Annotated in this window: 113 protein-coding genes and 3 tRNA genes (1 of these 116 cut by a window edge); 67 read left to right on the forward strand and 49 right to left on the reverse strand. The window is 55.3% G+C overall.

The window, feature by feature from the left end; all coding sequences use genetic code 11:
• Window positions 1-520, reverse strand: partial view of an imidazole glycerol phosphate synthase subunit HisF gene (hisF, locus tag AB1763_02605; protein MEW5831710.1) — the 5' portion only. Its footprint begins 242 nt before the window's first position; the window shows 520 of its 762 coding nt (coding positions 1-520); it begins with the start codon at window positions 518-520; its stop codon lies beyond the left edge, outside the window.
• Between the two features lie 181 nt (window positions 521-701).
• Here hisF and rsmA point away from each other — a divergent pair, with 181 nt between their 5' ends.
• From rsmA to AB1763_02625, 4 genes are all read left to right on the forward strand, one after another.
• Complete coding sequence (gene rsmA, locus AB1763_02610) at window positions 702-1,478, forward strand: 16S rRNA (adenine(1518)-N(6)/adenine(1519)-N(6))-dimethyltransferase RsmA (protein ID MEW5831711.1); 777 nt, start codon at window positions 702-704, stop codon at window positions 1,476-1,478.
• A gap of 82 nt (window positions 1,479-1,560) precedes the next feature.
• Window positions 1,561-3,639, forward strand: a complete 2,079-nt coding sequence (locus AB1763_02615) for an RNase J family beta-CASP ribonuclease (GenBank protein ID MEW5831712.1) — start codon at window positions 1,561-1,563, stop codon at window positions 3,637-3,639.
• Between the two features lie 85 nt (window positions 3,640-3,724).
• On the forward strand, window positions 3,725-4,345 hold the full coding sequence (thyX, locus tag AB1763_02620; protein MEW5831713.1) for an FAD-dependent thymidylate synthase: 621 nt from the start codon (window positions 3,725-3,727) through the stop codon (window positions 4,343-4,345).
• A 1-nt stretch (window position 4,346) separates the two neighbouring features.
• Window positions 4,347-4,589 carry a hypothetical protein gene (locus AB1763_02625; GenBank protein MEW5831714.1) on the forward strand — a complete coding sequence of 81 codons (243 nt, stop codon included), beginning with the start codon at window positions 4,347-4,349 and terminating at the stop codon, window positions 4,587-4,589.
• A 97-nt stretch (window positions 4,590-4,686) separates the two neighbouring features.
• On the opposite strand, the gene rplT is transcribed toward AB1763_02625, so the two are convergent.
• The 7 genes from rplT to glmM form a co-directional block, all read right to left on the reverse strand.
• Window positions 4,687-5,040 (reverse strand): 50S ribosomal protein L20, encoded by a 354-nt coding sequence (gene rplT, locus AB1763_02630; protein ID MEW5831715.1) that lies wholly within the window; start codon window positions 5,038-5,040, stop codon window positions 4,687-4,689.
• A 99-nt stretch (window positions 5,041-5,139) separates the two neighbouring features.
• The gene (gene rpmI / locus AB1763_02635; protein MEW5831716.1) at window positions 5,140-5,334 is read right to left on the reverse strand and encodes a 50S ribosomal protein L35; all 195 of its coding nucleotides are present in this window, start codon (window positions 5,332-5,334) and stop codon (window positions 5,140-5,142) included.
• Between the two features lie 142 nt (window positions 5,335-5,476).
• Window positions 5,477-6,007, reverse strand: coding sequence for a translation initiation factor IF-3 (gene infC, locus AB1763_02640; protein MEW5831717.1), 531 nt, complete (start codon window positions 6,005-6,007; stop codon window positions 5,477-5,479).
• Window positions 6,004-7,812, reverse strand: a complete 1,809-nt coding sequence (gene thrS / locus AB1763_02645; GenBank protein MEW5831718.1) for a threonine--tRNA ligase — start codon at window positions 7,810-7,812, stop codon at window positions 6,004-6,006. The genes infC and thrS overlap by 4 nt, the downstream gene beginning before the upstream one ends.
• Before the next feature lie 110 nt (window positions 7,813-7,922).
• Window positions 7,923-7,998: transfer RNA gene (locus AB1763_02650), tRNA-Val, on the reverse strand.
• A gap of 43 nt (window positions 7,999-8,041) precedes the next feature.
• On the reverse strand, window positions 8,042-8,485 hold the full coding sequence (lspA, locus tag AB1763_02655) for a signal peptidase II (GenBank protein MEW5831719.1): 444 nt from the start codon (window positions 8,483-8,485) through the stop codon (window positions 8,042-8,044).
• A complete protein-coding gene (gene glmM, locus AB1763_02660) occupies window positions 8,478-9,818 on the reverse strand; it encodes a phosphoglucosamine mutase (protein MEW5831720.1) in 1,341 nt (446 codons plus the stop codon). Before glmM ends, lspA begins: the two co-directional genes overlap by 8 nt.
• A 267-nt stretch (window positions 9,819-10,085) precedes the next feature.
• Between glmM and rpsT the strand changes: the two genes are divergently transcribed.
• Entirely contained in the window at window positions 10,086-10,349 is a 264-nt protein-coding gene (gene rpsT / locus AB1763_02665; GenBank protein MEW5831721.1) for a 30S ribosomal protein S20, read from the forward strand.
• Window positions 10,350-10,406: 57 nt separating this feature from the next.
• Window positions 10,407-11,474: a peptide chain release factor 1 gene (prfA, locus tag AB1763_02670; GenBank protein MEW5831722.1), complete on the forward strand. Its 1,068-nt coding sequence runs from the start codon at window positions 10,407-10,409 to the stop codon at window positions 11,472-11,474.
• An 83-nt stretch (window positions 11,475-11,557) separates the two neighbouring features.
• On the opposite strand, the gene dapF is transcribed toward prfA, so the two are convergent.
• Genes dapF through AB1763_02685 form a run of 3 tightly spaced genes read right to left on the reverse strand, consistent with a single transcriptional unit; the run spans window position 11,558 to window position 13,496 of the window.
• The gene (dapF, locus tag AB1763_02675; GenBank protein ID MEW5831723.1) at window positions 11,558-12,307 is read right to left on the reverse strand and encodes a diaminopimelate epimerase; all 750 of its coding nucleotides are present in this window, start codon (window positions 12,305-12,307) and stop codon (window positions 11,558-11,560) included.
• Between the two features lie 29 nt (window positions 12,308-12,336).
• A complete protein-coding gene (coaE, locus tag AB1763_02680; protein MEW5831724.1) occupies window positions 12,337-12,942 on the reverse strand; it encodes a dephospho-CoA kinase in 606 nt (201 codons plus the stop codon).
• Window positions 12,942-13,496 carry a spermidine synthase gene (locus AB1763_02685; protein MEW5831725.1) on the reverse strand — a complete coding sequence of 185 codons (555 nt, stop codon included), beginning with the start codon at window positions 13,494-13,496 and terminating at the stop codon, window positions 12,942-12,944. Before AB1763_02685 ends, coaE begins: the two co-directional genes overlap by 1 nt.
• A 157-nt stretch (window positions 13,497-13,653) precedes the next feature.
• On the opposite strand from AB1763_02685, the gene AB1763_02690 reads away from it, so the two are divergent.
• Both AB1763_02690 and purM read left to right on the forward strand, forming a co-directional pair.
• Window positions 13,654-13,857, forward strand: a complete 204-nt coding sequence (locus AB1763_02690) for a phosphoribosylaminoimidazole synthetase (protein ID MEW5831726.1) — start codon at window positions 13,654-13,656, stop codon at window positions 13,855-13,857.
• A 78-nt stretch (window positions 13,858-13,935) separates the two neighbouring features.
• Entirely contained in the window at window positions 13,936-14,931 is a 996-nt protein-coding gene (gene purM / locus AB1763_02695) for a phosphoribosylformylglycinamidine cyclo-ligase (protein ID MEW5831727.1), read from the forward strand.
• 210 nt (window positions 14,932-15,141) lie between these two features.
• Here purM and ccoG read toward each other — a convergent pair whose 3' ends face one another.
• The 5 genes from ccoG to AB1763_02720 all read right to left on the reverse strand — a co-directional run bounded on the left by ccoG (window position 15,142) and on the right by AB1763_02720 (window position 19,245).
• Window positions 15,142-16,581 carry a cytochrome c oxidase accessory protein CcoG gene (gene ccoG, locus AB1763_02700; protein MEW5831728.1) on the reverse strand — a complete coding sequence of 480 codons (1,440 nt, stop codon included), beginning with the start codon at window positions 16,579-16,581 and terminating at the stop codon, window positions 15,142-15,144.
• A complete protein-coding gene (locus AB1763_02705) occupies window positions 16,581-17,240 on the reverse strand; it encodes a recombinase family protein (protein MEW5831729.1) in 660 nt (219 codons plus the stop codon). Before AB1763_02705 ends, ccoG begins: the two co-directional genes overlap by 1 nt.
• 89 nt (window positions 17,241-17,329) lie before the next feature.
• Window positions 17,330-18,115: a UDP-N-acetylmuramate dehydrogenase gene (locus AB1763_02710; protein MEW5831730.1), complete on the reverse strand. Its 786-nt coding sequence runs from the start codon at window positions 18,113-18,115 to the stop codon at window positions 17,330-17,332.
• Window positions 18,112-18,378 carry a flagellar biosynthesis protein FliQ gene (fliQ, locus tag AB1763_02715; protein MEW5831731.1) on the reverse strand — a complete coding sequence of 89 codons (267 nt, stop codon included), beginning with the start codon at window positions 18,376-18,378 and terminating at the stop codon, window positions 18,112-18,114. Before fliQ ends, AB1763_02710 begins: the two co-directional genes overlap by 4 nt.
• 3 nt (window positions 18,379-18,381) lie before the next feature.
• Entirely contained in the window at window positions 18,382-19,245 is an 864-nt protein-coding gene (locus AB1763_02720) for a menaquinone biosynthesis family protein (protein MEW5831732.1), read from the reverse strand.
• A 180-nt stretch (window positions 19,246-19,425) separates the two neighbouring features.
• Here AB1763_02720 and recA point away from each other — a divergent pair, with 180 nt between their 5' ends.
• From recA to AB1763_02740, 4 genes are read left to right on the forward strand one after another with little or no spacing between them, the layout of a single operon-like run.
• Entirely contained in the window at window positions 19,426-20,463 is a 1,038-nt protein-coding gene (recA, locus tag AB1763_02725; GenBank protein MEW5831733.1) for a recombinase RecA, read from the forward strand.
• Complete coding sequence (eno, locus tag AB1763_02730) at window positions 20,460-21,728, forward strand: phosphopyruvate hydratase (protein MEW5831734.1); 1,269 nt, start codon at window positions 20,460-20,462, stop codon at window positions 21,726-21,728. The genes recA and eno overlap by 4 nt, the downstream gene beginning before the upstream one ends.
• On the forward strand, window positions 21,728-22,036 hold the full coding sequence (locus AB1763_02735) for a hypothetical protein (GenBank protein ID MEW5831735.1): 309 nt from the start codon (window positions 21,728-21,730) through the stop codon (window positions 22,034-22,036). Before eno ends, AB1763_02735 begins: the two co-directional genes overlap by 1 nt.
• Before the next feature lie 49 nt (window positions 22,037-22,085).
• On the forward strand, window positions 22,086-22,697 hold the full coding sequence (locus AB1763_02740) for an AMIN domain-containing protein (GenBank protein MEW5831736.1): 612 nt from the start codon (window positions 22,086-22,088) through the stop codon (window positions 22,695-22,697).
• Window positions 22,698-22,745: 48 nt separating this feature from the next.
• On the opposite strand, the gene tpx is transcribed toward AB1763_02740, so the two are convergent.
• From tpx to AB1763_02775, 7 genes are all read right to left on the reverse strand, one after another.
• Window positions 22,746-23,249 carry a thiol peroxidase gene (gene tpx / locus AB1763_02745; GenBank protein ID MEW5831737.1) on the reverse strand — a complete coding sequence of 168 codons (504 nt, stop codon included), beginning with the start codon at window positions 23,247-23,249 and terminating at the stop codon, window positions 22,746-22,748.
• Window positions 23,250-23,342: 93 nt separating this feature from the next.
• Window positions 23,343-24,320 carry a tRNA (adenosine(37)-N6)-threonylcarbamoyltransferase complex transferase subunit TsaD gene (tsaD, locus tag AB1763_02750; GenBank protein MEW5831738.1) on the reverse strand — a complete coding sequence of 326 codons (978 nt, stop codon included), beginning with the start codon at window positions 24,318-24,320 and terminating at the stop codon, window positions 23,343-23,345.
• Window positions 24,317-24,844: an alpha/beta hydrolase gene (locus tag AB1763_02755; protein ID MEW5831739.1), complete on the reverse strand. Its 528-nt coding sequence runs from the start codon at window positions 24,842-24,844 to the stop codon at window positions 24,317-24,319. The genes tsaD and AB1763_02755 overlap by 4 nt, the downstream gene beginning before the upstream one ends.
• Entirely contained in the window at window positions 24,841-25,914 is a 1,074-nt protein-coding gene (gene dxr / locus AB1763_02760) for a 1-deoxy-D-xylulose-5-phosphate reductoisomerase (GenBank protein ID MEW5831740.1), read from the reverse strand. The genes AB1763_02755 and dxr overlap by 4 nt, the downstream gene beginning before the upstream one ends.
• Entirely contained in the window at window positions 25,911-26,669 is a 759-nt protein-coding gene (locus AB1763_02765; protein ID MEW5831741.1) for a phosphatidate cytidylyltransferase, read from the reverse strand. The genes dxr and AB1763_02765 overlap by 4 nt, the downstream gene beginning before the upstream one ends.
• Before the next feature lie 40 nt (window positions 26,670-26,709).
• Complete coding sequence (locus tag AB1763_02770) at window positions 26,710-27,018, reverse strand: hypothetical protein (GenBank protein ID MEW5831742.1); 309 nt, start codon at window positions 27,016-27,018, stop codon at window positions 26,710-26,712.
• Window positions 27,019-27,021: 3 nt separating this feature from the next.
• On the reverse strand, window positions 27,022-28,347 hold the full coding sequence (locus AB1763_02775) for an NFACT family protein (protein MEW5831743.1): 1,326 nt from the start codon (window positions 28,345-28,347) through the stop codon (window positions 27,022-27,024).
• A gap of 71 nt (window positions 28,348-28,418) precedes the next feature.
• Here AB1763_02775 and AB1763_02780 point away from each other — a divergent pair, with 71 nt between their 5' ends.
• The 17 genes from AB1763_02780 to AB1763_02860 all read left to right on the forward strand — a co-directional run bounded on the left by AB1763_02780 (window position 28,419) and on the right by AB1763_02860 (window position 43,915).
• Window positions 28,419-29,990, forward strand: a complete 1,572-nt coding sequence (locus AB1763_02780; GenBank protein ID MEW5831744.1) for a methyl-accepting chemotaxis protein — start codon at window positions 28,419-28,421, stop codon at window positions 29,988-29,990.
• Between the two features lie 44 nt (window positions 29,991-30,034).
• Window positions 30,035-30,307, forward strand: a complete 273-nt coding sequence (locus tag AB1763_02785) for a hypothetical protein (protein ID MEW5831745.1) — start codon at window positions 30,035-30,037, stop codon at window positions 30,305-30,307.
• Window positions 30,238-32,022, forward strand: coding sequence for a TonB-dependent receptor (locus AB1763_02790; GenBank protein MEW5831746.1), 1,785 nt, complete (start codon window positions 30,238-30,240; stop codon window positions 32,020-32,022). Before AB1763_02785 ends, AB1763_02790 begins: the two co-directional genes overlap by 70 nt.
• A gap of 14 nt (window positions 32,023-32,036) precedes the next feature.
• Window positions 32,037-32,369, forward strand: coding sequence for a DUF4430 domain-containing protein (locus AB1763_02795; protein MEW5831747.1), 333 nt, complete (start codon window positions 32,037-32,039; stop codon window positions 32,367-32,369).
• Complete coding sequence (locus AB1763_02800; protein ID MEW5831748.1) at window positions 32,360-33,184, forward strand: helical backbone metal receptor; 825 nt, start codon at window positions 32,360-32,362, stop codon at window positions 33,182-33,184. The genes AB1763_02795 and AB1763_02800 overlap by 10 nt, the downstream gene beginning before the upstream one ends.
• Complete coding sequence (locus AB1763_02805) at window positions 33,168-33,866, forward strand: ABC transporter ATP-binding protein (GenBank protein MEW5831749.1); 699 nt, start codon at window positions 33,168-33,170, stop codon at window positions 33,864-33,866. The genes AB1763_02800 and AB1763_02805 overlap by 17 nt, the downstream gene beginning before the upstream one ends.
• Window positions 33,863-34,822, forward strand: a complete 960-nt coding sequence (locus AB1763_02810) for an iron ABC transporter permease (GenBank protein ID MEW5831750.1) — start codon at window positions 33,863-33,865, stop codon at window positions 34,820-34,822. The genes AB1763_02805 and AB1763_02810 overlap by 4 nt, the downstream gene beginning before the upstream one ends.
• Complete coding sequence (locus AB1763_02815; protein ID MEW5831751.1) at window positions 34,815-36,077, forward strand: cobyrinate a,c-diamide synthase; 1,263 nt, start codon at window positions 34,815-34,817, stop codon at window positions 36,075-36,077. The genes AB1763_02810 and AB1763_02815 overlap by 8 nt, the downstream gene beginning before the upstream one ends.
• Complete coding sequence (bluB, locus tag AB1763_02820) at window positions 36,074-36,700, forward strand: 5,6-dimethylbenzimidazole synthase (protein ID MEW5831752.1); 627 nt, start codon at window positions 36,074-36,076, stop codon at window positions 36,698-36,700. Before AB1763_02815 ends, bluB begins: the two co-directional genes overlap by 4 nt.
• Window positions 36,697-37,455, forward strand: a complete 759-nt coding sequence (locus tag AB1763_02825; GenBank protein ID MEW5831753.1) for a phosphotransferase — start codon at window positions 36,697-36,699, stop codon at window positions 37,453-37,455. Before bluB ends, AB1763_02825 begins: the two co-directional genes overlap by 4 nt.
• Entirely contained in the window at window positions 37,452-38,513 is a 1,062-nt protein-coding gene (gene cobT, locus AB1763_02830) for a nicotinate mononucleotide-dependent phosphoribosyltransferase CobT (GenBank protein MEW5831754.1), read from the forward strand. Before AB1763_02825 ends, cobT begins: the two co-directional genes overlap by 4 nt.
• Window positions 38,510-39,001: a bifunctional adenosylcobinamide kinase/adenosylcobinamide-phosphate guanylyltransferase gene (locus AB1763_02835; protein MEW5831755.1), complete on the forward strand. Its 492-nt coding sequence runs from the start codon at window positions 38,510-38,512 to the stop codon at window positions 38,999-39,001. The genes cobT and AB1763_02835 overlap by 4 nt, the downstream gene beginning before the upstream one ends.
• Window positions 38,998-40,005 (forward strand): aminotransferase class I/II-fold pyridoxal phosphate-dependent enzyme, encoded by a 1,008-nt coding sequence (locus AB1763_02840; protein ID MEW5831756.1) that lies wholly within the window; start codon window positions 38,998-39,000, stop codon window positions 40,003-40,005. Before AB1763_02835 ends, AB1763_02840 begins: the two co-directional genes overlap by 4 nt.
• The gene (gene cbiB, locus AB1763_02845; GenBank protein ID MEW5831757.1) at window positions 39,990-40,853 is read left to right on the forward strand and encodes an adenosylcobinamide-phosphate synthase CbiB; all 864 of its coding nucleotides are present in this window, start codon (window positions 39,990-39,992) and stop codon (window positions 40,851-40,853) included. The genes AB1763_02840 and cbiB overlap by 16 nt, the downstream gene beginning before the upstream one ends.
• Entirely contained in the window at window positions 40,850-42,196 is a 1,347-nt protein-coding gene (locus tag AB1763_02850; GenBank protein MEW5831758.1) for a cobyric acid synthase, read from the forward strand. Before cbiB ends, AB1763_02850 begins: the two co-directional genes overlap by 4 nt.
• An 83-nt stretch (window positions 42,197-42,279) precedes the next feature.
• On the forward strand, window positions 42,280-43,014 hold the full coding sequence (locus AB1763_02855) for a hypothetical protein (protein ID MEW5831759.1): 735 nt from the start codon (window positions 42,280-42,282) through the stop codon (window positions 43,012-43,014).
• Window positions 43,015-43,120: 106 nt separating this feature from the next.
• The gene (locus AB1763_02860) at window positions 43,121-43,915 is read left to right on the forward strand and encodes a Fic family protein (GenBank protein MEW5831760.1); all 795 of its coding nucleotides are present in this window, start codon (window positions 43,121-43,123) and stop codon (window positions 43,913-43,915) included.
• Here the strand turns inward: AB1763_02860 and AB1763_02865 are convergent.
• Window positions 43,902-44,057: a hypothetical protein gene (locus AB1763_02865; protein ID MEW5831761.1), complete on the reverse strand. Its 156-nt coding sequence runs from the start codon at window positions 44,055-44,057 to the stop codon at window positions 43,902-43,904. The genes AB1763_02860 and AB1763_02865 overlap by 14 nt on opposite strands.
• A gap of 133 nt (window positions 44,058-44,190) precedes the next feature.
• Between AB1763_02865 and AB1763_02870 the strand changes: the two genes are divergently transcribed.
• From AB1763_02870 to AB1763_02885, 4 genes are read left to right on the forward strand one after another with little or no spacing between them, the layout of a single operon-like run.
• On the forward strand, window positions 44,191-44,613 hold the full coding sequence (locus AB1763_02870) for a hypothetical protein (GenBank protein MEW5831762.1): 423 nt from the start codon (window positions 44,191-44,193) through the stop codon (window positions 44,611-44,613).
• Window positions 44,606-45,346 (forward strand): adenosylcobinamide-GDP ribazoletransferase, encoded by a 741-nt coding sequence (locus tag AB1763_02875; protein ID MEW5831763.1) that lies wholly within the window; start codon window positions 44,606-44,608, stop codon window positions 45,344-45,346. The genes AB1763_02870 and AB1763_02875 overlap by 8 nt, the downstream gene beginning before the upstream one ends.
• Window positions 45,337-45,867: a histidine phosphatase family protein gene (locus tag AB1763_02880; GenBank protein MEW5831764.1), complete on the forward strand. Its 531-nt coding sequence runs from the start codon at window positions 45,337-45,339 to the stop codon at window positions 45,865-45,867. The genes AB1763_02875 and AB1763_02880 overlap by 10 nt, the downstream gene beginning before the upstream one ends.
• 22 nt (window positions 45,868-45,889) lie before the next feature.
• Entirely contained in the window at window positions 45,890-47,581 is a 1,692-nt protein-coding gene (locus AB1763_02885; GenBank protein MEW5831765.1) for a BamA/TamA family outer membrane protein, read from the forward strand.
• Here AB1763_02885 and AB1763_02890 read toward each other — a convergent pair.
• Window positions 47,578-48,768, reverse strand: coding sequence for a HAMP domain-containing sensor histidine kinase (locus tag AB1763_02890; GenBank protein MEW5831766.1), 1,191 nt, complete (start codon window positions 48,766-48,768; stop codon window positions 47,578-47,580). The two genes, AB1763_02885 and AB1763_02890, sit on opposite strands and share 4 nt — an antisense overlap.
• On the reverse strand, window positions 48,749-49,399 hold the full coding sequence (locus tag AB1763_02895) for a response regulator transcription factor (protein MEW5831767.1): 651 nt from the start codon (window positions 49,397-49,399) through the stop codon (window positions 48,749-48,751). Before AB1763_02895 ends, AB1763_02890 begins: the two co-directional genes overlap by 20 nt.
• Before the next feature lie 131 nt (window positions 49,400-49,530).
• Between AB1763_02895 and AB1763_02900 the strand changes: the two genes are divergently transcribed.
• The 8 genes from AB1763_02900 (at window position 49,531) to AB1763_02935 (ending at window position 59,650) form a co-directional block, all read left to right on the forward strand.
• Complete coding sequence (locus AB1763_02900) at window positions 49,531-50,991, forward strand: OprD family outer membrane porin (protein ID MEW5831768.1); 1,461 nt, start codon at window positions 49,531-49,533, stop codon at window positions 50,989-50,991.
• A gap of 9 nt (window positions 50,992-51,000) precedes the next feature.
• Window positions 51,001-52,365 (forward strand): FAD-dependent oxidoreductase, encoded by a 1,365-nt coding sequence (locus AB1763_02905; protein MEW5831769.1) that lies wholly within the window; start codon window positions 51,001-51,003, stop codon window positions 52,363-52,365.
• Window positions 52,366-52,443: 78 nt separating this feature from the next.
• Entirely contained in the window at window positions 52,444-55,296 is a 2,853-nt protein-coding gene (locus tag AB1763_02910; GenBank protein ID MEW5831770.1) for a translocation/assembly module TamB domain-containing protein, read from the forward strand.
• Between the two features lie 73 nt (window positions 55,297-55,369).
• Window positions 55,370-55,804, forward strand: coding sequence for a hemerythrin domain-containing protein (locus AB1763_02915; protein MEW5831771.1), 435 nt, complete (start codon window positions 55,370-55,372; stop codon window positions 55,802-55,804).
• Window positions 55,801-56,043 carry a DUF2249 domain-containing protein gene (locus tag AB1763_02920; protein ID MEW5831772.1) on the forward strand — a complete coding sequence of 81 codons (243 nt, stop codon included), beginning with the start codon at window positions 55,801-55,803 and terminating at the stop codon, window positions 56,041-56,043. The genes AB1763_02915 and AB1763_02920 overlap by 4 nt, the downstream gene beginning before the upstream one ends.
• Window positions 56,036-57,301 carry a hypothetical protein gene (locus AB1763_02925; protein MEW5831773.1) on the forward strand — a complete coding sequence of 422 codons (1,266 nt, stop codon included), beginning with the start codon at window positions 56,036-56,038 and terminating at the stop codon, window positions 57,299-57,301. The genes AB1763_02920 and AB1763_02925 overlap by 8 nt, the downstream gene beginning before the upstream one ends.
• A 74-nt stretch (window positions 57,302-57,375) precedes the next feature.
• Entirely contained in the window at window positions 57,376-58,635 is a 1,260-nt protein-coding gene (locus AB1763_02930) for an MgtC/SapB family protein (GenBank protein ID MEW5831774.1), read from the forward strand.
• A gap of 73 nt (window positions 58,636-58,708) precedes the next feature.
• Window positions 58,709-59,650, forward strand: coding sequence for a hypothetical protein (locus tag AB1763_02935; GenBank protein ID MEW5831775.1), 942 nt, complete (start codon window positions 58,709-58,711; stop codon window positions 59,648-59,650).
• 73 nt (window positions 59,651-59,723) lie between these two features.
• Here AB1763_02935 and AB1763_02940 read toward each other — a convergent pair.
• Window positions 59,724-59,811: transfer RNA gene (locus AB1763_02940), tRNA-Ser, on the reverse strand.
• A gap of 195 nt (window positions 59,812-60,006) precedes the next feature.
• Between AB1763_02940 and AB1763_02945 the strand changes: the two genes are divergently transcribed.
• Both AB1763_02945 and AB1763_02950 read left to right on the forward strand, forming a co-directional pair.
• Entirely contained in the window at window positions 60,007-61,107 is a 1,101-nt protein-coding gene (locus AB1763_02945) for a deoxyguanosinetriphosphate triphosphohydrolase (GenBank protein ID MEW5831776.1), read from the forward strand.
• Between the two features lie 30 nt (window positions 61,108-61,137).
• Window positions 61,138-62,358, forward strand: a complete 1,221-nt coding sequence (locus tag AB1763_02950; protein ID MEW5831777.1) for an NAD(P)/FAD-dependent oxidoreductase — start codon at window positions 61,138-61,140, stop codon at window positions 62,356-62,358.
• Window positions 62,359-62,409: 51 nt separating this feature from the next.
• Here AB1763_02950 and typA read toward each other — a convergent pair whose 3' ends face one another.
• Window positions 62,410-64,212 carry a translational GTPase TypA gene (typA, locus tag AB1763_02955; protein ID MEW5831778.1) on the reverse strand — a complete coding sequence of 601 codons (1,803 nt, stop codon included), beginning with the start codon at window positions 64,210-64,212 and terminating at the stop codon, window positions 62,410-62,412.
• Window positions 64,213-64,400: 188 nt separating this feature from the next.
• On the opposite strand from typA, the gene AB1763_02960 reads away from it, so the two are divergent.
• From AB1763_02960 to AB1763_02985, 6 genes are all read left to right on the forward strand, one after another.
• A complete protein-coding gene (locus tag AB1763_02960; GenBank protein ID MEW5831779.1) occupies window positions 64,401-65,810 on the forward strand; it encodes a flagellar hook-length control protein FliK in 1,410 nt (469 codons plus the stop codon).
• A gap of 15 nt (window positions 65,811-65,825) precedes the next feature.
• Window positions 65,826-66,503, forward strand: coding sequence for a flagellar hook capping FlgD N-terminal domain-containing protein (locus AB1763_02965; GenBank protein MEW5831780.1), 678 nt, complete (start codon window positions 65,826-65,828; stop codon window positions 66,501-66,503).
• 9 nt (window positions 66,504-66,512) lie between these two features.
• A complete protein-coding gene (locus AB1763_02970) occupies window positions 66,513-67,862 on the forward strand; it encodes a flagellar hook-basal body complex protein (protein ID MEW5831781.1) in 1,350 nt (449 codons plus the stop codon).
• Between the two features lie 50 nt (window positions 67,863-67,912).
• Entirely contained in the window at window positions 67,913-69,754 is a 1,842-nt protein-coding gene (locus AB1763_02975) for a flagellar hook-basal body complex protein (GenBank protein ID MEW5831782.1), read from the forward strand.
• A 279-nt stretch (window positions 69,755-70,033) separates the two neighbouring features.
• The gene (locus tag AB1763_02980) at window positions 70,034-70,543 is read left to right on the forward strand and encodes an RDD family protein (protein MEW5831783.1); all 510 of its coding nucleotides are present in this window, start codon (window positions 70,034-70,036) and stop codon (window positions 70,541-70,543) included.
• Window positions 70,543-71,637, forward strand: coding sequence for an MFS transporter (locus AB1763_02985; GenBank protein ID MEW5831784.1), 1,095 nt, complete (start codon window positions 70,543-70,545; stop codon window positions 71,635-71,637). The genes AB1763_02980 and AB1763_02985 overlap by 1 nt, the downstream gene beginning before the upstream one ends.
• Here the strand turns inward: AB1763_02985 and AB1763_02990 are convergent.
• Genes AB1763_02990 through AB1763_03005 form a run of 4 tightly spaced genes read right to left on the reverse strand, consistent with a single transcriptional unit; the run spans window position 71,634 to window position 74,426 of the window.
• Window positions 71,634-72,338 (reverse strand): DUF481 domain-containing protein, encoded by a 705-nt coding sequence (locus AB1763_02990; GenBank protein ID MEW5831785.1) that lies wholly within the window; start codon window positions 72,336-72,338, stop codon window positions 71,634-71,636. The two genes, AB1763_02985 and AB1763_02990, sit on opposite strands and share 4 nt — an antisense overlap.
• On the reverse strand, window positions 72,335-73,183 hold the full coding sequence (locus AB1763_02995; GenBank protein MEW5831786.1) for a mechanosensitive ion channel domain-containing protein: 849 nt from the start codon (window positions 73,181-73,183) through the stop codon (window positions 72,335-72,337). The genes AB1763_02990 and AB1763_02995 overlap by 4 nt, the downstream gene beginning before the upstream one ends.
• 11 nt (window positions 73,184-73,194) lie before the next feature.
• Window positions 73,195-74,142 (reverse strand): DUF309 domain-containing protein, encoded by a 948-nt coding sequence (locus AB1763_03000; GenBank protein ID MEW5831787.1) that lies wholly within the window; start codon window positions 74,140-74,142, stop codon window positions 73,195-73,197.
• Entirely contained in the window at window positions 74,118-74,426 is a 309-nt protein-coding gene (locus tag AB1763_03005) for a hypothetical protein (GenBank protein ID MEW5831788.1), read from the reverse strand. The genes AB1763_03000 and AB1763_03005 overlap by 25 nt, the downstream gene beginning before the upstream one ends.
• Window positions 74,427-74,509: 83 nt before the next feature.
• On the opposite strand from AB1763_03005, the gene AB1763_03010 reads away from it, so the two are divergent.
• Window positions 74,510-77,332, forward strand: coding sequence for a helicase-related protein (locus AB1763_03010; protein MEW5831789.1), 2,823 nt, complete (start codon window positions 74,510-74,512; stop codon window positions 77,330-77,332).
• Between the two features lie 3 nt (window positions 77,333-77,335).
• Here AB1763_03010 and AB1763_03015 read toward each other — a convergent pair whose 3' ends face one another.
• The 5 genes from AB1763_03015 to AB1763_03035 are packed head-to-tail and all read right to left on the reverse strand — an operon-like array spanning window position 77,336 to window position 80,939.
• Window positions 77,336-77,941, reverse strand: coding sequence for a DNA-binding protein (locus AB1763_03015; protein MEW5831790.1), 606 nt, complete (start codon window positions 77,939-77,941; stop codon window positions 77,336-77,338).
• Window positions 77,942-77,954: 13 nt separating this feature from the next.
• The gene (locus AB1763_03020; GenBank protein ID MEW5831791.1) at window positions 77,955-78,452 is read right to left on the reverse strand and encodes a YajQ family cyclic di-GMP-binding protein; all 498 of its coding nucleotides are present in this window, start codon (window positions 78,450-78,452) and stop codon (window positions 77,955-77,957) included.
• Between the two features lie 56 nt (window positions 78,453-78,508).
• Window positions 78,509-79,216, reverse strand: a complete 708-nt coding sequence (locus AB1763_03025; protein MEW5831792.1) for a 2Fe-2S iron-sulfur cluster-binding protein — start codon at window positions 79,214-79,216, stop codon at window positions 78,509-78,511.
• Window positions 79,216-79,341: a hypothetical protein gene (locus AB1763_03030; protein MEW5831793.1), complete on the reverse strand. Its 126-nt coding sequence runs from the start codon at window positions 79,339-79,341 to the stop codon at window positions 79,216-79,218. The genes AB1763_03025 and AB1763_03030 overlap by 1 nt, the downstream gene beginning before the upstream one ends.
• Window positions 79,338-80,939, reverse strand: coding sequence for an FAD-dependent oxidoreductase (locus AB1763_03035; protein ID MEW5831794.1), 1,602 nt, complete (start codon window positions 80,937-80,939; stop codon window positions 79,338-79,340). The genes AB1763_03030 and AB1763_03035 overlap by 4 nt, the downstream gene beginning before the upstream one ends.
• Window positions 80,940-81,034: 95 nt before the next feature.
• Here AB1763_03035 and AB1763_03040 point away from each other — a divergent pair, with 95 nt between their 5' ends.
• Window positions 81,035-81,940 carry an AEC family transporter gene (locus AB1763_03040; protein MEW5831795.1) on the forward strand — a complete coding sequence of 302 codons (906 nt, stop codon included), beginning with the start codon at window positions 81,035-81,037 and terminating at the stop codon, window positions 81,938-81,940.
• Here AB1763_03040 and AB1763_03045 read toward each other — a convergent pair.
• The 3 genes from AB1763_03045 to rpsU all read right to left on the reverse strand — a co-directional run bounded on the left by AB1763_03045 (window position 81,921) and on the right by rpsU (window position 84,335).
• Window positions 81,921-82,847: a D-2-hydroxyacid dehydrogenase gene (locus tag AB1763_03045; protein MEW5831796.1), complete on the reverse strand. Its 927-nt coding sequence runs from the start codon at window positions 82,845-82,847 to the stop codon at window positions 81,921-81,923. The two genes, AB1763_03040 and AB1763_03045, sit on opposite strands and share 20 nt — an antisense overlap.
• Window positions 82,848-82,851: 4 nt before the next feature.
• Window positions 82,852-84,015 carry a formate-dependent phosphoribosylglycinamide formyltransferase gene (purT, locus tag AB1763_03050; GenBank protein MEW5831797.1) on the reverse strand — a complete coding sequence of 388 codons (1,164 nt, stop codon included), beginning with the start codon at window positions 84,013-84,015 and terminating at the stop codon, window positions 82,852-82,854.
• 107 nt (window positions 84,016-84,122) lie between these two features.
• The gene (rpsU, locus tag AB1763_03055; protein ID MEW5831798.1) at window positions 84,123-84,335 is read right to left on the reverse strand and encodes a 30S ribosomal protein S21; all 213 of its coding nucleotides are present in this window, start codon (window positions 84,333-84,335) and stop codon (window positions 84,123-84,125) included.
• Window positions 84,336-84,462: 127 nt separating this feature from the next.
• On the opposite strand from rpsU, the gene AB1763_03060 reads away from it, so the two are divergent.
• From AB1763_03060 to AB1763_03070, 3 genes are read left to right on the forward strand one after another with little or no spacing between them, the layout of a single operon-like run.
• On the forward strand, window positions 84,463-86,127 hold the full coding sequence (locus AB1763_03060) for a methyl-accepting chemotaxis protein (GenBank protein MEW5831799.1): 1,665 nt from the start codon (window positions 84,463-84,465) through the stop codon (window positions 86,125-86,127).
• A gap of 46 nt (window positions 86,128-86,173) precedes the next feature.
• Window positions 86,174-87,817 (forward strand): DNA primase, encoded by a 1,644-nt coding sequence (gene dnaG, locus AB1763_03065; protein ID MEW5831800.1) that lies wholly within the window; start codon window positions 86,174-86,176, stop codon window positions 87,815-87,817.
• A 12-nt stretch (window positions 87,818-87,829) separates the two neighbouring features.
• Complete coding sequence (locus AB1763_03070) at window positions 87,830-88,801, forward strand: argininosuccinate synthase domain-containing protein (protein MEW5831801.1); 972 nt, start codon at window positions 87,830-87,832, stop codon at window positions 88,799-88,801.
• A 73-nt stretch (window positions 88,802-88,874) separates the two neighbouring features.
• Here the strand turns inward: AB1763_03070 and AB1763_03075 are convergent, their stop codons facing one another.
• Window positions 88,875-89,138, reverse strand: a complete 264-nt coding sequence (locus tag AB1763_03075) for a cation transporter (protein ID MEW5831802.1) — start codon at window positions 89,136-89,138, stop codon at window positions 88,875-88,877.
• Between the two features lie 120 nt (window positions 89,139-89,258).
• On the opposite strand from AB1763_03075, the gene AB1763_03080 reads away from it, so the two are divergent.
• On the forward strand, window positions 89,259-89,948 hold the full coding sequence (locus AB1763_03080; GenBank protein MEW5831803.1) for a sulfite exporter TauE/SafE family protein: 690 nt from the start codon (window positions 89,259-89,261) through the stop codon (window positions 89,946-89,948).
• Between the two features lie 48 nt (window positions 89,949-89,996).
• A complete protein-coding gene (locus tag AB1763_03085) occupies window positions 89,997-90,419 on the forward strand; it encodes a hypothetical protein (protein ID MEW5831804.1) in 423 nt (140 codons plus the stop codon).
• Here AB1763_03085 and AB1763_03090 read toward each other — a convergent pair.
• Window positions 90,416-91,027: a hypothetical protein gene (locus AB1763_03090; GenBank protein ID MEW5831805.1), complete on the reverse strand. Its 612-nt coding sequence runs from the start codon at window positions 91,025-91,027 to the stop codon at window positions 90,416-90,418. The two genes, AB1763_03085 and AB1763_03090, sit on opposite strands and share 4 nt — an antisense overlap.
• 109 nt (window positions 91,028-91,136) lie before the next feature.
• Here AB1763_03090 and AB1763_03095 point away from each other — a divergent pair.
• Window positions 91,137-91,212: transfer RNA gene (locus AB1763_03095), tRNA-Ala, on the forward strand.
• 38 nt (window positions 91,213-91,250) lie between these two features.
• Here AB1763_03095 and AB1763_03100 read toward each other — a convergent pair.
• Window positions 91,251-93,824 (reverse strand): cation-transporting P-type ATPase, encoded by a 2,574-nt coding sequence (locus tag AB1763_03100; protein ID MEW5831806.1) that lies wholly within the window; start codon window positions 93,822-93,824, stop codon window positions 91,251-91,253.
• Window positions 93,825-93,929: 105 nt separating this feature from the next.
• Between AB1763_03100 and AB1763_03105 the strand changes: the two genes are divergently transcribed.
• From AB1763_03105 to AB1763_03115, 3 genes are all read left to right on the forward strand, one after another.
• Complete coding sequence (locus AB1763_03105; GenBank protein MEW5831807.1) at window positions 93,930-95,174, forward strand: EAL domain-containing protein; 1,245 nt, start codon at window positions 93,930-93,932, stop codon at window positions 95,172-95,174.
• A 77-nt stretch (window positions 95,175-95,251) separates the two neighbouring features.
• Window positions 95,252-95,782, forward strand: a complete 531-nt coding sequence (locus tag AB1763_03110; GenBank protein MEW5831808.1) for a SurA N-terminal domain-containing protein — start codon at window positions 95,252-95,254, stop codon at window positions 95,780-95,782.
• Between the two features lie 6 nt (window positions 95,783-95,788).
• Complete coding sequence (locus AB1763_03115) at window positions 95,789-96,460, forward strand: TonB family protein (protein ID MEW5831809.1); 672 nt, start codon at window positions 95,789-95,791, stop codon at window positions 96,458-96,460.
• Window positions 96,461-96,463: 3 nt separating this feature from the next.
• Here the strand turns inward: AB1763_03115 and AB1763_03120 are convergent, their stop codons facing one another.
• The 3 genes from AB1763_03120 to pstS all read right to left on the reverse strand — a co-directional run bounded on the left by AB1763_03120 (window position 96,464) and on the right by pstS (window position 99,656).
• Window positions 96,464-96,853 (reverse strand): hypothetical protein, encoded by a 390-nt coding sequence (locus AB1763_03120; GenBank protein ID MEW5831810.1) that lies wholly within the window; start codon window positions 96,851-96,853, stop codon window positions 96,464-96,466.
• Between the two features lie 139 nt (window positions 96,854-96,992).
• Window positions 96,993-98,414 carry a hypothetical protein gene (locus tag AB1763_03125; protein MEW5831811.1) on the reverse strand — a complete coding sequence of 474 codons (1,422 nt, stop codon included), beginning with the start codon at window positions 98,412-98,414 and terminating at the stop codon, window positions 96,993-96,995.
• 246 nt (window positions 98,415-98,660) lie between these two features.
• Complete coding sequence (pstS, locus tag AB1763_03130; GenBank protein MEW5831812.1) at window positions 98,661-99,656, reverse strand: phosphate ABC transporter substrate-binding protein PstS; 996 nt, start codon at window positions 99,654-99,656, stop codon at window positions 98,661-98,663.
• A gap of 140 nt (window positions 99,657-99,796) precedes the next feature.
• Between pstS and AB1763_03135 the strand changes: the two genes are divergently transcribed.
• The 7 genes from AB1763_03135 to pstB all read left to right on the forward strand — a co-directional run bounded on the left by AB1763_03135 (window position 99,797) and on the right by pstB (window position 106,488).
• A complete protein-coding gene (locus AB1763_03135) occupies window positions 99,797-100,468 on the forward strand; it encodes a PhoU domain-containing protein (protein ID MEW5831813.1) in 672 nt (223 codons plus the stop codon).
• 19 nt (window positions 100,469-100,487) lie between these two features.
• Window positions 100,488-101,162: a response regulator transcription factor gene (locus AB1763_03140; protein ID MEW5831814.1), complete on the forward strand. Its 675-nt coding sequence runs from the start codon at window positions 100,488-100,490 to the stop codon at window positions 101,160-101,162.
• Entirely contained in the window at window positions 101,156-102,568 is a 1,413-nt protein-coding gene (locus AB1763_03145; GenBank protein ID MEW5831815.1) for a HAMP domain-containing sensor histidine kinase, read from the forward strand. The genes AB1763_03140 and AB1763_03145 overlap by 7 nt, the downstream gene beginning before the upstream one ends.
• Window positions 102,565-103,938, forward strand: a complete 1,374-nt coding sequence (locus AB1763_03150) for an HD domain-containing protein (protein ID MEW5831816.1) — start codon at window positions 102,565-102,567, stop codon at window positions 103,936-103,938. Before AB1763_03145 ends, AB1763_03150 begins: the two co-directional genes overlap by 4 nt.
• 68 nt (window positions 103,939-104,006) lie before the next feature.
• Complete coding sequence (pstC, locus tag AB1763_03155) at window positions 104,007-104,858, forward strand: phosphate ABC transporter permease subunit PstC (protein ID MEW5831817.1); 852 nt, start codon at window positions 104,007-104,009, stop codon at window positions 104,856-104,858.
• Window positions 104,855-105,700 (forward strand): phosphate ABC transporter permease PstA, encoded by an 846-nt coding sequence (gene pstA / locus AB1763_03160; protein ID MEW5831818.1) that lies wholly within the window; start codon window positions 104,855-104,857, stop codon window positions 105,698-105,700. The genes pstC and pstA overlap by 4 nt, the downstream gene beginning before the upstream one ends.
• Before the next feature lie 2 nt (window positions 105,701-105,702).
• Complete coding sequence (gene pstB / locus AB1763_03165; protein MEW5831819.1) at window positions 105,703-106,488, forward strand: phosphate ABC transporter ATP-binding protein PstB; 786 nt, start codon at window positions 105,703-105,705, stop codon at window positions 106,486-106,488.
• Between the two features lie 39 nt (window positions 106,489-106,527).
• Here pstB and queF read toward each other — a convergent pair whose 3' ends face one another.
• The 3 genes from queF to gyrB are packed head-to-tail and all read right to left on the reverse strand — an operon-like array spanning window position 106,528 to window position 110,633.
• Complete coding sequence (queF, locus tag AB1763_03170) at window positions 106,528-106,917, reverse strand: preQ(1) synthase (protein MEW5831820.1); 390 nt, start codon at window positions 106,915-106,917, stop codon at window positions 106,528-106,530.
• Between the two features lie 2 nt (window positions 106,918-106,919).
• On the reverse strand, window positions 106,920-108,314 hold the full coding sequence (locus tag AB1763_03175; protein ID MEW5831821.1) for an EAL domain-containing protein: 1,395 nt from the start codon (window positions 108,312-108,314) through the stop codon (window positions 106,920-106,922).
• A 6-nt stretch (window positions 108,315-108,320) separates the two neighbouring features.
• On the reverse strand, window positions 108,321-110,633 hold the full coding sequence (gene gyrB / locus AB1763_03180; GenBank protein MEW5831822.1) for a DNA topoisomerase (ATP-hydrolyzing) subunit B: 2,313 nt from the start codon (window positions 110,631-110,633) through the stop codon (window positions 108,321-108,323).
• Between the last annotated feature and the right edge of the window lie 235 nt (window positions 110,634-110,868).

A 110,868-nucleotide genomic window follows, 5' to 3' on the forward strand; every position in this document is an offset into this window, starting at 1 on the left:
TGAGCAAAATCTCCCCGGCACCGCGGTCGACCGCTTCACGCGCCCAATCGAGGGCATTGATCCCCGTATCGACCCGTCCGCCGTTGAGATAGACGTTATACTGATCCCCTGTTTTTTTCACGTCGATCGCGACGACGATGCACTGGCTCCCGAAACGTTTTGCCCCCTCGTCGATCAGTTCGGGGCGTTTGATCGCGGCGGAGTTGACGCTCACTTTGTCGCACCCCACGGCGAGGAGGCGGTAGATGTCGTCGAGCTTACGGATCCCTCCCCCGACCGTGAGGGGGATGAACACCTCGCGGGCCACCCGCTCGACGATGTGAACGATCGTATCGCGCTCTTCGTGCGAGGCGGTAATATCGAGAAACGTCAGCTCGTCCGCCCCCTCTTCGTTATACCGTTTGGCGACTTCGACGGGGTCCCCGGCATCTTTGAGACCGACAAAATTCACCCCTTTGACGACTCGTCCGTCTTTGACATCGAGACACGGAATGATCCGTTTAGCGAAAAAATTCTCCATCATTGGGCACACTCCGCCTTCTGTTCATAATGCTCTTATTATACCCCCACTTCTCTTAACCCCCCATTACCAAAAGTAACGATAAGAAAACAAAATAGATGTTTTCAACATAAACCGTTCACAAACGTTTGATTTTTTGGTTTAATAGGGGATTAACACTTGGTTGGCTATAATCTCTTTGATGCAGAACCGTGCCGCAATCGCCAAAAAAAAGTTTGGCCAGAATTTTTTACGTGATGAAGCCGTTTTGGCGCAAATCATCCAATCGATGCCCGATACGCCTCACCGTATTGCCGAAATCGGGCCTGGATTAGGTGATTTGACTAAATATTTAGTTGATGTCAAAAGTGTCACCGCTTTTGAGGTCGATACCGACTTGTGCAAGCACTTGGAGCACCACTTTGCCGATGCCATCGCTACCGGCGCCCTGACTCTCCGCTGCGGAGACGTTCTGGAGCACTGGAAGAGTGAGCTTTTGGACGAACCGTACGATCTGGTGGCGAATCTGCCCTACTATATCGCGACGAATATCATCCTCAAAGCCCTCGCCGATCCGGCGTGCCGCAACCTGCTTGTCATGATTCAGCGTGAAGTGGCGGAAAAGTTTTCCGCCGCACCCGGAGAGAGAGCTTTCGGGGCCCTCAGCGTCATTGCGCAGAGCGTGGGAGAGACGAGCATCGTCCTGCACGTTCCGCCCAGCGCGTTCGAGCCCGCTCCCAAAGTCGATTCAGCCGTACTGCTCATTCGAAAAACGGCGAATCGTAATGATACGGGGTTTGAAGAGATGCTGCGCGCCGCCTTCGCGCAGCCGCGAAAAACCCTGTACAAAAATCTTTCCGCACGCTGCGACGGGAAAACGCTCGCTCAAGCCTTTGAATCGCTTGAACTCGTTCCTACCGTCCGACCTCATCAGCTCAGCACCTCCGACTATCACCGGCTCTACACCCTTTTGCACTAAGCCTTTTTCGGCTTTTCTCGACTGGTAGGGCATTCGAAAAATACATCTATCGCGCTATCGAGCGCTGAGAAGGAAACACAACATGACAGACGATAAAACAGAATCACAATCACAGCCGCAAGGCGAATCCCGCAACCGCCGACGCCGGCCGTTCCGCAACCGCAACAACCGTCCGGCCGAGGGGACGGCGGAGAATCAGACAGAGGCACGCGCACCCCGCGAGAACCGTCCTCCGCGCGGCGAACGCCCTCGCAACGACAACCGTGCACCCCGCGGCGAACGCCCCCGTAACGACAACCGCCCTCCGCGCGGCGAACGCCCGGCCGAAGGTGCCGAAGGGGCCAATGAGGCCGAAACCGTCCGTTCCGGTCGTGACCGCGGACGCGGCGGACGCCGCGGTGCCCCCAGCGCGCCGATCGACGGAAACCTCCGCGATTTCGTCGCCAAAAATCAGGACGCGCACCGCAACCGTCTCAATCCGCACTACAAGCTCGACCTCAACAGCAACGAAAAAGTACGTATCACCCCTCTGGGCGGTCTGGGTGAAATCGGAGGGAACATCACCGTTATCGAAACCGAAAACGAAGCGATCATCATCGACATCGGGATGAGCTTCCCCGATGAGGAGATGCACGGCGTCGACATCCTGGTTCCCGATTTCAGCTACCTGCGTGAAATCCGCAAAAAAATCGTTGCGGTCATCATCACCCATGCTCACGAAGACCACATCGGAGGCGTCCCCTACTTTTTCAAAGAGATGCAGTTCCCGATCTACGGAACTCCGCTTCCCCTTGCGATGATCGGCAACAAATTCGACGAGCACCACATGCGCGACTTCCGCCGCTATTTCAACCCGATCGTCAAACGGGTCCCCTATAAAATCGGTAACGACTTCGAAATCGAATGGATGCACATGACCCACTCGATCATCGATTCGTCCGCCCTCGCGATCACGACCAAAGCCGGAACGATCATCCACACCGGAGACTTCAAAATCGACCATACGCCGGTCGACGGTTACACCGCCGACTTGCACCGCCTCGCTCATTACGGCGAAAAAGGGGTTCTGTGTCTCCTTTCGGATTCGACCAACTCCTACAACAAAGACTGGACGCCCAGCGAACTCTCCGTCGCTCCGGGGTTTGACCGTATTTTCGCCAAAGCCGAAGGACGCATCATCATGTCGACGTTCAGCTCGAACATCCACCGGGTCTACCAGGCGATCCTCGCCGGGATCAAATACGGACGGAAAGTGTGCGTCATCGGTCGCTCGATGGAACGGAACCTCGAAGTGTGTATGCAGTACGACTACATCAAGCTTCCCAAAAACATTTTCATCGATGCCGAAGAAGCCAATCGGATGAGCGACAAAGATGTCCTGATCGTCACTACCGGAAGCCAGGGAGAACCCAGCTCGGCACTGTTCCGGATGGCGATCGGCGAACACCGCCACATCAAAATCAAGCCGACCGACCTGATCGTCCTCTCCGCCCGTGCGATCCCGGGGAACGAAGGCTCGATTTCGGGAATGCTCAACTACCTCCAGCGTGCGGGCGCAAAAGTCGCCAACGACCGTGACATCCACGTCTCGGGCCATGCGAGTATGGAGGAGCAGAAACTGATGCTCCGCCTTACCAACCCGAAATTCTTTCTCCCGGTCCACGGAGAATACAACCACATCCAGAAACACAAAGAGACCGGGATTTCGTGCGGCGTCCCCGAGCGGAACATCCTCTTGATGAGCGACGGAGACTGCATCGAAGTCGGTCCGAAGTTTATGCGCAAAGCCAAAACGGTTAAAACGGGCAAAACCTACATCGACAACCAAAACAACCACCAGATCGAAGACGACATCGTCATCGACCGCCAGAAAATGGCCTCGGAAGGGATGGTGGTCCTCGTCGCGCAGGTCAGCGCCGCCGATTCGCATCTGCTCTCCAAACCGCTCGTTACGAGCTTCGGCCTAGTCGCCGACCGTCACGACAAAGCGTTTGCGGCTGAGATGGAAGACGTCCTCGAACACTTCCTCCTCAACATGAAGCCGGGGCTCATCGAGAATCCCAAAGCGCTCGAAAACGACCTGCGTCAGGTAGTGCGCAAGCACATCTACCGCAAGATGAAGAAATATCCACTCATCGTTCCCCACGTTTTCGTAATGTAAAGTGCGCCGTGCGCACTTTACCTGCCCGTTCTTTTTTTAATCCCTTCTTCGCTATACTCTCCGAAACCCTATGAAAGATTTACTCATGAAAGTAACCCTTCATCATCACACCCCTCTGGTCATCTGTTCCGACGCCATCCGTACCTGTTGGCAAAGTTTTGACAAAAGCGACAACGGCGGCGAAAAAGATCGGGAACTCATCGACCGCGTCGGGAACAAATTCAAGCACGCTTCGACGCTCGAACACCTCGTCTACAACTTCTACATCGAAGGGATCAGCCGCGCGCTGCTCCAGGAACTTGCCCGCCACCGTATGGCGAGTCTGAGTGTCAAAAGCACACGCTATACCCTCAAAGAGCTCAAAGACGAAGAGCCGTTTTCAATCGACCATAAAGAACGTGCTTCCAAATACCTGGTAATGACCGGTGTGGATATGGTGGATGAAATGAGTATCCGCGCCCTCGAAAACCTCCGTATCGTGCTCGTAGAGGGAATCAGTAACGATCGGGCCAAATACTGCCTTCCCGAAAGCTACAAAACCGAACTCACCTGGACGATCAACGCCCGCAGCCTTCAGAACTTTATCGCGCTGCGCAGCGACAAAGCGGCCCTTTGGGAAATCCGGGACCTGGCGCACGCCGTCTTCGACGCTTTGCCCGAAGAACACCGTTATCTGTTCGAAAATTCACTCAAAGAGGAACACTGATATGAAAACACGGATCTTTATTGCCGCGGCCGCGGCCGCTCTCCTGTCAAGCGGATGTGCCGAAAAACAGCTTGTCATCAACGGGATGATCTGCCCTGCGGGAACCAACGAGGACCGTGCACGGGCCGATTTCGCCGAATGCCGCGTCTACGACCTTGAAGCGGCTACCAAAGCTTCCCGCGCACCGCTTACGATCGAGTGTCAGAAATGCCTCGAAAGCAAAGGGTACAAAATCGAGCAATAACGTCATGCTTTCGCGCATGGCGGTGTTGTCCTACTAAACGGAAGTTTGGGAAAAAAGAAGAAGAGAGGAGTGGGGCTCTCGAAGAGCCCCGCACTTTTTAGAGCGCTGATTTGGCCTGAGCAGTGAGGGCGGTGAATGCCGCCGCGTCGTTCATAGCCATATCGGCAAGGATTTTGCGATCAAGTTCGATGTTGGCACGTTTAAGACCGTTCATGAAAGTCGAATAGTTCATACCGTTAAGGCGGCAAGCCGCGTTGATACGGATGATCCACAGTTTACGGAAATCCCGTTTTTTCTGTTTACGGTCGCGGAATGCGTATACGAGTGAGCGTTCGAGCTGCTCTTTCGCTTTACGGAAATGTTTGCGTCTTCCGCTGTAGAAACCGCGTGCAAGTTTCAGTACTTTTTTATGACGTCTGCGTCTTACGACACCTGTTTTAACTCTTGGCATTGTTTTCCTTTCTTTACCCGGTACATCTCAATTTTAATGACGGGGTGCCGCTCTTGTGCGGACTTGCCCAGACTAATCTGGAGGGTATTCTCGCGGCGTTTAGCCTACGATCATTTTTTTGATCGCTTTTTCGTCTACTTTAGCAACCACTTTAGGAGTGTTTTGCTTGCGACGGGTAGCTGCATCTTGCTTTGTCAAAATGTGGCTGCGGAACGCTGTACCACGTTTGATAGTGCCGTTTTTCTTTACTTTGAAGCGTTTGACCGCCCCTTTAACCGACTTCATTTTTGGCATCGACTTGATCCTTTCGCAAAAATTCTCTAAAAGAGGGGCGAATTATAGCATAAAATTGTTGAAGATGTGCCCCGTTCTTATGGAGGCGGGAGAGCGGAAGAATTCCGCAGAAGGTCGCCTTCCCCCTCGGGGGGAAGAGAGATTATTTTTTGTCTTCTTTTTTCGGAAGGACGAGCATGTTGCAGTAACGCCCTTCCATCGCGGGAGCTTTGTCCATCGTCCCGACATCCTCGACCATCGGCCACACTTTTTTGAGAACGGCTTCAGCCGCTTCGGGGTGCGCCATTTCGCGTCCGCGGAGGAAGACACGGAATTTGACGTGTTTCCCCTCGGTTAGGAATTCGCGCGCATGTTTGACTTTGTAGCTGATGTCGTTGTCGGCGATTTTTACCGAGAGCTTGATCTCTTTGACTTCAACTTTGGTCTGTTTTTTGCGCGCTTCTTTTTTCTTTTTCTCTTCTTGGTAATGAAACTTGCCGTAGTCCATGATTTTAGCGACGGGGGGTTTCGCATCCGGAGAGATGAGGACGAGATCGAGTCCCATATCGTTTGCTTTGTCCATCGCTTCTTTAATGGAAACGATACCTAATGCTTCGCCGCCGTCGATAACGCAGCGTACCTCAGGAACCCTGATATCTTCGTTCATCAGGACTCGGTCTTGTTTTTTACTCAAAAATGTACCTCATTTATTTTGTTTTTGACGAGAGAGAGGAACTCTTCCTCGCTCAGGTTGTATTGTTCACGTTTACGGCGGTCACGTACCGCAACGTTTCTGGAGTTCACCTCTTCATCGCCCAGTACGATGATCATCGGAACCCGCCCTTTTTCCGCCGTACGGATCCGTTTATTGAGGCTTTCGTTCTTATCGAAAATCTCGTAATCGGCTCCGAGGTCCATCAGTTTTTCGCCCAGTTCCCGCGCGTAGGCGACATGCGGTTCGGCGATCGGAACGATCGCTACCTGCGTCGGAGCGATAAACATCGGGAATTCCCCAGCGTAATGCTCCGTCAATATACCAATAAATCGCTCAAATGAACCTAAAATCGCGCGGTGGATCATTACCGGCTGGATTTTGACGTTCTCTTCGCCGTTGTATTCGAGTTCGAAACGTGCCGGGAGGTTGAAGTCGAGCTGAACGGTTCCGCACTGCCATTCACGGCCGATCGCATCGAGAATCTTAATATCGATCTTCGGTCCGTAGAACGCTCCGCCCCCTTCGTCGATGTCGTATTTGAGGCCGTGTTTGTCGAGAGCGGTTTTAAGCGCGTTCGTCGAAATCTCCCACACCGCGTCGTCGCCGACCGCTTTTTCGGGTTTGGTGGAGATCATCATTTTGTACTCGAATCCGAACGACTTCATGATCCCGTCGATGAAATCGACGATCTCGATGATCTGTTCCTCGATCTGTTCGGCGGTACAGAAAATGTGGGCGTCGTCCTGGGTAAACTCGCGGACGCGGAACAACCCGTGCAGGGCCCCGGTCATTTCGTGGCGGTGGACCACCCCGTATTCGAAATATTTCAGCGGAAGATCGCGGTAAGAGTGCAGGTCGTGTTCGTACACTTTGATGTGGCCGACGCAGTTCATCGGTTTCACCCCGAACTCAAGCTCGTCGATGTGCGTGAAATACATGTTCTCACCGTAGTTCTGGTAGTGGCCGCTCACTTTCCACAGATCGCTGCGGAGCATCTCCGGGCCGCGTACCGGTTCGTATCCCCGTTTGCGGTGGGCTTTAAAGAGGAGCTGTTCCAGACGCGAACGCATCCGTGCCCCTGCCGGAAGCCAGATCGGGAAACCCGAACCGACCTCTTCGCGGAAGGTGAAGAGTTTCATCTCCGCACCGATTTTGCGGTGATCCCGCTTTTCGGCTTCGGCCATCATCTCCAGATAGTTCTTCAGCGATTCCTTGTCGGCAAACGCGATTCCGTAAATACGGGTAAGCATCTCGTTTTGGCTGTCGCCTCCGAGATAGGCGCCCGAAATCTTGGTCAGCTTGAAATTGCGCAGCAGCCCGACGCTCGGCAGATGCGGCCCGCGGCAGAGGTCTTCGAATTCCCCCTGCTTGTAGATCGACACCGTCTCGCTGGGGATACGGTCCATGACCGCCTGTTTGAGGTGGTCGTCGGCGAACTTGGTGCGCGCTTCGTCTTTCGTAATCTCGTAACGGGTGATCGCCTCTTTTTTCTTGACGATCTCCTGCATCGTTTTTTCGATCGTTTTGAGATCCTCTTCCCCGATGTGGGCGTTGACCTTGAAGTCGTAATAAAATCCCTCTTTGACGACGGGACCGACGAAAAATTTTGCTTCGGGATAAATCTTTTTGATCGCTTCGGCCATCAGGTGGGCGCAGGAGTGGCGGATCACTTCCAGCGCTTCGGGAGAGTTGTCGTAAGCAATCTCTTCACCACTGATCCCCAGGGCCTGAGCGGTTTGCAAATCGACAATCTGATCGTTATGTTTGATCGCAATAATATCCATAAGGGTAACCCTTGTGTGAGAAAATATCGCGGATTATACGGAAATGTTGATTGGATTGAGTTTAAACGGTTAAAAAAAGAGTGGAGTATTGGGAAAAAATAAAGGAAGAATGGTGGCCACAACAGGACTTGAACCTGTGACCACTACCATGTCAAGGTAGTGCTCTACCAACTGAGCTATGCGACCATTGAGAGGACGAAATTATAGCCGCCCGGAAGTTAAAAGCGACTTAATTTTTACAATAACGTGGCCAAAAATTCAAAATCAGCAGCCAGACCACCGCAAAATCGATCATAACGTCGGCGAAATTAAACACCGCAAAATCGAATCCGCAATGCCAATAGACGTAATCGACGACCCCGCCGTGTATAAACCGGTCGTAGACGTTCGACGTTCCGGCGCCGACCATGATCCCGACCGGTACGACATAACAGTTCTTTTTGAGCCAGAGGGTATACCCTACAACCCCGGCGAGGAGGGCGATCTGTATCCATTTAAGAGCTTCTTCGAGAAAAGCGAACATCGAAAACGCCACTCCGCGATTGTAAACCAAAATAAGGTCGATGCATTCGGTATAGTGGCGGAACCCTTCGACGAAGAGTGCCTTGATGTTTTGATCGACGATGAAAACGGCGATCGCGGCAAGCAGTAAAAACCCGAACGCTTTAAGCATTCAGGGCCTTCTCAAAAAATGCCACAAGGCGATCCATCGCTTTTTCCATCACTTTCGCGTCTTTCCCCTCCAGCAGGATACGGAGTTTGTTCTCGGTCCCCGAGTAGCGGATCAGGTGGCGCATGTGTTGCGCTTCGACGTTTTTGAGCTCTTCTTCGAGCCCTTCGATCTGCTCGAGGGGCTTTTTCGTTTTGACTTTGATATTGACGAGCTTTTGAGGGTAGAGTTCGAACGGCCGCAGCACGCGGCTCGCTTTTTGGCCCGAAGTCAGAAGGAGCGCCAGAACCTGCAGCGCGCTCACCAGCCCGTCCCCGGTTTTAGCGTAATCGTGCATGACGATATGGCCGCTTTGCTCACCGCCGAAATTGATGCCGTTTTCGCGCATCTGTTCCAGTACGTATTTGTCTCCGACGTTGGAACGGAACAGTTTCAGCCCTTCGGCGTTCATCGCATCTTCAAGCGCCTGGTTGCTCATCACCGTCGCGACGATCCCGCCCCCTTTCAGGTTTCCGCCACGGTGCAAAAAGAGCCCCAGCGCGCCGAGGATCTGGTCACCGTCGACCTCCTCGCCGTTTTCGTCGACGACGATAAGGCGGTCCGCATCGCCGTCCAGCGCCAGCCCGATATCGGCGCGGTACTGTTTCACCGCTTCGCGGACGTCTTTCGTGTGAAGCGCTCCGCACCCTTCGTTGATGTTGAATCCGTTGGGTTTGTCGTGCAGAACGATCACTTCGGCCCCGAGTTCTTCAAGAACCGTCGGCCCCACCTTGTATCCTGCTCCGTTGGCGGTGTCGAGGACGATACGAAGCCCCTGCAGCGTCAAATCGCGGCTGAACGAATTTTTCAGCTGCACAATGTAACGGCCGATCACGTCGTCGATCCGTTTGGCCGAACCGATCTTTTTCCCCGTTACATGTCCCTCTTCGAGGCGGGCTTTGTCGTGCGCGATCGCCTCGATCTGCGCCTCGATCTCTTCGGAGAGCTTGTTGCCGTGGGCGTCGAAAAATTTGATCCCATTGTCTTCGTAGGGGTTATGGCTGGCCGAAATCATAATCCCCGCGTCGCAGCGCATGTTCTCCGTCAGAAACGCGATCGCGGGGGTCGGCATTGGTCCGATCTGGACAACATCGTAACCGACTGCCGTAAGGCCGCTGACGATCGCGTTTTCGATCATGTAACCGCTTCGACGGGTATCTTTACCGACCAGAATTTTTTTCGTCCGGGCGTGATCACGGAAGTAGATTCCGGCCGCCATTGCTACGCGCATCGCAAGTTCCGCCGTCAAAAATGACCCTGCTTCTCCCCGCACCCCATCGGTTCCAAAAAGTTTCATTATTTTTTTCTTCCTTTTATTTGATGTTATACACTAAAACGAATTCATCCGTTTCAGTGGCAAGGACTAAAGTCCTTCGCAATCCCCTAAAGCTACAAAAACTGCCGTTTTTGAGAATATTTTAGAAGCATCTATATTTTTTAATATTTTATTAACACTAAACATTAATAAAACTTTTTTATGTCAAAACCTATAAATTTTAACTTAAATTTAATTATCTTTAAGGTAGCATTCTACCCTAAAAAAAATTCGACAAGGATAAATGCCATGGCAAACCACAAGTCAGCATTGAAACGTATCCGCCAGACGGAAAAGCGTACAGAACGCAACCGGTTTTACCGCACACGTATCAAAAACATCGTCAAAGCAGTTCGCACTGCCGTAGAAGCGGGCAATAAAGAAGAGGCAAAAGCCGCTCTCATTATCGCTAACGCCAATCTTCACAAATATGTTAGCAAAGGTGTCTTGAAAAAAGAGACTGCCGCTCGCAAAGTCAGCCGCCTCCACCTCGCCGTCAACAAACTGGCGTAATCCGGTTTGTTTCTTTGCCTCTTTCGAGGCAACCCATCTTTCTTCTGGACTAACATCATGCTAGCCGACAAACTGACCCCCTTTATCAACCGCTACAATGAGATTACCGAACTCCTGAGTTCTCCCGATATCGGTAACGACGTCAAACGGATGACCGACCTCTCGAAAGAACAGTCCTCGCTGCAGGCGATTTTTTCCAAAGCGACCGAGTACAAAAAGCTTTTGGCCGATATCGAAGAGAACAAAGCGCTCGTATTCGACGCCGAACTGGGAGAACTGGCCAAAGAGGAGCTCAAATCCCTCGAACCGCAGGTCGAACCGCTCGAAGAAGAGATCAAAAAGCTCCTCATCCCCGCCGATCCCAACGACAAGCGTAACATCTACATCGAACTGCGCGCCGGGACGGGAGGAGACGAGGCGGCCCTGTTTGTCGGCGATTTGTTCAACGCCTACGTCCGCTACGCGGATGTGAAAGGGTGGAAGATCGAACTGATGAGTTCCAGCCCTTCCGATGCGGGGGGGTACAAAGAGATCATCGCCCTCATTAAAGGCGAGCAGGTCTACTCGCGCCTCAAATACGAAGCGGGAACCCACCGGGTGCAGCGGGTCCCCGCCACCGAGTCCCAGGGACGGGTTCACACCTCGGCGATCACGGTCGCCGTGATGCCCGAAGTCGATGACGTCGAAATCACGATCAACGAAAACGACCTCAAAATCGACGTCATGCGCTCCTCCGGCTGCGGCGGGCAGAGCGTCAACACCACCGACTCGGCGGTACGGATCACCCACCTCCCGACCGGAATCGTCGTTACCAACCAGGATGAGAAATCGCAGCACAAAAACAAAGACAAGGCGATGAAAATCCTCAAAGCGCGCCTCTACGAGATGCAGATGGAAGAGGCAAAAGAAAAAGAGATGGCCGAACGCAAAGAGCAGGTCGGAACGGGAGACCGTTCAGGGCGTATCCGCACCTACAACTATCCTCAAAACCGCATCTCCGACCACCGGATCAACCTCACTCTCTACCGTCTTGACGAGATCATGCAGGGGGGATTGATGGACGACATCATCGAGCCGCTGATCGCCGATGCGCAGGCAACATTAATGGAAGCGTCGGGACTTTAAGAAAAATCGCAAGCGATTTTTGGGCTTCCTGCCGAAGGAGACCCAGTGTCAACGTAGCTATCGGGACGCGTTCCGATAGCGTATCAAAATTTCCAATAGGTCTCAAACACCCCTTTGACTTCCCCTTTGAACGTAATCACTCCCTCTTCAAGCCCCAGATAGAGCGTCTCCCCGCTTTTGGGGAACACCTGCGTTTGGTCCGAAACGATCCCTTCGCGGTTGGCACGGTAAAACGACGCGGCCATTCCCGTCCCGCATGCGAGGGTTTCATCTTCAACTCCGCGCTCATAAGTGCGCACCCGCAGCGTTCCATCAGGGTTGCGGGCGGCGATGTTGACGTTGGCGTTGTATTTGTGGCGCAGACCCCGCGCGAGCTCAATATTGAAATCCTCGATATCGGCGTCAAACGTGATTAAGTGGGGGACTCCCGTATCGATGAGCCACCATTGCATCCCCGCTTCGTCGATCTCCCGATCGACGATACTCGGAGGGGTCAGATCGCTTTGCACCATATTCCCCTCCACCTGCGCTTTGATCACTCCGGCACCGGTCAAAAAAGCCATGGATGAGGGAGCCAATCCGAAACGGTGGGCGTAATGGGCACAGGCACGGCTGCCGTTGCCGCACATCGAGGCGGTCGAACCGTCGGCATTGTAAAACTCCCATTCGAAATCGAGGCTTTCGTGCGGAACCAAAACGATCAGTCCGTCCGCGCCGATCCCGTTCTGACGGTCGCAGAGGGTTCGGGCAAGCGCGGAACGGTCGGCTTTTTCGAACGCGTGGAAAATGACGAAATCGTTGCCGCTGGCACAATATTTGGCGATCTGGAGCATACGGGAATCCTTCGGATAAATGTGTGCCATTATACCTTAGGGACGGGATAGAGCGCTTTAATCGTTTCGACGAATTTTTCGCATTCACTCTGGAGATGTTTGAGATTGGAGGAATTGTCGATCACCCAGGTCGCGCGCGCTTTTTTCTCGTCGATGTCCATCTGGCTCTCAATCCGGCGGAGCGACTCCTCTTCCGAAAAACCGTTGCGTTTGATGAAGCGCTCAAGCTGAAGGGCTTTGGGGGTATAAACGACGACCGAGTCTTTGATCGGGTACGACCGGGTCTCGAAAAAGAGCGGAATGTCGATCAGATAGGGGTAGCCGAGGGCATCTTGTTTTTCGCTCTCTTCCTCGATGGCGGCACGGATTTTGGGATGGAGGAAATTTTCGAGCTCTTTTTTGGCATCGGGATCGGCAAAAACGACTTTCCCCAGCGCGGGGCGGTCGACTTTTCCCCCTTTCACAAACGCCGGGCCGAAACGCTCCTCAACCCACCGGGCGTTCTGATCGAGTATCCGGTGGGAAATGGTATCGGCATCGATGATCCGAAGACCGCTCAGGGAGAGGAGGGACGCAACGGTGCTTTTGCCCGTCGCAATCCCTCCGGTCAATGCGATGGCGTAGCGGTACGGCATCAGTTGCGGATAATCCCCAGATAATTCTTGCGGATGTACTGCGGCATCGCGAATGCGGCCGTATGGATATCGCAATTGTAGTAGCTTTGCCCTTCGAGCAGATCGCTGCGCTGTAAAATCAGGTCTGCGGTAGGGTGGTATTCTTTGGAACACAGCAGAAGCGTTGTTCCGTCCCCGACGGTATAGGGCATAATGATTTTGAAATAGTTGCCGAGGATCTGCATCAGTTTCGTATTGGCTTCGAGCTCATCCATATCCGGGTGGCGGAGCACGCACAGGCCGTCGTCTTTGAGAACGCGGTTGAGATGAGCCAGTGCCGCCGCGTCGTCGCACAGCGCGTCCAAGATAACGACATCCGCACTTCCCTCAGCGGCATTTCGAAAGGTATCGAGCAGCTGCGCATTGGAGGCATACACCGCTTCAACGTCACGATACCGCGCCAGTTCGCTTCCCAGAAGGTCGGCTTTATCGCTCGAAACCAGCACCGACTTGGGATTTTTATGGGTACACATCGGAACGTGGACCATCATTTCGGGGTAAATAAACGTTTTCATCAATACGGGTCTCTCGTCTTTTTGCAGAATTTTCGAGCGATTGTAACATGCGGAGATTAAAAGGCATTGAATATTCGTTGTAGCCTCGGACATTAAAGGTTGTACCGTTCCGTTTCGATATAATTTCGGCACAATCCACTATCCAACGGAGTTCAACATGTGTGCAGAAAAAATTCAGCGTTTCCTGATGGCCATCGTCCTGACCGTGGCCATGGTCCTCTTCATGAACGGCCAGCTTCAATGGGCGGTTATCATCCAGACCTTCGTCATTTTGATGGTCCTGGTATGGGCATTGACCGATTTTTGCCCGTCAATCTGGATGTTCCGGAAAATCTTCGGGTCGTGCGATAAAAAAGATTAACGGCTAATACGCCCCTCTCAATTTTCCCTAACGACTCTTGCGTTATAATCCCCTCACTATTTCAGGTGAGGGATTTTTATGAGCCAAATCAGCTACAAAGATGCCGGTGTCGATATCGATGCGGGCAACAGCTTCGTCGAAAACATCAAACCGCTGGTCAAATCGACCGCCGTTCCCGGAGTTTTGGGAGGGATCGGATCGTTTGCGGGTGCTTTCGAACTGCCTGCGGGATATAAAGAGCCGGTTATGCTCGCCGCAACGGACGGGGTCGGGACGAAGCTCAAACTCGCGATCGACTCGGGAATCCACGACACGGTCGGAATCGATCTGGTCGCCATGTGCGTCAACGACCTCATCTGCAACTTCGGAACTCCTTCTTTTTTCCTTGATTATTACGCAACCGGGAAACTCGACGTGGCTGCCGCAACGGCCGTCGTCGGAGGAATCGCGGAAGGATGCCGCCAGGCCGAATGCGCCCTTATCGGCGGAGAAACGGCCGAGATGCCGGGAATGTACCATTCCGACGATTACGATCTGGCCGGGTTTGCCGTCGGTATCGGGGAAAAAAGTGAGCTTGACCGTACCGACAGAGTGGCCGCGGGAGACGTTCTCATCGCCCTGCCCAGCTCCGGTCTGCACTCGAACGGCTTTTCCCTCGCCCGTAAAGTCCTGTTTGAAAAAATGGGGATGAAATTCGACGATTCGTTCGAAGGCAAACCGCTGATCGAGACCCTCCTCACCCCGACGCGCATTTACGTCAAAACCTTCAAAGCCAACAAAGACAAAATCCAGGCCCTCGCCCACATCACGGGGGGCGGGATCGTCGAAAACCTCCCCCGCGTCCTCCCCGAGGGGCTGCGTGCCGTGATCGACGAATCCTCGATCCGGGTCCTTCCGATTTTCGAGCTGATCTCTCAGCACGTCGAACGTGCCGAAATGTTCCGTGCCTTCAACATGGGGGTCGGAATGATCCTCGTCGTCCGTCCCGAGAACGTTGCCTCTATCCTCGCGAGCACCGACGGCTACGTCATCGGGAAGCTCGAAGAGGGGAAACGCGAAGCGGTTCTCGTCTAACTACCCTGCCCGCCCCTTTGCGGCGGTTCACCTTTTCTCCTCTGCGTTGAACGTAAACACCTTGCCTGTTTTTCCATCGATATGCGATTGCCGTACTTCGAGCGACAGCTTATTGGGACTACCGCTATCGAAACACTTTCAAAACCGACAGTTGAACTTTAACAAGGGAAGAAACGGAAGAGGGGGCGCCGAGCGCCCCTTTGCGAAAAGTTATTTGAGGAGATCGGCGCGGGGGAACGTAAACGTCGACTGGCGGTCGACGATCACTTTGTCCTTCGCATCGACGGCGTATGCGCGGATCGTAATCGGAATGACCGTATCTTTGCGGTCGTCGTTGACGAGCATCTCTTCGGTATAGAGGACCACTACTTTTTTCTTGACAATCCCCGGTTTGACTTTAAACGGTTTGGCAGGCTGATCGATTTTGATCTTCCCTTCCATGCCCGCCGGAGCAATGACGTCGAAGTAATATTCGTGATCTTCGTTCAGCGTATTTTGGAGCAGGAACGTATAGGCGTTATCCACCCGCGTTTTCCCCTCCTCGGTCTGGTTGATCGAATAGAGGCGGTTTTCTTTGTTGATGTTGAGGAGCATGTACTCTTTTTTGCTTCCCATCATCGCCAGCACGATGCTGACGATCACCAATACCGCGATGTAACCGAGAATTTTAGGACGGAAATAGTCGGTCTTTCCTTTCCGGAACAATGTCTCTTTTTCGCTTGACCATTCGACCAGCGTCGGCTTGCCCAGTTTCCCCATTACTTCGGTACAGGCGTCGACGCATTCAAGACAGTTGATGCACTCCAGCTGGAGCCCTTTACGGATGTCGATGTGGGTCGGACAGACGGTCACACAGCTTTCGCACGTCGTACATTCGGCACTCGGGTTGACGCTGAGCAGGTCGTTTTGCTTGGTAAACACTTTTTCTTTGTTCTCGTTGTAGATGTCGCCGCCACGGTTGGGATTGTAGATCGCCATAACGGTGTCTTCATCGTAAAGAACCGACTGGATACGGGAATACGGACAGACGTACACGCAGAAATTTTCCTTGAGGAAAATAACGTCATACACCAAAAAGCCGACTATGACCAGGATCGATCCGATCAGCACGGGGTGTTCGGCCGGGTTCTGGATGTAGGCGAAGAAATCTTCGGGCGGTACGAAATACCACATCAAATCGGCCGCGGCGATGAACGCGAGGCCCGTCCACAGCAAAAGCGCCACGACCCGCTTGAGCTTGTTTTCCGCTTTCGAATAATCGGGTTCTTGTTGCTTGTTTTTGATCCGCTTGCGCAGGCCGAGCAGTTTCGTCTCGATCAGGTCGCGGTACACGACGCGGAAAATCGTCTGGGGACACATCCATCCGCAGAAAACCCGTCCTCCCAAGACCGTTATACCGAAAACGCCGATGAAAAGAATCATCAGCAAAAACGGCATCAGGTAAAGTTCCTGCATGTCGAACTGCACGAACATCAGGTGGAGTTTGAGCTTGTCGAAGCTAAGCAAAAACAGATGGTTGCCGTCGACCTGGATCCACGGAATGACCAGCGACAAAACGGTCACCAGACCGTAGAACCAGTAGCGCTTGATTCGCCAGGGCGTCCACCCGGCCAAATATTCCTTCCCTTGCGGGGTTGTTGTTTCGCTCATTAAACCTCCTTTGAGCTTGTTTCTATTACCGGGCAACGTATCGTCCCGATCACCGTCGCTTCGGCTTCTTCGTCGTTTCCGTCGCCGAATACGCCACTGACGACCTCTTTGAGTTCACGCGATTCGATATAGTCTTTGAGCGAACTGCGGCTCACTCCCAAAATCCGCGCGATTTCGCTCACGCTGCGGCGCTCTTTGAGCAAATCGATGATTTTTTCAAGGTGAGTATCGAATTTGGATGAAGACTTCGATCCTTTCGGACGTCCGATCCCTTTTTTCGCATCGTCTTGCAAAATCTGACGAAGCTGGTCAATCAGTCCCAACACCACCATTGTATCACTATTGCGGTCGATTACGATTCTGGGTTTGACCAGCTTGATCGTATTGCCGTTTTTGAGAAGACAGCTGAGCATCTGCACCAAATCCTCGATGTGGCTGCTCAGTGCCCACACGTCGTATACGATCAGCGTATCGTCATGGAGCGAGCGGAAAAACTGGACCACTTCGGTACGTTCGATCAGCCTTTTGCTTTGAGAGGTGTGGTCCACCATCTCTTCCTCGATGATTAATCCTTTCTGATCAGCATAACCGTTTATCAGTTTCAGCTGTTCGTATACACCGTCAAAATCTTTGTCGGAGCGTATGTAACTGACGATCATTTAACGTATAAACTCCTTTGATTTATGAGTTTCATCGTCATTCTAGCCAATGTTGACGATAATAGTCAATAGAAAAAAGGGTTTTTTCGTCAATTTTTCGCGTCCAATATCACGACTTCACACTGCAGGGCAATCCCAAACTGCTCAGCGACCCGTTTCTGGGCTTCACCGATCAGCCACAGGGCGTCGTCGAACGTTCCGCCTCCGTAGTTGACCAGGAAATTGGCGTGAACTTCGCTGAACGCCATTGCGCCGCGCCGGACACCCTTGAGGCCGACGGCTTCAATCAGCCGGCCGGCGTAATCGCCGGGAGGATTCTTAAAACAGCTCCCCGCACTCGGATCGGAGGGCTGGTTCGAACGCATCTGCGCGAACATCGCGTAGCGCTCGTCCGAATACCCCGCAACGGCATCAAAAACCGCCTCGAAAACAACCTCGTCTATCGACGTTTTGCGGTAACCGTATTCGATCTCCTCTTTTTTCTTCCATCCGCTCGGAGTCCGCAGCGCGATCAGGTGATTGAAGATTTCGTACTCTTTGAGCCCCGCGTTCATTTTGATCATTCCTCCGACCGTACCGGGAAGTTTGGAAAGATACTCGAAATGGGCGATGTCGTTTTTTTTGCAGAACGATACGACCCTCCCCCCCGGCGTCGCCGCACCGATATGGAGGCCGTCTTCCTCCAGCCGGATGAAATCGTACGTTTTGGCAAGGAGCATCAAAGGGGGCGGGGTCGGCGAAATGAGCAGGTTGTTGGCACTGCCGACGATGACGCGCCCCGGCGGAACGATGTCGTCTTCGATCAGGGCGACGTCGACGACAGGACCGATCCGGATCGAGCTGAAGCGGGAGAAATCGATCGTTTTAAAATTCATTGCATGAACGTCGGAATCATATTGAATATCCGTATCGTGAAATCTTCCATCGTATTCATCATCCACGGCATGGTAAGGATCACGATCACGACGATCCCGATGATCTTGGGGATGAAGCTCAGGGTCATCTCATTGATCTGGGTCGTCGCCTGAAAAATACTGACGGCAAGTCCCAGGAACATCCCCACCAGCAGTGCGGGCAACGCGAGAACCAAAGCGATTTTGAACGTCTCGATCCCCAATCCGATCAGCTCTTCCTGCATCATTTACGAGTACCTCAATTCGGTATATTCAAGCGGGATCATGAAATCTTTCGGATCGATGGCCGCATCGTAAAAACCGTGGCGATACCCCAGGTCGAACAGTTTTTTGATGGCGGCATACTGAATCTCGCTAAGGGTGATCGACTCGTCGTTGGCGTAGAGTTCGAGGTATTTCTCGAGCGTCGGGGCGTCGATCCGCACCAGGGAGCGCTCGAGAAGCATTTTCGAGAGGGTTTCTTTATGGTCTCGGGCCACCTTGACCGCTTTGGTCAGAAGGTTTTCGTATTCGATCGCGCTGCTAAGCGGGAGTGAACGGCGTATCGCCATCCCTCCCAGCGGAAGGGGAAGGTCGGAGCCGGCCAGCTCGCACCATACATCCCACAGTTCCCGTTCCACTTCGAGACTTTCGTCGTAGCCGAGGATGCTTTCGTGGATGAGAACCCCCGCATCGACCTCCCCCGACAAAACCGCCTGCTCGATTTCCAGAAAGTTCATGTAAACGATTTTTGCGTCGGGATAGGCGATGCGAAACAGCAGTGCGTTCGTCGTGAATTTCCCGCTGAGCGCCACCTTGAACCGTTTTTTGAGGACCGTCTCTTTTTTGCGGATCAGCTTGGGACCGTACCCCTGACCGAAACTGACCGCCGTGCGCAGCAGCGCGTAGTCGTTACGGATATGCGGGTAGAGGCCGAAACTGATCGCACTCACGTCGTAAGTGCCCGCAAGGGCCTCTGTGTTGAGGGTCTCGATGTCCAGGGCGATGTTTTCGAAAACGGTACCTTTTTTTCCGACCCATCCGAATTTGATGGCGTAGTACATAAAAATGTCATCGGCGTCGGGAGAGTGGGCAATAACCGTTTTTTTCACCTGGTTTCCTTGTTTGGCTGGACGAATCAATTAAATTTTAACGAAATAACGATAAAATAATACCATTCCATTAGTGTGAATTTTAATATTTCAATTTGTCATATTTTTTAAATATATTTCAATTTGTCATATTATTGCCTTATCTAACAACCTAATACCGTATCAGGAGAGCAACGCATGATGGATCCACAAAAACTCAAATCGCTTGAACTGGCGATGAAACAGATCGACAAAACGTTCGGGAAAGGGACGTTGATGCGTTTGGGCGACAAAGAGATCGAACCGATCAACGCCATCAGCACCGGTTCGATCGGGCTGGACCTCGCCCTCGGTATCGGCGGGGTCCCCGAAGGGCGCGTCGTCGAAATCTACGGACCGGAGAGTTCAGGTAAGACGACCTTGAGCCTGCAGATCACGGCAGAATGCCAGAAAGCGGGGGGCGTGTGCGCCTTCATCGACGCGGAACACGCACTTGACGTCAATTACGCGAAAAATCTGGGGGTCGATATCGAGAATCTCCTCGTCTCCCAGCCCGACTACGGCGAGCAGGCGCTCGACATCGTCGAAACCATCGCCCGCAGCGGTGCGGTCGATCTGATCGTCGTCGACTCGGTTGCGGCCCTCACCCCCAAAGTCGAGATCGAAGGGGAGATGGACGACCAGCAGGTGGGCGTTCAGGCCCGTCTGATGTCCAAAGCGCTGCGGAAACTCACGGGCGTTTTGCATAAGATGAACTGTACGATCATCTTTATCAACCAGATTCGGATGAAAATCGGAACGATGGGGTACGGTTCACCCGAAACGACAACCGGCGGAAATGCGCTAAAATTCTACGCATCGGTCCGGATCGACGTGCGGAAAATCGCCACGCTCAAACAAGGCGAGAGCCAGATCGGAAACCGCGTCAAAGCCAAAGTCGTAAAAAACAAGGTCGCCCCGCCGTTCCGGCAGGCGGAATTTGATATCATGTTCGGCGAAGGGATCTCCAAAGAAGGAGAACTCGTCGACTATGGCGTAAAGCTCGATATCATCGACAAAAGCGGCGCATGGTTCAGCTTCGAGGACGTCAAACTCGGCCAGGGACGCGAAAACGTCAAGCAGAAGTTCAAAGAAGAACCGGAGCTGGCCAAAAAAGTCGAAGACAAAATTAAAGCCGCCATGGGCGTCAACAACATCATGGCGATGGATGAATCTGAAATAGGAGAAGTAGACGAATGATTTTTATTGATGAAGTAAGTGCAATCGAGGTAATGGATTCCCGGGGGAATCCGACAGTCAAAGCAACGGTTCAGCTCAGCGACGGGACACGTGAAAGCGCGATCGTACCCAGCGGTGCCAGTACCGGAAAGCGCGAAGCGCTCGAACTCCGCGACAACGACAGCCGCTACATGGGCAAAGGGGTTCTCAAGGCGGTCGAAAACGTCAACACACAGATCGCAGATGCGATCATGGGCCTTTCTCCCTACAATCAGGCGGTCGTCGATGCGACCATGAAAGAGCTTGACGGAACCGACAACTATTCCAACCTCGGCGCCAACGCCGTCCTCGGTGTTTCGATGGCCGTCGCCCGCGCAGCGGCCAAAAGCCTGGGGATTCCCCTTTACCGCTACCTCGGCGGCGCGAACGCGATGGTCATGCCCGTTCCGATGCTCAACATCATCAACGGCGGAAGCCACGCCGACAACAGCGTCGATTTCCAGGAGTACATGATCATGCCCGTCGGCTTCGCCGATTTTTCCGAAGGGCTCCGCGCGTCCGCGGAAGTCTATCATAACCTCAAAAAGATCCTCAAAGACCGCGGCGCCAATACCGCACTCGGTGACGAAGGGGGATTCGCACCCGATCTGAAAAATAACGAAGAGCCGATCGAAGTGATCATGGAAGCGATCGCCAAGGCGGGTTACAAAGCGGGTGAGCAAATCGCCATCGCCCTGGACGTCGCGAGTTCCGAGCTGGTCTGCGAAGGGGGATACCGCCTCGAGTCCGAAGGGCGCACCCTCACCAGCGAAGAGCTGGTCGGGTATTACGAAGCGCTCTGCGCCAAATACCCCATCGTTTCGATCGAAGACGGTCTGAGCGAAGACGACTGGGCCGGATGGAAAATCCTCACCGAACGTCTGGGCGGCAAAGTACAGCTCGTCGGAGACGATCTGTTCGTCACCAATGCAAACATCCTCGCCGAGGGGATCGCCAAAGGGATCGGTAACGCCATCCTGATCAAACCTAACCAGATCGGAAGCGTCTCCGAGACGATGCTGACGGTACGTCTGGCGCAGCGTAACGGTTACAAATGCGTCATGTCCCACCGCTCCGGTGAAAGCGAAGACGCGTTCATCGCCGATTTCGCCGTCGCGCTCAACTGCGGAGAGATCAAAACCGGTTCAACCGCGCGCGGCGAGCGTACGGCGAAATACAACCGCCTGCTTGAAATCGAAAACGAAGTCGTCTACGGCGAATACCTGGGAAATACCCTTTTTAACTGATGCACCAGGACGACCGGCTGCTCGGAAATGAGGAAAACGAGAGTCTGACCGAACGCTATTTCGGGCTTTCGACTCTGAAGTTTTTCATTGCCGTCGCCGCCGTACTCGTTGCGGGCATCTACATGGGGCTGATTTTTTTCGGCAACAATTCGCTCAGCGTACTGCTCGACCTCGAAGAGCACCAAGACTACCTGATCGAAGACATCGAACGTCTCAAAGCGGAGAATGCGGCCCTGCAAAAGCAGTACTTCGAGTACAAAGAACTCGATGCCGACGCCGATACCGAAGAGGTTTCTGAAGTTCATTAGCCCTTCTTCGCCGTACCGACTCCGCATGATTCACACATGAAAGGGAAGCATGAAATCATCACTTCTGGCCTGCATCCTCCTCCTCTCTCCGCTCATTGCCCGGGAAAACCCCTTTTTCGCCGTCACGTCGCCCGCACAGAAAGTGACGTCCAATCTCCCCGAAAACACCCCGATGCTGGGAGCCGTAAGCTACAGCCTCCCCGACGAAGCCCGTATCCTCCAAGAGATCTCGTTGACCTATCAAAATGCCGACGGAAGCATTGAGATCCGTAAAATCGACCTGAACAGGGCTATCGATTGGCACAAACCGATCGTGATCTCTCAGGGGGGGAAATCGGCACAGATCCCTTCCAATGCCAAAACCTCTTCCTCGGGCCAACTTGAATTTGTCCGGTTTTCAAGTACGCAAAAAACTCTCAGACTCGCCTCTTCCGTCCCTCTCATGCGTCATTTTGCCCTCAGTAATCCAAACCGGATCGTTCTGGATTTTTCGTACTCGAAACTGTTTGAGAAAACCCAAAAGGCGATGAACGCTGCTCCTTATCTGGGTGCGGAAATGACCTATCACGGCAAATTTGCCCGTATGAGCATCACGCTGGACGGCCGCTACGACTACACACTGCGCCAATCGGGTAAAAACATCATTATTGATTGTCAATAAAAGAAAAAAAGTGTCGGAAGAAATTCCCCGCGTGTGCGGGGAGGAGAGTTATTTTACGGCAGCCAGTGCAGCTTCGTAATCGGGTTCCGCAGTGATTTCAGGAACGATCTCTTTGTAGGTTACGATACCTTCTTCGTTAACGGCGAAGATAGCGCGGCATGTAACACCCGCCAGAACGCCGTCCGCGATCAATACACCGTACGCGTTCGCGAAATCTTTGTTGCGGAAGTCAGAAGCAACGGTAACGTTCTCGATCCCCTCAGTTGTACAGAAACGGCCGCCGGCGAACGGAAGGTCCATCGATACGATTGTCAAATCAACGTTTGCCAATGAAGCCGCTTCTTTGTTGAAGTTGCGTGTTTCAGTCGCACATACTGCAGTGTCGAGTGAAGGAACCGCAACGATCAGCTGTTTTTTGCCTGTTGCGCCGCCCACTACTTTGTCTGCAAGACCGTTCGAGTTTACAACTGTGACCTGTGGTGCTTTATCACCGACTTTTACTTCGTTACCCGCAAGGTTAACGACGTTACCTTTAAGCATTGTTGTTGCCATTTATAGCTCCTGTTTTTGTTTGGTACGAAAATTGTACTTAATTCGGATAATTTCACTCTGAATTATCCAATAGGTGTTTCGGCTTAAGAAATATTACAGATTTGTCCGGGGAGAAACGCTCAGGGAACGGTAATCCGCCCATTCGCCGCGCAGGTAGTGTTCGACCGCAATCCGCCCTACCATGGCGGCGTTGTCGGAGCAAAAACTCAGCTCCGCCGCCAGCATCTCGACATCGTAAGGGGCCAGAATTTTTTCGAGTTCGCCCCGCAGGTAACGGTTCGCGCTCGCGCCGCCGACAACAGCGAATCGTATGGGTGGGGTCATTTTAAAGTATTTTTTGAGTTTTTGGATCAGATGGGCGGTCGCGGTTTTTTGGAAAGCCGCCGCGATGTGGGGGTACTCTTCGGACTCTGCCCCCTCAACGGCCAGGCGCACCTGGTTTTTGAGCCCCGAATAGCTAAAGGCGATCTGCGGGGACTGCCACAGCGGAACGGTAAAAGCATAGCGCTCCGGGTCTCCCCGCGATGCAAGCCGCTCGATAACCGGCCCTCCCGGGTATCCCAGCCCCATCATTTTGGCCACCTTGTCAAAGCTCTCCCCGTAACTGTCATCCAGCGTCGTCGCGACCGTTTTCATCGCATGGAGCGATTCGACCTCGATGAGCTGCGTGTGCCCGCCGGAGACCAATAAAACGGTCAAAGGGAAAACGCTCTCTTTTTCGATAAACAGCGAGTAGATATGCCCTTTGAGATGGTTGACCGGGATCACGGGAATTTTCAGCGCCAGGCTCAGCGCTTTGGCCATGCTCACCCCTTCGATGAGGGTGACGGCGAGTCCGGGGGCATTAGTGACGGCAACGGCTTTGAGATGTGTGAGCCAGGGCGAGCACTCTTCCAAAATCGCCGGGAGCGCCTGGGCATGCAGGCGACTGGCAAGTTCGGGAACGACGCCGCCGTATCGGGAGTGCTCCAGCTCCTGCGATATTTTCTTGTGATAGATCAGTTTTTTGGTGGCGATCTCGGTAATCGCGATCGAACTGTCGTCGCACGAGCTTTCGATGCTGAGGATCATGAAAGCACCCACTCTTTGACCCACGGCCACGGGCCGAATCCGGCGGCCGTGTTGATGTGCCCGGCATCGTGAAGTACGTGCAGGGGGACACCGAGCGATTCGGCAAGCGACTGGGATTCGTCCAGGCTCATGTAGGGATCGTTGTCCGACACGACCATGAGCGCCTCCTCCGCATGCAAAGCGGCGGGGAGCGGTGCGGGGAAAAACGTCGCGACTTCGGGGTATTCTCCCAGATCGCGCGGAGGGGCGCACAGCAAAAGTTTTTTGACCCGCCCTTTCAGAAACGGGGCGATGTGAAACCAGAGGACATTTCCCAGCGAATGAAGGACGACGACGTCGGGACGAAGATCGTCGAAGGCTTCCAGCGCTTCACGCACCCAGGTCTCTTTGTCGGGGCAGAGATTGTCGCTCATCTGCGGAAAGGCGACGATACAGTTCTCTACCGCCAGCTCCCGGGCGAGCCATGCCTGCCAGTGCGGCAGGTCGCTGCCGTGCCATCCGTGGAGGATCAGAACCTTTTTCACGCCTGGCCCCGAACGTATTCGCGCACCCGAAGATCGATCTCAAAAATCTCTTCAACCGACGAAGGGACGGAATCAAACGCATCGTATGCGCGCAGGATAAGGCGTGAAAGGGCCGAAAAGCCGATCTCGCCGGCAACGAAACGTTCGATTGCCGCTTCGTTGGCGGCATTGACGATCACGCCGCGCGCGGGGTTGGCCAAGAGGTCGTTTTTGATCTCCCAGATCGGATACCGCGCCGGATCGATCGTGCGAAATTCCAAAGATCCGATCCGGGCGAGATCGATCCGCTCGACGATGGGCGTTTCCACCCGCCCCATCAGCGCGTAGGCGATCGGAAGGCGCATATCCGCATGGGCGAAATGGGCAGTTGTGGAACCGTCGGCGTAGTCGATCAGGGCGTGAATCAGCGAGCGGGTTTCGATCAGGGCGTCGTATTCCCCTTCCCCGAAAAGCCATCGCGCTTCGAGAAGTTCGAAAAGCTTGTTCATCATCGAAGCGCTGTCGATCGTGATTTTCTGCCCCATCGACCAGTTGGGGTGTTTGAGGGCATCTTCGAGCGTCGCTTCACCGAGCTTTTCCAAAGGCCAGTCCCGGAACGCTCCGCCGCTGGCCGTCACCACCATGCGCGAGACGGGGCGGTCGGAGCGGTTGAGATACCAGAGGCCGAAATGTTCGCTGTCGATCGGAACGATCGAGGAGGTGTCGACGAACGTCCCCCCGACGACCAGCGATTCCTTGTTGGCCAACGCCACCTTTTTGCCGCATTCGAGTGCTTTGAGCGTCGGTCGGAAACCGGCAAAGCCGACGAGTGCGTTGACGACGTGCCCCGAGGAGGATTCTTCGATTGCCCGAAGTATCGCCTCATCACCGGCACGGACGTCGTGATGCTCAACCCTGGAACGGTCTTCGTCACGCAGGACGACGACCCGTTTGGGAGAGTGCTTTCGGATCTGGGAATTGAGAAGGTCGATGTTGCGTCCGGCCACCAGCGTATCGACGCTGAGGCCGAATTGTTCGGCAACGCGCAGGGCATTGACCCCGATGGAGCCCGTAGAGCCCAGAAGGATCAAACAAGCCCCCGCAGGAGGACGAGCATGATGATCGAAGCGAACAGGTAGCCATCAATCCGGTCAAGCACCCCTCCATGTCCGGGAAGGATGGAACCGCTGTCCTTGACCCCCGAGCGGCGTTTGAGGTAACTTTCGAACAGATCGCCGAAAACCGCACCGATCGCCGCCATCATCGAAATGATCACCGCCTGGGTGATGTCGACGATCGTGACGCCGATAAAAAAACCGGCCACTGTCGCCACGGCGATCCCGCCGTAAACCCCTTCGCGCGTTTTACTTGGGCTGGAGATACTAAAGGGGGTTTTGCCGACGCTGCGCCCCACGAAATACGCCCCGATATCGGCCGACGCAACGACCACAAGCAGCCACAGCAGTGCGGTGATCCCGTACTCCTGGTACATGCTGAGCATAAACAGCATCCCCGCGGTGGGATAAACGAACGGAAAGAAATTTTTCCACGGAATATTCTGGGTATAGGCGACCGCGGCGGCAAAAATGAGCCCCGCGATAACAAACAGATCCTCTCCGTAGGGGTAAAGGGCGGCGGCCAGCCACAAAATGGCGGCGTACGCGTACAGGGAGTTGTTGTTGATCCCGAAAAGACGCATCGCTTCATGGAACGCCAGCAGATAAACGATCCCCATCACCATCCAGATCAACCAGAAGTTGTTGATTAGGCCGACGGTAAGAACAACGGCTACGAGAACGACGGCCGTTCCGACGCGATCTTTGATAGAATTTTTTGCGGTTTGCATTGTTGATTGACCAATGGTTAAGTTAGCGAATTATAGCGCATCACACTTTAATATCGAGCAGATGCAGCGGCTTTTCAGGTTCGGGCTTCTCTTCTTCGGAACCCTCTTCGGATTCAGAGCGCCGCTGTTCCTCGTCGGCCTGCTCCCGGGTGTGCTCGCGGTCGGGATCGACTCCGTGGTTTTCTTCGGGAGGACGGACCTCTTCCACCTCTTTGCGGGCTTCCTGTGAAGCGGCCGCCGCGGCCAGCGTCTGGAGTTCGAAACGGTTGAGTACCGCTGTTTTTTCGCTCGCGACGGCAGCCATCTGCTGATTGACGTAAATTGCGTTACCGATCGGACCGACTGCCATTTTCTATCCTTTCTCGATGCTCAGCGTCTTGTAGTTGGTATACAGGACATTCGCCCCCTCGACGATTTTTACTTCTCTTCGAGGGGTATAATCGACCAGATAGCGCCCTTTCTCAAATACCGAAAAATCAACGCACAATCTGGCGGCCGCTTCGAGAAGCCGTTCGGGGAGCTGCTGCTTGTCGGTCGTGATCACGACGTGGGCGGAAGGGCGGTCTTTGAGATGCATCCAGATATCGCGGGCTTTGGCGTTTCGGAGCAGCTCAATGTTCCCTTTTTCGCTTTTCCCCAGCGACACTTTTACCCCTTCGATCCAGAATTCGGCAACCGAATCGGAATTTTTAAGCTTCGAGAGGGGAGTCTTGGCAGGGAAAAGGAGCTGGATCTCCTCGGGGGATTTCGCATCCTCCACCGCCTGGATGAAGAGCCTCTGATGACGGATCTTTTCCTCGAGATTGCGTTTTTCGAGGTGGAGCCCCACCGCTTTTTGCTTCGCTTTTTTCGAACGTCGGAAAAACGCCTCCGCACATCCGGCCGCACTGCCGCATCCCGCAGGGATTTCGAGCACTCGGGGCGTTCCGTCGAAATCTTTTACCCCGACCGAAGCGGCATAGGGGTTCACCGCATCCAGGTTTGCGAGGATGAGATGCCCCGCATGCTGCGCTTCGAGCGATTCTTCCATCAATACCGATTCGTCTTCGAGCGCGCCCAGATGTTTCTCAAGCTGTACGAGCCGTTTGTGGAGAAGCGATCTTTTTTCGCGTTTGAGCTTTTCGAGTTTTTCGGCCCCCTGCCTCCGAAACTCTTCGACCAGGAATTGCCGCACGTCGGCGAGCGGATACTCTTTGGGAACATACGGAAGCTTCGGAGGGTTGAGCAGTTTCTGGCCGACCCGCACGCTGCGGCTTGAGACGTTCGCATCGATGTGCCTCAGTGCCTCGAGGACCGTTTCGTCCGATGAGAGGATGATCGCGTTGGTATGTTTTCCGGTGAATTCCAGCTGCAGTATCGTCGTTTCGCTTTTGTACGCCCCGCTCATGCTCACGGCGATGCGGATGATCTTGTCGTCGTTGTGGAGGGTGATCGAGGTGATCGAAGCGCGGTTGAAGCGTTTGGCGAGCAAAACGTCGAAAGGGGCCTGATACATTTTGGTCCGATTGGCGCTCTCGCCGATCGTGATCGCCGAATTGCCCCGCGCCATTTCGAAATTCCAGCTGTTGTCCGCATCAAAAACGATCCGTATCCCCGTATCGCTGTAACGGTACGCCGCAACGATGCGCTCAAAACGCCGCAGGTAGAACGCAATCTGCTTTAAATAAGAATATCTCATACTATTTTACCTTCGCTTTAGAAAAACAAAATTACAATGGTGAATATTTCAACACGGACGGACAGCACCCCATGCATTTTTTCAACACGATCAAAGGCAAATTCATCGTCAATCTGGTCGCCGCGATAAGCGCGATCTTGGTGAGTGTCATTGTAGCATACTTCATCGCCACGAGTTCGATCAAGACGATCATGACGAGCGACCTCAACACCGTGGCCGACTCGCTCGAACAGACGGTTCTCTATATCTCCGAAATCGATCCCGAAGCGTACAAAAACGATACCTTCAAAAAAGACATCTTCAAAATCAAAATCGGCCAGAGCGGATACGTCTACCTCGTCGACAGCAAAGGGACGATGCGCGTTCACCCCAAAAAAGAGGGGGAAAATCTCGCGGGGCACGATTACATCGACGAGATCCGTTCCCACAAAGAGGGGGGGATCTACGAGTACCATTCGGCCACGACCGGTCAGGACAAGATCGCTGCCTACCGCTACATCCCCGCATGGGACATGTGGGTCGTCCCCGGAATCAACAAAGCCGATTATTTCGACGAGCTCAAAGCCGGGTTCTTTAAATGGTTCATGATTCTCGGCACCGTCCTCACCGGGATCCTGATCGCGATCAACTATTTCTCCGGACGCAGCATTCTGGGCCCGATCGAAGCGCTCGACAACGTTTCTTCCGACCTCGCCCACGGAAACGGCGATCTGACCAAACGGCTGCCGATCATGAACAAAAATGACGAGATTGGTATCGCCAGCAACTACCTCAACCAGTTCATTGCCAAAATCCAGAGCACGATCAACGATACGAAGCGGATCACCACTTCGGCCGTCGGTTCGACCTCGACCCTTCACAATTCGGCAAGCAATCTTTCCATCCAATCGGAAAAAACCAATACGATCGCCCAGAACACCAACGCCACAGCGGCCGAAATCGGCGAAACGCTCGAACAAAGCGTCAACATCGCCAAAAGTACCCTCGACAACAGCCGCTCGACTGAAGAGGAACTCAACAGCGTCCGCGAAATCGCCAACGCCATTACCCGTGAAATCCACAGTACGACCCAGATGAGCAACGAACTGGCCGAACGTTTCACCCAGCTTTCCAGCGACGCGGCCAGCGTCAGCGGGGTTTTGGGAATCATCTCCGACATCGCCGACCAAACCAACCTCCTCGCCCTCAACGCCGCGATCGAAGCCGCGCGGGCTGGGGAACACGGACGGGGCTTCGCGGTCGTCGCCGACGAAGTGCGCAAACTGGCCGAACGTACCCAGAAGAGCCTGACCGAAATCAACTCGACGATTTCGGTCGTCATCCAGTCGATTTCCGATTCATCCGACATGATGAGCACCAACAGCGAAAACATCGAGCGGCTCGCCGAGCGCAGCGAGGAGATCGACGCCAAAATCGATTCGGCCGCGCAGGTGCTCCGCACGAACGTCGACGCCAGCCGTCAAAGCGTCGAAGCGGCCGAGGCGATGGCCCGCAAGATCAACGAGATCATCGCCAAAGTCTCCGAGATGTCGGGCCTTTCGCAAAGCAACCAAGAAGAGATCACCAAAATCTCCGCCATCGCGGGGGAGCTCTACGACGCGGCCACCAGCCTCAACGCGCAGCTCGGGCAGTTTAAATCCTAAAACCATTTCCGCTATAATTCCCCGAAAAAAAGGGGAGGTTTGCGATGCGTTCACCGCGCGGTTTCGGGAAAAACTATTTTTCGCTCGTCGCGATCCAGGCGTACGCGTCGCATGTACGCCTCCTCCAGAACATCACCCGGATCGAGTGGATCTGCCCGACCCATCCGATCCATACCTATTCGACCGTCTCTCCTCCCGAGGGTGTCCTTACCTCATCCGCCACAACGATTATGCAACAAGGACACCCATGCACCGACACACTCTTTCACTCGTTGCCGCCGCAACGTTCGTCGCTTCCACCGAAGCCCGGGAACTGACGCTCGACCCGATCGTCGTCAGCGCCTCCAAGACCGAGCAGACTCTCCGCAGCGTGAGCGCCAATACCGACGTTATCTCCGCCGATGAGATCGCCGAACGCCGCTACGCGACCCTCGCCGAAGCGCTCAACTCCCTCGCGGGGGTCGGGGTCGTCAGCAACGGCGGTCTGGGAAAATCGACCGCCCTCTACCTCAGGGGATTCGATTCGAAACGGACCCTGGTCCTGATCGACGGGATCCGCTACAACGACAACACCTCGATGGACGGTGCGTCGTTCGAGCATCTGATGCTCGGCGACATCGAACGCATCGAGGTGATCAAGGGTGCCCAAAGCGGCATCTGGGGAAGCGACGCGAGCGCGGGGGTCGTCAACATCATCACCCGCAAAACCGCTCCGGGCACCGAAGCGAAAGCCCTCTACGAACAAGGGAGTTTCGGCACCAAAAAATACGGCGGGTCGTTCGGGTACGGAAACGATACACTCGACCTCCGCCTCGACGCCCGAAAAATCGTTTCGGACGGGTTTACGTCGTACGCGCGGCGCTATACCGATATCGAGCGCTACGAAGACGACGGCTATGAAAACCGTACCCTCGGGCTGAACGTCGGATACCGTTTCGACGGCGCCAACGCGATCCGTTTCGCCCATACCGACATCGACGTCTATACCGAATACGACTCCACGAACGGCGACTCCGCCGCAAACTACCGCAAAAACGAAAGACTCAGCCGTCTGAGTTATGAAAACCGCTTTGGGGATGCGCTCACCACCCTCTACGCCAACCGTTCGACGTTCGAACGGGACTATTCGACCGGAACGACCTATAACGGACGGGTCGGCGAATACGGCGCGCACTCCCGCATCGGCTACCGCGAAAACGATTTCATCGTCATCGGCGGGGACTACAAAACCTTCGAACATCTCAACCGCCTCAACCGGGAATACGACAACCGGGCCGTTTTCATCACCAACACCAACATCCTCGCCACCGGCACCGTCGTCACCGAATCGCTGCGGCGGGACGTGTTTGACGTGTTCAGCGACAAAACGACCGGAAAAATCGGTTTCAAGCACCCCTGGGGCGAAGAGGGGTACGTCAGCGCGAACTACGGGACCGCTTACAACGTCCCCACCCTCTACCAGCTCTACGACCCGACATACGGGAATACCGCCCTCAAACCCGAAGAGACCCGAAGCTGTGACCTCACCGTCGGTTACAGCGGGATCAGCCTCACCTATTTCGAAAGCCGCATCAAGGAGATGATCGAATACGATTTCACCTCATCGGCGTACGGTAATGTCGAGGGAACCTCCAGAATCAGGGGGATCGAGGCGGCCTTCAGGCAAGAATTGGGGAACGGGGCCCTGGTATCGCTGGGGTATACCCGACTCGATGCCCAAAACCAGCGCGGGGAGAGCCTGCGCCGCCGTGCGAAAGAGAATCTCAAATTCGGGCTCGACTACTACGGCATCCCCAAAGCACATGTCGGGCTGAGCGGAGAGTACGTCGGAAGCCGCTACGACAGCGACAACGACCGGGGTGCGCAGACGGGAAAATACACCGTTGCCTCCCTCGTAGCCGACTATGCGTGCACGAAACATCTCAAAATCTACGCAAAAGTCGATAATATTACCGACAAGTATTACCAGAGCGTCAACAATTACGCCTCTAGCCCCCGGGCCTGGTATGCCGGAATAGAGGTGTCGTTTTGATCCGGTCGGCTGCTATGCTGCTAAGCGTCTTCGCCGCTCTCTCCGCACAGGAGATTGACGTGACGCTCATCTACGGTGACGGGCGCCCCGAGCGCACCGTCCGAACGGAATATACGCCGGGAGCGACGACGGCGCTGGAGCTTCTGAAAAAAGTAAGCCTCGTGGAGACGGAACAGAAAGGGAAATATACCTTTGTCCGTTCGATCGACGGGAAAAAATCGGTGGTCGGAAAGTTCGGCTGGTTTTATCTCATTGACGGGCAATCGGTCCACACCATGGCGCAGAATTACACGCTGGAGGATGCAAAAACGATGACGTGGCTCTATAAGGTCGAAGCGTGTTATTGAAATTTCTGTGTATCGCCTCTTTGGTCCTTCCGGCATGGTCGTTCGATCGGATCGTCGCCCTGAGCCCCTCGGTCAACGAAATCCTCTTCGCCCTGGGCGAAGGGGAAAAGATCGTCGGGAACACCGCCTACTGCCGCTATCCGCCGCAGTCAGAAAAGATCCCGAAAGTGGGGGGATTTTTCACCCCCTCGCTCGAAAAGATCGTATCGCTCAAACCCGATCTGGTGATTTTGCAGGAGAACAACGCCCCTCTGGCGGAAAAACTCGAACGGCTGGGGATCAAGACGATGGTGGTCAAAATCGATACCCTCGCCTCGATCCGCCAAACCCTCCTCGGCATGGGGAGGTTGCTGGACAAAAAAGAGAAAGCGTCCGCCCTTGTGGCAAAAATCGACCGTTCTCTCCGAAGCCTCAGGGGGATCGCGCAAAAGAAAAAGATCCTGATCCCCATCGGCTACAACACCGATCTTTCCAAAGAGGTCTTCGTGGCGGGGCAAAACCTCTATTTCGACGACATCATCGAAGCCAGCGGGAACGTCAATGCGTTCCAAAGCACCCAGAAGGGGCAGCCCGCCATCACCCTCGAAAAAATACTCTCTCTCAACCCCGACGTCGTGATCATCCTCGCGCCGCTGATGAAAGAGAAAAAATTCACCGAGGAGCAGCTCAAGGCCCCGTGGCTGAAACTTCCGATCAACGCGGCCCGAACGAAATCGGTCTTCGTCGAATCGGGCGAATACGCGGGGATACCGAGCGACCGGATCGTTTATTTCATCGACGATTTCAAAGGGTTTTTACGTGAAGCTGTCCGTTGACAATCTCTCGACCCCGTTTCTGAAGGGGATTTCGTTTGCGGTGCATGACGAAAACGCCGTGATCCTGGGCTCCAACGGGGCGGGAAAAACCACGCTCGCCAAAGCGCTCGTGGGGCTCTACGAAACCTCCTCGGTACGGGTAGAGGGGGAAAAACTCGCCTCACTCGGCTCCGGGCGCCGTGCGCAACTGCTCAATTTCGTCCCCTCCGGGCTCGACGTTTTCGACGAATACATCGACGCCGAAGCGTTTTTGAACCTCTCCCTCCTCAACGGTTCGACCCCCGACGACCTCGAAACGGTGATGGCACGGCTCGATATTACGGGGATCCGAAACACCCCCTGCCGATGCCTCAGCAGCGGCGAAAGCCAGCTTTTGCTATTTGCGGGGGGACTGTTGCACAACGCCCGGCTGACAATTTTCGACGAGCCGACGGCAAATCTCGACAGCGACAAAAAAATCAAGCTCTTTCGGATGCTCAAAGAACACCCCGGCCGGAAAATCATCATTACCCACGACCTGAACCTCGCTTACCGTCTGGGGTACCGGATCCTCTATCTGCGGGAGGGGGAACTCGTTTTCGACGGGTCGGCAACCGATTTTTTCGAAGAGGGCCGCTTCCGCTCCCTTTTCGGAGACTCGATCTGCCGGGTCGGGGGACATTTTGCGGTGAACTACGCATGAAACGGCTCATATTCGCACTGTCGCTGATGATCCTCGCCGCCGCCCCGTTTGTGGGCGAAACGGCGATGAAACTTGCCAACCTCTTCACCCCGGAGGCGACCGAATACCTCCTGTTCTGGGACCTGCGCCTGCCGCGGGTAGGTGTCGCGTTTTTCACGGGGGCGGTCCTCGCCCTGGGGGGAATGGTGTTCCAGGCCGTGTTTCGCAACGCCCTCACAACCCCCTTTACTCTGGGCGTCTCGAGCGGCGCGACCCTGGCGACGGCCGTAGGAATCGTATTTTTACCCGCATCGCTGGCGGCCCTCTCGTACTTTTTCAGTTTCGTCGGGGCGTTTTCGACAGTCGTACTGCTGTTTTTGTTCGCGCGGTCCCTCAAAGCGACCCAGACCCATTCGCTCCTGCTCATCGGGATCGCCCTCTCCTTTTTCTATTCCGCCGCGCTGATGGTGATTTTCTACCTCAGTGATCTCGAACAAAGCTATTCGATCATCCGTTTTACGATGGGAAGCCTGAGCGTGGTGGGGATGGAGAGCCTCTATCCCGTCGCGGCGGCGGCGCTGGCCCTGCTGTGGGTCGTCGTACGCTACCGTCCCGAGCTCAAACTGCTTCTCACCTCGTACGAAAATGCGTTTCTCAAAGGGATCGAGATCAAAAAAATCAACCTGATCCTCCTCCTCTCCGTCTCGATGAGCGTCGGGGTCTGCGTAAGCGTCGTGGGGCCGATCGGGTTTATCGGGCTGGTGATCCCCCACATCGTCCGGCTGCTCTACCGCCGCAGCAGCGACGCGCTGATCCTCCCCGTATTCTATTACGGGGGCGTCTTCTTGGTGCTCTGCGACCTCGTCGCGCGCAATCTCGGAGCGGCCAGCGAAGTCCCCATCGGGGTCGTGACGTCGTTTATCGGGGGACCGTTTTTCATCTACATCATCCTGAAAAAAAGGGGGAGGCATGGTTAACCTCTGCATCAGCGCCGTCGCGTCCAACCAGGGGAAAACGCTCCTCACCTCGGCGCTTCTGTACCGTTTCAAAGACTCCGTCCGGCCGTTTAAAATCGGCCCCGATTTCATCGACCCGCAGTTCCACCGCGCCATCTGCGGCACCGAAAGCATCAACCTCGACGCGTTCATGATGAGCCCGGAGCAGCTGCAATGGCTGTACGGACGCTATGCCGACCGTGAGGCCGCGATCATGGAAGGGGTGATGGGGTTCTACGACGGAATGGACTACGGCAGCAGCGCTTACGATATTTCCAAACTGCTCAACGTCCCCACGATCATCATCCTTGACGCACAGGGGAGCTACATCACCCCCAGCGCCGTTCTCGGAGGGCTCAAAGGGTACCGACAAGACAACACCATCCGGGGGGTCATCCTCAACCGTCTGGGTTCGCAGAGCCATTACGAACTGATCAAAAACCGGATCGAAAGCGATTTCGGGGACGTGGCGGTGCTGGGTTGGATCCCAGACGGCCTTGAGGCGCTGCGTGATACCCATCTGGGACTTGATTTAAATGAGATGGATAAACTCGAAGCGATCTCCAAAGCGGTGTTGGAACATATCGAGATTGAATCGCTCATAGCCCTGGGGAGACGTGAAGCCAAAGAGAACACCTCGTATCCGTTTAGAGTGCTCCCCAAAAGCGATAAAAAGATCGCGGTTGTGAGCGATGAGAATTTCTCCTTTTTGTACCATGATAATCTCCGATTTTTGCAAGAGGTATTCGCCGATGTCGTTATCGTCCGCCCCTCACGCGACGAAGTCATTCCTGAAGAGTGCGACAGCATCTACATCTGCGGCGGATATGTCGAGACACCCAAAGCGTACGCCTCCATCCAAAAGGCCCAAAAGTTTAAAGCTTCATTGATCCGTCATGCCCGAACGAAAAAGATCTATGCCGAGTGCGCGGGGCTTCTCTATCTCGGAAAGGGCGTCGATGAAAAAGCAATGAGCGGGATTTTGGAGGTCTCCTTTACCCTCGAAAAACGGTTCCAGCGGATGGGATACTACACCAACGAAGCCGGGGTGAGGGGGCATGCGTTCCACTACACCCGTCCTCTCGAAGAGGGCGATGCCTTCGATATCCTCAAAGGGGCGAAAACGGGGACCGGGCAGCCGGGAAGCTGGCAAAACGGCGAGGGAAACGTGCTGGGCACCTACCTTCACACCCTCTTTCGCAGCCATCCCGACCTCGTTCGACGGAGGCTGATGTGAAAGCTTTCGACGTCCACGCCCGAACGATCCTCCAATCGATCCTCTCCTCCCGCCGCGACGTGAGGGGACACCATTTTCTCCCCGATCCGATCGAGGAAAAAGCGCTGCGGGAGATTCTCGAAGCGGCGATCTCGGCTCCCTCGGTGGGCTTTTCCCAGCCGTGGAAGTTTCTCCTGATCCAAGACCCTGCCAAACGCGAAGCGATCTATGAAGAGTTTAGGAGAGAAAACGCCAAAGCGGCCCAAGAGTTCGGTGACCGTCCCCTCTATCCGAACCTCAAGCTCGAAGGGATCAAAGAAGCGCCTCTCAATATCGCCGTCCTTTACACAAAACCCTCCAAAGCCGTGCTGGGGCAAACCACCCAGAAAAAGACAGGGGAGTACAGCGTCGTGTGCGCGATCCAGAATCTCTGGCTGATGGCGCGCGCCCACAATATCGGGGTGGGGTGGGTAAGCATTCTTCGCCCCAAGCGGGTCAAAAAGATTTTGGGGATCGGCCGCGAATACAAACTGATCGGCTATCTGACGGTGGGGTACGTGAACGAATTTCTCGACGAACCCGAACTGCTGAAACTGGGGTGGGAAGAGAAAAAAACGCTGGACGAGGTGGTCGAATGGGTGTGAAAACCGTTATTGCGCTCAGCGATTTGCCCGCCTCGCTGGGGGTGAAAACGATCACGCCCAGCAGTGAGGGAGTCATGGACAGCGTCTATTTTCTGGATGGGGATCGGGTCTTGAAAATTTTCGAGACGGCAAGCGAAGAGGCAGTGTACGAGGAACTCAAACTTCTGAAACAGTGTGAAACGCTCCCTGTATCCCAACCCATAGGAGAGGTCATGAACATCGGCGGCAAACCCGCCCTCCTCTACCGCCGGTGTCCCGGCCAAAGCCTTGAAACGGCACACACCGATCCTATACGGCAGATCGGGGCGTTTTTACGGAATTTCCATGCCCGAACGGCAACGCGGCACAGTTCCAACGAAAGGCTCTTCGAGCGGTCGCGGCTGGCGCGGATGATCGGAGAGTCCGATATGCCGATTTTTGAAACGCTGTTCAACAAAATCGACCCGCCCCTGCGCAACGACGGGATTATTCACGGCGATCTCTTTTTGGACAACGCCCTCTTCGAGGGGGACAGCCTCTCGTGCGTCGTCGATTTCACGCAGGCGTGCAACGGCGATTTTGTGTTCGACCTCGCCGTCGCGGCTCTCTCCTGGTGCGACAGTGAGGAGAAAACGGCGGCTTTGCTGGAGAGCTACGGCGCAACGCTCACTCCCGAGGAATTTCGCCCCTACCGCGAATACGCAACCCTTTTTTATTGCGTCAACCGTTATCGAAACGGCGGAAATTATCACGAACTATTGGAGAAACTGGTATGATCAAAACCATCACGGGAAACAAGGATTTCATCGAAAGCCTGCGGGGAAAACGGGCCGATTTTTTGCTCTGCATGAGCAACACCAAAACGGCCGAAATCCCCGGGATTACCCAGGCGGGGATTCCGGGGTCGTTCCATCTCACCCCGACGCTCGATGCGGAGTTCATAGCGATCGGAGAAGTGCGGAGCCTGGGGAGCATCGCCGAAACCCCCAAAGGGGTCCCCACCCCCGCCCTCATCACCCGCGCCGTCCATCTCCTCCATCCCTTCCGCCAGATCGAACTGCTGAACCTGGGGCTGGAAGTTTCCCCGAAACTGGAGCATTTCAGACTCCATACGTTCAGCATTTCCCCCAGCGATTCGATCGAGGGGGGGGCAAATATCCCCGCCGCGGAGGTGTTTGAAAAAGCCATCGCCTTCGCCCAGGATCTCACCCTCCAAAGCGACTACATCATTCTGGGCGAGTCGGTCCCCGCAGGGACGACGACGGCCCTCGCTACGGCGCTGGCACTGGGGTACGACGCGCGGGATAAATTCAGCAGCAGTTTCAAAAACGATCCCGGCGACATCAAACGCGCCGTACTCGAACGGGCCCTCTCCCGCATCGGCAAAAGCGATGATCTCTTCGGCATCCTCTCTGCGGTGGGGGACAACATGCTCATCTTTAACGCCGGGTTGATCCTCGGTCTCCAAAACCGCGACATCCCGATTGTGTTGGCAGGGGGGACACAGATGGCGTGCGTACTGCTCATCGTCAACCGTATTCTGCAGATGATGGAAGAGAAGCTCGACAGCTCCCGAATCGCCCTCTGTACGACCAAATGGGTCGCCGAAGATACGTCAAGCGATATCAAAGCCCTCCTGGAGATGAACGATTTTCCTCTCAACGCCTATTACGCCGATTTCGATTTCTCCCTCACCGATCATCCCGCGCTGAGACTCTACGACCAAGGGGAAGCCAAAGAGGGGGTCGGCGCAGGGGGTGCGCTGGTCTACGCGTTGCTTAACGGCATCACCAAAGAGCAGATCACCCGCAAAGTGGAGAGCTTTTTGCAATGAAGATACTTTACTTCGGCGGACAGAAATCGGGTAAAAGCAGCCTGGCGGAGGCCAAGGCCCTCGCTCTCGCGACCGACAAGCCCTATTACCTCGCCACCTACGACCACAGTTTCGGCGATGACGAGATGGGAATGCGGATCGACAGACACCGCACCGCACGCGGCGAAAACTTCATCACCCTCGAAGAGACGCACCATCTGGCCGATGTGATCCAGCCTCACCAAACCTACCTGATCGACTGCGTCTCGATGTGGATACTCAACCGGCTCGACGAGAGCGAAGAGACTCTGCTCGCGGAGATCGAAGCGCTGGGGCGCGTAGACGCTAACATCGTGTTTGTCCTGAACGACGTCGGATCGGGAGTCATCCCGAATGATCCCATCAGCCGCCGTTATGTCGATCTCAGCGGCATCATCGGTCAGGCACTGGCTAGGTTTTGCGACGAAGTCTACGAAGTGAAACTGGGACTGGAGAAGCGGCTCAAATGACGGCCTACGGACACGGTGGGGATGTAGAGGCGTTTGCAAAACACTGCGGATGTGCGGTGAGCGAGGTGGTCGATCTCTCCTCCAACATTAACTTCATCACCCCTATGGTCGATTTCAGCGAAGTTGTCCTCAATGCGTACCCCACCTACGACAGACTAACGGAGACGTTAGCCTCTCATTACGGAGTCACGTCGGAGGAGTTAGAGCTTTTTAACGGCGGCTCTTCGGCGATTTTTACATTGCTCCGATTTCTCGACAACCCCACCTGCACGATCTACTCCCCCGCCTATCTGGAGTACAAAAAAGCGGCGTTGCTTCACGGCAAGAAGGTGCACCTCATCGACCGCTTCGAGGCGATGGATGCGGAGGTTGAGGCCAACTCCCTCGTCGTCTTCGTCAACCCTTCCACTCCCGACGGACGCTACTACGAGATCGAAACACTGATGGAGCAATGGAGTGCCAAAAACTGCACAATCCTCATCGACGAATCGTTTCTGGAGTTTTGCGGCGGAGCGTCGGCGACCCGTTATCTCCAAACCTGCGACAAACTCTACGTTTTAAAATCACAGACCAAATTTTACGGATGCGCGGGGGTGAGAGTCGGGATCGTCCTCTCTTCGCGGGAGAATATCGCCGCCCTCAAAGCCAAAGAGCCGCTATGGAAAATCTCGGCGGTCGACAGCCATTTTCTCATCACGGCGCTTAAAGATGAAGCGTTTCGTGCGCAATCGCGAGAGCTGAACGCGGAGGCGAAAACGTATTTGAAAACCCTCCTAGATACGTCGCCCCTGTTTGAGAAGGTGTTTGAGAGCGATGCGAACTTTTTCCTCGTCCGGCTCGCTCACATGAATGCGAAAGAATTTCAGGAGAGACTGATTCCGTATAAAATCATGGTGCGGGATTGTTCCAATTTCGATTTTCTGGATGCGGGTTATGTGCGAATCGCCGTGAAAAGCATTGCGGAGTTGAAACGGTTTGAGGAGGCACTATGTTCGCTGACATAGCCCTCATCGCCTACGTCACCGACCGTCTCTTCGGCGAGTTCACATTTATCCGCCACCCCGTCGTCCTGATGGGCGATTTCATCACCGCGTTTCAAAAGCGGTTTTATCGAGATAGCATTATGCGCGGATTTTGGCTCGTGTTTTGGCTGTTAGCCGCCGTGTTAGCTCTCGTTTATCCGATTTCGCTGATCGGCAATCCGTGGATATTGGGGATCATCGCCTCGAGCGGGATCGCGGGAAAGATGCTCTATGAGAGCGTGAACAACGTGCTGAGCGACCCGCAATCGATCCGTTACCTCGTCAGCCGCGACACCGAAAATCTCAGCGAGAGCGAGATCAACAAAGCCGCGATCGAGACCTACGCCGAAAATCTGAGCGACGGGGTGATCGCCCCGCTGTTTTATCTGTTAGTTTTCGGTTTGGTCGGGCTTTTTCTTTACAAAGCCATCAACACCCTCGATTCGATGGTGGGGTATCGGAACGATAAATACGAGAAATTCGGCAAAGTGAGCGCACGGTTGGACGATATCGCCAACTATATCCCCTCCCGCATCACGGGGGTGATCATCCTGATCCTCTTCGGCAAACTCGGAAAGCTCACCCAAACATGGCGTTACGGCGCGCTGCACGAGAGCCCCAATGCGGGATACCCTATTTCGGCGATGGCGCTCTCGCTAGGTCTCTCCCTCGGAGGGCCGACCCCCTATTTCGGAACGATCAAAAACAAGCCCTACTTCGGCGAGGGGAAGCGGGAGATTACGACTCTGGATGTTCAGCGTGCATTAACCCTTCAGTGGAAACTCGATACCCTTGTGATTATCGTATTAGCAGCGGGAGTGATGGCATGAGATCGATCTCTATTTTCGGCACCTCGTCCGATGCGGGGAAATCGACCCTCACGTTTGTGATCGGACGGCTTTTGCAAGAGAGAGGGATCAACGTCGGGGTGTTCAAAGCCCAAAACGTCTCCAACAACTCCCGCGTGTGCGACGACGGGAGCGAAATCGCGATCGCCCAGTATTTTCAAGCGGAAGTGCTAGCTCTTCCGACGAGCTACCACCTCAATCCGATCCTCCTCAAATCGGGACACGGCAACAGCGCGTCGCTGATCGTCAAAGGCAAAGCCATAACCGACAAGGACGTCCGCGACTACTACCGCGATCTCGACACCCTCAAACCCGCCGTGGACGAGTGTTTCGAATACCTGAGCGAGCGGTACGAGTGCGTCATCTGCGAAGGGGCGGGAAGTCCTGTCGAGCTGAACCTGATGGACAAAGACCTCTCCAATATTTACATCGCCGAAAAATACGACACCAAAATCATCCTCGTCGCCGACATCGAAAAAGGGGGCGTGTTCGCCTCGATCTGGGGGGTCTACAACCTCCTTCCCGAAGCGTTGCGCGCCAACGTCATCGGGGTGATCGTCAACAAGTTCCGCGGTGATCGGAGCCTGTTTGATGAGGGGGTGAAAATTATCGAAGAGCGGTTCGGTATCCCCGTCCTCGGCGTCCTCCCCTACCTCCCCCTCAATCTCGGATTTGAAGACAGCCAAAGCTTAAAAAACTTCGTCCAGAACAAACCAAACCCTGCGAAAAAAATCGGGATCATCAACTACCCCACGATGAGCAACTACAACGATTTCGAACCGCTCATCGCCGACGAGACGATCGCCGTCGAGTTCATCACCTCCAATGTGGCGCTGGAGAATTTCGACCTCATCATCCTCCCCGGAAGCAAACGGGTGATCGAGGATTTGCGGTGGCTCAAAAAAACGGGGCTGTTTGATGCGCTCAAAGAGCGGAAAAAAGAGATACTGGGGATTTGCGGCGGGTATCAGATGATGTTTGAAGCGATCCTCGACGAGGGGTGCGTCGAGACGGCGGAACCGAGTCGCGAAGACGCTCTGGGATTTATCGACGACGTGATCGTGTTTCAGCGGGACAAAGTGCTCAAAAAAGGGAAATACGACATCTTCGGCACAACACTCTACGGGTTCGAAATCCATCACGGGGTGAGTGAAAAATATCCGCTATACTACGAAAAAGCTCACATCAAAGGGACGTTCGTTCACGGACTGTTCGAGGACGCGGCGTTTGAGAACTATAAAAAAACGACCCTCGATTCGTTTATCGATACGATGAGAGGCGAGATTGATATGGAACGCGTGATCGAGAGTATCAACGCGCTATAATAAACAATCGGTTTTAAATAATATTTTATAACAATTACAAGAACCTATTTGACAGGTAAGAAGTCAGGAATGAAGGTAAAACAGTGATAAATGTTAAGCTCATAATAATTGGACACTCAGATAGAGTAGTTGATTTTGATGTAATACGTAAACACAAATCAAAGTTTTTTCAATTTACGGATATTGAACGAATAAGCAGTTTACCTGATCCTCAAAAAAATGATGGCTACTTAGATATTGTATATTCTAAGCGTGAAATAGTACAAATATTAGAGAAAGTCCAATTTGATGGCTTATGTGTTGCTGTGATGAATTATAGATACAATGATGATTTTTATATGCATAGAATTGATTCGAATAAAGTATGTATCTCAGTAACTGGTATTGAAGAGATTTTATTTCAAAAAGATATTTCTATTGAAAATTTTATCATCAAAAATATCTATGAAGTTTTTGTTTTTTACAAAATACTGAATAATTTAACAGATAACAGCGAAGTTTATAACTTTATTCATAATGATACACGAGGTTGTCTTTTTGATATGAATGGAGATAAAAATGACATCATTTATAATACTGAAAACCCTATTATCTGTGATGAATGTAAGGGAAAAATCAATAAAAAATCCATTCCAAAAAATTTTCTTAACGATATAGAAAAAGAACTCAAAGATATAAATAAGCCAACTATAAAACGAATAGAACTATTTATCAAAAAATATCCGCTATATTCGGTGTTAATAACATTTGTTTTTTCAACATTGATCAATTTATTTTCAAATTGGTTATGGGAATATTTGAAGGAATGTAAAAATTAATGACAACCCATACCCTGGCCAGCGTCACAATGCGCGGTGATTCTTGCTTATATCTTATGATGACCTTGGGACTTACAAGTCAGAATAGTATGGAAATAGAATTTAGATGATTAAATCGAAGTATCTTCTTTATGCGTTTAAAACGACTCATAATGCACCAATCCACTATTGGTATGAAACGGATAAACGATACTTTAGATCAACGAAACCGCCTAAAAATATTCTCGATAAAACGAATGCGGAATGTGACGGGTTAAGCCCTGAAGAAATCATTCAAAACCCTTGGAATCATTGGGAAAACAACGACATTCAAAAAATCATGACCTCTAGCGGTGTATGTATCAACTATCTCAAATCCACCGATAGCGATTGGATTCAAAAACATGAGGATTTAAAACTCCTCGAACTTTACAGCGATTTGGTTGTCAATTTCGATATTTCGAGATCATTCGGTTTTAATACCGTCAAAAAATGGCATACGAGGGCTTTTGAATCAATCTACCCATTTGCTGGCGAACTGAGAACCGTTGAAATGAGCAAAGGGGATAACCTCGAAGCGTGGACATGGAGGTTGGAATTTTTGCAAGGGATTCCAGCCCTCAATACGTTAATTAAAGAGGTTTCTAAAAAGCAGTATAAAGATATTGAGTCGATTACGGCGGATTTATCCCGATTGTTGAGCGAATTTTTATTTATTCACCCGTTTAGGGAAGGAAACGGGCGAATCAGCCGACTTTTAGGCGATATTATTTTGGCAAAAAACGGTTTCCCTATGATCGGACTCAATCTCAAAAGCGGGGATGATTATATTCAAAAAGTACATGAGGGGTATCACTGCAACTATGAACCGTTGCAGCAATTATTGATCGATAAAATCGAAGAAGAGATTAGGAATGGATAAGGCGATAATGTTCTTTCAACTCTTTTTTGGTGGTTTTAGAACCTTCCGCTTTGGCAGAGGTATAAACCGAATTGACGATCATAGTTTCCCGCTTTTTAGCGGTAGAGAAAAATTTATTCGTATTTGCGATTGTTTTTTTCATAAAAATCCCTTTTTGCAACCTACAAAATGTGTTTTTTCCACTTGTCTGGTTACGTTGGTTCAACAAGTGGAAATAGTACCATGTTTTTGTTATATCGGCGTTAATGAGATCAAATTAATCAAGGCTACTCTATATGTCGTATAAAAAATGGTTCGACGCCCACGCCCAAAAACACAAAGCGATTATGGCGAAATTGACCCGTCTGAGCGACGACGAAGTGATCGAATACTTCCGATTCGATAACATGGTTCAACACGAGCCGGAATTCTGCCCGCTGTATGCGGAGAACAAAAAGTGCCACGACATGGAAGAGCTTAACTGCTACCTCTGCGCCTGCCCGAATTTCCGCTTTAACGAAGGCGGGTTCGCAAAAGAAGGGGAACGAACCCTGTTCAGCACTTGTTCCATCGAGAGCCCCGACGGGGATCGGTATGTGAGTGAGACGGCGATCCATCAAAACTGCGCAGGATGCATCGTCCCCCACCGCGAAAGCTACATCCGCAAACTCTTCGACCGCGACTGGTTCACCATCATGCGGGAGGTGCCGAGTGAATAATGTCTATCTGGGGATTAAATTCGCCCTGAGTTATTTCACCCTCCTTCCCGTCCGTTTTCGCCAGAGCGATGACCTCTCCCATCCCGCCGTCCTTCGGACGATGCTCTTGGCCCTCCCCGCCATCGGGCTGCTCCTCGCGGGGCTTTCCGTCGCCCTTTTCCTTACCCTCGAACCGCTGGGGTGGATCGGAGCGGTGATCGCCGCGGGTGCCTACATGATCCTTTATGGATTTCTGCATATCGAGGCGATCATCGACGTCGCCGATGCGATCCACGCCGCCCACAGCGGCAAAGACCCTTACACGGTGATCAAAGAGCCGACGGTTGGGGCAATGGGGGTTTTGTACGGCGCGATGGCGGTCCTCTTCAAAACCGCGCTGCTCGCCTCGCTGCTGATGCACCAGCAGTTTGCCGCCTTTGCCGCCGTCGCGGTGATCAGCCGTCTGGGGCTGCTGGGCATTCTGGCACTCTTTGCGTTTCGCTCGACGTTCGTGTCGCAGCTGCGTGCCTCGTTCGGAAAAACCGCGCTGCTGGGGGCGGTGGCGGTCTATTCGCTGATCGGGTTTTGGCTCCTCTCGTGGCCGTACGCACTCGCTTTGGGATCAGGAATCGCGCTGGCGCTGCTGATCGCGCTGGCGCTGCGCCGAGCGCTGGGATTTCTCAACGGTGACACGCTGGGGGCGTCGCTGGAGGCGGTTGAAATCCTCCTGATACTCGGGTTCCTATGGCCCTGATCCTGCTGCGCCACGCTCCCCCGCCACCGCGCTGGCAAGGGAGCTATCTGGGCCACTCCGACGTCGACATCGACACAAGCCTCTTCGACGAAACGAAAATCGCGCCGCTGGTGCGCGAACGGTTCGACCGCGTCTACTCCTCCGACCTCATCCGATGCACCCAGACCCTGGACGCGATGGGGCTGCAAGGCTATCTCACCGATCGGCGGCTGCGCGAAGTGCGGTTCAAACCCTCCTTCGAGGGAAAAACCTTTGCGCAGATCGAGCGGATGGAGGGGTACGACCCCGCCGCCCTCGCCTCCGAAGAGGATTGGCACCGCTTCGTCTGCGACGAATCCCCCGAAGCCTTCCGCCGCCGCGTCGGATCGTTTTTGGCAGAGCTTGACCCGAAACTGAACATTTTGGTCTGCACCCACGCCGGGACGATCAAAACCATCCTCTCCCTGCTCCGTTCGTCGGAGCACGATGGAATTCCGGCCTATCTGGACTATGTGCGCATCCCCCTTTTTGGGTACAATTAACCCTAAAAAAGGGGGAACTTCCGTGCGCATCGTCTGGCTGCTCGCCGCATCGGCACTCCTCCTTTTTTCGGCCCCCCTGCGGATCGTTTTCAGCGGAAACCATTCGTTCGAAGAATCGCGCCTGTATGAAGTGCTGGGGCTGCGCAAACCCTACGCGGTCGAAGTCTGGGAGGCTCCCCCCACCCTCGACGAAGTCGCCGTCGCCCAAAGCGTTTCGGCGCTGGGGAGCTTTTACCGGTCCAAAGGGTTCTACCACGCCCGCGTCACCTCGGAGGTGAAAGAGGGGAGCGTCACCTTCACCATCGCCGAAAACACTCCCGTCATCGTCAAAAGCGTCCAGGTCAACAGCCCCATCGACGTCGAAACGCTGGTGACGATCCGTCCCGAAGATCGGTTCGATCAGGAAAAATTTTCCGAAACGAAATCGGCGATCAAAAAACGCTACGGAGAGCGGGGATACTGCAACGCGAGCTTCAATGCCAAAGCGTGGGTCGACATCGAAACCGACGAAGCGCACCTCCTCTTCGAGGCCTTCCCGGGCGAAGCGTGCACCTTCGGCAAAATCACCGCCTCGTCCACCCCCAACATCGACGGTAAGCTCACCGCCTCGATGCTCCGGTTCGAAGAGGGAGACCCCTACAGCGTCGAAGCGATCAAAAAAAGTTACGAGGCCCTCTACGCGCAGGAGGCGATCGCGCGGGTGGTGATCAACGACAACGAGCGCAACGGCAGCGTCGTCCCGATCTCCCTCGCCGTCGAAGAGGTCGAACGTCCGATCCGCTTCACCGCCGGTCTGGGTTACAGCAGCGACCAGGGACCAAGCGCGCAGATGGGGGTCAAACACCGCAATTTTTTCGGCGATCTCAAAACCCTCTCGCTCGACGCCCGCTACACCGACCTGATGCAAGAAGTGGCCGGAACCCTCACCGTCCCGCTCCGCAACCGCGGCGTACTCGGGGCCGAGGTGGGATATAAAGACGAGACGTTCGACGGGTACAAAACCGAAAGTACCTACGAAAAAGTGACCGCCAAATACCAAGACACCCCGGCCTCGGTCATGGCGGGGGTCCTGTTTGACCGGGTGCAGACCTACGATTCGACCGACCCCGTCAACTTTCCCGACAGCATCCTCTACATCGCTTCGCCGCTGGGAGAGATCAATCTCGATACCCGCGACAACATCCTCGAACCGACCAAAGGGTTCTGGCTGAACGCCAAAGGGATGGGATCGCTGCGTTCTCCCGTCTTTTCGGACGCCACCTATTTCAAAAGCCTCCTCTCGGGAGCCTACATCCTCAGCGCCGGGGAGCATGTCGTAGGGGCAAAAGCCAAATGGGGGACGCTGCGCGTTTACGACGGCGACGTTCCCGCATCGTATCGCTTCTACGCGGGGGGGATGAACTCCAACCGCGCCTACACCTACCGTGAACTGGGTCCCAAAAACAGTGCCGGTGACCCACTGGGGTTCCCTTCGCTGCTGGAAGGGAGCCTGGAGTACCGCTTCCCCATCTACGGCGAATTCCGGGGGGTCTTGTTCAGCGATCTCACGTTTATCGGGGACGATTATATCCCCGATTACGACGTCGCCTATTGGGGGATAGGATGGGGGCTTCGCTACGTCACCCCCATCGGCCCGATCGCGTTTGACGTCGGATTCGATCCGGACGATCCGAGCCAGTATGCGATCCATTTCCGGATCGGGGAATTGTTCTAGGCCGCCGAAAAAACGACCCGGTAGCTCGTCTCGTCCTGTTCGTCGCGCAGCATCCACCCGTAATAATCGCAAAGCGTCCTGGCGATCGAAAGGCCTACGCCGCTTGAGTGGATCAGGGTAGAGGCCTGATCGCACGGAGGATTCGAGATTTCGATGATCCCTCCGCGGCAGCGGATAAAAACATCGCTCCCTTCGCAGGCGTGGTTGAGCGCATTTTCGATGAGGATCCGGCACACCCGTTCAAAAGGGATCCGCGGTAGTTCGGCCACCGCCGCATCGGGAATATCGAGGTTGAAACACAATCCCCGGTGTTCCCACAATCCGCGCAACTCTTCGACCCACTCCCCGATCGCTTTTTTGAGCCGGATCTTCTCCGTCTTGCCGACATGCTCGGTCGTATGCAAAATAGTGGTGATCTTCGCGGCGATCGTATCGATCTCTTCGCGCGCTTCGGCGATCGCGTCGCTTTTCCATTCCCCTTTCTGATCGGCCAGATCGATACGCAGGCGCAGTTGCGCCAACGGCGTTTTCAACTCGTGCGTCAGGGCCTTCATCGATTCGTGCTGGGCTTTTTGCAGACCGCTGATCCGCTGCTGCAGCGTTGCTATCGCGTCGCGCAGGGCGATGATCTCCCGTCCGCCGCTCACCTCGTCGGGTTTGCTCTCGGGATCGTCGCAGGTGAGACAGTGGTTGACGAGGGCATTGAACGGAGCGAAAAGATGGCGGATGAGCAGATAGATCACCCCGCTCGTAAATACAAAACCGAACAGAAAAAAGATCCATCGGCTGCCGATCATCCGAAAAAGCTCGTCGTCAATTTTGGCCGTTGACGAACTGATGACGAAATGGCGCCCGTCTTTCAGCGTGATCGCATGAAACAGCCTCTCGTCGCTTTTGGACGGGATGCTGGCGACCACCTCGATGCGCATCCGGTCGATGAGCCCCCCCTTCATCACGCTTCTTAGCTGTTCGTCGTGCCATATCAGCCGGCGCGTCCGCTCGTCCCACCGCGACACGTCATACTCGTGCACGATCATGTTCCCCAGAAAGGTCAGGCTGCGCGAAAGGCATTTGTGCATGTGCTGATAATAGATGCTGGCCAGACCGTATCCGAAGATCGCTACCGCCAGCACCGTCATCCCCAGCGATACCGCCAGGATTCGCCCTTTAAACGTTTTTAAGAGCATAGCCGCGTCCTTTGACCGTTTCGATCACGTCGACCGGCAGTTTTTTGCGTATGTGGCTGATCACCACATCTATGGTGTTGGACGTCATCGACGCGGGATCGGAATAAACGGCGTTGGCGATATCGTCCCGGCTGAAAACCTTGTCGGGCCTTGACGCCAGGAAGAAAAGGACGTCGTTCTCTTTTTTCGACAGCGTGATCGGTTTCCCATCGGCCGTAATCGTCTGATGGACCAGGTCCAGACAGATCCCGCCCGCCGTGATCGTTTCGGGGGCAAACCGCCGGATCAGACCGTCCAGGCGCATCCGCAGTTCCCGGAGATCGTACGGTTTTTCAAGATAATCGTCCGCCCCCGCGCTGAGTCCGGCGATCCTCTCCTCGACCCCCCCGTAGGCGCTGGCGATCATGACGGCGCAGGAGGGGTGACGCTTCTTGAGTTTGGGGATGATCTCCATCCCGTTGTCCTCCCCGCACAGGTTACGGTCCAGCAACACCGCGCCGTATGAACAGCTTTCGATCCATTCCAGGGCCTCGTCGATCGTCTGGGCCGTGTCGATACGGTAAACCGACTCCAGGGCATCTTTGAGCATGCCCCTCATTTTCATATCATCTTCTATTATAAGTACTCGCATGGGAAGTATTGTAATTTATTATTCGTCCATTTTCGGTAAAACGTCAAAAAAAAATCACATTTTCATGATTTTTTCATCTGGCACCAGTACGATTGGAGCGTTTAAAACTTATCGAAGGAGTATCACACGAGATGAAACGAAATGCGATCCTGTCCCTTTCCGCGATCCTCGCCACCCAGCTAATGGGGGCGGAAGATCTCAACGAAATGATGAAAGAGGGGAAATTCGGCGGTTACGTCCGGATTCACCACATTGAACCCGCTTTTTCCGATACCGTAGCCGCCACCGGCAGCGCCATCGGAGGCAAGCTCAAATACCAGACGGGAGCGCTGCACGGCCTTCGCTTCGGCGCGGCGATGTACACGACCCACGACACCGGACTGACCAAATGGGACTACAAAACCCGTGACGGCTATAATCAGGTAGCCCAGGGGCTTTTGGGCGACGCGATGGACAGCTATTCGACGCTCGGCGAAGCCTACGCAAGCTACCGTCTCTCCAACACCGACATCACCTACGGCCGTCAGGAGTTTAAAACCCCGATGACCGACAACGCCGTCACGATCATCCCTCAACTCTTCGAGGGAACGGTCGCGACGATCAAGGAAATCCCCGATTTCACGGTTACCGCGGCCCATATCACCAAAATGCAGTTCGGTACGCGTGCCGCCACCGATGCGGGGCTGATCGGCGACGCCGCCTATCAAATCACCTCGGGTGCGGGATACGGGCTTGTCAGCCCCTCGGTCAACGGTACGACGGGCGTGATTACCCCGGGTTCGGGTAAAGGGTCCTTCCTGGATATGTCGGATGCGACCCTCGGAGCCAACAAACTCGATACGTCCGGGGTCACCGCGTTGGGAATCGAGTACGCCAAAGGAGGTCTCAAAGCCCGCGTCTGGGATTACTATGCGCACGAGATGTACAACACGATTTACGCCGATGCCGAATACAAAATCAATGCCGGTCCGGCCAAAGTAACCCTCGGGGCCCAAATCCTCAAACAAGACGACGTCGGGAACTTCGCCACTTCCGCCGGGGGGAACGAACTCAAAAAACTTCGCAGCGTCAACACGCTGACGGCTTCCTCCATTTACAAAACGAAAATCAGTTCGGACGGTCAGATCGACGCCACGTTGTGGGGGGTTCAGGCCAAAGCCGACGTCGGAGACTTCAGTTTCTCCGCCGCCTACAACCGAAACGAGGACGGTCACGTGATGAACGCTTGGCAGGGCGATCCCGCCTATACCAGCATGATTTTCGCCCGTAACGAATACCGTGCCGACACCGACGCGTACAAACTCGGTGCCGAATACAGCTTTGCGTCCCTCGGGGTACCGGGGCTCAAATTCATCGTCAACCATGCCCGTTACGACACCGACGTGCAGACATGGACCGGAACCACGGGCAGTACCGCCGGAACCATCAGCACCGTCCGGAACGAAACGACCGAAGTACAGGATTATATCCTCCACTACGCCGTCCCTTCGGTCAAAGGGTTGTGGTTCCGTCTGTTCCACGAACAGCGTGACAACGGTACCCGCAACTACGAACAGGCGCACACCCGTCTGATCGCCAACCTGAGTTTTTAAGGAGCGGCCATGAAACTCTCTCGACGCGATATGCTCAAAGCTTCCGGAATCGGCGCCGCGGCGCTGGCTCTTGGAGGCATCTCCGCGACATCGGCTTCGGCGGCCGAAAATCCTGCCGCCGCGACCGAGCTCCTGCCCAAACCCGGCGGCAAACGGGTCGTCATCGTCGGCGGCGGCTGGGGCGGCCTCACCGCAGCCCGCTACATCAAAAAAGAATCCCCCGAGGCCGAAGTGGTGGTCCTCGAAAAACGGGATCTTTTCATGTCGTGCCCGATAAGCAACGAATGGCTCAGCGGCGAAGTGGGAATGGATTTCCTGACCCGCGATTACTACACCGCCGCACAGGCGTTCGGATACAAAATGTTCCAGACCACCGTCACCGATATCGACCGTGAAACCCGCACCGTGTCGACGACGACCGGCAAGATCGGCTACGATTATCTCCTTCTCTCGCCCGGAATCGCGTACGATTACACCAAATGGTTCGGCAAAGACACCCTTGCCGCCGAGCGGTGCCGCCAGGAGTGCCCGCCGGCGCTCATGCCCGGGAGCGAGCACGTCGCCCTTAAAAAGATGCTGGAGGAGTTCGAAGGGGGCAATTTCGTCATTTCCGTCCCCGACGGCCCCTACCGCTGCCCTCCGGCACCGTACGAGCGTGCCGCGATGGTGGCCCACTACCTGAAGAAAAACGGCATCCAGGGCAAAGTGATCCTCCTTGATCCCAAAGCCAAGCCTGCTCCGAAAGGACCCGGTTTTCTCGCGGCATACAAGGAACTTTACCCCGACATCGTCGAATATCGTTCCAATTCGCTGGTCAAAACCGTCGATCTGGATAAAAAAGAGGTCATCGTCACGGTCACCCTTGCAGACGACCGCACCGAAGAGGTACGCATCCCCTACGCTGCGGCAAATCTGATGCCGACCAACAAAGCGTCCGAAATTGTCGCGATGGCCGGTGTTTCAACGGGTAAAGCGGGATGGGGGATGATGGAATCGCCCACGTTCCAGAGCAAAGCGGACCCGAGGGTCTTCGTCATCGGGGATGCCGTCGGCGGCTATCCCTACCCCAAAAGCGGTGCGATCGCCAACGGCCAGGGACATATCGTCGCGTCCCATATCGCTTCACTGATTGCGGGGCGTCCGACGCTCAAAGAAGTGACTCTCCCTCAAAACATCTGTTATTCGATGGTCAATGACAAAGAAGCGATCTCGATCGGCGTCACCTTCTCGATGATGGATGACAAAGACATCAACGGCAACGATATCAAAGTGATCAAGCCGAAAATGACCGAAAACAACACCCGTTCCCCCGAGCTGGGAAAAACCACGCACGAATGGTACAAAGGGATGATGCGCGACATTTTCGGAAGCTGACCGATTTCCCCCGCGGAGACGTTTCTCCTCCGTAGCCGCGGGATCAGGTTTAATGGTAAGTTTGGGCATAATATGCGGATGCAAACACCGTTGAACGAAGATCATCACCGGCCCCGGTCCAGACGGCTGAAAACCTTATTCAGACGGCTGTACCTAATTCTTCATTTTCTCCTTCTCCTTAGTGTTTTTGTCATTGCGGGGGCGCTCTACGTCGCCTTCCGCCCCGACGGTCTCGAGATCGTACGCACCTACCTTCTCGAACCGCTGGGGATCCACTACACCCGTGCCGAGGGCTCCCTGATGGAAGGGTTTACCCTCCACGGCGTCCGCGCGGAGCGGATGGAAGCCAAAACCCTCACCCTGCGCTACAGCCTCGTCAAAATGCTCGAAGGGGACCACACCGTCGAATCGGTACGGATCGACGGGCTGCGGCTCCACCTCGACGATTTCGCCGACGGAAGCGACACCCCCTGGCCGTTCCCGACGTTTCGCCTCAAACACGTCGCGATTCATAACCTTCAGCTCATCGGCACCTACCCCATCGAACTCGACATCGACGGGGTCCAGGGGAGCTACGATGGCGAAATGCTCAACTTTAAAACCTTCCGCGCCGCGTTCCGCTCCCGCTACGCCGACGGGGCCCTACACGGGACCCTTCGGGACAACGCGATTTCGGGGGAGGCGCTCCTGTATCCCAACGCCGCCGCCCTGGCCCCCTACAGCGGCCGTTTTACCGATCTCCCCCGCACCATAGGGCTGCAAATCGTCGAACTCTCCGACACGCGCGCGCACCTCAAAGGAAAGATCGACCGCCTTGCCCTCAAGCCCGATCCGACCCTCAGCGCCGAGAGATTCGCGTTCGATTTTCGCTGCCGCTACGACGACGAACGCTTCGACGTCGACGCCTCCTACCTGCTGCGCCGGGGGGAGGAGACGATGCAAACCCGCCAGCACCTGCGCTATGCGTTCGACGGAATGACGACGAGCGAATTTTCCGGACGCATCGCCTCGAGCCGCCATCTCCCCTCGAACACGCTGCACGGATCACTCCGGGACGATGCCAGGGGGTTCGACGCTTCGGTCACGCTCGACGGGAGCACCCTGCACCTCTTCAGTGCCGATTACGACCGTTTTGCCTGGGAACTCGAAAGCCGCCACCAGGACCTCGCCTTTCTCCCCGCCCTCCCCGAATTCGCCCGCACGTCGCCGCTGGGGATGCAGGCCCGCGGAAACTATACCCTCAGCACCGACACCCTTTCGGGGAGCCTGTCCGCCGAGCACAGCCACCTTCGCTTCGAGGGGGAGTTCTCGACCCGCGAGGGGGTCCACGCCCTTGAAGGTTCCCTCATCCTCCCCCCCGATGCGCCGATGTGGCGGGAGTGGAGCCGCAAACCGCCGTCACGGCTGAACCTCTCCCTCACCCACGAGCACAACGTCTCGCATCTCCATTTTCAGGGGGAATCGGTCGCATTTTCCGCATCGCTCGGCGACGGCCGGCTCAAAGGATCGGGCAACTACTCCGGGGCCTATTTCGACGTCGAGGGGTCACTGGCTCCTGGCAAAAGCGTGCTGGATATCAAAACCCTCATCCCCTCGGCATTTGCAACCGTTTCGTCGTTCCGCCCCATCGAACTCCACAAGGGGGAATACTACGATGCCGAGATCCGCGCCCGGGCACGCGTCACGATCACCGATACGGTCGAAATCGACGCGAACGTCCAGGTACCGTGGTATGCGGCCGTCCTCGATACCCAGCACTCTTTCGGGGGGACCAACGGCTCGATCGACCTGCATTACCGCGAGGGGAACCTCACGATCCCCGCCTACCGTTTCGAAATCGCCGACCACCCGATCACCTCGAAACGGACCTCGCATCTGCGCCTTACCCCCTCGGGCGATCTCCTCGTCGATGATTTCTGGATCTACGACACCCTCTTGCTGCAGGGGGCGGTTTCGGACGAAAAAGGGACGTCACTGCGCCTCTTCTCCGACCGGTTCGCCTACGAAGGCCCCGAGGGGAACGCCCATGCCGCGGCCGACATCACCTTTCTCCGCGACCGCGCGGGGGAACAGCAGCTTTACGGAAATGTAACAATTCTGGACGGAACGATCTCCTACCTGCCGCTGCAGCAGTTCAAAGTTCTCGACGACGACATCATCATCGTCCAGGACGTCCGTCCCCCTTCGCACACGCGGCTTTCGATGAACGTCCGCATCACTTCCCAAGAACCGCTCAAACTCCAGACCAAGGAACTCAACCTGCGATTGATCCCCGACATCACCCTCTGGCGCGATCCGCTGGGACCGATGCAGATACTGGGGATGATGACGATCCCCTCGGGAACCGCCACGAGCGCGGGGAAACGGTTCGATATCCACCACTCCGAAATCTATTTCGGAGGCGACGTCCCCCTCAACCCCTACCTCAACCTCACCATCGGTCATGAAGTCGATTACAAAAAAATCGTCATCTACGTCACCCATACCCTCGATTCGCCGATTTTCCTCTTCACCTCCGATCCGGTGATGAGCCAAAACGACATCATGAGCTACATCCTCTTCGGTTCCCCCGCCAACACCGTCGCGGGGAGCGATTCGGGGACCTCATCGGTCCGTGCGGACGCGACCAACTTCATGCTCGGGGCGGGACTCAAAGGGCTCATCAACAGTACGACCAAACTCCAGATCGATACGATGAACATCCTCACTACCCAGGAAGGGGGAATGGGCTTCGAGGTGGGTGCGCGGATCAACAAAAACCTCCGCGTCCTCTACAAAAACGACACCCTCTCCAGCATCCTCGTACAGTACCAGCTCAACCGCTGGCTGCGGCTCGATGCCGACGTCCACGAACTGGGGCAGGGGATCAACGCCGTGTACATCAAAGATTTCCGCGATTTTCTCCCCCACAACAAGCCCCTCAAAAAATAATTCTTGACTTCGGTCAAGTTTATTCGCCGACGTCCGATCTATACTGTCGTCATTTGATCCTCAGGAGAGACTTATGAGCATTCTTTCTTTCATGCGCGACGACCACCGTGCATGCGACCACCACTACGCCGAGGCCGAATCGGCCCTGCTGGCCAAAGACCCCGAAAAAGCGCGCACCGCGTTCGCCGCGTTCGAGCACTCCACCCTGCACCATTTCGACATGGAGGAAAAAGAGCTTTTCCTCGCTTTCGAAAAACGGACGGGGATGATGGGCGGCCCGACGCAGATGATGCGCTACGAGCATCAGCAGCTGCGCAGCCTCCTCGAATCGATGCGCCTCGCCCTCGCCGAAAACCGTATCGACGATTTTTTCGGCATCGGCGAATCGATGATGATCATGCTCCAGCAGCACAACATGAAAGAAGAGCAGATGCTCTACCCGATGATCGACCGCTCGCTCGGCACCGATGCCGAGGAGATGATCGTCAAGCTCAAAGAGATGGCATGATCCTCCTCGACACCCGCGAGTACGACCACCCGATCCCGCTGGAGATGGCCGTCGGCGCGTTCCGCCGCCTCGCCGGGGACGAGGTGATCCACATGATCCACCGCCGCGAGCCGATCCCGCTGTTTGAGATCATCACGCGCAACGGGGGGCGCTATCTCTCCTATTTGGATGCGGAAAACGTGTGGCACATCTACATCACCCGCAGTCCCACCCTGGATTTGGAGGTATACCGTGTATAACGGCCTTTCGCTCGACCAGGCGCCGCCGATCTCGGTGGTGCTCCGCTTTTTCCTTACCGTTCCTTTTTTCGGAATCGCCCTGTGCGCACTCGTATTTTTCGCACCGCGCGAAGTCCTCACCCCGCTGCACCCTTATTCGCTCTCCGCGATCCACCTGATGTTTTTGGGGGTAATGAGCATGAGCATGATCGGCGCGCTGTTCCAGATGCAGAGTGTCCTGGGGGGGAAACCGATCCCCGCACCGGCGGGCAACGCCCTGATCATCCACACGTTTTTGACGATCGGAACCCTCTCGCTCGCAACGGGGTTTCTGCTGTCACAACCGGTCCTCTTCACCCTTGCGTCGGTCCTGCTGGGAGCCGCGATCGTTTATACGGCCAACCTGGTCCTGCCGCTGCTGTTCGGGGGGGTCACCCACGATACGCTGCGGGGGATGCGCCTCTCCCTGATTGCCCTGACGTTCACGGCTCTGCTGGGGATCGTGATGGCGTCGTCGTACGCCTCCGGGTCGTTCGGGTTTTACCACGAAGCGATCCGCACGTCCCACTACTCGCTGGGGCTGATCGGATGGGCCGCCGCCCTCGTTATCGCGGTGGCGTTTCAGGTCATCGAGATGTTTTTCGTCACCGCCCCCTACAGCCGATGGTGCAAACGCAACGCCTTTAGGGTACTCTCGGCCGCCCTGGTTTTCAAAATCGCCTTTGCGTTTGCGGGATGGCCCTACGGCTGGGTGGCCGACCTCGTCATCGCCGCCTGGCTGGTCGGCTTTGCCGTAACGACCCTCAAACGGCTGTCGGAGCGCAAACGGCGTGTTAGCGACGTGAGCGTCCGGTTTTGGAATGCGGGGATGGCCCTGCTGCTCCTCGCATCGCTCGCCCATGCGGTGTCCCTGTTCATCCCCGCGCCGTCCCTGGAAACCTTTGCGCTGCTCTCGTATGCCCTCTTCGTCCTCGCGGTCATTCTGGGGATGATGAACAAAATCGTCCCCTTCCTGGTATGGTTCCACCTCAATTCGGCCGGATTCATGGACGCACCGATCATGTCCAACGTCATCCCCGCCTCCCGTTCCAAACTCCTCTTCACCCTGTTCTCCCTCACGGCCCTCGCGCTGCTGTCCGGCAGCGTGTCGGGCGAGGCATTGGCCGCCGCGGGGCTGTTCGGCTCGGCGATGTTCGGCGTGCTGCTCTACAACCTGCTCAAAGCACTTTCCCTCTACCGCCACACTCTCGCCCACGGACAACGGTTTACGTTCGAATAGCGGTCCCCCGGCCTTTCGCTTTTATCGCCCCATCTGCGCTATAATCGTTAGAGAAAGAACGGCGGAGGGGTACCATGGAAATCGATTCGTTATTCATCCAAAACAGCGGCCTTTCGCTGGTGCTCGGGTTTCTCGTCGGGCTTCAGCGCGAAATGCATACGATCTATTCGAACAAAACCCAGGATTTCGGCGGGGCAAGAACCTTTTCGATGATTTCGCTCTTTGGATACCTCTCGGCCTGGGCGAGCGCCTATTTCCCCTATTTTTTCCTCGTCGCCGCCGGGCTGATGGGGTTGCTGCTCGTCGCCGCCTACGTCGTCAACAACATCTCCGCCTCGGAAAAAGGTTCCACCACGGAGTTCGCCGCCCTCGTCACCTTCCTCGTGGGTGCGATGCTCTATTTCACCCTTCCCATCTTCCCCGTCTTCATCGCCATCCTCGTCCTTTTTGTCCTGAACCTCAAAGACAAGATCCGCGAATACGAACAAACCCTCACCAAACAAGACCTCGGCGCAGCCATCATGTTTATGGTGATGACCTTCGTCATCCTGCCGATCCTCCCCGACGAGCCGATCGGCCCGATGGGGTTGATCAACCCCTACCTCATCTGGATCATGGTCGTTCTGGTGGCGGGAATCTCCTTTTTCGGCTACATCGCGATCCGCTTTTTCGGAACGACCCACGGAATCGGCGTCGCGGGGCTCTTCGGCGGCCTCGTCTCCTCGACGGCCGTGGCGATGAGCATGGCCCGCAGGGTCAATGAAAACGGCTTCCTGAGCAAAAACCTCGCCATCGGCATCGCGCTGGCCTCGTCGATGATGCTGATCCGCGCTGGAATCGAGATGTGGGTAATCAACCCCGCGCTCACCCTCCCCTTCCTCCTTCCCATCGCCCTGGGGTCGGTCGCGGGGTACGGTTACATCGCCTTTTTGTATTTTACCTCCCGCCACGAAAACATCCCCCAGGACATCAAGTTCAAAAACCCCTTCAGCCTCAAAGAGGCGCTGATGATGGGGCTCATCTTCGGGATCACGCTGGCGCTCATCAAGCTGGCCGACCAGTACGTCGGGAACATGGGGGTTTACGCGGTCGCCGCCGTTTCGGGGATCGCCGACGTCGACGCGATCATCCTCTCCCTCTCATCGCTGGCCAAATCGACCCTCCACCCCTCGACCGCCCACATCGCGATCCTCATCGCGATCCTCGCCAATTCGCTGGCCAAAGCGCTTCTCGTACTGTTCCTTGGCAATGTAGCCCTCTTCCGGTTGGCCATCACCTATTTTCTGATCTCGATCGGCACCTTTACCGCCGCCGCGCTCCTAACGCTCTTCTAACGCTTCCCCCGTTTGGGGGTTATCTTTTTTCCCGTTTTGCCGATATAGTGTTATACCAAACGGGAGTCCAGCCATGCAGATCGCAGCCCAAAGCCTCAGCCTCAGCGCGTCGTCCCTGCACTATCGCAGCGAACAGGAAACATTGTCCCTCAGTTCCCCTTCCGCAGCCGTTTCCAAAGGGGTCGAAGCAGTGTGCGAATCCTCCGGCGACGATCCGCTCGAAGGGGTCGATCCCAAATACCGGATGATGGCACTCATGCTCGAAGCGCTAACGGGGCAGAAGATCACGTTAGCCGCTTTCCGCCCTAACGCGACGGCGGGTTCGGCGGTCGGCTCGGCCGGAACGGGCAGCGTTCCGAGTAATTCCCCGATTCTCGAATACCAGTACCAGATGCAAGAACTCAACCGCATGAGCTTTTCGGCAGAGGGGAAAGCCGTTCTCGAAGACGGCACCGTCCGGGAGTTCTCCCTTTCCATCGAATGGACCCAAAGTTTTTCCGAATCGGTACGCCTGCGGATCCAGGACGGCAAGATTCTGACCGATCCCCTCGTCATTTCGTTCGACGGTTCACAGCCGCTCTCTTCCAACGCGTTTGCCTTCAACCTGACGGGCAAAGAGGGTCAAAGCCTCCCTTACCTCTCCGGACGCGCGGGCTACCTCGCCCTCGATAACGACCGCGACGGGAAAATCACACAGGGAAGCGAACTCTTCGGCCCCCGCACGGGGGAAGGGTTCATGGAGCTCGCCGCCCACGACGACGACGGCAACGGATGGATCGATTCGGGTGACGCGGTGTTCAAACAGCTGCGCATATGGATGGTAAACGAGGAGGGCGAAAATCTCCTCTCGCTCCAAGAAGCGGGAATCGGTGCGATCAGCCTCAAAACGGCATCGATCGATTACGCGTTCAAAAGCGACGCCGATACAACCGTGGCGCAGTACAAAAAAGCTTCCGTCGCATTAGGCGAAACAGCAGGTACCTACGGCGTTTTCGAAGTGGATGTGGCGGTTTAATACCCAAGAAAAAGATACCGTTGTAAAAGATTTTGGTTCCGGAAGTGGTGAAAAGAGGGAAGTTAAAAGATTATGGCAGACAGGAAGAGATTCGAACTCTCGGTAGGTTGCCCTACACACGCGTTCCAGGCGTGCGCCTTCGACCACTCGGCCACCTGTCTATTGGAAGATTGAAATTATATCCGATTTAGCTTAAAAAGGGTGTAGAAAGAAAAGACAAAGCCTAGGGGAGGCGCCGTTACCGACGTTCCCGCTATAACTTTTCGAAGGAGAATCGAACCGTCATTGTAAAAAAGAAGTGTTAATTTTGTGTAAAAAATCTTATAATTAGCACACTTTCCCCAAAAAGGCTCATCGTGCGACCCGACGAACGTTTCTTCTCCATGAGCGACGACTTCCGCTCTCCCTACGCCCGCGACCGCGACCGGATCATCCATTCGGGCAGTTTCCGCCGCCTCGAATACAAGACGCAGGTGTTTCTGAACTCGCAGGGGGATTTTTTCCGCACCCGCCTGACCCACAGCATCGAAGTGAGCCAGATCGCCCGCTCCATCGCCTCGCATCTGGGGCTGGCCGAATCGCTGGCCGAAGCGATCGCCCTCTCCCACGATCTGGGACACACCCCCTTCGGGCATATCGGAGGCGATACCCTCGATGAGTGCCTGAAGGAAAGGGGATTTGCCAACGGGTTCGAGCACAACTTCCAGAGCTTCCGCGTCGTTACCAAACTCGAACAGCGTTATAAGGCGTTTTTGGGTTTGAACCTCACCTATGCGACGCTGGAGGGGATCCTCAAGCACTCCTACCCCTATAACAAACCGTTTTTCCCCGACGCGATCCGCGACGCGTTCGCCCCCGATACCCATCCCAGTATCGAGGCGATGATCGTCGACCGTGCCGACGAAATCGCCTACATCAGCCATGACATCGATGACGGGATCGCCAGCGGACTCATCGGTTTCGATACCCTCCGCTCCAGCGAACTGATCCAAACGATCCTCGACAAAGTCCATGCCGAAGGGGTCCACGAGGACGAAGATGAAATGTTCCGCTACCGTTTCAGTTCCCATCTCATCAACCACCTCGTCTACTCGCTCCTCGAACACTCGCGCGGCAAAATCGACAACTCAAGGGTCCTCTCCTCTGTCATACCCGCCTCCGAACCGATCCCGATCGGGTTCGAACCCGCCCTCGAGACGCAGATCAAAAAACTCAAAAAGCTCCTTTATCAGGAGCTCTATCAGCACAAAAACATCATGCGCAAGATGTTTGCGGGCAAACAGGCGATCAAAGGGGTGTTCGAAGCGCTGATGGAAGAGCCCAAAATGCTCCCCCCCTATTATCTCAAACAGCTCGACGTGCGAAACAAACACCGCGTGGTCGCCGATTACATCGCCGGGATGTCGGACCGCTACGCGATGGAGCTCTTTAACGAACTCTACGGGCGTGAAGGGTAAGCGCTGCCCCAGAGTGGTACAATACGCTCCATGAATACCATAGCAATTATCGGCGGAGGCGCCAGCGGACTGATGGCGGCGCTCTTTGCCGCACGCTCCGGCGCCGCCGTTACAATTTACGAGCACAACGCCTCCGTCGGGAAAAAGATCCTCGCATCCGGCAACGGCCGCTGCAACATCATCAATACCTCCGCCGGCGCTGCCGATTACGCGGGACAGGACCCCTCGTTCGTCACCTACGCGCTCAAACAGCTCTCGTTCGGCTATTTCGAAAAACTCTGCCTTTCGCTGGGGCTCCTCCTCGATGTCAAGGAAGACGGACGGTGCTACCCCCTCTCCAACGAGGCCAAATCGGTTCTCATCGCCCTCAAAAGCGCCGTAACCGAAGCGGGTGTGAGCATCCTTACCGATTCAAAAGTGACCGCAATTACGAAAAGCGGTCCCCATTTTAGGGTCCGAACCGAAAAATCCGAAGCGACCTATGACAAAGTTCTCATTGCGACCGGCTCCGAAGCGGCTCCCCAGCTGGGAGCCACGGCCGACGGGCAGCACTTTGCCGAAGCGCTGGGACACGAGATTATCCCCGCCTACCCCAGCCTCGTCCAGTTCCATCTCGCCTCCAAACACCCACCCAAGATGGCGGGGGTCAAAACCGTCGCCGAGGTCACCCTCATCGTCGAGGGGAAAAACGACGTCCGCGTCACGGGAGACATCCTCTTCACCCCCTACGGCATATCGGGGCTGGCAATCCTCGACGTCAGCCAGAGGGGTTCCTGCGCCCTCAGCCGCAAACAGCGCGTGAGTATTTCGCTCAACCTTCTCCCCCGTTTTGAGCGTCGTGAACTCACCGACGTGATCGAGAAACTGTTTGCCGCAGTCCCAGCCCAAAGCGTCCAGAACGCCCTGTGCGGCTTGCTCCCCGCCAAGCTCGTCACCTATCTCCTCGATGATGCGGGAATACCTCTATCCGCTCACGTATCGTCACTTCACCCCAAAGAGATCAAAAAACTCGCCCATCTCATAGGCGAGTGGAAATTCGAGGTGACCGATACCCACGGCTTCAAACACGCCGAAGTGAGCGGAGGCGGGGTCTCCACCGCGCAGGTCAACCCCAAAACGATGGAATCGAAAGTCGTCGAGGGACTCTATTTTGCGGGAGAAGTACTCGATGTCGTGGGGCGTCGGGGGGGGTTCAATTTCCACTTCGCATGGGCGAGCGGGATGATTGCGGGAAAAGAGATGGCGAAATAGGGGAAAAAGGAAAGACTCCCCGACAATCGGGGAGGCCGGAAGCGAAGAAGGTTACTGTCTCGCGTGACGTTTGCGCTCGTTGATGTCGAGGTAACGTTTGCGGATACGGATGTTCTGCGGTGTAACTTCGAGGAGTTCGTCGTCTTCGATCCACTCCAGTGCGCGCTCGAGGTTCATCTCGCGCGGCGGAACGAGCTTGATCGCTTCGTCCGCACCGGATGAGCGGACGTTGGACTGCGCTTTCCCTTTGATCGGGTTGACGTCGAGGTCGTTGCTGCGGCTGTGCTCGCCGATGATCATCCCTTTGTACACTTTCGCCTGCGGAGCGACGAACAGAACACCGCGGTCCTGGAGATTGAAGAGCGAGTACGCGAGGGCGACGCCGTCTTCCATCGAAATGAGGGCTCCATACGGACGGCTCTCGACCGATCCGCTGTAAGGGCGGAATTCGAGGAACGAGTGGTTCATGACCCCTTCCCCTTTCGTGTCGGTGAGGAACTGGCCGCGGAAACCGATCAGACCGCGTGCGGGGATTTCGAACTCGATACGGGTAAACCCTTCGCCCATTGGAACCATCGCTTTCATCTCAGCCTTGCGGCGTCCCAAACGCTCGATGACGGTACCGCTGAACTCTTCGGGAACGTCGATGACGAGGTGCTCGAACGGTTCGCATTTGACCCCTTCGATCTCTTTGACGATGACCTCGGGACGTCCGATACCGAACTCATAGTTCTCGCGGCGCATGTTTTCGGCAAGGATCGTGATCTGGAGTTCGCCCCGTCCGGAGACTTTGAACTTCCCTTCCCCGATCGTCTCGTAACGCATCGCGACGTTTGTCTGCATCTCGGCATCCAGACGCTCTTTGATTTTGTTGGAGGTAACGTGTTTTCCTTCGGTTCCCGCCAGCGGAGAATCGTTGACCGAGAAAACGACGGTCAGGGTCGGCTCTTCGATGTGCATCGGGTCGAGCGGCATCGGATTGTTGGGATCACAGACCGTGTCCCCGACGTCGACCGTTTCAAGGCCCGCGATCGCAACGATGTCGCCCGCTTCGGCCTGCTGGATCTCCATCCGGTTGAGTCCGAGGAATCCGATCAGTTTGGAGATTTTCCCCTTCACCAGTTCTCCGTCGGCTTTGGCCAGCAGAACGTTGTCCCCTTTGGCAATCTTACCGTTGAAGATACGGGCGATCCCGATTTTACCGACGTAGTTGTCGTAGTCGAGGGTGAAAACCTGCAACTGCGTCGGATTTTCCGCATCACCGGTCGGCTCGGGGACTTTTTCGAGGATCGTGTTGAACATACAGGTGAAATCACCGTCAGGCTCGGACATGTCGAGCTTCGCGATACCGTCACGCGCCGCGGCGTAGATGATCGGGAAATCGAGCTGGTCTTCGGTCGCGTCCATCGCGACGAACAGGTCGAATACTTCATCGACGACGCGCTCAGGATCGGCGGAAGGTTTATCGATTTTATTGATGACGACGATCGGTTTGATCCCGAGGCCGAGCATCTTTTTAACGACGAATTTCGTCTGGGGCATAACCCCTTCGTAGGCGTCAACGAGAAGCAGCGCACCGTCGACCATTTTCAAAACCCGCTCAACCTCGCCGCCGAAGTCGGCGTGGCCCGGAGTATCGATGATGTTGATCTTGTGGTCGCCGTAGCGGATCGCGGTGTTTTTCGAGAGGATGGTGATCCCGCGCTCTTTTTCGAGGGCGTTGGAGTCCATCGCCCGTTCATTGACTTGTTCGTGGCTTCCGAACGTTCCGGACTGTTTGAGCAGACCGTCGACTAGGGTCGTTTTACCGTGGTCAACGTGGGCGATGACGGCGATGTTACGAATTTTTTGCATGGGTGTCCTTTGGTTAGGCGCAAAGATTTTTGCGAATTATATCTTTTTTTATTTTAAGGATATGTTAAGGGATTTGGACTTCTATCCGGACCACCCTTTCTCTTTTTATGGAATGGCTTTTGCTTGGTTGGCGTATCACATAGAATCGTGCGCGCAGGGCGCCCCCCTCCGCGCCAAAGGATCGGTTTATGATCGTACACAGCAAAGAGACGAAAGCCAACGCCTCATTGATCGACCTCCTCGGGGGCGGCGGCAAAGGGGAAGATACCCGCAATTCGGTCTTTTCAAAACTCCTCTCGTCGCTGGGGATGCCCTCCAAAACGGGAGAGAAGGGGAACGCTTCGGAATTCAAAGCGCTCATCGACCCCAAAAACGGCATCGTCCGCGCTGCCGAAACCCCCAAAGCCAATACCGTTAATAACGCGGGGCTCGGCGAACTCCGGAATCTGCTCAAAGGCGGGGGTGAGGAGACGGACGAACACCTCATCTCGGCCGAACTGACGCGTACCCTCTCGGGCGATCAGCTGCGCAACCTCATCGCCCAAGCCAAAGAGTACCTCAAAAAAGAGATTACGACCAAAAGCCCCGAGTATCAAAAAACGCCCGACAATCTCCCCAAAAGCCTCGCCGGCCTGATCCAGATGGCCCAGAAGATGGGGCTGGAACCTGAAAAACTCACCTTTGCCTCCATCCAGGGCGAGCCCGAGAGCCTCCCGACACCCGAATTGCTCTCCAAGCCGCTCCTGGAAACCAAAGCGGTGGCGCAGCTCGCAACGCCGAACACACCCGAGGAGGCATCCCCCCTCGAAACGCTGACCCAGCTGATCAGCGAACTGAAAAACAAAGAAAAAAAAGAGGCCAAATCAGCCGTAAAAGGGGATGAGGGATCGCGCAGCGACGAGGTCAAACCCGCCGAACAGCCGCTCAAAACACTCCTTCAGGGGATCGAAAAACGCGAAACGGCACAAAATCCCCTCGCCGCCGAAACGCCCAAAAACGACGCACCCAAAAACGACACGACGACGGCCGCAACGACGAAAACCGACTCCCTGATCGCCCTGCTGCAGGGCGAATCGCAGGGGACCAACGACGTCCCCGCGCACAAAAGCGGCACCTCCGCCGTCGAGCTCGATGCGCCCAAAACGGTAGCGGCCCCCAAAGCCGATTCGCTGGAGGTAAAAGCCAAAGAGGCCCAGCAGAGCATGCGTCATTTCGCCGCCGATCTCAAAGAGGCGGTGGAAAACTACAAGCCCCCCTTCACCCGTATCTCCATGAAGCTCAATCCCGAAAGACTCGGGGAAGTGGAAGTGACGCTGGTACAGCGGGGCAATAACGTCCACGTCAACATTCAGTCCAACAACGCGGGCAGCGTTGCCTTCCTGGCCCACAATGCCAGTGAGCTAAAAGCCCAGCTCGCCCATCAGGGGATCACCAACGCCACCATGAATTTCATGGGCGGCGATCCGCACAACCCGCAGCAGCAGCAACAGCATCACAACTCCCGTGAAGCTTACCGGACCTACGAGTCGTTCGAGGAACTCGAACTGAACGAAGAGCAGCTCAGCGCTCTGGAAATCATCATCCCGCATTACGCGTAAAGCAAGGAGAACACAATGGCTATCGACGCATTCGGAAACTACACCAACGGAGTCGCTTACGCGGACAACTCGGCCAAAGCGGCACCCGTAGACAAAAGCAAACTGGGAAAAGACGATTTTCTTAAGCTCCTGCTCCTCGAACTGCAGTACCAGGATCCCACCTCCCCGATGGATACCGAGCAGATCCTGCAGCAAACGTCGCAGCTCGCAACGCTCGAAGCGAGCCAGAACACCAACGATTCACTCGAGAAACTGGCTGCCGCACTGACCACGTCGATGCAGTACACCGGCCTTTCGGCGATCGGCAAACTCGCCGATACCGGCAGTAACGCCGTCGTCCTCGAAGAAGGGGAAGACGCGACGTTCGAGCTTTACTTCCCGGTCGATATCATGGGCGGCAAATTCAATATCCTCGACAGCGCGGGGAACATCGTCAAAAGCGTACCCATCGACGAAACGTCCAAAGGGATCGCGCAGTACACGTGGGACGGAACCGACAACAACGGCGTCGTCAAGGATGCGGGAATCTATTACGTCGAAGCGCCCTATACCGCCGCCGACGGAACAACCGGAACCAGCCGGGTGGGCATCTATCCGATCCAGTCGATCCGCTACGAAGAGGGAACCACTTACGCCAAGCTCGGTTCCAACTACGTCGATTTCAGCAAAATCGTCGAAGTCACCGACATCTAAGGCCGCAGCATGACGCAGGGATACTACACCGGCCTCTCGGGGATCATGAGCCACCAATACGGCCTCGATATCGTCTCGGACAACATCGCCAACGTCAACACGGTGGGATTTCGCGGGGTCACTTCCGAATTTGCCGAGCTCTTCTCGAACGTCGTCTCCAGCGCGGGGAGCACTCCGACATCCAACGACATCGGAACAGGGTCGCGCCTCCAGGCGACCGGGATGATTACCCAAAGCGGATCGCTCCTCCCCACCGACCGTTTCAGCGACCTCGCCATCGGCGGAAACGGCTGGTTCGGCGTCGTGGCGAACAACAACACCTATTACACCCGTGCGGGGAATTTCACTTTCGACACGGCGCTGAAAAACCCCAACGATCCCAATTCCTCCGTCGCCCGTCTCACCACGACACAAGGCTACTACGTGACGGGAACGATGCTGACCAACTACGACTACGTCGAGGGATTCGACTACGGCGATAACGATACGGGGGCCTATCTCATCCGCGAGCCCGCCGACGACGTCGCCTACAACGCGGTCGGGGCGCAGGGGATACTCGAACTTCCCGCCAAGCTCGCCTATCCCGTCGAGCCCTCCACCCTGGCGGAGTTCAGAGGAAACATCGGGCGGGAAAACGCGATCCGCTCCATCAGTTCGGACGTCATCAGCCCCAACAACGAAATCAACCGGCTGAAACTCACGTTCGAGCAGCACGTCGAAACCGACGCGAGCGGCAACATCATCGTCCCCTGGGACGGCCTCACCTGGGATGTCGTCGCCACCGTCACCTCCAACGACGGCGACACCGTCTACGACACCCAAAGCGGACAGGCGGTTTTCGACGCCTCGGGAGGGCTTGCAAGCTTTACGATCCCCTCGGTCGACAACGACGGCGCGACGGTCGCGATCGACGTGGGAACCGGTTTCGAAGGGATCGTCTCCATCGAAGGGAACGAATTTTGGGGACGCGGCTCGGCCGACGGCGTATCGGGCGGCGTTCTCACCAAATACGGCGTCAACATCAACGGTATCGTCAGCGCCGAATTTTCCAACGGCCGCCAGAGCGCCCTGGGGCGGGTAGCGGTCTACCATTTCCAAAACGACCAGGGGCTCGAACGGGCGGGGGATACCCTCTTTACCCAAAGTTCCAACAGCGGAGAGCCGTTTTTCTGGACCGATGCCGAAGGAAACGCAATACCCGGAGCGACGATTTACAGCAACATGCTCGAAAATTCCAACGTCCGGCTGGACGTCGGGCTGACCGACATGATCATCATGCAGCGCGCCTATCAGGCCAACGCCAAAACGATCACCACCGTCGATGAGATGATCCAAAAAGCGCTCTCGATGCGCAAATAAACTGGCACGTTTTTTGCTTTTTAATTTTACTTTGTCATAAAGGACATACCATGCTGAAGTCACTTTTCTCAGGCGTCACCGGGTTGCAGTCGCATCAGATTGCCATGGACGTGGAATCGAACAACATCGCCAACGTCAATACGATCGGGTACAAATACTCCCGCGCCAACTTTTCGGATCTGCTGGCTCAGACCAACCAGATCGCTACGGCTCCGCAGGGAGATCTTGGGGGTAAAAACGCCGTACAGGTTGGATTGGGGACGACGGTCAGCTCGATCACCCGCATCCACTCCCAAGGTTCCATCCAGAACACCGACAAAAATACCGACGTCGCGATTCAGGGGGACGGGTTCTTCATCGTCTCGGCCGACGGCGGGAACACCTACAAATACACCCGTTCGGGGGACTTCAAATTCGACGCGTCGGGCAATTTCGTCGACAACAACGGCTTCATCGTCCAGGGATGGCTCCGCGACGAAGACACCGGGCTGGTCGATTCGACCGCACCGATCACCAACATCCGTATCCCCTCGGGTCTGACGACGCCGGCTTTCGCCAGCAGTGAAATCGTCGTCAAAGCCAACCTCAGCTCCAGCGCCATCGTCGACCAGTACAACCCGACGTACCAGATCGACTCGACGGGTGTCATCACGACCGCGGACGGGCGTACCGTCCCTGCGGCCGACGCCGAAGACATGGGGATCATGTTCAACGGCAACGGCGAAGCGTTCCAGCTCACCTCCGCCAGCGCCACTACGTTCGCCGGCGGCGGACAGGGGGTCACGATCTCGTTTGACGGCGGCGTGACGGTCCGCGACTTCCGCTACACCGACGGCTCTCCCGCCGCAGGGCTGGTTGCCGGAGGCGCTCTTCCGCTTAATGCCAACGATACCTACTACTTCAATACGGTCGCCGATCTGCGCGCCGCATTGCAGACGTTTGCCCAGGTGACATCGGCCGGTTCGACCGTCGAAGTCAACGATCAGGGGAAATTCGTTCTGCGCAACACGGCGGGTTCGGCGCTGGCCATCGAGGTCGATCCGATCGTCGACGCCAACACGATCGAAAACCAGCGTTTCACCGAAACGTTCGCCACGATGGCCGGAGCGCTCCCGGTCGGTACGTCGGTCAAACAGTCCCAGCCGATCAATACCGCCACCCATGCGACCAGTATCGACGTCTACGACTCACTGGGGGGGAAACACACCGTCACGATCAACTTCCGCAAAGATTCGATCAACACGACGACCGGATTTACCGACTGGCGCTATAACGTCACCGTTCCGGTTCCCGGATCGCTGAGCGGGGCGACGGCGCCGAACCTGAACATCCTCGAAGGCGGGGTCATCACGTTCGACAGTAACGGGGCCCTCTCCACCTACAACATCCCCAGCATCGACTTCTCGCCGAACAACGGGGCCGCGGCGAACCAGCAGGTCACCCTCAACTTCGGAACCCTGGGCGCATACGACGGGATCACCAGTTTCGACAACGATTCGGGTACCAGCGGTATCAGCCAGGACGGTTACCCCGGAGGCGACCTGGTCGGGATCCGTATCGACCAGAGCGGTACCCTTGTCGGGAGCTTCACCAACGGACGTTCATTCGGTCTGGCACAGATCGGTATGGCCAAATTCTCAAACAACGAAGGTCTCGTAAGCGACGGCGGAAACGTCTACCTCCAGTCGGCCAACTCGGGCGACCCGATCATCGGTACGGCGGCGACGGCGGGACGCGGTTTCATGCAGTCTTCGGCTCTCGAAGCCTCCAACGTGGACCTCTCCAAAGCGTTGACGCAGCTCATCATCATCCAGCGCGGTTACCAGGCGAACGGTAAAACGATCACCACTTCCGATACCCTTCTTGAAACCCTCATCGGGCTCAAACGTTAATAACGCCTCCTGAGTCTCCCGTTTTCATACGGGAACGGGGGAAGACCTGCATTAACACACTTATAACACGGTTTTGTTCATTGTTTTCGGGAAAAGAGGGAAAAGGCCCGCGGCCACCGAAGGCCGGGGATGCTTTGAAACTTAAGGAGTGAGTGATGAATGAAAAAAACTCCCCTTTGACTTGCTGCCGTCAATCGGGATCAGTGACATTATGAATCAACTTAGTAAACGAATAGTAATAACACCTGTTTTTAATCTCGTGTGCGTTACAATTTCCCCATGCAACGGCAAACAGTGAGAAAGAAAAAACGGCTCCCGCCACGATCCGAAGCGCCGAAAACGGCGTTTGCCCCCTTCCGGTCGCGCGCGCTCGGGTTCATGACCGACATTTTCATGATCGGGCTGCCGATCTCGCTGCTCGTGAGCGCTTTTTTCGGGTACGACCAGATGCATACGGCAGGCGGCCTGGATGTGATCGTCGCAGACCCCAAAGCCCGCACCAATCCCCCCGACCCGATCGCATCGGCCATGCAGATGGGTCTGTTTCTGATCGCCTACGTCTGGTTCTGGCACCGCAGCGGCCAGACACCGGGCAAAAAGCTCGCCCGCATCCGCGTGGTGGACGCACGGACGCTCCAAAACGCCCCGTACTGGAAACTGATCCTCCGCTTCGTCGGCTATTTTGTATCGGCACTTACCCTGTTTGGCTTTTTCGTGGGGTTCCTGCGCAAAGACGGGCGTGCGCTGCACGATCTGCTCAGCGGTACCGCGGTCATCCGCGAATCGTAATGGCACCGCTCGTCGCCGCCTTCTATTTCGTCTACTTCGCCCTGGTCGGGGTGCACATCATTTTTGTCCCCAAAATCCTCTCCCTGATCGGCTACGACCCGATCGAAATCGGCACCGTATTCGCCGCCGCGCCACTGGTACGGTTTGCCCTGCCGTTTCTTTTTCTGCGGGGTTTCCGCCTCGACCAGCGCACCTTTTTCATCGCCCTTGCCCTGATGGGGGGATCGGCGGCGGGGTTTTACCCCGCACTGGAGTCTTTCTGGCCCCTTTTGACGGTGAACATCCTCTTTGGGATCGGCCTGGCCCTCATCCTCCCCTACATCGAGGTGATCGCCCTCGAATCGATCGGGAAAGAGCGCTACGGCCGCATCCGCCTTTTCGGCTCCATCGGGTTCATCGCCGTCTCCGTGCTCCTCGTCGAATACCTCAGCGGCCCCTACGTCGGGATCGCTTTTCTGATAGCCGCCGCCTGGGTCACCGTTGTTCTCGGGGCGCTGATCGGGCTGCGCCAGCGTCACGCCCCCTCCTCCGAATGCGCTGATGAGCGATGCCGTTTCGGGATCGGCGATCACCTCATGCTCTGGCTCGGTTTTTTCCTCATGCAGGTAAGCTTCGGCCCGTTTTACAATTTTTTCACGATTTACGCGACCGATCACGGCGTCAGCCTCCAGACGACGGTTTGGCTCTGGAGCTTCGGCGTGATCGCCGAAATCGTCATGTTCTACTTCCAAGGACCCCTGTTGCGCGGAAATCTGCACCGGCTGCTCGTCATCACCGCATCGGTTACGGCGCTGCGCTGGCTCATCGTCGCCCTTTTTCCCGACAGCGTCGCCATGCTCTACGCGTCGCAGGTGCTTCATGCATTCAGCTTCGCCCTTTTCCACTCCTCGGCGATTGCGCTGCTCTTTCACCTTTACAGCGCACGGCGTCTGGCACAGCAGTTCTTTTTCGGAATCTCCTACGGTCTGGGGGGGTTTGTCGGAGCGCTGGGGGCGGGAGCGCTGTACCAGTATACGCCGCCGCTGCTCTTCGTCGGCGGAGCGGTCGCGGCGCTGGGTGCGGCCGCGGCATTCAAGCGCTATCGCCCTCTTTAATAATCGATAATCAGCGACGCGAGAAAAGTGCGGTCGGTATTTTTTGACGGCGGAGGCGGGGTATTGACGTAGTCGATTTTGTAGCTGATCCCCATCGAGAGGGAGGAGTTGATCTTCGTCTCGACCGCGCTTTTGCTGTAAAAGAAGCTGTAGCGGGTATCTTCGAGATTGATCCGGTAGGTCGCTTCCTGGATGAATTTGAGATTTTCCTGCACCTGCCAGCGGTAAATCGCCCCCAGCTTGCTCGAAAAATAGTCGTCCTCGGGAAGGTTTTCGGGTTTGTCCCGGCCGTAGAGGACGTTCGCCTGAAGATCCAGGGTATGCGCCGGCTCCTCCAGTGGTCGAACCCCCATCCCGGGCCCGGTATAGAGCTGGTAGTCGAATCCGCTGAAACGGTCCTGCTTGTATCCGGCGAGATAGTTGAGCGAGACTCTGGGGCAGAGCCGGTAGTCGTAGTTGAGCTCGCTCGACCATTTGTCCTTCGACGTCTGGCCGCTGTCGCTCGAACGGTAGGCATCGACGTGGGCGCGGAAAACATGGACCCCGACCGATGTTTTCGCATTCCCCTCAAACGCCAGCGATGTGGTGTCGGTGTTCCCCTTGGTGTTGATATAGGAAAACTCGCTGTGGGTCACGATTTGGCCGTCGCTTCCCAAGAGCGCGGACGCGCCCAACGCCATCCAAACGATTTTTCGAATCATTTCTCCCCTTCCTGCACGACATGGGTCACCATCTGCGGAAACGGCACGGTGATCCGGTTGCGGTCAAACGCCTCCTTGACCGCTTCGGTCACCTCGAACATCGTATTCCAGTAGTCGTCCACATGGACCCACGGACGGGCGACGATTTGAACCGAATTCTGGGCCAGGGCACCTACCGCGACCAGCGGTTCAGGCTCTTGAAGCACCTTGGGATGAGCTTCGAGGATTTCAAGGATAACCGTTTTAGCGAGTTTGAGGTCGTCTTTGTAGTCGATATCGAACACCATGTCGATCCGCCGCGTCTCGTTGCCCGTGTAGTTGATGATATTCCCCGAAATCAGCGCTCCGTTTGGGATGATGATGGAACGGTTGTCGGTCGTCGTCAGCGTCGTCGAAAAGAGGTTGATCGTCTTGACCGTCCCCATTACTCCCGCCGTCTCGATAAAATCCCCCACCTTGAACGGCCGGAAAAAGATGATCAGCACCGCCGCACCGACATTGGAGAGGGTGTCTTTGAGCGCGAGGCCGATCGCAAGACCCGCCGCACCGAATACGGCGACGAACGAGGTGGTATTGATCCCCAGGTTGCTGGCCGCCGCCACGATAACGGCGATCATCAGTGCAACGCTCAGGGCATTCCCCGCAAAACTGATCAGCGTCTCGTCGACGCGGGAACGCTCCATCGCGCGGCGCATCAGCATCACGATTTTTCGGACAATCCATTTCCCGATGAAAAAGATCGCCAGCGCCCCGAGGAGTTTAAGGCCGTACTCGGTCGCGTAACTCAGGGCCAGGTCGGTGTAATACCCCACTTTGTCCTCGACGTGCTCGATTTTTTTCAGCATGCTATCCTCGCTTAACGGTATTCGACGATCTGTCCCGGATCAAGCCGTTTGTGCTCGCCCTGCGGGTTCACCCTATAGCCGAACGCGCAGATGAGCGCCACGCTGCGTCCTTCATCAAGGTCGAGTATCGCTTCGATCTCTTCGCGGTCGAATCCCTCGATCGGACAGCTGTCGATCCCCAGGGTCGCCGCATAGGTCATCATGTTGGCGCAGGCGATATAGCACTGCTTGGCGGTCCAGTTACGCAGCAGCGCTTCGTCGCATTCGATCGGCTCCAGGTAGTTTTTGTAGACGTTCATGTAGGTATTCACCGCCTCTTCGTCGAGTCCGCGGCGGTTGAACATTTTACGGACATAAGGAGTCCCGCTGCGCACCGAATCATCATCGGTCGTGAAAATAACCAGTTCACTCGCCTCGACGATCTGGCTTTGGTTCCAGCACGAGGGCTTGAGCGCCTTGCGCAACGAAGGGTTGCGCACCACGATCAGCCGCCACGGCTCCATCCCGAAAGACGAAGGAGAGAGGCGGGCCACTTCGAGGATCGAATCAAACTGCTCGGAGGGGATCTTTTTTTGGGTATCGAAACGCTTGCAGGCGTGACGGAATTCCATCGCTTTTAAAAATTCGGACATCATGAAGCTCCGGTGTTGGTCTATGGTTTGCGTAATTCTAACGTAGAGTTCTTTACGGGGGGTAACAAGGCGCTCAAGACACCCCCGGTATTTGAGGTACGTCCCCCACGCTTTGCGCGAGGGGAGGGGGCGCCCCCGCTTGATCAGCTCGAAACTGACCGCGGCGTTGATACACCCTTTCCAGAAACGTATCTCGTCATCGTCTTCGAAGCGGCGGGGATACCACAATATCTCGAGCTCCTCGTGGGCTTCATAATACCGCCCCTGGGCAAGGGCAAGGGCAAACGCCCCGAACGCCTGCGTTATACCCTCAGATGTTTGCGCCAATACCCTCGTCCTCCCCGCAGACTGATGCAGACGTGATCGGGAAATTTGGTGCGAAATTCCGCCAGCCGCTCTTTGGACGATTTCCCCGTATCGCAGTAAAAGACGAAAACGCTCCCCGGCTCCTCGTTTTTCAGCAGGGGCGGGGCATAGAGAGTCGTTTCGATGCCGTCGATGGGGTTGAGGATCGTATCGATCAACAGCACTCTGATCCCCTGCGCTTCGAGCTCTTTTTTGTTGCGCAGAAACTCTTCCTGCGTCCATTCGTCGACGTTCAGATCCACCATTTCCCCGTCCGTATTGTGATTGTGCGAAAGTGTATCGAAGCAATCGGCGCTTTAGCCTTATAAATTTAGGCTACACTTTCATCATGGCAAAGAAAAAGAAAAAAATGATCAAACTCAACCAGGCGATCCGCCGTTTTTTCGGTGATGAAGGATTTGACGAGGGGATCGAACGGGTCCCTTCCGAAACGCTGATCGCGCTGGCCCATACGCTTGGGGTCTTCGACGGTACCACCGACAAAGCGGGGCTCATCAAAACGTTCCGGCGGATCTGGTCGGAAGGGGAGAGCGACAACCGCGCCCTCATCGTCGAGTTTTTCCATCACGAAGGGAAAATCTACCCGAACCCCAAACCCAAGGAAAAACCTCACGAACGCGAAGAGAAGATCGACGAGTTCCTCGACGCCTTCGACATCTCCGCCGACGAGCGGCGGGAACTGCACGCCGCGTTTATCGACGTCCGGACCCGCAAAATCACCCCCGAGAAAATCGCCGCCAAACTCGAGCACCTCCGCTACGTCGGCAAACGCGAAACGCTCGAAAAAGCGCTCGACGGGAAACTCGGTTACGACGACCGGCTGGAGTTTTACGCCCCGATCGTCTACACCCTGGGAAATGAGCGTTTTACCAAAATACAGGTTCTCAAAACCCCTCCGCTCAACGAACGGCGCCTACATGAGGAAGATATCGACACCCTCACCGCGGAGATCGCCCTTCTCAAACAAACCCTTACATCACAAAAACAGGAACAAACCGACCGTTTTACGGCGACCCTCGATCCCCATCGCTACCTAAGCCCCGGCGAGATCGTTTCGGCACTCAAAAGCGCGCCGCCCACCGCCTCGGAAAGCGATGTTCCCCTCCCTTTGAGCGTCCTCAAACGCCTTCTGGGCGAAACCGCGAACCTCAGCGAACACGGCGACGATCTGCTGATCGAAACGACCCACACGATCAAACTCCCCCACACGTCCCAAACGATCGAGTACACCGCTCATCACACCCTCGATCTCTCCCGCATCACCCAAGCGGTCTGGAAACAAGAGGATATCGGCATCGAAACAATGATCGCCGAAACGCTCGAAGAGGAAAAACGGCTCTTCTTCGCCGAACTGGAGCTGCTCGTCTCGGAGTGCCGCGAGCGCTCGCGTCTGCTGGCCCTGGAGGAAGAGCGGCTCCATGCCCTCGTGATCGAAACGCTCCTCCCGTTTTTGAGCGGAACCCTTCACATCAGTGCCAAGACCTCCCGCCGCGTCCTTTTCGCGTTCGACCAAAAAATTGCCGGCGAGCTGTTGCGCCGACAGCGCCAGGAACTTCTCGCCCGGACCGTACGCGACTTTAAAAACCTTTTTCCCCTCGCCCGTTCGCTACGCCGTAAGCTGATCCTTCACATCGGCCCCACCAACAGCGGCAAGACCTACGGCGCATTCGAACATCTGCGCAAAGCGGGGACGGGATATTATCTCGCCCCGTTGCGGCTCCTAGCCCTGGAAGGGTACGAAACGCTTAAAGAACACGGCGTCGCAGCCTCCCTCATCACCGGGGAAGAGCAGCTGATCGACGAAGACGCCACCCACATCAGTTCAACGATCGAAATGCTCGGATTCGAGACCGAAGCCGACGTCTGTGTCATCGACGAAGTCCAGATGATCGGAGACCGCGACCGGGGATGGGCCTGGGCAAACGCCATCATCGGCGCACCCGCCAAAACGGTGATCATGACGGGGTCTCCGAACGCGCGTGAAGCGGTCGTGGCACTCGCCGAATACCTGAATGAGCCGCTCGAAATCGTCGAATTCGAACGCAAGAACCCCCTCGAGCTCCTCCGCACCCCCACCCCGATCGACGCGATCGAAGAGGGTACGGCCCTCATCGCCTTCACCCGTGCCAACGCGCTGCGGCTCAAACAGCAGCTTTCCAAAACGTACCGCACCAGCGTCATCTACGGCAACCTGAGCCCCGAAGTGCGCCGGGAAGAAGCCCGCCGGTTCCGCGAAGGGGAGACGCAGATCCTCGTCGCGACCGACGCCATCAGCATGGGGCTCAACCTCCCGATCAAAACGCTGCTGTTTTCCAAAGCCGACAAATTCGACGGCCAGAACCAGCGCTTCCTCACCCCCGGCGAAGTGCAGCAGATCGCCGGGCGGGCGGGGCGCTACGGCATCACCGAAAAAGGGTACGTCGGGGCGCTCAGCGCCGACGTCCTCAAAAAAATCGCCCCCCTTTTCAACGCCCAGCCCGAGCCGATCCGCATCCCGTTTAACGTCATGGCCAATTTCGACCACGTCATGCTCGTCTCGAACATCCTCGAAGAGCGCTCCCTCTCCGCCATCATCGCATTTTTCGTCGACAACATGAAGTTCGAAGGCCCCTTCCGTGCCGCCAACCTCGAGTCGATGCAGGAAGCCTCGGCCATCGTTGACCGTTTCGATCTGGACATGCGGACCAAATACACCCTCGCAACCGCCCCGCTCTCGACCTCCTCCCCGCTGGTGATGGCCTCTTTCGAACGCTACGTCCGCGCACTGGAGCAGAAAAAACCGATCGCCTACATCCCTCCGCGCCATCTGGGAAGCCATGCGCTGACAATGGAAGAGCTGCAGGAAGCCGAAGACCGGATCAAAGAGATCAGCCTTTACCTCTGGCTTTCCTATCGGCTCGGGGAGTATTTCATCGACGCCGAAAAAGCCCGCGCATTCCGGGGTGAACTCAACCGCTTTATCGAGAATTCGCTCCAGCAAAGCCATTTCGTCCCACGCTGCAAAATGTGCTCCAAACCGCTGCCGCCGCAGAGCGAATTCAGTATCTGCCAAAGCTGTTTCAACAAACTAAACCGTTCCAAACAAGGGGTGAGAGAAGGCGCAAGAGCGCCGCTTCGGGAGGGGACGGCGAAAAAACGGCCGTACCGTTAAAGCTTAGAGGAGGTCGGAGTAATCGTAGCGCGAAGGGTTCAAAAACACTTTCCCTTCCCGCAGCGTGAGCCTCTCATCCGCCTCGACCGCCGTTTCGAAGCGGTTTTTGATCTTCTTTTTTTCTTTCTCTTTGACCCGCTTGAGCTTCAAAAACGCCTTGAGGGAGATCCATTCCTCATCCGCGACCTCGACCACATCGGCATTGATCGCCTCTTCAACGACCGCGTCGGCATTGGCGTGGGAGAGAAATTTGGTCGCCACGACGTGCAGTACGCTGCGCAGCTGAGCATCGCGCTCTTTATAGATCTGTTCGATTTTGACCCGTTCGTCGATCAGCATCTGCTCGCGCTGGTCGCGCAGTCGCGTCGTCTCTTTTTCGAGAACGTCCACCTTGTCGCGCAGCCGTTCGTTCTCCTGTTCGATGTAGCGGGTATAGCGGTCGGCTTCGATCGCCGTTTCCGAATGCGCCGCTTTGGCCGAAGCGACGGCGACGAACTTGACGCCGTTTTCGACGATGCACGTAAGGCTTCCGCGCCGGATACGGTTATGGATCGCCTCTTTGGAGACCCCGAAATGTTCCGCCGCTTCGGCAATCGTCATTTTTTTCATCGTGATCCTTTACTTAGCGGAAGTTGTCGAACACGAGCGGCGCTTCCCACTCCATCGCCTTGATCGCCGCCATGATTTTCTGGAGTTCGTCGATCTGTTTGGATTTGACGCGGATGTGATCCCCTTCGATCTGGGCGGTCGCTTTGGTTTTCATATTTTTGATTTCGGCGACGATCTTTTTGGCCTCTTTGGCTTCGATCGCGTCGACGATCTTGTAGGTCGCTTTGCGGTTCCCCCCGCTGGCGTCTTCGGTTTTGAGTTCCTCGAGCACCTTGGAAGAAAGACCCCGCTTGACCAGACGGCCGATGACGATGTCTTTGAGAGCGTCGAGTTTGTTGTCGCTGGAGGCGAGGAGGATCAGCTGTTTCTCTTTTTCACGGTAGTTGATTTCGTACGTGATCCCTTTGAAATCGTACCGCCCCGCCGCCTCTTTCTCGGCTTGGGCGATAGCGTCTTTAAATGCCTGAAGATCGATTTTGGCGGAAATATCAAGAGAGTGTTCGGATGCCATACATAATGTCCTGCAGATGTTTTTTATAACATCAGTATAACATAATCCTAACTCCCCTAAAACATCGGTCCGCCGAAATCGAGTCCGCCGCCGAAAGCGGCAGCGGCATGAGGGTCTTGATACCCCATCATGGAGGCTTTGGTGCGCAGCATCATGATGTCCTGTTTGGGAGCGATCCCCTGCGGGCATACGGGGACGCATTCACCGCAGAGGGTACAATCCCAGATCCCGTTGGTCTGGACGGCGGCCATTTTGGCCGAAACTTCGCGCTCGCGGGGATCGTTGACGTAACGCCATACCCGTGTGAGGGCAAACGGGCCGATGAAATCGGGGTTTGCCGCGTACACGGGACAGGCACTGTAACAAGACGCGCACAGGATGCAGTCGCTCTGCACCGCGATCCGTTCCATCTCCTCCGCGCTGACGTTCGATTCGTCCAGCTTTTCACCCGACGCACGGGCGGCGCGGTTGCATTGCTCCACCATCGATCCCTCGACGACGAGATCGCGAACCACACGGGCGTTCCGGATCGGTTCGACGCTCTCCCCGCCTGAGGGTTTGTATTCGCACATCAGCACTTCGCGGCCGTCGACGCGAACGGCGCAGCTTCCGCACACCCCGCTGCGGCATCCGTGGGAATAGGTAAGGGTGGGGTCAATTTTCGTTTTGATGTGGTTGAGGAGTGCAAGGAGTGTCACCCCTTCTAACTCAACGTTATAGGTTTGATAGCCGCCGTTAGCGCTACGCAATACTTTAATTTCCATCAGTCGCACCACTCCCGCTCGTTCTCGTCGTCATCATAGGGGTCTTCGCAGCACCCGTTCCAGTCGGTACCCTCTTCCTCGTCCCACCGTTCCCCTTCGTCCGAACAGCGGATCAAAGGTTTCATTTCATAAAATCGGCACATAAGACTCCGTCCTCCTTCCATGCGATCGTATGGGCACCGAACATCGAATCGTTGCGGACAGGGGCATCGCTACGGTAATGGGCTCCCCGGCTCTCTACCCGGCTGATCGCGCTGACCACGATGATTTCGGAGAGTTCAAGCTTGTTGCCGAACTCGATAAACTCGACGAGATTCGTGTTGCAGGTTTTGGATTTGTCACGCGGCCCCATGAACGGAAGTTCCTTTTGCATCTGCCGGATCGCTCCGAGCACCGCCTTGAGCCCCATATCCTCACGCACCAGTCCGACGTTGTTGTAGAAAATGTTGGCCAGCATCTCCTGCTTCTGGTAAAAATCGATCTGGTTGGTGAAATACATCACGCCGCGGACAAAATTGAGATCCTTGGCGTACTGCGGATTTTCGGCGGCGGGGGCGGGGCGTTTCGTCCCGAATTCCGCCGCGTTTTTGCCGCATTCACGCCCGAAAACGACCAGTTCGAGGAGTGAATTGCCTCCCAGCCGGTTCGCCCCGTGCGTTCTGTGGTTGGCGCATTCCCCGACGGCGAAAAGCCCCTCCACCGAGCTCATGCAGCGTTCGTCGACGTCGATCCCCCCCATACTGTAGTGGGCCGCAGGCTTGATCGGGATCAACTCGTTCACAGGATCGATCCCTTCGTAGATTTTCGCCAGTTTGCGTTCCTGGGGAAGTTCGCGGTCGATAAACGCCTCTCCCAGATGACGGATGTCAAGGTATACCGCACCGCTTTCGGCGACCTCGTCGTGGATGGCGCGGGCGACGACGTCACGGGGTGCGAGTTCGTCGGTAAAGCGGTCCCCCTGCGCGTCCACGAGATAGCCTCCCGCCCCGCGCGCGCTTTCGCTGATGAGGATCGAAGAGTTTTTCAGCGCGGTGGGATGGAACTGGATGAACTCCATGTCCGCCAGCCTCGCCCCCGCACGTACCGCCGCGGCCAGCCCGTCTCCCGTCGCCTGGACGGCGTTGGTCGAATGCTTGCCGTAGATCGCGCCGTAGCCGCCCGTCGCAAGGATGACCGCATCGGCCCGGATCTCTTCGACGTCGCCGCTGTCAATATCCAGGAACGTCGCCCCCAGCGCACGGTTCGTTTCGGGATCAACGATCAGGTTGAGCAAAAACCGGCCGTTTTGAAATTCCACGCCCGCTTCCACACACCGGTCAAACAGCGTGTGCAACAGTTTCAACCCTGTGTAGTCCTGCGCGTAGCATGCGCGCGGCGCGCTCGCCCCGCCGAGTCGACGCCGCGCGATCTCGCCCTCTTCGTCACGGCTGAAAGGGAGTCCCAGGGCATTGCACCAGCGCACCGCATCGGGAGCTTTTTCACATAGGAGCGCAATCCGCCCTTCGTCCCCCAGCCCCGCCGAGGAGCGGAGCGTATCGTCGATGTGGGCCGCGACGCTGTCCCCGTCCGCGAGCACCGCGTTCATCCCCCCCTGTGCCATCGAGGTCTGGGAGCGGGTCGGCAGGGTTTTGGACGCAACCACCACCTCCGATCCCGCTTCGCGGGCGGACAAAGCGCTTACAAGCCCCGCACCGCCGCTACCGATAATCAATATTTTGGCCATTCCACCCCTTTTTCCGATAATCTCGACGATTGTACCCCATCGCGCGTTAGGGACGACTCAAAAAGATCGACTAGTTTTTTAGGGTAAAATAACCTATGCAAACAGTGTTCTCGATCCTCGGTATCTATCTTTTCATCGGCGTCGGTTTCGGTGCGAAATGGGCATTCAAGGAAAAAATCGACGACCGGACCATTACGCTTATCAGCGTCTATTTTCTCCAAATCTTCCTGACGTTCTGGGGGTTGCTCAAACGCCCCATCGATACCGGACTCCTCTTCGCCCCGACGCTTTATCTGGGCATCACCCTGCTGTCGCTGCTGCTGATGATTCCACTCGCCCGGATGCTCTTTAGCGATACCAAAGAGCGCTCGATCGCCACCGTCGCCGCCCTCATCGGCAACACGGGAAATCTCGGCGTCCCGCTGGGGATCGCCCTGTTCGGGGAAGAGAGTGTCCCCTACACGACGCTCATCAACCTCGTCAACGTTTTCGTCGTCTACACAATCGGCGTCTTTTACTATTCGCGCGGCGAATTCAGCGTCAGGGATTCGCTCCTCAACATTCTCAAACTCCCGGTGCTGTGGGCGGCCTCTTTGGCCATCGTTCTCAACCTCGTCGGATACGTTCCGAGCCCCGCCGTCGACAAAACCCTCATGATGGGAGCCTATGCCTCAATGACGATGCAGCTCGTGCTGTTCGGGATTTACCTCTACGGAATCAAACTCGCCGAGATCAACCTGCGCCTGAGCGCATGGGTAGGAAGCACCAAATTTCTGCTGATACCGCTCCTGACGTTTGGCGTCTTACAGTACGTCGATATGGAACCGATGGTCAAGGGGGTTTTGTTTCTGGAACTGCTCGTCCCGCTTGCCGTGGCGAACGTCAACCTCGCATCGCTGTACAACTGTGCTCCCCGCACCGTCACGGCACAGGTGTTTCTGACGTCCGCCGCGTTTTTGGGGATCGCGCTGGCATTGCCCGCTATTTTAAAAACGTTCTGATGTTCTCGGCCGTCGCGGCGATGAGACGTTCGCGTGCTTCGCGCGAGGTCCAGGCGATATGGGGGGTAATATAGAGCCGCTCGGGATGTTTGACGCTTAGAAGCGGATGGGGCGTTTTCATCGGCTCCTGAGCCAAAACGTCCAGCCCGACGAAAATAGGCTTGACGTCGATAATGACCGACAGGGCCTCTTCGTCGACGATTCCGCCCCGTCCGAGATTCAGCAGCACCGCCCCGTCTTTCATCTGGAGCAGTTCGGAGTGGGAGATGAGGTTCTGCGTCTGAGGGTTCAAAGGGGCGTGAATCGAAATGACGTCGCACCCCTCGATCAGGCGCGAAAGGGTCGTTTGCTCGTATTCGGGGTTGTCGTTCTTCCCGGAAGTGGAGTAATAACAGACGTTAGTGCCGAACGCTCTTGCGATAGCGGCAACGCTCCGCCCGATCTCACCCAGCCCGATGATCCCCCATTTTTTTCCGCGCAGTTCGCTGAAAGAGGGACCGATATGGGCAAACACCGCTTCACGCTGCCAGTCGCCGCGCTTGACGTATTCGTCGTAATATCGGCTCTGTCCCATCAGGTAAAAAAGCATCGAAAAGGTGTGCTGCACCACCGCATCGGTCGAATACCCCGCGACATTTTTGACGGCGATCCCCCGGCGTGCGGCAGCCTCGTGGTCGATATTGTTCGTCCCCGTCGCCGCGACGCAGATGAGCTTGAGTGCGGGTGCGGCTTCCATCACGGCATCGTTGATCACCACCTTGTTGGTCACGATCACTTCGGCGTCGCGGACCCGCTCGGCGGTCTCTTCGGGAGTCGTCGTCGCGTAGACGGTGACGTCGCCGAGCGTGTTAAAAACTTCTAACGGCGTATCACGGTACGTTAGTGCATCGAGTACTGCAATCTTCATCCGCTTACGCGTCCTTGATTTTCTTGATCAGTTTTTTAGCTTTTTTGAGCGCTTTGGAGGCTTTGTCCAAAACGAGCAATACTGCCATGCGGCGCCCGGCGTGCGCTTCGGGTTTGCCGAAGACACGGACAAACGTTTTTTCGTCGAAGAGTTCGTCGGCGACGTCGATGACCGGCTTATCCGATTCAGCTTCGGATTTGAACGCCGCGCTCGCCCCCTCGCCGTAGAAGGTAAATCCGAGAGGAAGCCCCAGTACCGCGCGCACGTGCAGCGCGAATTCGCTCTGGCTCTGGGTGATGAGGGTGACCATTCCCGTATCGTGCGGGCGGGGGCTTACTTCGCTGAAATAGACCTCATCGCCTTTCACGAACAGTTCCACGCCGAAAAGCCCTTTGCCCCCCAGTCCGTCGGTAATCGCCTTGGCGATCTTCTGGGAGCGTTTGAGCGCTTTTTTCGACATCTCCATCGGCTGCCAGCTGAAAACGTAATCGCCCCCTTTCTGGATATGGCCGATTGGCTCGCAGAACACCGTCTCGTTGCCGTTGCGGGCCGTGAGGAGGGTGATCTCGTAATCGAAACGGATAAACTCCTCGACGATCAGTTCGCTCGCGTCGCCGCGCGCTTCCTTGGCGATTTCCCACGACGCGATGAGGTCGTCACGCGTTTTCGCAATGCTCTGTCCGTGCCCCGAAGAGCTCATGACCGGCTTGATGACGCAGGGAAAGCCGACGTCTTCGGCCGCTTCGCACAGCGCTTCGTACGTACTCACGAAATGATAACGGCTTGTTTTGAGTCCCAAATCCTCGGCGGCGAATTTACGGATGTTTTTGCGGTTCATCGTTTTGTTGACCGCTTCGGCATTGGGGATGACGCAGAACCCCTCCTTTTCCGCTTCGAACAACGCTTCGATGCTGATCGCCTCGATCTCGGGGAGAATGTAATCGGGTTTTTCCTTGCGGATCAGTTTGAGCACCGCTTCCTTGTCTTGCATGTTGATCACGTGCGAATGGTTGGCGACGAGATGGGCCGGAGCGTTCTTGTAGCGGTCGACCGCAATCACTTCGATCCCTAGGCGCTGCGCTTCGATCGCGACCTCTTTGCCGAGTTCGCCGGAGCCTAACAACATGATTTTTTTGGAATTGCTTTTGAGAGGTGCGCTAAAGAGCATGGTAGAGCCTTGTGCAAAAAATTATTGCCTAAGTGTAACACAGGGTTTTTAAAGGGGGGGTTATAAAAGGTCGAAGAGGTGTAACCCAAGCGCCGAAGCGCTTGAAATTACAGGCGAGATTCGTAACGTCTCATCATGTAGAGACGTTTCAGCATCTTTTTGCGAGCGCTGATTTTGAACTGCTTGCGCTTTTCCGTCTCGGTAACGTGGTTACGGCGAGCGCGGGCTTCAGTAACAATCAGATTACGATCTGTTTGTTTTTTGAAACGGCGGTAAGCTGCATCAAAGTTATCATCTTGGCGAAGAATGATACCAGGCATGCAATCACCCACTTTCTATTTAAAATTTTTGAACCCGAATTCTACCATAATTTTCAAAAAATAAGGAGTTTTTCAGTCAACCCTGAGCTATGATAGATTCAGATGTAAACTTTGATACGGAGCACGAATGACGCAGCGTACCCAGTTGATGGCACTTATTTTTGCCGGAATGATGATCCCCCCGGCGGTTTGGATCGCTCTTTTGGCTTTTGCGGAGCTTTTCAGTGCCGCAGAACTGCTCGACATCCTCTTTTCTCTTCCGATGATTCTCTACATGGCAGTTGCCACAACGGCGATGATCTTGGGGTTTCGGCACTCCCTGGGATCGATCGAAACCCTGATGGGAAATCCCTCCGCGCATGCCGAAGCAGCGACACTCATCGCCAAACTTCCCTATCGCTTTTTAATCGGGCAGCTCCTCTACACAGGGATTGGCCCCGCAATCGTGCTGTGGGGCAAGCCTTTTATCGCTCCGGAGCGTTTCATCCTCGCCGAACTCGCCGTGCTTCCCCTGCTGCTCCTTTTTATTATCCCGGTTTTCATTCTTTTCGTCATTCGGCTTGAAGAGTGGGTTGCTGCGGTTCCGCTCGACGAACGCCGAGCGTTTTTATCTTTCGGCCAAAAGATGGTTCTGGCGGTGTTTACGACCATCGTCGGGAACATCGCGCTGCTGGTTTTACTCAATGCGATTCTCCTCTTCTCGTCGCCCAATCTGTCCCTGAACACCCTGTTGACCAAAAACATCGTGGTGGCATTGATCGGGACGGCCGTATCGGCGGTCAACGTCGCACTCCTCGTCTCGCAGGTGAGCCGACCCGTCAAAACCCTCACCGACGGGCTGAAAACTGATCTTTTCAATCTGACGAAGCGGTTCAGGGGCAGCACGCGCGACGAAACTGGGACCATGATGTTCAATCTCAACCATTTCATCGCGGAAATCGAACGCTCGATCGCCCATTCCAAGGAGATCGCCTCCGCCAATCTCGGCGCAGCGCGCGAACTCAATTCGATCAACACCGACCTAACCCGACGGGTCTACGACAGCCGTGTGATCACCGGCACCTCATCGGAAAAAGCGCGTTCGGTGCAGCGCATCGTGGATGAAGGGGTCGAAAACTTCGCCCACGCCTCCGAGTCGATGACACAGGCACTCGCCAAACTTCTCCACGGGCGGCAGGAACTTTCCGTATTGCTCGACACCATCTCGCACAGCACCGAGCTCGAAGCTGCCCTCCGTTCCAAACTCGACCAGCTCAACGGCGAAGCGTCGCAGGTCCAAAAAATCCTCTCCGTCATCGGCGACATCGCCGACCAAACCAATCTGCTCGCGCTGAATGCCGCAATCGAAGCGGCACGCGCCGGGGAACACGGCCGTGGATTCGCCGTCGTCGCCGACGAAGTGCGCCAGCTGGCCGAAAAAACGCAACACAGCCTGGTCGAGATCAACACTACCATCAACGTTATCGTCCAAAGTATCTCGGACGCTACCAAACAGATGCACCGCAACACGCAAGCGATGCACAACCTCACCGCCATCTCCGAGCGGGTCGACCGGGACATCGACGAGAGCGTCGGGGCAATGGAAAAAACCAATACCCTCACCGCCCAAAGCGTCGAAAATTCCCGTACCATCGCCGAACACATCGAATCGATGCTCGCGCAGATGGAATCGCTGGCATCCCTTTCGACGGCCAACGACGCGTCAATGAAAGAACTCTGCGAGATCGTCGGCTCGATCGCGTCCTCCGCTGATGCCCTCTTCACGCAGCTGGGGCAGTTCAAAACCGCCTGAGCGGGCGAGCGGTAAAACAAAAGGAGGGTTTGGATAAAATAGCCCCATGATTGCCCAAGATTCCATCGACGCCCTCAAAGCGCGGCTCGACATCGTCGACGTCGTCGGTTCCTATGTCGAACTCAAACGTGCGGGTTCAAGCTTCAAAGCCCCCTGCCCGTTTCACGAGGAAAAGTCCCCCAGCTTCGTCGTCAACCCCGCACGGGGAAGCTATCACTGCTTCGGCTGCGGGGTGCACGGCGACGCGATCAAATTCGTCATGGAATACGACAAACTCAGCTACCCCGAAGCGATCGAGAAACTCGCCGCTTCGATCAATTTCACCCTCCATTACGAAGGGGGCGGCTCTCAGAAAAAACGTTCCAACCTCCTCGAAACCCTCAACGAATGGTATCAGAAGCTCCTCGAACAAAACCGCATCGCCCAGGAATATCTGCACGAACGGGGGATCTACAGCTCCAGCATCGAGCGCTTCGGGATCGGTTACGCCCCGGCCTCTTTCGAGACGATCCGTTTCATGGAACAGCGCAAACTCAACACGGCCGATGGGATCGAACTCGGTGCGCTGGGAAGAGGGGAAGACGGACGGCTGTTCGCCCGCTTCATCGAACGGATCACGTTCCCTATCTACGCTCCAAGCGGAGCGCTGGTAGGGTTTGGGGGAAGAACCATCACCGGCCATCAGGCCAAATACGTCAATTCCCCCCAGACGAACCTGTTCAACAAATCCCGCCTTCTCTACGCCTACCATCTCGCGCGGGACACCGTCTTCCGCCGCCGTGAGATCATCGTGACCGAGGGATACCTGGATGTCGTGATGCTTCATCAGGCGGGTTTTACGCAGGCGGTCGCGACGCTGGGAACGGCGCTGACCGCGGAGCACCTCCCGCTGCTGCGCAAGGGGGAACCCAAAGTGCTGCTCGCCTACGACGGCGACAAAGCGGGGCGCGCCGCGGCCCTCAAAGCCTCCAAGCTCCTGAGTGCGGGCGGGTTTGACGGCGGGGTCGTACTGTTCGAGGGGGGGCTGGATCCCGCCGACATGGTCAAAAACGGCGAGATCGAGGCGCTCGGAGGACTGTTGCGCCGTCCGATCCCTTTTATCGAATTCGTCGTCACCGAAATGATCAACGCCTACGATCTGCGCGATCCCAAAGCCAAAGAGGGGGCGCTGCACGAATCGGTCGCTTTTCTCAAAACGCTCTCCCCCCTGTTGCAGGAAGAGTACCGCCCTTTCGTCGCATCCCGCCTCGGGGTCTCCCCCTCGCTGATCCGGATCGGTCAGGGGAAAAACGCGGCGCAGAAGCCGATCAATTTTTCGCACCACGACGTGTGGGAACTCAGCCTTATCAAAACGGTGCTGGAACGTCCCCACATTATCGACGCACTGCTCGATTTCGTCGATCCGCGGCTGCTGCAGTACCATGCGGACGAGTTCGAAGCGGCACTGCGCGGAACCGCCGAAGATCCCCGGCTGAGCGCCCTCCTGATGGATGAGCGGATACGGGTGTTCGAAGGGGACGAAGGGCTCAAGCAGGAGCTTATAACGTTCTTAATAACCCATTACAACCGGGAACTCAAAAAAGTCACCACCCAAAATACGGTATCATTCGACCAAAAATCGTACTTGATACGCCAGTACCGGGACAAAATCGAGCGCCTCAAACGGGGCGAACTCGTTCCGTTAGGATAAAGGGACACCATCATGAAAGCAATCGCCCTCTTCAGCGGCGGCCTCGATTCGACGCTCGCAATGAAGCTGATCATCGATCAGGGGATCGAAGTGATCGCCTGCAACATCAATACCGGCTTCGGATCGACCAAAGACCGTCTTGCACACATGCAGAACATGTGCGCGCAGGTCGGGGCCGAATTTCGGAGCGTTGACATCCGCGACGAGTACCTGCGCGAAGTTCTGTTCACCCCAAGGCACGGCTACGGCAAGCATTTCAACCCGTGCATCGACTGCCATGCCAAAATGTTCGAAGTCGCCAAACGTCTGATGGGGGAGTGGGGTGCGAGCTTCCTGATCAGCGGCGAAGTACTCGGACAACGACCGATGAGCCAGAATAAGGAAGCGCTGGCCATCGTCCTCAACCAAAGCAACTGCGAAGGGCTGTTGTTGCGTCCGATGTCGGCCAAAGCGCTGGAACCCACGATTCCGGAATTGGAAGGATGGGTCGATCGCGAAAAGCTCGAGGGGATCGTCGGGCGCAACCGCGACCGGCAGATGGAGCTGGCCGAAACGTTCGGACTCAAAGATTACGAATCTCCCGGCGGCGGATGTCTCCTGACCGATGAGCATTTTGCCCGCAAAATCCGCGATTTCATTGCCCATGACACATTCAGCGTCGACGACATCCCGACGCTGAAATACGGACGCCAGCTGCGGCTTCCCGAGGGGGCGAAATTCATCATCGGGCGTCATGCCGAAGACAATGCCGTACTCGAGGAGATCGAAAACCCCAAATACCTCCACGTCACGACCGATCTGATCGGCCCGCACGCCCTCCTTTCGAAAAACGCGAGCGACCGCGACCGCGACCTGGCGGCAAAACTGATGCTGGCCTACTGCAAAGCGGGATTCGAAGGGGAACAGACGCTCCGTTTCGGGGATGAAGAAGTGAGGGCTCTTAACACCCTGACGCGCAACGATGCGCAGAAGTATATGATTTGAGGATTTGCAAGTTTTGATACGCGCACGCTTCACCCAAGGGCAGTGCCCTCGGCGGGAAGCGTGCGCGCTTTGATTATTTAACGACTTTACAGCCGTAACCCGCCTGCTTGATCGCGTCGCACATCGCTTCAGGCTTCGTCCCCTCGGCCGCTTTGACCTCCGCGCGCCCCTCTTTGAGATAAACGCTGCTCTCTTTCACCCCTTTGACCTCGGAGAGGGATTCTTTGACGTTTTTGACGCACGCGGGACACGTCATGCCGCTCACATTCAGCTTGACCGTCTGATCGGCGCCGGCAACCGCCACGAGCGCGGCAAGGGAGAGAAGAACTTTTTTCATCGTTTATCCTTTTAGTGTTTTCGTGCTATTGTTTCATAGAACTGTTAAATTTTCGTTAAGTGTTAACACTGTTGTAACGAAAATCATTTAGTATACTGATATTTTTTAAAAGGGTGTCTTATGAACGGTATCGAGTGGTGGCTCATCGTCTCAATCGCTTTTGCCGGAAGTTTCGGCCATTGCATCGGGATGTGCGGCGGCTTTATCGTCGCCTACAGCTCAACCAAGATCGATGCGTCGATGTCGCGTACCGCCCAACTGCTCCGTCACGGTGCCTATAACGTCGGTCGGGTCAGTTCCTACGTCATACTCGGGATGGTTTTCGGCGCGATCGGCTCTTTGCTTACCTTTACGATGGAGATGCACGGGGCGCTATTCATGTTCGCGGGGGCGGTCATGGTCATTACCGCGCTGGGGATGTTCGGCGTCTCGTCGCTGATCCACGCCCTTGAGCGGGGATTCTCCTCCAATGCCCTTTTCAAGACCCTCTTTTCCCGCCTCATCAAAAGCAAAAGTATCGGCAGTTTTTTCGCCCTGGGGGTGATGAACGGCTTTTTCCCCTGCGGATTCGTTTTCTTTTTTGCGGCCAAAGCGGCCGCATCCGCCTCGGTCCTGGACGGCGGGCTCATCATGGCGGCGTTCGGCCTCGCCACCGTTCCCACCCTGCTTGCGCTCGGGCAGTCGGTCAGTTTCTTCAAAGAGATCGCGTTTCGTCAGACCATGAACCGTATCGCCGCGTCGGCCATCCTCATCTACGGTCTTTACAGCATCTATTACGGGCTGGCCTATTTTTTCGATTTGCCGCTGTAACCCCAAACTTACGTTATACTGTTTCGAGATTTTGTGCAAGGAGTCAGTATGGCGGGAGTGATGTTTGCGTTTTATGATTTTACGGCGCTGGTGGAGCTCAATATCGGGCTTGCCGACAGGCTCAACGAAAACCGCTCGGAAAGTTTTGCGGTGATGTTGTTCGATTTTTCAGACGTTCTCCCCGAATCGGTCGAGCCGACGCTGGGGACGCTGCTTCGGACCTCCGATTCGCTCGTCCATTACGACCACCACTACTTCGTGGTCATGCCCTACACTGACCGTTACGGGACCGGCATCGTCAAGAAGATGGTGAACGAGCGGTTCGCGACCACGGTTCCCTCGGCGGCGGTATGCTATCCGGCCGACGGAGAGACCCCTCTTGAATTGCTCGAAAAGCTTCATGCGGCAGCGAAAAACGAACTGGGAATCGATCTGGACTGTCTTTACAGCGCCCTCAACAAAGAGCCTTAACGGCTCTGCATCGCCACAGGCTTGAAGGTGTGGTAGGGAGAAGTTTTGTAATATTCGATCGCTTCGTGGATGTCGCTTTTGCGGGCAAGGTTGCGATCGTACACTACGACGGTCGGACGCACGGCCGGGGCGGAAACCGTTTTGGGCGCTTCCTGGACGGCTACCGGGTGGGGTGCCGCTGCCGGAGCGGCTACGACCGTTTCTTTCGGTTTTTCGACCGCTGCGGGAGCCGTCGGATGGGCCGCTACCGCTACGTTCTCTTTGGCGGGCGCTGAAGCGTCTTTTTCGGTTTTTGCCGCGGTCGCGTTTTCGCACGATTTGGGTACGTTCCGCTCGATCGGACGAACAAACGCATCTTTGGCGATCGATTTGGCTTTCACCAGATCGGCGCGCGCTTTTTTGACGCTGTCGTAGCGCCCGACCGTAACCACGTTACAGCTCCCCTCTTTTTTCTTTGTGCTTTGCAAAGCACTTTTTTGTACTTTCTTTTCAAAAGCGGGAGTGATGGAAGCTTCTTTTTTGGCGCTGATCGTCTGGATCGTATACTCCTGTGCGTTCAACGCTACGCCTGTGACACCGAGGATGATTGTAAGGGCTAACTTTTTCATACCGCTTATATCGGCACAACGCATTCAAAACTTTACACGTTCGACCCTTTTTGGGTCCCCTATTGACATTTTAGGATGCACACCCTATAATTTCCGTTCCAAAACTTATGGGCCCTTAGCTCAGCTGGGAGAGCGCGTCGCTGGCAGCGACGAGGTCAGCGGTTCGATCCCGCTAGGGTCCACCATCTTCTTTTGCTAAATCATCATCCGATATTTTATTATTTCACCCACGATAACGTACAACCGCTTTGCGCACCTCTTCGGCCGCTACGACCAGCGGAACAATCATCGCCACCGCGATCCAGTAGGCCGGTTCAAACGGTGCCGTTGCAAACACTCCCGAAATGCCGGGCATCCAGACGATAGCCCCCAGAATAACCAATTCCGAAGCAACCCCTCCCCAGTAATACGGGTTGCTTCTCCACCCTACGCTGAGCAGGGAGTCGCGTTCGCTGCGGCAGGAGAGGCCGTTGCCGATCTGGGCGAAGACGATTGCGGCAAACGTCAGCGTCGTCGCCTGCAAATAGAGCGGGTCATTCCACGCAAGATGCTCTCCCCACTCCCAGCCGTGGGCATAAAGATAGCCGAAGAAAAACCCCATGGAGACAGCCGATCCCAACACTCCCAGAAAACCGAATGCCCGGAGGTAAACCCCCGGGGTCAGAATCGGTTCTTTGCGGCTACGGGGCCCTTTGCGCATCAGCGTTTTGTGCGGCGGCTCGGCGCCCAATGCCAACCCCGGCATAATATCGGTTCCAAGGTCGATCGCCAGCACCAGCGCAACGGGGAGCGCCAACGGAACTCCCATCCAGAAATAGAGGATGTAGGGGACCGCTTCGGGAAGGTTGCTGGCGAGCATGTAGGTAATGAAGCGGCGGATATTTTCGTAAACCGCCCGCCCCTCTTCGATCCCTTTGACGATCGTCGCAAAATGATCGTCCACCAGTACGGCATCGGCACTTTGCTTGGCGACGTCGGTCCCCGATCCCATCGCGATGCCGACATCGGCTTTTTTGAGTGCGGGGGCGTCGTTGACGCCGTCTCCCGTCACCGCAACCGTCTCCCCCATCTCTTTGAGCAGGGTGACGATGCGGAGTTTCTGTTCGGGGGAGACGCGCGCGAACACCCGGTTTTTTTTCAACAACCGTTTGAGCCCCTCCGGGGGGATTGATTCGATCTGTTCGGCGCTCAGCACGTCCTGTGCCGAATCGACAATTCCCGCCTGAACCCCGATGGAACCCGCCGTGATCGGATGGTCTCCCGTGATCATCAACAACCGGATTCCGGCCCTGCGGCATTTGGCGACCGCTTCGGTAATGTCCTCCCGAAGCGGATCTATCAGGGGGATGAAAGCAATAAACGAAAGTCCCCTTTCAGCTTCTTCCCGAGAAAGAGGGCGTATCGGGGAGTATTTTCGGGCAAGGGCGATCACCCGGTACCCCAAAGAGGCAAGCCCGTCATGCTCGGCGCTCAACCTCTCCTTTAACACACCATCAAGCGCGGTTCCCCGGATGTCGGTATCGCACAGCGCGATGATGATTTCGGGAGCCCCTTTGACAAAAACGTCAAATCCACTCGCGGTTTGATGGAGCGTCCCCATCCGTTTGAGATGATAGTCGAAAGGGTATTCGACCAGCAGCGGTTTGGCTGAGCGGCGCTCCCCGATATCGCCGTAACCCTCCGCATAGCGCAGCAGCGCCAGATCGACGGGGTCTCCACGATCCCCGTCGGCGCGGTTGCACAGCACGATCACTTCAAGCATCTCTTCCGAGGGGGGTTCTGCAGAAGCGACCACTTCCATCGTATTACGGGTGATCGTTCCGGTTTTATCGGTCGCGATCACGGTCACCGCCCCGAGATTTTCAATCACCGAAAGGGTGTTGACCAAAAACCCTTTGGAGGCCATTCTCTGCGCCGCGAAAGCCAGGGCAAGAGTGACAGTCGGGAGGAGCCCCTCGGGAATCATCGCGACGAGAACCCCCAGCGCGAACAAAAACGATTTCCACAGTTCAAACCCTTCCATCCCGGCAATGACGATAAAACTTCCCGCTATGGCAAAAGAGACCGCGGCAATCACTTTGGAAATATGGGAAATCTCTTTTTGAAGATGCCCGATCCCCGAATCGACCTCCTGGGTCATCATGGCGATTTTCCCGTAGCGGGTCTCTTTTCCGACCGCGTAGACGACCCCCATAGCCTCACCTTTGATGACGAATGTCCCCGAATAGAGGGTATGGCGGGGGTGACCTGTTTCGACCGCGTCGGCGGAAACCGGAACGCTTTCTCCGGTAAGGGTACTTTCGTTCACCCAGACATCAAAAGCGCTGAGAATGTAAAGATCCGCGGGGACTTTATCCCCTTCGCCGACCAGAACGACATCCCCGATCACGAGCTGCTCTGAGGGAATGGTCCGGCGCTTCCCCTCGCGTCGAACGTTCACCCGCTGCGGCAGAATGTTCCGCAACGCTTCGAGGCTACGTTCGGTACGGTATTCCTGGTAAAATCCTCCCAATCCGTTCAAAACGATGACGGCCAGAATGGCCCAACCGATCGCCTCGATCCCCGATGAGGGGTCCAAAGCGGCCGAAAGAAAGCTTATCCCTGCCGCCGTCCACAGAAGAAGGGCAAAAAAATGGGTGAACTGGTCGAGCAGTTTACGCACTGCCGAACGGGGTTTGATACGCGGCAAAAGGTTGGGGCCGTACTCGGCGAGGCGTATTGCCGCCTCTGCTTCCGACAGCCCCTCTTCCCCAGTCTCCAATACCGACAGGATCTCTGAACGCCGAAGGGTTTTCATCCCTTTATCGTAGCATAATCCACACCGCTTCGAAGTGTGCGGCGATTGAATTTTTTATTAATTGCCGTTATAATGGGATAAAGAGCGTTGACAAAGAAGGTAAACATGGAACTTTCGGTATATTTGGCGCATCAGCCCATTTTCGATCGGCACGGGCAGATTTTTGCCTACGAACTCCTTTATCGCGATACGCACGACAACGCGGCACACGTTTCGAACAATCTCCATGCCACGGCGCGCGTTTTGGTCAATACCCTCAATTACGTCGGGCTTCAAACCCTCACCAACGGCCGGATCGCCTTCATCAAGGTCGACGACGCGGTCATCACGGACAAGATCGTCCTGGCCGTCCCGCCCCATTCTTTCGTCCTCGAAATCCTTGAATCGTCCCGCATCAATGACGCGCTGGTCGAACGGATCGCGGAGCTTCACGCAAAGGGATACCGTTTCGCCCTCAACCATTACACGCCCGGAACCGACTGTACCGATTTCATGGCGCGCGTCACGTCGCTGCTTCCCTACATCGACTACGTCAAAATCGATATCGCCGCGCTCAACGAACCCGAACAGACTCTCGCAAAACTCAAAACGCATCGCCTCACGTTCATTGCCGAAAAGATCGAAGACGAAGCGGCGCTGAAAAAAGCCGAAAATTACGGCTTCGATTATTTTCAGGGGTATTATTTCTGCGCGCCGAACCTGCTCAAAAAAGAGAACTTCGATCCCGACGCGTCGTTGTTGCTCGATCTGATCTACCTGCTCAAAACCAACGCCCCCCTCGAAGAGATTCTCTCGAAGTTCAATACCTCTCCCTATCTTACGATCAATCTCCTCAAACTGATCAAACAAAACGAAGAGATACCTCAGGACGCCGTCTCCTCAGTCGAGCAGGCGCTTTTGCTGCTGGGGCGCAAACGGCTCTCGTGCTGGCTGGAGCTGATGTTTTACGCCGACGGGGAAAACACGACACCCGAAGAGAACGCCAACGCCAAAGAGGTCACTTCTCAAGCGCTCCAGCGCGCGTACCTGATGGAAGAGCTCGCCTACACCCTCAAAAAATCGGTCCGCTTCGCCGATATCGCCTACATGACCGGGATCCTTTCCAATGCCCGGCTGATGTTCGAGGGGGATTACGCACAACTCCTGACGCAGATGAAAGTCGACAAAACGATCAGCGAAGCGCTGCTGCAGGGAAAAGGCGAGCTCGGACGGCTGCTGGAGCTGGCGATCGCGGTGGAAAAAAACGACCTCCCGCGCATCGGGAACCTGATCTTGCAGCTTGATCTTTCCGACCGCGAGCTCAACGCCTGTCTTCTCAACAGCTACCATCGCAGCTGCATGCGCCCCTGAGCGAAATTTTCATCCGTTAATCTTTTTGGAGGGAACTCCCCATTATAATAACGGATCATTATCCAAAAAGGGTTTCCATGCCGTTCAAACCTTCGATCGTTCTCGCAACCGTTATCTGTTCAGCCTCCATCGCTCTGGCGGCTCCGGCCACGCTCGCTACCGTCAACGGGCAGCCCATCACCTCATCGGATGCCAATGCGTTCGTCGCCAAAGCGATGCCGGGGATGAATTTTGAAAAACTCGACCCGAAAATGAAACGCCAGGTCGTCGATCAGCTCATCAACCAGGCCCTCATCAAAAACCAGGTGAAAAAAAGCGGGATTCAAAATACTCCGGCGTTCAAAACCCAATACGCCGCCCTCAAGGACGATCTCGCCGTCGATATGTGGATGAAACAGCAAATGCGCAAAATTTCGGTCACCGACAAAGAGGCCAAAACCTTTTACGACGCGAATGCCGACAAAATGAAGCAAGACGGTAAAAAAGTCCCTTACGACAAAGTCAAAAACGACATCATGAACTTTATCAAAATCGAAAAGTTCAAAGCGCAAATGAACAAAACGACTGAAACCCTCCGGGCATCCTCGAAAGTCGAAGTCAAACTCTAATCCGCCGTGCATCGTTACCGTTCGTTCGGCGCTTCCCTGGCAATCCACCTGCTGATTGCCGCCGCGGGATGGAGCGCGTACCAGGCTTTTAAAACACCGCCGCCGGTCGAAACACGGCTTTCCCTTTCGCTTGCTTCCTACACGCCGTTACGAACGGAAGCGATAGCGCAAAATCCGACCGTCACGCCTCCTCCGCCAAAACCGCAGGAGACGCCGACAATCCCCAAGCAGCCCACAACGCAACCCTCGATCGCCGCAAAAGTGATGAGCACCGCGGTTCCCGCGCCCGCCAAACCGCTCCAATCCGCAGCGAGCGTCATCCCCTCTCCCGCACCGATCGTCGCCCCCGCCGTGCGCCAGGAGGTCAAAGCCGCGCCGCCTCCCTCTCCGACGGAAGAAAAGTACGAAGAAGAAAATATCGCAAAAATCCGCGCCATTCTCGCCGAACGGCTCAAGTACCCCAAAAACGCGCTCCGGCTCAAACAGCAAGGGGAGGTCAAAGTGACGTTTACCCTCACTCCCTCACGGGAAGTCGGAGCACTTTCGGTGACGCAAAGTTCGGGTTTCGAGATGCTTGATGAAGCCGCCTGCGACCTGATCGAAACTTCCGCTTCGGAATTTCCAAAACCCCAAAAAAGCGTTCGGATTACCGTCCCGATAGGATACAAGATCCGTTAAGACTTATCCCCGTGCGGCCAGCCCGAGGCGAAGGGCGTGTTCAATCTGATGGTCGTATTTGGGATTGACCCGTCGGAGGGTCTTCTCGAATCTGAGGACGATTTTCGAGTCGGCACGCGGATGGACGCACAGCGACTCCATCAGCCGCTCGTAAGCCGGAAGGGTGTGGGAATTGATCGTCGCAAAACGCTCCAGCATGATTCCTACCGCACGGTGAAGCTCGGCGCGGCTGGCCGAGCGGTCGAGGATAACGGCGCTGAGCGTTTCGAATGTCTCGATCGTCTGGGGGGAACGGTCGGATTTGGGGGATCGTCCCAGCCAAACGTACAAAAATACCAGCGCAATCAATAAAAACAATAATCCCAGAAGCGTCAGAACCAGCGGTGTTTGCATAAGCGTCGTCCGTATGTGTGTTTGGGAGATTGTAGCATAAATAGAGGATTTGTCGCCCTCCGCAAAGGGGAAACGGTAAGAAACAAGGAAACCGTTTCCCTTTGCAGGGGAGGAGAGAAGGATAGCGGGCCTTAACCGATTACCATTTCACTTCGGTCGTGAACATGTAAACGTCTTTGGATTCATCCGCCGTAACTGCATTGGTATAGGTTTTTCTGTCCTCATCGATGAATTTCGCCGATCCGATGAAGCTCACGTTTTTGTTATATTTGTATGCCAATGCGGCAATGATCTTGTTACCTTCAACCGCTGTATAGGTCGGCTGGTTAGTACTTTCATGCTCGATTTTGTAATCATCGTAACGTCCGATGACCGTCCAATCCTGGAATGGACGGAATTCGGCATTGACCGACCATACATCATAGTTGCGCTCTGTGAATTTGATCGCACCCGTGAATTTCGTAGGATCTTGAATGTCATCTTTTGCGATTGCATATTGTGCCGCAATCAGGAATTCCGGCTGATTGTAGACCGCGTGGATACCGTAAAAGCTGCGGTCGTATTCAACCTTCAAAGGATCACTTGTACTCGTAGACGTTTGATCCAGTGTGGACGAATCGTCTTTATGGTTTTTCGAGATCAAACCGTAGGTCGAAATGTGTGCATACGTATCTTTCGTACGATCCTGTTTGCCCACTTTTTCCCCACTGCCGATCAAATGACCCGTCAAACGCCATTCAACTGAAAGTTTTTCATCATTTTCCTGATTCGCACCGCCTTTATCAGCATGGTAACCTTCGCCGTTGAAGATACCGATCTCAGAACTGAACATATCGGTTTTTGTTTTGAAGTTTACCCCGAGGTCCGCTGAGTTGACCAGGTCGACACCCGCTTCAGTTGGAGTCCCTTTTTCTTCCAAAACGACTTTGTTAAACGAACGGTAGTACCAGCCGTTGTGCTCTTCGTAGTCGATCCATGGGCGGTGGGCGATACCAAACTCTACACCCGTGTACGGAAGGACATTATCCAAATAAAGATAAGCGTATTTAACAAACACGTCGGCATAACCACCACCCTGTGATGTTTTCAAATCGTCTGTTGTAGTGCCTCCCGGACTGCTCGCCAACTCTTTAGTTGCATCCATTGTGACGCGCCAGTAGTCTTTATCGTTGAAATACCCTTTGACCTGCACGTAGTTACGGCGAAGCTCAAACCCGCCGGAATTCGCCGGATACGTAGCGGTTGCACCCGTTACGTTATCCGGACGTGCATTCGTATAACCAAAGTAATGCGTCCCGCTGAATTCGAGACTTTTCGCTTTCGATTTCACGTTTACGTATTTACTTTGTTTGTCCTGGTACTCAGAGAGTTTCGACTCCTGGTCGCGCAATTGCATATCAACGTCTTTGGCGCTGATAAAATCGCCCATCTCTACACGCCCTTCGCCCGGAGTCGTAAACACTTGCCCGGTTTTTGGATCGCTGTAAAGAGTCAAAGCATCCGCTGATGCAACGCCACTGATCATCGCCGCAGCAAGGGCAGATAATGCAACTTTTTTCATAAAGAATCACTCCTGTGTTTTGTGTCGTGTCATTGTAGAAAAATTAGATTACGCGGATGTTACATTGCCAAACGGTTACAAACGGGGAAACGGCGGGCAAACACGGGCCGAACGCATACGCAGGGACGACCCGAAAAACTTAAGTGAAGGAGAATGAAACGGATGTGCCGGCTGCCGGCACCCCTAAAAACGCCGCAGCGCGCTTAAGGGTCCCGACCCCGCGGGCAGGGGAAGGAAAAGAGGGGGTTATTTGTTTTCCGCCCAGTACTGGCGAACGAGGTTCGTCGTCTCGACCGGAAGAGGAATATAGCCCAGTTTCTGGGCCGCTTTGTCGCCGTTGCGGAACGAATGGTCGAAAAATTTGATCACTTCCGCATTCGATTCGGCTTTCTCTTTAGGCATCAGGATGAACGTCGCCGCAACGATTGGGTAAGCGTTGTCCTGCATGACCAGCGAGCTGTAGAAATGGTCTTTTTTGCTCCATTTGGCCTGTTTGACCGCGTTCTGGAAATTCGGCAGCGTCGCGCTGACCCATTTGCCTTCGGCCGTTTGAAGCGTTGCCGCCGCGAGGTTGTTTTTCTCTTTGTAGGCGTTTTCAATGTAACCGATCGAATACGGCGTCTGCTTGATGAGGTTTGTCACCCCTTCGTTCCCTTTGCCGCCGACACCGGTTTTCCAGCCGATCGCCTTGCCGACGCCGAACTGGCTTTTCCACATTTTGGACGCTTCGCTCAGGTAGTCGGTGAAAACGTGGGTCGTTCCCGACCCGTCAGAGCGGTGAACCACGATGATCTTCTGATTCGGGAGTTTGATCCCGGCGTTATCGGCCGCGATGGCTGGATCGTTCCACATCGTGATTTTACCCGCGAAAATATCGGCGACGACGCTGTTTTTCAGTTTCAGTTTTTCGTCCGCCACACCCGGAAGGTTGTGCGCCACGACGATCGATCCGATCACGGCCGGGAACTGGAGCAGTTTTGCGCCTGCAAGCTCTTTGGGTGTCATCGGCGCATCCGTTCCGCCGAAATCAACGATACGCTCGGAGACTTGTTTGATCCCCCCGCCCGATCCGATTGCCTGATAATTGACGCGTGTTTTGGTCGCTTTTTGGTAGCTGTACGCCCAATCGTAATAACACGGAGCCGGGAACGTAGCCCCTGCGCCGCTGATTTTATCCGCAGCGATCATTGACGTCGCAGCGATAGCCGCAATGACTAAACCTTTGGTAGCTTTCGTTAGCATCTTGATATCCTTGGTGTTTTGATGCCGCCATTGTATTGGCCCGACATCACGAAAAGATTACAAACACCGGTTCGTTTTGTAATCGCTCTGTTATAAACAAAAGTTACAATCGCGCACCAATTCCTGTCCAAAGGCCAGCCATGTTACCACGCTACGAAAACAAACTCAGCGAAATCCGCTCGATGATCTCGGCCCTGCTGCTGCAGATCATCCGCACGAGCGAAGAGACGCTTCACGCTTTCGAAAACGGCGACACCGCCCTCTACGAAAGCGCGCGCAACCATCTCAAAAATCTCCAGAGCGACGCCAACCGCATCGACAACGAAATCATCAAAACTTTCGCCCTCTTCGGCCCCGAAGCCGACGAGCTGCGATTGCTCGTGGCGTATCTGAAAATGACCAACGAACTCGACCGTATCGGGGACGGGATGCGCAAATACGCCCGTCGCCTCCAGGAACACTGTGCGGGAGAATGCGACCTTAGCGTCCTCACCGGCGCGATGATCCAGTTGCACAAAACGACCCTCAATGCGCTACAATACATTTACGAGTGTCTCGAAGCCAAAGAACTCTGCGATGCGGAAGAGCTCTACCGCAAGGTAATGGTTGAAGAGTCCAAAAACGACGATCTTTTCTCCATTATGGAAAAAGAGCTTCTGACCCTCATCATCACTTCGGGTGAACTGTCGGTCGAATACGTCAAGGTGCTCGGAACCCTCCGCAAGCTTGAGCGTTCGGGTGACCGTGCCGTCAACATCGCCGCACTGCTTCTCTACGCACAAAAAGGCGGAGAGCTGCACATCTACAACTAAACCCATGAGGAGCCGATACGTGGACGCGCTCATACTGATCGTCGAGGATGAACAGGACATTCTGGAGCTGATGGAATACCATCTGGCCAAAGAGGGTTTCGAGACGATCGGGTTTCTGAATACCAAAAGGGTGCTCGAAGCGCTGGAAGAAGAGAACATCGATCTGATCCTGATGGATCGCAACCTCCCCGGAGCGGAAGGGAGCGAATTCGTCGAGATGCTCCGCAAAAAAGGGATCCAAACGCCCGTTATATTCGTGAGCGCAAAGCACAAAGACGAAGAGATCGAACAGGGATTCGAACGCGGCGGCGACGACTACATCACCAAGCCCTTCAGCATGAAAGAGCTGGTGTTGCGGGTCAAAGCGATCCTGCGCCGCACCAAAAAGCTCTCGATGGAAGGTTCCCTCGTCTATCGGGACATGTCCCTCAACCTTGCCGCCCGCACCCTCACGATTGACGGCACGGCCGTGGAGCTGACCAAACTCGAATTCGACCTCCTCCACGCGCTGATCGCCAACCAGCATGTCGTCCTTGACCGCGATTACCTGCTCGAACACGTCTGGGGAGGCGACGAAGTGTACCAGGAGCGGACGGTCAACGTTGCGATCAACCGCCTCAAAGAGAAAATCGATCCGGACAAAACCAAAGACTACATCAAAACCGTACGGGGAGTCGGATACACGCTGTGCTAAGAATCCACCAGCTCTTTTTCCTGAACGTCCTGGGATTGTTCGTTGCGGCGCTCGCCGTCGCCTCCATCATCAGTTTTTTTACCCTTAAGAGCATGATTATCGAAGACGGCGAACACCAGCTTGTACGCAGTATCGCGATTCTTGAAAACGTCGTCGCGACAACTTCCGATTTCGACCGGCTTGCGGCACAAACAGCCGAAAAAACGGGTTACCGGGTTACCGTCATCGCCGAAGACGGCACGGTCATCGCCGAAAGCGACACCGACAAACGGGGAATGGAAAACCATCTTGGACGGATCGAGGTGATGCATTCGATGAGCGAACCCTACGGAATGACGATCCGCTATTCCGAAACCCTCAAAACCGACTTCATCTACATCGCCAAAAAAATAACGACCCCCGAACGAACCCTCTATTTCCGCCTTGCGATGAGCCTCAAAAGTGTGATGGAGCATTTCTACGCGCTGTGGATCAAATTTTTCGCCGCATTTGTCATTCTCACCATCATCTCGCTGGCCATCGCCTATAACATCTCGAAAAAAGCGCGTTACGATATCGTCCAGATCACCCGCTATCTCGACGAAATCTCGGCCAAAAACTACAAGGCGGTCCTCAAGCCCGAATATTTCCGCGAGTTCCTCCAGATTTCGCTGTTACTTAAAAATCTCGTCAAAAAACTGCATAACCGCGACAAACAAAAGCGCAAACACACCGCCAAACTGCGCCTCATCAACAAACAGCAAAACGATATCCTCTCGGCCATCAGCCACGAGTTCAAAAACCCGATCGCCGCCATCATGGGATACACCGAAACCCTCCAGGACGATCCGCAGCTCGATCCGAAAATCCGTGCGAAGTTCCTCGAAAAAATCCTCGCCAACACCCAGCGCGTGACCCTGATGCTCGACCGTCTCGCCCTCTCGGTCAAACTCGAGAACAACGATCTCTCGATCAAACCCTCGTCGTTCGATATGGGCGAGGTATGCGCCGAGACGGTATCGCTGCTGCAAGCCAAATATCCTTACCGCCGCATCGTCTATAACGGGACTTCCAAGACGGTGTTTGCCGACAAAACGATGATGGAACTCGTCATCACCAACCTCGTCGACAACGCCCTGAAATACTCCGAAGAGGAGGTGATCCTCACCCTCACCGAAACGACGCTGGGCATCACCGACAAGGGGATCGGAATTTCACCGGCCGAACTGGACAAAATCACCTCCAAGTTCTACCGGGTCCAGAAAAACCGCTGGGACAACTCTATGGGACTGGGGCTCTCGATCGTCAGTTACATCCTCAAACTCCACGACACCGCACTGAAGATCGAAAGCACCCTCGGGATCGGTTCGACGTTCAGCTTTGCCATCGGCCATCTGGTCGAAAAAACGACGAAGCCGAAAAAATGATCCCCCTGCCCAAGCCGCTGAACGAAGTGATTGCAACGCTTTGGGACGCGGGTGTCCGCCCGATTCTCGTAGGGGGATTCGTTCGCGACGCCCTTACCGGAAACGTCAACCCCGACATCGATATCGAGCTCTACAACGTCGCAACGCTCGAACAGATCGAGACCCTGCTGCGGCCGTTCGGGAAACTCAACCTCGTCGGCAAAAGCTTCGGAGTGTTCAAACTTTCGCTCGGAGGGTACAAAATCGATTTTTCCCCTCCCCGTACCGAATCCAAACGGGGATTCGGCCACAAGGGATTCGACGTCACCTGGCACAGCGACATCGATTTCGAAAGCGCCGCGCGGCGGCGTGATTTTACGATCAACGCCATCGGATACGATCCCATCGGGGGGCGATTCCTCGATCCTTTCGGCGGAATCGGCGACCTTTCTTCCGGGCGGCTGCGGTGCGTCGACCCCGAAACGTTCGTCGACGATCCGCTCAGAGTCCTGCGGGCGGTGCAGTTCGCGGCCCGTTTTGATCTCACCTGCGATACGGCCCTGCTCGAGCTGTGCCGCACCATGATCGCGCAAGGTGCGCTCGAGGAACTTCCCAAAGAACGGATTTTCGAAGAGTTCAAAAAACTGCTCCTCCTCAGTCCCCGTCCCTCGCTGGGGCTGAAACTGCTCAAAGAGATCGGCGCGTTGGCGTTTTTTACACCGATGGAGCAGTTCGACTCCACGCCGCAGGATTACCTTTCCCACCCCGAAGGGGACGTATGGACCCACGTGCTGATGTCGGTAGACGTCATGGCTGCAATGCGCAGCGGGAAGGAGCAGGAGAACCTGATCTTGATGTTCGCCGTCTTGCTGCACGATATCGGCAAACCGCTTACCACGATCGTCCAAAACGGCAAACTCAACGCGCCGCGCCACGCCGAAGAGGGGGTGGAGATCGCACGGGAATGGCTGGAGAAAATCACGGGGGACAAAACCCTGATCGAAGGGGTCCTCCCGCTCGTACGCTACCACGGCTGGCCCCGAAAACTCTGCCGCTCGAACGCTTCGGATTCGGACATACTCCGCCTCAGCACCGAAGTGTGCATCGACCGCCTTATCCGGGTCGCCGAAGCCGATTTTTTCGGCCGCGCGTTTGTCGGGGACACCCCCGAATCCTTTGAAGCGGGGATATGGCTGCGCGAAAAGGCTGCGCGGCTGGGCGTCTTGTACGCGCCCCCCAAGCCGCTGCTCATGGGACGCGACCTCATCGATGCGGGGATGGCCCCCTCCGAAGCATTCAAACTCCTTCTCGACAAGGCCTACGAAGCCCAGCTCGACCGCCGAATCACCACCCGTGATGAAGCGCTCGAATGGCTCGCGAAACAATCGTAACAGAGCTGTAACCATCGTGTAATACAATTGCCTCCATTTTTCAGGGGAACCCCCTTTCAAGGCAAGGCATGCTCGATAAAATCTTTCACAACATGACCCGTTTCAGCGCCCTGCTGATCCTTTTCATCGTCGCATGGATTTTCGTCGTCCTTTTCGACCACTCGACCGAAGCGATGCAGGCCTTCGGATTCGATTTCATCGTCAAAGACGAATGGGCTCCGAATGTCGACAAATTCGGTGCCTATGCGGCGATTTTCGGTTCGGTCGTCTCGACTTTCCTGGCCATGCTCATCGCGATTCCGGTCGCGATCGGCGTCGCGATCTTCTTGAGCGAAATCGCCCACGACAGGATCAAGGGTTTTTTCGGGGTCAGCGTCGAACTCCTCGCCGCGATCCCCTCGGTCATCTACGGGATGTGGGGACTTTTTTACTTCGTCCCCATCCTCCGCGATCTCTTCGGAGGGATGGGGATCGGTCTGCTCGCGGCCGCCATCGTCCTCTCGATCATGATTCTCCCCTTCATGGCCGCCGTCACCCGCGACGCGATGAACACCACCCCAGACATCCTCAAAGAATCGGCCTACGCATTGGGCGGAACCCAGTGGGACGTCATCAAAGACATCATCATCCCCTACGCCAAAGCGGGGATCATCGGTTCGCTGATTCTGGCACTGGGACGCGCGATCGGGGAGACGATGGCGGTGACCTTCGTCATGGGGAACGTTCACCACACCCCCGCTTCGATCCTCGATCCGACGACGTCGATTCCCGTCACGCTCGCCAACGAGTTTACCGAAGCCGACAGTTCGATCTATTTCTCGAGCCTTTTCGGACTGGCGCTGACGCTGCTCGTCATGAGCTTCGTCGTCATCGCCGTCGCGAAATTCTACTTTTTGCGTAAAGTGAGGAAAGGTCAATGACCGCTACCCAAAAACGGATCGTGATCAACCGTATCGCCCTGGCCCTCTCGACGCTCAGCGCCGTGGTTGCGCTGGGCTTTTTGTTCTGGATCCTCTACGTCCTTTTCAGCAACGGGATCAATGCGCTCAACTGGAATATCTTCACGATGGAGGGGGCGCCTCCGGGATACGAGGAGAGCGGCCTCAAGCACGCCCTGGTCGGGCAGCTGATCCTCGTGGGCCTTGCGACCCTTATCGGGGTGCCGCTGGGGATCATGGCGGGAACCTACCTCAGCGAATACGGCAAAAATTCGAAACTGGCGCACACCATCCGCGACATCAGCGACATTATGATGTCGGCCCCCTCGATCGTCATCGGGGCGTTCGTTTACGCGGTCGTCGTCATGCCGATGGGGCACTTTAGCGCCTGGGCGGGGGCCATCGCACTGGGAATCATCATGATCCCCATCATCCTCCGCACCACCGACGACATGCTTCAGCTCGTCCCGGGTACGCTGCGTGAAGCGGCGTTTGCCCTCGGTGCGCCCAAATACAAAGTGATCATGGACGTCGTCTACCGCGGCGCCAAAGCGGGGATTCTGACCGGCGTACTTCTGGGAATCGCCCGCGTCGGAGGAGAGACGGCACCGCTGCTGTTCACGTCGTTCAACGACAACTTTTTCACCACCGATCTGAACGAAGCGATGCCGTCGCTGACGGTCACGATCTTCAACTATGCGATCAGCCCCTATGAGGACTGGCAGCAGCTGGGATGGGCGGCGGCGTTCATCCTGTCGATGTTTATCCTGGGGCTTAACATCCTCGGACGACTGATCTTATTCTACGGAAAGAAAAGGAAATAATTATGGCTTCCATCATCGATATCCAGGACGAATGCGCGCTGCACGTGCGCGACTTCGAGTTCACCTACAAAGGCGCTGCGGCTCCCAGCCTCAAAAAGATCACGATGCCGATCGCCAAACATGCCGTCACGGCTCTCATCGGTCCTTCGGGATGCGGAAAAACGACCCTGCTGCGCTCGTTCAACCGGATGCACGACCTCTACCCCGGCAACACCTATGCGGGGGAAATCGAATTCGAAGGGCGCAACATCCTCGCCCCAAAAGAGGACCTGATCCATCTGCGGACCAAAATCGGGATGATTTTCCAAAAACCGACCGCGTTTCCGATGTCCATTTTCGACAACGTCGCCTACGGGATGCGCCTGCAGGGGATCAAGAACAAAACCGAGCTGGAAGGACGGGTCGAAAAAGCGCTTCAGGATGCGGCACTGTGGAAAGAGGTCAAAGACCGCCTCAAACACGACGCCAACGGCCTCTCCGGCGGCCAGCAGCAGCGTCTGTGCATCGCGCGGGCGATTGCGGTAGAACCCGAAGTGCTCCTTTTCGACGAACCCACCTCGGCGCTTGACCCCATCTCGACACAGGGGATCGAAAAGCTGGTCATCGAACTCAAAGAGCGGGTCAGCATCATCATCGTCACCCACAACATGCAGCAGGCGGCGCGGGTAAGCGATTACACGGGATTCATGTACCTGGGGGAACTGGTGGAGCTGGGGCATACCGAAGAACTCTTCGTTACCCCGAAAGAAAAACTGACGCAGGAATACATCACCGGGAAATTCGGGTGATCGGGGATTCTTCCCTTTCCCCCTTTTTCCTCTCTTTTTTTACTTCCCTTTGACGATTTTTTCGCTGTCGATCTCGACCACCGTATGGACGTTTCCGCGCGGATAGAAGTCGGCAACCACTTTCAAGCGCTTGGGAGCGATTTTCTGCTCGAAGACGCTGTAGATCTCGTTTGCGCTGTTTTCGTGCGAAATATGGCGGTTTCTGAACGAATTAATGTAGAGTTTGATGGCTTTGAGTTCCGCCACCCATTTGTCCGGCGTGTATTCGACGTAAATCGTCGCAAAATCGGGGTATCCGCTGCGGGGGCACAGACAGGTGAACTCGGGTAGCGTCACTTTGATTACGTAGTCGCGTTCGTGCTGATTGGGCCAAATTTCAAAATCTTTTTCCACGTCGAAATTTTCGACGATCTGTTCTCCGTATTTCATGGTCATCCTTGAATGTCTTTCGTTGTTAAAATTTTACCGAGATAATTTCCCTGACGGTAGTTGATTTTGAGCGACCGCGCAATCCGGTCGCTCTCTTCGTCCTCGATCATGGAGATCCAGGTTTTTACGCCGCACAGATGGGCGCCGAGGTTGAGCCCCTGCAAAAGGTTCTGGTGTTTTTCCTCCCGGATATGCCGACTGTAGAGGGGATCGAAACGGGCTACGTCGACGTCGAGCTCTTTGAGATAGAGCATCGTCGTGTGGTATCCCCCCAGCCGATCCAGCCCGATTTTGTAACCCGCTTTGCGGTAATGGGCGATCTGCTGGGAAAAACGTTCCATCTGGTGAAAGTACTCTTTTTCCTCGAACATCAGCACGATGGCGTTTCGGGCGGCGGGGCGGCGTTCCAAAAGGGTAAGCGCGTGTTCAAAAAAATGGGGATTGCGCAATGTCGCGGGAGATACGCTGATGACGAAACGTTTGTCCGGACCGGTACATACGCTTCCGATCTCCTCGAGTATCTCGCTCTCAAACCGGCGCATCAGGTTCAGGCGGTTGAGGATCGGAACGTAGCGGCTTTGATGGATCAGTTTTCCTTTGGAATCGACCAGCTTGACGGCGGTATCGTACATTTCGCCCTCCTCCGAGAGGATCGGCCAAAACCCGATGCTGAACCGTTTTTCTTCGAGCGCTCCGGCTACCTCTTTTTCGAGTTCGTTGATCGGATAATCCTCTTCTTTTTCAATCTTCGTCCGTTCGTTGTGAAGCTCGTACAAACGGCTGACCAGCAGTTCGGCATCGCGCGTCAGCCGCGTATCGGCCATCACCGCTTCAAGACGTATTTCGATGTCGTTGCGGACAAAATTCTGGTATTTGCTCAAAAAAAGTTCCAAAAGCGGGATATGGTCCTCTTTTTCCCCCGGAAAGAGGAGGAGAAACACCCCCCCGCGGTATCGGCATACCGGAAGTTTCTCAAGTCCTTTTTCGGCAAAAAAACGGTTCACCTTCCCTACCACGTCGACCAGCGCGGCATCCCCGTTTTTGATCCCGTAGCGTTCATTGATGTACCACAGGTTTTCGACGCTGATCATCATCAGCGTCGAGACACCCTTTTGGACGTTTCTGTCAAAAAATTTGAAAAAATAATCGGCCGTAAAAGTATGGGTCAGCGGGTCGGTAATGTTTTCCCGGCTGCTTTGGTAAATGAGGTACAAAATAAAATAGACGATGAAAACGAGCATCGTGATGGACATCAGCACGAACGATTCGAACATCGTCTCGGTCCATTTGCTCAGAAGGGTAAAAAGGGTCAGCGCGACGAGCAAAAAGACGGGAAGTCCGATCCGCAACGCGAGCACGAAGCGGTGGGAACGTTCTTTTTGTTCGGTGTAGGTCATAAAGGATCAGATATCCAGGTGTTTGACGTCTTTGGCGTGGGTTTCGATGTAGTTCCGGCGCGGTTCGACATCATCCCCCATAAAGAGGTTGAACGCTTCGCTCGCCGATTCGGCATCCTCGATGGTAATCCGCAACAATACCCGGTTTTCGGGCGTCATGGTCGTTTCCCAAAGCTGTTCGGGATTCATCTCCCCCAGACCTTTGTAACGCTGGATATAGGACCCTTTTTTCGCGTAATCGGTGATCTGGTTGAGCATTTCGAGCAGATCCCCCTCCAGCGGAAGGTTCCAGTCCTGAATTTTGCGGTATACGTAAGTCGCTTCGGCGAAATAAGGCGACGCGAACAGTTCGTCGTTGATGATCAGCTCTTCCAAACCGCCGTTCGTCTGGACAAACAGATGCATCTGCTCGTCGCTGACGCTTTTGCTGAGGATGTTATTCCCCTGCGCGCTCAGGAACGCTTCGACCTTCCCGTACATTTCATTCATTCCCAACCCGATAATATCGGGATTTTCGATGAAATAACGGATCAGATCGACCAGTGCGTAGCGGCGCTCAAGCGCATCGAGAGTACTGCGGTAATGATCGACCATTTTGAAAAAGCTGATCAGATCGTTGGTGCCGATGTTTTCGACTTCCAGTGCGGGAATCCCGTTCTCGATCAAAAACGCGTTCATCACGCGGTCGTCCTTGAAGTAGATCTCTTTTTTCCCTTTCTGGTAACGGTACAGCGGCGGCTGGGCCAGATAGAGGTAGCCGTTTTCGACGATTTTGGGCAGATAACGGAAAAAGAACGTCAGCAGCAGAGTCTGGATGTGGCTTCCGTCGACGTCGGCGTCGGTCATGATGATGATCTTGTGGTAGCGGAGTTTTTCCTCGTTAAACTCTTCGCCGATCCCGCAGCCGAGCGCGGTGATCATGTTGGTGATCTCTTCGGATTTGAGGATTTTGTCGAGGCGCGCTTTTTCGACGTTGAGGATTTTACCCTTGAGCGGCAAAATGGCCTGGAATACACGGTCGCGGCCCTGTTTGGCCGAACCGCCCGCCGAGTCACCCTCGACGAGATAGAGTTCGCTGATGCTCGGGTCTTTGCTTTGGCAGTCGGCCAGTTTGCCCGGCAGCGTCCCGACCGTCATCGCGTCTTTGCGTCGGGTGAGTTCGCGCGCTTTTTTCGCCGCTTCGCGTCCGCGTGCCGCCATCAGTGCTTTCTGGACGATCGCTTTGGCCTGGATGGGGTTCTCTTCGAAATATTTGGTCAGTTTTTCGTAAGTGACTTTCTGCACGAGGGGACGGACGTAGGTGTTCCCCAGTTTCCCTTTGGTCTGTCCTTCGAACTGTGGTTCGGGGACGCGGACGGAGACGACGCAGATAAGCCCTTCAGCGACGTCTTCGCCGCTGAGATTGACGTCTTTTTCTTTGGCGTTGCCGTTTTGTTTGTTGTAGTTGGAGATGACGCGCGTCAGTCCCGCACGGAAACCGGCTTCGTGGGTACCGCCGTTGGGGGTGTTGATGTTGTTGACGAACGTAAACGTCTTCTCGTCGTAGCTGTCGTTGTACATCAGGGCGATGTCCATCTCGATGTCTTCGATCCGCTCGCTGAATGCAAACGGAGTCGCGACGACCTCTTTTTTGTTCACGTCGGAAACGAACTGGCTGATCCCTCCTTCGTAGTGGTAGGTGTTCTCCGCCCCGTTGCGCTCGTCTTTGAAGACAATCGTGATGCGCGGATTCAGATAGGCCAGTTCACGGAAACGCTTGGCGAGGTAATCGTAATCGAAGATGACCGTTTCGGTAAAAATCGACGGATCGGGAGCAAATTCGATCGTCGTTCCCCGTTTACGGGTGGTTCCGGTGACGGCCAGCGGCTCCTGGGGGATACCGCATTTGAAATTCTGTTCATGGATCTGGCCGTCGCGGTGGATCGTCATTTTCAGGTCGGAGGAAAGGGCGTTAACGACGGAAACCCCGACCCCGTGCAGACCGCCCGAGACTTTATAGGTGTCTTTGTCGAATTTTCCCCCCGCGTGGAGGACGGTCAAAACGACTGTGGCGGCCGAAATTCCCTCGGTCGGGTGCATGTCGGTCGGAATACCCCGGCCGTTATCGCTGACGATTGCCGTGCCGTTTTTGGTAAGGGTGACCGAAATCGTGTCACAGTGGCCCGCCATCGCTTCGTCGATCGAGTTGTCGACAACTTCGTAAATGAGGTGATGGAGTCCCCGGTGGCCCGTATCACCGATGTACATACCGGGTCGTTTTCGAACTGCTTCAAGCCCCTTGAGGACTTTAATGTTGCCGGCACCGTAGTTGTGTTCCATGTTTGCTCCCGCTGTTGCGTGTTAAATGCTCTATTTTATCGCAGGTAAACTAAAAAGAAAGTTTTATAACGATTTTCCCCGTTTCCGGGGAGAAAAAAGGGAAGAAGATTTTGGGTCTCCTAAATAAGTGGTAGATATTGATTAAGTTTAATATGCACTATCTTTATTATATGGTTGATATTTTTATATAAAAAGAGTATAATTTAATAATTCACAATAAGGACATAACATGAGT

This window comes from Campylobacterota bacterium (assembly GCA_040752835.1).
Classification (GTDB): Bacteria; Campylobacterota; Campylobacteria; order Campylobacterales; family Sulfurimonadaceae; genus Sulfuricurvum.

Coding starts and splice junctions, on each gene's coding strand:
- rsmA (MEW5831711.1), top strand. CDS start 702: ATGCAGAACCGTGCCGCAATCGCCAAAAAAAAGTTTGGCCAGAATTTT.
- AB1763_02615 (MEW5831712.1), top strand. CDS start 1,561: ATGACAGACGATAAAACAGAATCACAATCACAGCCGCAAGGCGAATCC.
- thyX (MEW5831713.1), top strand. CDS start 3,725: ATGAAAGTAACCCTTCATCATCACACCCCTCTGGTCATCTGTTCCGAC.
- AB1763_02625 (MEW5831714.1), top strand. CDS start 4,347: ATGAAAACACGGATCTTTATTGCCGCGGCCGCGGCCGCTCTCCTGTCA.
- rplT (MEW5831715.1), bottom strand. CDS start 5,040: ATGCCAAGAGTTAAAACAGGTGTCGTAAGACGCAGACGTCATAAAAAA.
- rpmI (MEW5831716.1), bottom strand. CDS start 5,334: ATGCCAAAAATGAAGTCGGTTAAAGGGGCGGTCAAACGCTTCAAAGTA.
- thrS (MEW5831718.1), bottom strand. CDS start 7,812: ATGGATATTATTGCGATCAAACATAACGATCAGATTGTCGATTTGCAA.
- lspA (MEW5831719.1), bottom strand. CDS start 8,485: ATGCTTAAAGCGTTCGGGTTTTTACTGCTTGCCGCGATCGCCGTTTTC.
- glmM (MEW5831720.1), bottom strand. CDS start 9,818: ATGAAACTTTTTGGAACCGATGGGGTGCGGGGAGAAGCAGGGTCATTT.
- rpsT (MEW5831721.1), top strand. CDS start 10,086: ATGGCAAACCACAAGTCAGCATTGAAACGTATCCGCCAGACGGAAAAG.
- prfA (MEW5831722.1), top strand. CDS start 10,407: ATGCTAGCCGACAAACTGACCCCCTTTATCAACCGCTACAATGAGATT.
- dapF (MEW5831723.1), bottom strand. CDS start 12,307: ATGCTCCAGATCGCCAAATATTGTGCCAGCGGCAACGATTTCGTCATT.
- coaE (MEW5831724.1), bottom strand. CDS start 12,942: ATGCCGTACCGCTACGCCATCGCATTGACCGGAGGGATTGCGACGGGC.
- AB1763_02685 (MEW5831725.1), bottom strand. CDS start 13,496: ATGAAAACGTTTATTTACCCCGAAATGATGGTCCACGTTCCGATGTGT.
- AB1763_02690 (MEW5831726.1), top strand. CDS start 13,654: ATGTGTGCAGAAAAAATTCAGCGTTTCCTGATGGCCATCGTCCTGACC.
- purM (MEW5831727.1), top strand. CDS start 13,936: ATGAGCCAAATCAGCTACAAAGATGCCGGTGTCGATATCGATGCGGGC.
- ccoG (MEW5831728.1), bottom strand. CDS start 16,581: ATGAGCGAAACAACAACCCCGCAAGGGAAGGAATATTTGGCCGGGTGG.
- AB1763_02705 (MEW5831729.1), bottom strand. CDS start 17,240: ATGATCGTCAGTTACATACGCTCCGACAAAGATTTTGACGGTGTATAC.
- AB1763_02710 (MEW5831730.1), bottom strand. CDS start 18,115: ATGAATTTTAAAACGATCGATTTCTCCCGCTTCAGCTCGATCCGGATC.
- fliQ (MEW5831731.1), bottom strand. CDS start 18,378: ATGCAGGAAGAGCTGATCGGATTGGGGATCGAGACGTTCAAAATCGCT.
- recA (MEW5831733.1), top strand. CDS start 19,426: ATGGATCCACAAAAACTCAAATCGCTTGAACTGGCGATGAAACAGATC.
- eno (MEW5831734.1), top strand. CDS start 20,460: ATGATTTTTATTGATGAAGTAAGTGCAATCGAGGTAATGGATTCCCGG.
- AB1763_02735 (MEW5831735.1), top strand. CDS start 21,728: ATGCACCAGGACGACCGGCTGCTCGGAAATGAGGAAAACGAGAGTCTG.
- AB1763_02740 (MEW5831736.1), top strand. CDS start 22,086: ATGAAATCATCACTTCTGGCCTGCATCCTCCTCCTCTCTCCGCTCATT.
- tpx (MEW5831737.1), bottom strand. CDS start 23,249: ATGGCAACAACAATGCTTAAAGGTAACGTCGTTAACCTTGCGGGTAAC.
- tsaD (MEW5831738.1), bottom strand. CDS start 24,320: ATGATCCTCAGCATCGAAAGCTCGTGCGACGACAGTTCGATCGCGATT.
- AB1763_02765 (MEW5831741.1), bottom strand. CDS start 26,669: ATGCAAACCGCAAAAAATTCTATCAAAGATCGCGTCGGAACGGCCGTC.
- AB1763_02770 (MEW5831742.1), bottom strand. CDS start 27,018: ATGGCAGTCGGTCCGATCGGTAACGCAATTTACGTCAATCAGCAGATG.
- AB1763_02775 (MEW5831743.1), bottom strand. CDS start 28,347: ATGAGATATTCTTATTTAAAGCAGATTGCGTTCTACCTGCGGCGTTTT.
- AB1763_02780 (MEW5831744.1), top strand. CDS start 28,419: ATGCATTTTTTCAACACGATCAAAGGCAAATTCATCGTCAATCTGGTC.
- AB1763_02785 (MEW5831745.1), top strand. CDS start 30,035: ATGCGTTCACCGCGCGGTTTCGGGAAAAACTATTTTTCGCTCGTCGCG.
- AB1763_02790 (MEW5831746.1), top strand. CDS start 30,238: ATGCACCGACACACTCTTTCACTCGTTGCCGCCGCAACGTTCGTCGCT.
- AB1763_02795 (MEW5831747.1), top strand. CDS start 32,037: ATGCTGCTAAGCGTCTTCGCCGCTCTCTCCGCACAGGAGATTGACGTG.
- AB1763_02810 (MEW5831750.1), top strand. CDS start 33,863: ATGAAACGGCTCATATTCGCACTGTCGCTGATGATCCTCGCCGCCGCC.
- AB1763_02815 (MEW5831751.1), top strand. CDS start 34,815: ATGGTTAACCTCTGCATCAGCGCCGTCGCGTCCAACCAGGGGAAAACG.
- cobT (MEW5831754.1), top strand. CDS start 37,452: ATGATCAAAACCATCACGGGAAACAAGGATTTCATCGAAAGCCTGCGG.
- AB1763_02835 (MEW5831755.1), top strand. CDS start 38,510: ATGAAGATACTTTACTTCGGCGGACAGAAATCGGGTAAAAGCAGCCTG.
- AB1763_02840 (MEW5831756.1), top strand. CDS start 38,998: ATGACGGCCTACGGACACGGTGGGGATGTAGAGGCGTTTGCAAAACAC.
- cbiB (MEW5831757.1), top strand. CDS start 39,990: ATGTTCGCTGACATAGCCCTCATCGCCTACGTCACCGACCGTCTCTTC.
- AB1763_02850 (MEW5831758.1), top strand. CDS start 40,850: ATGAGATCGATCTCTATTTTCGGCACCTCGTCCGATGCGGGGAAATCG.
- AB1763_02860 (MEW5831760.1), top strand. CDS start 43,121: ATGATTAAATCGAAGTATCTTCTTTATGCGTTTAAAACGACTCATAAT.
- AB1763_02865 (MEW5831761.1), bottom strand. CDS start 44,057: ATGAAAAAAACAATCGCAAATACGAATAAATTTTTCTCTACCGCTAAA.
- AB1763_02870 (MEW5831762.1), top strand. CDS start 44,191: ATGTCGTATAAAAAATGGTTCGACGCCCACGCCCAAAAACACAAAGCG.
- AB1763_02880 (MEW5831764.1), top strand. CDS start 45,337: ATGGCCCTGATCCTGCTGCGCCACGCTCCCCCGCCACCGCGCTGGCAA.
- AB1763_02890 (MEW5831766.1), bottom strand. CDS start 48,768: ATGCTCTTAAAAACGTTTAAAGGGCGAATCCTGGCGGTATCGCTGGGG.
- AB1763_02895 (MEW5831767.1), bottom strand. CDS start 49,399: ATGCGAGTACTTATAATAGAAGATGATATGAAAATGAGGGGCATGCTC.
- AB1763_02900 (MEW5831768.1), top strand. CDS start 49,531: ATGAAACGAAATGCGATCCTGTCCCTTTCCGCGATCCTCGCCACCCAG.
- AB1763_02905 (MEW5831769.1), top strand. CDS start 51,001: ATGAAACTCTCTCGACGCGATATGCTCAAAGCTTCCGGAATCGGCGCC.
- AB1763_02910 (MEW5831770.1), top strand. CDS start 52,444: ATGCAAACACCGTTGAACGAAGATCATCACCGGCCCCGGTCCAGACGG.
- AB1763_02915 (MEW5831771.1), top strand. CDS start 55,370: ATGAGCATTCTTTCTTTCATGCGCGACGACCACCGTGCATGCGACCAC.
- AB1763_02920 (MEW5831772.1), top strand. CDS start 55,801: ATGATCCTCCTCGACACCCGCGAGTACGACCACCCGATCCCGCTGGAG.
- AB1763_02930 (MEW5831774.1), top strand. CDS start 57,376: ATGGAAATCGATTCGTTATTCATCCAAAACAGCGGCCTTTCGCTGGTG.
- AB1763_02935 (MEW5831775.1), top strand. CDS start 58,709: ATGCAGATCGCAGCCCAAAGCCTCAGCCTCAGCGCGTCGTCCCTGCAC.
- AB1763_02950 (MEW5831777.1), top strand. CDS start 61,138: ATGAATACCATAGCAATTATCGGCGGAGGCGCCAGCGGACTGATGGCG.
- typA (MEW5831778.1), bottom strand. CDS start 64,212: ATGCAAAAAATTCGTAACATCGCCGTCATCGCCCACGTTGACCACGGT.
- AB1763_02960 (MEW5831779.1), top strand. CDS start 64,401: ATGATCGTACACAGCAAAGAGACGAAAGCCAACGCCTCATTGATCGAC.
- AB1763_02965 (MEW5831780.1), top strand. CDS start 65,826: ATGGCTATCGACGCATTCGGAAACTACACCAACGGAGTCGCTTACGCG.
- AB1763_02970 (MEW5831781.1), top strand. CDS start 66,513: ATGACGCAGGGATACTACACCGGCCTCTCGGGGATCATGAGCCACCAA.
- AB1763_02975 (MEW5831782.1), top strand. CDS start 67,913: ATGCTGAAGTCACTTTTCTCAGGCGTCACCGGGTTGCAGTCGCATCAG.
- AB1763_02980 (MEW5831783.1), top strand. CDS start 70,034: ATGCAACGGCAAACAGTGAGAAAGAAAAAACGGCTCCCGCCACGATCC.
- AB1763_02985 (MEW5831784.1), top strand. CDS start 70,543: ATGGCACCGCTCGTCGCCGCCTTCTATTTCGTCTACTTCGCCCTGGTC.
- AB1763_02990 (MEW5831785.1), bottom strand. CDS start 72,338: ATGATTCGAAAAATCGTTTGGATGGCGTTGGGCGCGTCCGCGCTCTTG.
- AB1763_02995 (MEW5831786.1), bottom strand. CDS start 73,183: ATGCTGAAAAAAATCGAGCACGTCGAGGACAAAGTGGGGTATTACACC.
- AB1763_03005 (MEW5831788.1), bottom strand. CDS start 74,426: ATGGTGGATCTGAACGTCGACGAATGGACGCAGGAAGAGTTTCTGCGC.
- AB1763_03010 (MEW5831789.1), top strand. CDS start 74,510: ATGGCAAAGAAAAAGAAAAAAATGATCAAACTCAACCAGGCGATCCGC.
- AB1763_03015 (MEW5831790.1), bottom strand. CDS start 77,941: ATGAAAAAAATGACGATTGCCGAAGCGGCGGAACATTTCGGGGTCTCC.
- AB1763_03020 (MEW5831791.1), bottom strand. CDS start 78,452: ATGGCATCCGAACACTCTCTTGATATTTCCGCCAAAATCGATCTTCAG.
- AB1763_03025 (MEW5831792.1), bottom strand. CDS start 79,216: ATGGAAATTAAAGTATTGCGTAGCGCTAACGGCGGCTATCAAACCTAT.
- AB1763_03030 (MEW5831793.1), bottom strand. CDS start 79,341: ATGAAACCTTTGATCCGCTGTTCGGACGAAGGGGAACGGTGGGACGAG.
- AB1763_03035 (MEW5831794.1), bottom strand. CDS start 80,939: ATGGCCAAAATATTGATTATCGGTAGCGGCGGTGCGGGGCTTGTAAGC.
- AB1763_03040 (MEW5831795.1), top strand. CDS start 81,035: ATGCAAACAGTGTTCTCGATCCTCGGTATCTATCTTTTCATCGGCGTC.
- AB1763_03045 (MEW5831796.1), bottom strand. CDS start 82,847: ATGAAGATTGCAGTACTCGATGCACTAACGTACCGTGATACGCCGTTA.
- purT (MEW5831797.1), bottom strand. CDS start 84,015: ATGCTCTTTAGCGCACCTCTCAAAAGCAATTCCAAAAAAATCATGTTG.
- rpsU (MEW5831798.1), bottom strand. CDS start 84,335: ATGCCTGGTATCATTCTTCGCCAAGATGATAACTTTGATGCAGCTTAC.
- AB1763_03060 (MEW5831799.1), top strand. CDS start 84,463: ATGACGCAGCGTACCCAGTTGATGGCACTTATTTTTGCCGGAATGATG.
- dnaG (MEW5831800.1), top strand. CDS start 86,174: ATGATTGCCCAAGATTCCATCGACGCCCTCAAAGCGCGGCTCGACATC.
- AB1763_03070 (MEW5831801.1), top strand. CDS start 87,830: ATGAAAGCAATCGCCCTCTTCAGCGGCGGCCTCGATTCGACGCTCGCA.
- AB1763_03075 (MEW5831802.1), bottom strand. CDS start 89,138: ATGAAAAAAGTTCTTCTCTCCCTTGCCGCGCTCGTGGCGGTTGCCGGC.
- AB1763_03080 (MEW5831803.1), top strand. CDS start 89,259: ATGAACGGTATCGAGTGGTGGCTCATCGTCTCAATCGCTTTTGCCGGA.
- AB1763_03085 (MEW5831804.1), top strand. CDS start 89,997: ATGGCGGGAGTGATGTTTGCGTTTTATGATTTTACGGCGCTGGTGGAG.
- AB1763_03090 (MEW5831805.1), bottom strand. CDS start 91,027: ATGAAAAAGTTAGCCCTTACAATCATCCTCGGTGTCACAGGCGTAGCG.
- AB1763_03100 (MEW5831806.1), bottom strand. CDS start 93,824: ATGAAAACCCTTCGGCGTTCAGAGATCCTGTCGGTATTGGAGACTGGG.
- AB1763_03105 (MEW5831807.1), top strand. CDS start 93,930: ATGGAACTTTCGGTATATTTGGCGCATCAGCCCATTTTCGATCGGCAC.
- AB1763_03110 (MEW5831808.1), top strand. CDS start 95,252: ATGCCGTTCAAACCTTCGATCGTTCTCGCAACCGTTATCTGTTCAGCC.
- AB1763_03120 (MEW5831810.1), bottom strand. CDS start 96,853: ATGCAAACACCGCTGGTTCTGACGCTTCTGGGATTATTGTTTTTATTG.
- AB1763_03125 (MEW5831811.1), bottom strand. CDS start 98,414: ATGAAAAAAGTTGCATTATCTGCCCTTGCTGCGGCGATGATCAGTGGC.
- pstS (MEW5831812.1), bottom strand. CDS start 99,656: ATGCTAACGAAAGCTACCAAAGGTTTAGTCATTGCGGCTATCGCTGCG.
- AB1763_03135 (MEW5831813.1), top strand. CDS start 99,797: ATGTTACCACGCTACGAAAACAAACTCAGCGAAATCCGCTCGATGATC.
- AB1763_03150 (MEW5831816.1), top strand. CDS start 102,565: ATGATCCCCCTGCCCAAGCCGCTGAACGAAGTGATTGCAACGCTTTGG.
- pstC (MEW5831817.1), top strand. CDS start 104,007: ATGCTCGATAAAATCTTTCACAACATGACCCGTTTCAGCGCCCTGCTG.
- pstA (MEW5831818.1), top strand. CDS start 104,855: ATGACCGCTACCCAAAAACGGATCGTGATCAACCGTATCGCCCTGGCC.
- pstB (MEW5831819.1), top strand. CDS start 105,703: ATGGCTTCCATCATCGATATCCAGGACGAATGCGCGCTGCACGTGCGC.
- queF (MEW5831820.1), bottom strand. CDS start 106,917: ATGAAATACGGAGAACAGATCGTCGAAAATTTCGACGTGGAAAAAGAT.
- AB1763_03175 (MEW5831821.1), bottom strand. CDS start 108,314: ATGACCTACACCGAACAAAAAGAACGTTCCCACCGCTTCGTGCTCGCG.
- gyrB (MEW5831822.1), bottom strand. CDS start 110,633: ATGGAACACAACTACGGTGCCGGCAACATTAAAGTCCTCAAGGGGCTT.